At 32.2% G+C, this 113,237-nt stretch carries 144 protein-coding genes and 2 tRNA genes (2 of these 146 cut by a window edge); 58 read left to right on the forward strand and 88 right to left on the reverse strand.

Annotated elements, in window-relative coordinates; translation table 11 throughout:
• A protein-coding gene (locus tag K5790_RS02530; RefSeq protein WP_297592151.1) for a potassium transporter TrkG crosses the window boundary here: on the reverse strand, positions 1-537 show its beginning. 1,278 nt of this gene lie to the left of the window's left edge; 537 of the gene's 1,815 nt are visible here — the first part of the coding sequence; the start codon lies at positions 535-537; the stop codon falls past the left edge of the window.
• 149 nt (positions 538-686) lie between these two features.
• Between K5790_RS02530 and K5790_RS02535 the strand changes: the two genes are divergently transcribed.
• Both K5790_RS02535 and K5790_RS02540 read left to right on the forward strand, forming a co-directional pair.
• A complete protein-coding gene (locus tag K5790_RS02535) occupies positions 687-1,112 on the forward strand; it encodes a bifunctional nuclease domain-containing protein (protein WP_297592973.1) in 426 nt (141 codons plus the stop codon).
• Between the two features lie 49 nt (positions 1,113-1,161).
• A complete protein-coding gene (locus K5790_RS02540) occupies positions 1,162-1,374 on the forward strand; it encodes a hypothetical protein (RefSeq protein WP_297592152.1) in 213 nt (70 codons plus the stop codon).
• On the opposite strand, the gene K5790_RS02545 is transcribed toward K5790_RS02540, so the two are convergent.
• Entirely contained in the window at positions 1,375-1,578 is a 204-nt protein-coding gene (locus K5790_RS02545; protein WP_297592153.1) for a hypothetical protein, read from the reverse strand.
• A 36-nt stretch (positions 1,579-1,614) separates the two neighbouring features.
• Between K5790_RS02545 and K5790_RS02550 the strand changes: the two genes are divergently transcribed.
• A complete protein-coding gene (locus tag K5790_RS02550) occupies positions 1,615-2,007 on the forward strand; it encodes a hypothetical protein (protein WP_297592154.1) in 393 nt (130 codons plus the stop codon).
• Between the two features lie 156 nt (positions 2,008-2,163).
• Positions 2,164-2,412, forward strand: coding sequence for a hypothetical protein (locus K5790_RS02555; RefSeq protein ID WP_297592155.1), 249 nt, complete (start codon positions 2,164-2,166; stop codon positions 2,410-2,412).
• Here the strand turns inward: K5790_RS02555 and K5790_RS02560 are convergent.
• From K5790_RS02560 to K5790_RS02570, 3 genes are all read right to left on the reverse strand, one after another.
• Positions 2,409-2,669: a hypothetical protein gene (locus K5790_RS02560; RefSeq protein WP_297592156.1), complete on the reverse strand. Its 261-nt coding sequence runs from the start codon at positions 2,667-2,669 to the stop codon at positions 2,409-2,411. The two genes, K5790_RS02555 and K5790_RS02560, sit on opposite strands and share 4 nt — an antisense overlap.
• A gap of 181 nt (positions 2,670-2,850) precedes the next feature.
• Positions 2,851-2,991 carry a hypothetical protein gene (locus tag K5790_RS02565; RefSeq protein WP_297592157.1) on the reverse strand — a complete coding sequence of 47 codons (141 nt, stop codon included), beginning with the start codon at positions 2,989-2,991 and terminating at the stop codon, positions 2,851-2,853.
• A gap of 340 nt (positions 2,992-3,331) precedes the next feature.
• The gene (locus tag K5790_RS02570) at positions 3,332-4,423 is read right to left on the reverse strand and encodes a formate--phosphoribosylaminoimidazolecarboxamide ligase family protein (protein WP_297592158.1); all 1,092 of its coding nucleotides are present in this window, start codon (positions 4,421-4,423) and stop codon (positions 3,332-3,334) included.
• 97 nt (positions 4,424-4,520) lie between these two features.
• On the opposite strand from K5790_RS02570, the gene K5790_RS02575 reads away from it, so the two are divergent.
• The 3 genes from K5790_RS02575 to K5790_RS02585 are packed head-to-tail and all read left to right on the forward strand — an operon-like array spanning position 4,521 to position 5,714.
• Positions 4,521-4,664, forward strand: a complete 144-nt coding sequence (locus K5790_RS02575) for a hypothetical protein (RefSeq protein ID WP_297592159.1) — start codon at positions 4,521-4,523, stop codon at positions 4,662-4,664.
• 56 nt (positions 4,665-4,720) lie between these two features.
• Complete coding sequence (locus tag K5790_RS02580) at positions 4,721-5,278, forward strand: UbiX family flavin prenyltransferase (protein ID WP_297592160.1); 558 nt, start codon at positions 4,721-4,723, stop codon at positions 5,276-5,278.
• Positions 5,279-5,285: 7 nt separating this feature from the next.
• Entirely contained in the window at positions 5,286-5,714 is a 429-nt protein-coding gene (locus K5790_RS02585; RefSeq protein WP_297592161.1) for an SRPBCC family protein, read from the forward strand.
• Here the strand turns inward: K5790_RS02585 and K5790_RS02590 are convergent.
• The 3 genes from K5790_RS02590 to K5790_RS02600 are packed head-to-tail and all read right to left on the reverse strand — an operon-like array spanning position 5,711 to position 7,234.
• A complete protein-coding gene (locus K5790_RS02590; RefSeq protein WP_297592162.1) occupies positions 5,711-5,917 on the reverse strand; it encodes a twin-arginine translocase TatA/TatE family subunit in 207 nt (68 codons plus the stop codon). The genes K5790_RS02585 and K5790_RS02590 overlap by 4 nt on opposite strands.
• A gap of 27 nt (positions 5,918-5,944) precedes the next feature.
• Positions 5,945-6,736 (reverse strand): twin-arginine translocase subunit TatC, encoded by a 792-nt coding sequence (gene tatC, locus K5790_RS02595; RefSeq protein ID WP_297592163.1) that lies wholly within the window; start codon positions 6,734-6,736, stop codon positions 5,945-5,947.
• A gap of 30 nt (positions 6,737-6,766) precedes the next feature.
• Entirely contained in the window at positions 6,767-7,234 is a 468-nt protein-coding gene (locus K5790_RS02600) for a hypothetical protein (protein ID WP_297592164.1), read from the reverse strand.
• 94 nt (positions 7,235-7,328) lie between these two features.
• Between K5790_RS02600 and K5790_RS02605 the strand changes: the two genes are divergently transcribed.
• The 3 genes from K5790_RS02605 to purS all read left to right on the forward strand — a co-directional run bounded on the left by K5790_RS02605 (position 7,329) and on the right by purS (position 8,311).
• Positions 7,329-7,484, forward strand: coding sequence for a hypothetical protein (locus K5790_RS02605; protein WP_297592165.1), 156 nt, complete (start codon positions 7,329-7,331; stop codon positions 7,482-7,484).
• Between the two features lie 44 nt (positions 7,485-7,528).
• The gene (locus K5790_RS02610; RefSeq protein ID WP_297592166.1) at positions 7,529-7,918 is read left to right on the forward strand and encodes a hypothetical protein; all 390 of its coding nucleotides are present in this window, start codon (positions 7,529-7,531) and stop codon (positions 7,916-7,918) included.
• Positions 7,919-8,050: 132 nt separating this feature from the next.
• Positions 8,051-8,311, forward strand: coding sequence for a phosphoribosylformylglycinamidine synthase subunit PurS (gene purS, locus K5790_RS02615; protein WP_297592167.1), 261 nt, complete (start codon positions 8,051-8,053; stop codon positions 8,309-8,311).
• A gap of 20 nt (positions 8,312-8,331) precedes the next feature.
• Here the strand turns inward: purS and K5790_RS02620 are convergent, their stop codons facing one another.
• Positions 8,332-8,715: a hypothetical protein gene (locus tag K5790_RS02620; protein WP_297592168.1), complete on the reverse strand. Its 384-nt coding sequence runs from the start codon at positions 8,713-8,715 to the stop codon at positions 8,332-8,334.
• 129 nt (positions 8,716-8,844) lie between these two features.
• Here K5790_RS02620 and purQ point away from each other — a divergent pair, with 129 nt between their 5' ends.
• The 11 genes from purQ to K5790_RS02675 all read left to right on the forward strand — a co-directional run bounded on the left by purQ (position 8,845) and on the right by K5790_RS02675 (position 17,044).
• Positions 8,845-9,525: a phosphoribosylformylglycinamidine synthase subunit PurQ gene (gene purQ, locus K5790_RS02625; RefSeq protein WP_297592169.1), complete on the forward strand. Its 681-nt coding sequence runs from the start codon at positions 8,845-8,847 to the stop codon at positions 9,523-9,525.
• On the forward strand, positions 9,522-11,687 hold the full coding sequence (gene purL, locus K5790_RS02630; protein WP_297592170.1) for a phosphoribosylformylglycinamidine synthase subunit PurL: 2,166 nt from the start codon (positions 9,522-9,524) through the stop codon (positions 11,685-11,687). Before purQ ends, purL begins: the two co-directional genes overlap by 4 nt.
• Positions 11,680-13,113 carry an amidophosphoribosyltransferase gene (gene purF, locus K5790_RS02635; RefSeq protein ID WP_297592171.1) on the forward strand — a complete coding sequence of 478 codons (1,434 nt, stop codon included), beginning with the start codon at positions 11,680-11,682 and terminating at the stop codon, positions 13,111-13,113. The genes purL and purF overlap by 8 nt, the downstream gene beginning before the upstream one ends.
• Positions 13,114-13,359 carry an Lrp/AsnC ligand binding domain-containing protein gene (locus tag K5790_RS02640; RefSeq protein WP_297592172.1) on the forward strand — a complete coding sequence of 82 codons (246 nt, stop codon included), beginning with the start codon at positions 13,114-13,116 and terminating at the stop codon, positions 13,357-13,359.
• A 62-nt stretch (positions 13,360-13,421) separates the two neighbouring features.
• Positions 13,422-13,703 (forward strand): DUF427 domain-containing protein, encoded by a 282-nt coding sequence (locus K5790_RS02645; protein WP_297592173.1) that lies wholly within the window; start codon positions 13,422-13,424, stop codon positions 13,701-13,703.
• Positions 13,704-13,868: 165 nt separating this feature from the next.
• Positions 13,869-14,255, forward strand: a complete 387-nt coding sequence (locus K5790_RS02650) for a hypothetical protein (RefSeq protein ID WP_297592174.1) — start codon at positions 13,869-13,871, stop codon at positions 14,253-14,255.
• Between the two features lie 45 nt (positions 14,256-14,300).
• Positions 14,301-15,125, forward strand: coding sequence for a phosphoribosylaminoimidazolesuccinocarboxamide synthase (purC, locus tag K5790_RS02655; protein WP_297592175.1), 825 nt, complete (start codon positions 14,301-14,303; stop codon positions 15,123-15,125).
• Positions 15,126-15,146: 21 nt separating this feature from the next.
• A complete protein-coding gene (locus K5790_RS02660; protein ID WP_297592176.1) occupies positions 15,147-15,452 on the forward strand; it encodes a hypothetical protein in 306 nt (101 codons plus the stop codon).
• 331 nt (positions 15,453-15,783) lie between these two features.
• Positions 15,784-16,287 carry a winged helix-turn-helix domain-containing protein gene (locus tag K5790_RS02665; RefSeq protein WP_297592177.1) on the forward strand — a complete coding sequence of 168 codons (504 nt, stop codon included), beginning with the start codon at positions 15,784-15,786 and terminating at the stop codon, positions 16,285-16,287.
• Positions 16,288-16,325: 38 nt separating this feature from the next.
• A complete protein-coding gene (locus K5790_RS02670; RefSeq protein ID WP_297592178.1) occupies positions 16,326-16,640 on the forward strand; it encodes a hypothetical protein in 315 nt (104 codons plus the stop codon).
• Positions 16,640-17,044 carry a PPOX class F420-dependent oxidoreductase gene (locus tag K5790_RS02675; RefSeq protein ID WP_297592975.1) on the forward strand — a complete coding sequence of 135 codons (405 nt, stop codon included), beginning with the start codon at positions 16,640-16,642 and terminating at the stop codon, positions 17,042-17,044. The genes K5790_RS02670 and K5790_RS02675 overlap by 1 nt, the downstream gene beginning before the upstream one ends.
• A gap of 75 nt (positions 17,045-17,119) precedes the next feature.
• On the opposite strand, the gene K5790_RS02680 is transcribed toward K5790_RS02675, so the two are convergent.
• A complete protein-coding gene (locus tag K5790_RS02680; protein ID WP_297592179.1) occupies positions 17,120-17,461 on the reverse strand; it encodes a hypothetical protein in 342 nt (113 codons plus the stop codon).
• 102 nt (positions 17,462-17,563) lie between these two features.
• On the reverse strand, positions 17,564-18,049 hold the full coding sequence (locus K5790_RS02685; protein WP_297592180.1) for a DUF4352 domain-containing protein: 486 nt from the start codon (positions 18,047-18,049) through the stop codon (positions 17,564-17,566).
• Between the two features lie 352 nt (positions 18,050-18,401).
• Here K5790_RS02685 and K5790_RS02690 point away from each other — a divergent pair, with 352 nt between their 5' ends.
• Together K5790_RS02690 and K5790_RS02695 are read left to right on the forward strand one after the other, a co-directional pair.
• Complete coding sequence (locus K5790_RS02690) at positions 18,402-19,052, forward strand: hypothetical protein (RefSeq protein ID WP_297592181.1); 651 nt, start codon at positions 18,402-18,404, stop codon at positions 19,050-19,052.
• A 275-nt stretch (positions 19,053-19,327) separates the two neighbouring features.
• Positions 19,328-19,510: a hypothetical protein gene (locus tag K5790_RS02695; protein WP_297592182.1), complete on the forward strand. Its 183-nt coding sequence runs from the start codon at positions 19,328-19,330 to the stop codon at positions 19,508-19,510.
• 561 nt (positions 19,511-20,071) lie between these two features.
• On the opposite strand, the gene K5790_RS02700 is transcribed toward K5790_RS02695, so the two are convergent.
• From K5790_RS02700 to K5790_RS02810, 23 genes are all read right to left on the reverse strand, one after another.
• Positions 20,072-20,521, reverse strand: coding sequence for a DUF2299 family protein (locus K5790_RS02700; RefSeq protein WP_297592184.1), 450 nt, complete (start codon positions 20,519-20,521; stop codon positions 20,072-20,074).
• Positions 20,522-20,636: 115 nt separating this feature from the next.
• Entirely contained in the window at positions 20,637-20,864 is a 228-nt protein-coding gene (locus tag K5790_RS02705; protein ID WP_297592186.1) for a hypothetical protein, read from the reverse strand.
• A gap of 13 nt (positions 20,865-20,877) precedes the next feature.
• Complete coding sequence (locus K5790_RS02710; RefSeq protein WP_297592188.1) at positions 20,878-21,123, reverse strand: hypothetical protein; 246 nt, start codon at positions 21,121-21,123, stop codon at positions 20,878-20,880.
• Positions 21,124-21,307: 184 nt separating this feature from the next.
• Positions 21,308-21,384, reverse strand: a tRNA-Asn gene (locus K5790_RS02715).
• 73 nt (positions 21,385-21,457) lie between these two features.
• Positions 21,458-21,745 carry a hypothetical protein gene (locus tag K5790_RS02720; protein WP_297592189.1) on the reverse strand — a complete coding sequence of 96 codons (288 nt, stop codon included), beginning with the start codon at positions 21,743-21,745 and terminating at the stop codon, positions 21,458-21,460.
• 15 nt (positions 21,746-21,760) lie between these two features.
• A complete protein-coding gene (locus K5790_RS02725; RefSeq protein ID WP_297592191.1) occupies positions 21,761-22,318 on the reverse strand; it encodes a 50S ribosomal protein L6 in 558 nt (185 codons plus the stop codon).
• Positions 22,308-22,700 carry a 30S ribosomal protein S8 gene (locus tag K5790_RS02730; protein WP_297592193.1) on the reverse strand — a complete coding sequence of 131 codons (393 nt, stop codon included), beginning with the start codon at positions 22,698-22,700 and terminating at the stop codon, positions 22,308-22,310. Before K5790_RS02730 ends, K5790_RS02725 begins: the two co-directional genes overlap by 11 nt.
• Positions 22,701-22,704: 4 nt before the next feature.
• Positions 22,705-22,884 carry a 30S ribosomal protein S14 gene (locus K5790_RS02735; protein WP_297592195.1) on the reverse strand — a complete coding sequence of 60 codons (180 nt, stop codon included), beginning with the start codon at positions 22,882-22,884 and terminating at the stop codon, positions 22,705-22,707.
• On the reverse strand, positions 22,884-23,405 hold the full coding sequence (locus tag K5790_RS02740) for a 50S ribosomal protein L5 (RefSeq protein ID WP_297592197.1): 522 nt from the start codon (positions 23,403-23,405) through the stop codon (positions 22,884-22,886). The genes K5790_RS02735 and K5790_RS02740 overlap by 1 nt, the downstream gene beginning before the upstream one ends.
• 4 nt (positions 23,406-23,409) lie before the next feature.
• Complete coding sequence (locus tag K5790_RS02745; RefSeq protein WP_297592199.1) at positions 23,410-24,126, reverse strand: 30S ribosomal protein S4e; 717 nt, start codon at positions 24,124-24,126, stop codon at positions 23,410-23,412.
• Positions 24,126-24,602, reverse strand: a complete 477-nt coding sequence (gene rplX / locus K5790_RS02750; protein ID WP_297592201.1) for a 50S ribosomal protein L24 — start codon at positions 24,600-24,602, stop codon at positions 24,126-24,128. The genes K5790_RS02745 and rplX overlap by 1 nt, the downstream gene beginning before the upstream one ends.
• A gap of 4 nt (positions 24,603-24,606) precedes the next feature.
• A complete protein-coding gene (locus tag K5790_RS02755; protein ID WP_297592203.1) occupies positions 24,607-25,029 on the reverse strand; it encodes a 50S ribosomal protein L14 in 423 nt (140 codons plus the stop codon).
• Position 25,030: 1 nt separating this feature from the next.
• Positions 25,031-25,354, reverse strand: coding sequence for a 30S ribosomal protein S17 (locus tag K5790_RS02760; RefSeq protein ID WP_297592205.1), 324 nt, complete (start codon positions 25,352-25,354; stop codon positions 25,031-25,033).
• Entirely contained in the window at positions 25,351-25,617 is a 267-nt protein-coding gene (locus tag K5790_RS02765; protein WP_297592207.1) for a ribonuclease P protein subunit, read from the reverse strand. The genes K5790_RS02760 and K5790_RS02765 overlap by 4 nt, the downstream gene beginning before the upstream one ends.
• Positions 25,614-25,820: a 50S ribosomal protein L29 gene (rpmC, locus tag K5790_RS02770; protein WP_297592209.1), complete on the reverse strand. Its 207-nt coding sequence runs from the start codon at positions 25,818-25,820 to the stop codon at positions 25,614-25,616. The genes K5790_RS02765 and rpmC overlap by 4 nt, the downstream gene beginning before the upstream one ends.
• Positions 25,817-26,572 (reverse strand): 30S ribosomal protein S3, encoded by a 756-nt coding sequence (locus tag K5790_RS02775; protein WP_297592211.1) that lies wholly within the window; start codon positions 26,570-26,572, stop codon positions 25,817-25,819. Before K5790_RS02775 ends, rpmC begins: the two co-directional genes overlap by 4 nt.
• Positions 26,573-26,574: 2 nt before the next feature.
• Positions 26,575-27,033 (reverse strand): 50S ribosomal protein L22, encoded by a 459-nt coding sequence (locus K5790_RS02780; RefSeq protein ID WP_297592213.1) that lies wholly within the window; start codon positions 27,031-27,033, stop codon positions 26,575-26,577.
• A gap of 5 nt (positions 27,034-27,038) precedes the next feature.
• Positions 27,039-27,434 (reverse strand): 30S ribosomal protein S19, encoded by a 396-nt coding sequence (locus tag K5790_RS02785; RefSeq protein WP_297592215.1) that lies wholly within the window; start codon positions 27,432-27,434, stop codon positions 27,039-27,041.
• 41 nt (positions 27,435-27,475) lie between these two features.
• Positions 27,476-27,742 (reverse strand): 50S ribosomal protein L23, encoded by a 267-nt coding sequence (locus K5790_RS02790; protein ID WP_297592216.1) that lies wholly within the window; start codon positions 27,740-27,742, stop codon positions 27,476-27,478.
• Positions 27,739-28,551, reverse strand: coding sequence for a 50S ribosomal protein L4 (rplD, locus tag K5790_RS02795; protein WP_297592218.1), 813 nt, complete (start codon positions 28,549-28,551; stop codon positions 27,739-27,741). The genes K5790_RS02790 and rplD overlap by 4 nt, the downstream gene beginning before the upstream one ends.
• On the reverse strand, positions 28,551-29,543 hold the full coding sequence (locus K5790_RS02800; protein WP_297592221.1) for a 50S ribosomal protein L3: 993 nt from the start codon (positions 29,541-29,543) through the stop codon (positions 28,551-28,553). The genes rplD and K5790_RS02800 overlap by 1 nt, the downstream gene beginning before the upstream one ends.
• Before the next feature lie 205 nt (positions 29,544-29,748).
• The gene (locus tag K5790_RS02805; RefSeq protein ID WP_297592223.1) at positions 29,749-30,561 is read right to left on the reverse strand and encodes a putative RNA uridine N3 methyltransferase; all 813 of its coding nucleotides are present in this window, start codon (positions 30,559-30,561) and stop codon (positions 29,749-29,751) included.
• Between the two features lie 32 nt (positions 30,562-30,593).
• Positions 30,594-31,331: an archaeal proteasome endopeptidase complex subunit alpha gene (locus K5790_RS02810; protein WP_297592225.1), complete on the reverse strand. Its 738-nt coding sequence runs from the start codon at positions 31,329-31,331 to the stop codon at positions 30,594-30,596.
• Between the two features lie 52 nt (positions 31,332-31,383).
• On the opposite strand from K5790_RS02810, the gene K5790_RS02815 reads away from it, so the two are divergent.
• Entirely contained in the window at positions 31,384-31,800 is a 417-nt protein-coding gene (locus K5790_RS02815) for a DUF371 domain-containing protein (protein ID WP_297592227.1), read from the forward strand.
• 248 nt (positions 31,801-32,048) lie between these two features.
• Positions 32,049-32,387 (forward strand): hypothetical protein, encoded by a 339-nt coding sequence (locus tag K5790_RS02820; RefSeq protein WP_297592229.1) that lies wholly within the window; start codon positions 32,049-32,051, stop codon positions 32,385-32,387.
• A gap of 16 nt (positions 32,388-32,403) precedes the next feature.
• Here K5790_RS02820 and K5790_RS02825 read toward each other — a convergent pair whose 3' ends face one another.
• From K5790_RS02825 to bioA, 6 genes are all read right to left on the reverse strand, one after another.
• Complete coding sequence (locus K5790_RS02825; protein WP_297592231.1) at positions 32,404-33,054, reverse strand: Snf7 family protein; 651 nt, start codon at positions 33,052-33,054, stop codon at positions 32,404-32,406.
• Positions 33,055-33,148: 94 nt separating this feature from the next.
• Positions 33,149-34,255 carry a redoxin family protein gene (locus tag K5790_RS02830; protein ID WP_297592233.1) on the reverse strand — a complete coding sequence of 369 codons (1,107 nt, stop codon included), beginning with the start codon at positions 34,253-34,255 and terminating at the stop codon, positions 33,149-33,151.
• Between the two features lie 4 nt (positions 34,256-34,259).
• Positions 34,260-34,994, reverse strand: coding sequence for a cytochrome c biogenesis protein CcdA (locus K5790_RS02835; protein ID WP_297592235.1), 735 nt, complete (start codon positions 34,992-34,994; stop codon positions 34,260-34,262).
• Positions 34,995-35,198: 204 nt separating this feature from the next.
• Entirely contained in the window at positions 35,199-36,326 is a 1,128-nt protein-coding gene (locus K5790_RS02840) for an aminotransferase class I/II-fold pyridoxal phosphate-dependent enzyme (protein WP_297592237.1), read from the reverse strand.
• A complete protein-coding gene (gene bioB, locus K5790_RS02845) occupies positions 36,310-37,287 on the reverse strand; it encodes a biotin synthase BioB (RefSeq protein WP_297592239.1) in 978 nt (325 codons plus the stop codon). The genes K5790_RS02840 and bioB overlap by 17 nt, the downstream gene beginning before the upstream one ends.
• Positions 37,288-37,359: 72 nt before the next feature.
• Positions 37,360-38,682, reverse strand: a complete 1,323-nt coding sequence (bioA, locus tag K5790_RS02850; protein WP_297592241.1) for an adenosylmethionine--8-amino-7-oxononanoate transaminase — start codon at positions 38,680-38,682, stop codon at positions 37,360-37,362.
• Positions 38,683-38,756: 74 nt separating this feature from the next.
• Between bioA and bioD the strand changes: the two genes are divergently transcribed.
• Entirely contained in the window at positions 38,757-39,443 is a 687-nt protein-coding gene (gene bioD, locus K5790_RS02855) for a dethiobiotin synthase (RefSeq protein WP_297592243.1), read from the forward strand.
• A 4-nt stretch (positions 39,444-39,447) separates the two neighbouring features.
• On the opposite strand, the gene K5790_RS02860 is transcribed toward bioD, so the two are convergent.
• From K5790_RS02860 to K5790_RS02870, 3 genes are all read right to left on the reverse strand, one after another.
• Positions 39,448-39,996 (reverse strand): hypothetical protein, encoded by a 549-nt coding sequence (locus K5790_RS02860; RefSeq protein ID WP_297592245.1) that lies wholly within the window; start codon positions 39,994-39,996, stop codon positions 39,448-39,450.
• Entirely contained in the window at positions 39,996-41,390 is a 1,395-nt protein-coding gene (locus K5790_RS02865; RefSeq protein ID WP_297592247.1) for a hydroxymethylglutaryl-CoA synthase, read from the reverse strand. Before K5790_RS02865 ends, K5790_RS02860 begins: the two co-directional genes overlap by 1 nt.
• Before the next feature lie 105 nt (positions 41,391-41,495).
• Entirely contained in the window at positions 41,496-42,200 is a 705-nt protein-coding gene (locus K5790_RS02870; protein ID WP_297592248.1) for a DsbA family protein, read from the reverse strand.
• 214 nt (positions 42,201-42,414) lie between these two features.
• On the opposite strand from K5790_RS02870, the gene K5790_RS02875 reads away from it, so the two are divergent.
• A complete protein-coding gene (locus K5790_RS02875) occupies positions 42,415-43,371 on the forward strand; it encodes a response regulator (protein WP_297592250.1) in 957 nt (318 codons plus the stop codon).
• Here K5790_RS02875 and K5790_RS02880 read toward each other — a convergent pair.
• Both K5790_RS02880 and K5790_RS02885 read right to left on the reverse strand, forming a co-directional pair.
• Entirely contained in the window at positions 43,361-46,051 is a 2,691-nt protein-coding gene (locus tag K5790_RS02880) for a polysaccharide deacetylase family protein (protein WP_297592252.1), read from the reverse strand. The genes K5790_RS02875 and K5790_RS02880 overlap by 11 nt on opposite strands.
• Positions 46,029-47,858, reverse strand: a complete 1,830-nt coding sequence (locus K5790_RS02885; protein WP_297592254.1) for a glycosyltransferase — start codon at positions 47,856-47,858, stop codon at positions 46,029-46,031. Before K5790_RS02885 ends, K5790_RS02880 begins: the two co-directional genes overlap by 23 nt.
• A 488-nt stretch (positions 47,859-48,346) precedes the next feature.
• Here K5790_RS02885 and K5790_RS02890 point away from each other — a divergent pair, with 488 nt between their 5' ends.
• The gene (locus tag K5790_RS02890; protein ID WP_297592255.1) at positions 48,347-49,393 is read left to right on the forward strand and encodes a type II glyceraldehyde-3-phosphate dehydrogenase; all 1,047 of its coding nucleotides are present in this window, start codon (positions 48,347-48,349) and stop codon (positions 49,391-49,393) included.
• Between the two features lies 1 nt (position 49,394).
• On the opposite strand, the gene K5790_RS02895 is transcribed toward K5790_RS02890, so the two are convergent.
• Positions 49,395-50,651: a hemolysin family protein gene (locus tag K5790_RS02895; RefSeq protein WP_297592256.1), complete on the reverse strand. Its 1,257-nt coding sequence runs from the start codon at positions 50,649-50,651 to the stop codon at positions 49,395-49,397.
• A gap of 146 nt (positions 50,652-50,797) precedes the next feature.
• Positions 50,798-52,135, reverse strand: a complete 1,338-nt coding sequence (gene thrC, locus K5790_RS02900) for a threonine synthase (RefSeq protein WP_367182854.1) — start codon at positions 52,133-52,135, stop codon at positions 50,798-50,800.
• Positions 52,136-52,239: 104 nt separating this feature from the next.
• Here thrC and K5790_RS02905 point away from each other — a divergent pair, with 104 nt between their 5' ends.
• Positions 52,240-52,614, forward strand: a complete 375-nt coding sequence (locus K5790_RS02905; protein WP_297592258.1) for a hypothetical protein — start codon at positions 52,240-52,242, stop codon at positions 52,612-52,614.
• A gap of 302 nt (positions 52,615-52,916) precedes the next feature.
• Here the strand turns inward: K5790_RS02905 and K5790_RS02910 are convergent, their stop codons facing one another.
• The 3 genes from K5790_RS02910 to K5790_RS02920 all read right to left on the reverse strand — a co-directional run bounded on the left by K5790_RS02910 (position 52,917) and on the right by K5790_RS02920 (position 54,364).
• Entirely contained in the window at positions 52,917-53,240 is a 324-nt protein-coding gene (locus tag K5790_RS02910) for a hypothetical protein (protein ID WP_297592259.1), read from the reverse strand.
• Between the two features lie 70 nt (positions 53,241-53,310).
• Complete coding sequence (locus K5790_RS02915; RefSeq protein ID WP_297592260.1) at positions 53,311-53,760, reverse strand: hypothetical protein; 450 nt, start codon at positions 53,758-53,760, stop codon at positions 53,311-53,313.
• A 46-nt stretch (positions 53,761-53,806) separates the two neighbouring features.
• A complete protein-coding gene (locus K5790_RS02920; protein WP_297592977.1) occupies positions 53,807-54,364 on the reverse strand; it encodes a resolvase in 558 nt (185 codons plus the stop codon).
• 560 nt (positions 54,365-54,924) lie between these two features.
• Here K5790_RS02920 and K5790_RS02925 point away from each other — a divergent pair.
• Together K5790_RS02925 and K5790_RS02930 are read left to right on the forward strand one after the other, a co-directional pair.
• Entirely contained in the window at positions 54,925-55,122 is a 198-nt protein-coding gene (locus tag K5790_RS02925) for a hypothetical protein (RefSeq protein ID WP_297592261.1), read from the forward strand.
• Positions 55,123-55,174: 52 nt separating this feature from the next.
• Positions 55,175-55,990, forward strand: coding sequence for a hypothetical protein (locus tag K5790_RS02930; protein ID WP_367182832.1), 816 nt, complete (start codon positions 55,175-55,177; stop codon positions 55,988-55,990).
• Here K5790_RS02930 and K5790_RS02935 read toward each other — a convergent pair.
• Genes K5790_RS02935 through K5790_RS02945 form a run of 3 tightly spaced genes read right to left on the reverse strand, consistent with a single transcriptional unit; the run spans position 55,977 to position 58,358 of the window.
• On the reverse strand, positions 55,977-56,285 hold the full coding sequence (locus K5790_RS02935) for a zinc ribbon domain-containing protein (protein WP_297592264.1): 309 nt from the start codon (positions 56,283-56,285) through the stop codon (positions 55,977-55,979). The genes K5790_RS02930 and K5790_RS02935 overlap by 14 nt on opposite strands.
• Positions 56,282-57,391, reverse strand: a complete 1,110-nt coding sequence (locus K5790_RS02940) for a thiolase family protein (protein ID WP_297592266.1) — start codon at positions 57,389-57,391, stop codon at positions 56,282-56,284. Before K5790_RS02940 ends, K5790_RS02935 begins: the two co-directional genes overlap by 4 nt.
• Before the next feature lies 1 nt (position 57,392).
• Positions 57,393-58,358 carry an LLM class flavin-dependent oxidoreductase gene (locus tag K5790_RS02945; RefSeq protein WP_297592268.1) on the reverse strand — a complete coding sequence of 322 codons (966 nt, stop codon included), beginning with the start codon at positions 58,356-58,358 and terminating at the stop codon, positions 57,393-57,395.
• Between the two features lie 102 nt (positions 58,359-58,460).
• On the opposite strand from K5790_RS02945, the gene K5790_RS02950 reads away from it, so the two are divergent.
• A complete protein-coding gene (locus K5790_RS02950) occupies positions 58,461-58,607 on the forward strand; it encodes a hypothetical protein (protein ID WP_297592270.1) in 147 nt (48 codons plus the stop codon).
• A gap of 10 nt (positions 58,608-58,617) precedes the next feature.
• Here the strand turns inward: K5790_RS02950 and K5790_RS02955 are convergent, their stop codons facing one another.
• The 4 genes from K5790_RS02955 to K5790_RS02970 form a co-directional block, all read right to left on the reverse strand.
• Positions 58,618-59,286 carry a nucleotidyltransferase family protein gene (locus K5790_RS02955; RefSeq protein ID WP_297592272.1) on the reverse strand — a complete coding sequence of 223 codons (669 nt, stop codon included), beginning with the start codon at positions 59,284-59,286 and terminating at the stop codon, positions 58,618-58,620.
• 61 nt (positions 59,287-59,347) lie between these two features.
• Positions 59,348-59,584, reverse strand: a complete 237-nt coding sequence (locus K5790_RS02960; RefSeq protein WP_297592274.1) for a hypothetical protein — start codon at positions 59,582-59,584, stop codon at positions 59,348-59,350.
• Between the two features lie 134 nt (positions 59,585-59,718).
• The gene (locus tag K5790_RS02965) at positions 59,719-60,111 is read right to left on the reverse strand and encodes a hypothetical protein (RefSeq protein WP_297592276.1); all 393 of its coding nucleotides are present in this window, start codon (positions 60,109-60,111) and stop codon (positions 59,719-59,721) included.
• Between the two features lie 34 nt (positions 60,112-60,145).
• Complete coding sequence (locus K5790_RS02970) at positions 60,146-61,288, reverse strand: 5-(carboxyamino)imidazole ribonucleotide synthase (protein ID WP_297592278.1); 1,143 nt, start codon at positions 61,286-61,288, stop codon at positions 60,146-60,148.
• Between the two features lie 104 nt (positions 61,289-61,392).
• On the opposite strand from K5790_RS02970, the gene purE reads away from it, so the two are divergent.
• The gene (purE, locus tag K5790_RS02975; protein ID WP_297592280.1) at positions 61,393-61,968 is read left to right on the forward strand and encodes a 5-(carboxyamino)imidazole ribonucleotide mutase; all 576 of its coding nucleotides are present in this window, start codon (positions 61,393-61,395) and stop codon (positions 61,966-61,968) included.
• 1 nt (position 61,969) lies between these two features.
• On the opposite strand, the gene ilvA is transcribed toward purE, so the two are convergent.
• Together ilvA and K5790_RS02985 are read right to left on the reverse strand one after the other, a co-directional pair.
• Complete coding sequence (gene ilvA / locus K5790_RS02980; protein ID WP_297592282.1) at positions 61,970-63,178, reverse strand: threonine ammonia-lyase; 1,209 nt, start codon at positions 63,176-63,178, stop codon at positions 61,970-61,972.
• 182 nt (positions 63,179-63,360) lie between these two features.
• On the reverse strand, positions 63,361-64,200 hold the full coding sequence (locus tag K5790_RS02985; RefSeq protein ID WP_297592284.1) for a hypothetical protein: 840 nt from the start codon (positions 64,198-64,200) through the stop codon (positions 63,361-63,363).
• A 203-nt stretch (positions 64,201-64,403) separates the two neighbouring features.
• On the opposite strand from K5790_RS02985, the gene K5790_RS02990 reads away from it, so the two are divergent.
• Positions 64,404-65,210 carry an adenylate/guanylate cyclase domain-containing protein gene (locus tag K5790_RS02990; protein ID WP_297592286.1) on the forward strand — a complete coding sequence of 269 codons (807 nt, stop codon included), beginning with the start codon at positions 64,404-64,406 and terminating at the stop codon, positions 65,208-65,210.
• Positions 65,211-65,236: 26 nt separating this feature from the next.
• Here K5790_RS02990 and K5790_RS02995 read toward each other — a convergent pair whose 3' ends face one another.
• A complete protein-coding gene (locus K5790_RS02995; protein ID WP_297592287.1) occupies positions 65,237-65,383 on the reverse strand; it encodes a hypothetical protein in 147 nt (48 codons plus the stop codon).
• A 140-nt stretch (positions 65,384-65,523) separates the two neighbouring features.
• On the opposite strand from K5790_RS02995, the gene K5790_RS03000 reads away from it, so the two are divergent.
• Both K5790_RS03000 and K5790_RS03005 read left to right on the forward strand, forming a co-directional pair.
• Entirely contained in the window at positions 65,524-65,901 is a 378-nt protein-coding gene (locus tag K5790_RS03000) for a hypothetical protein (protein ID WP_297592289.1), read from the forward strand.
• A gap of 68 nt (positions 65,902-65,969) precedes the next feature.
• Positions 65,970-66,356, forward strand: coding sequence for a hypothetical protein (locus K5790_RS03005; RefSeq protein WP_297592291.1), 387 nt, complete (start codon positions 65,970-65,972; stop codon positions 66,354-66,356).
• On the opposite strand, the gene K5790_RS03010 is transcribed toward K5790_RS03005, so the two are convergent.
• From K5790_RS03010 to K5790_RS03035, 6 genes are all read right to left on the reverse strand, one after another.
• Positions 66,353-66,766, reverse strand: coding sequence for a VOC family protein (locus tag K5790_RS03010; protein WP_297592293.1), 414 nt, complete (start codon positions 66,764-66,766; stop codon positions 66,353-66,355). The genes K5790_RS03005 and K5790_RS03010 overlap by 4 nt on opposite strands.
• A gap of 34 nt (positions 66,767-66,800) precedes the next feature.
• The gene (locus K5790_RS03015) at positions 66,801-67,019 is read right to left on the reverse strand and encodes an Lrp/AsnC ligand binding domain-containing protein (RefSeq protein ID WP_297592295.1); all 219 of its coding nucleotides are present in this window, start codon (positions 67,017-67,019) and stop codon (positions 66,801-66,803) included.
• Positions 67,013-67,252, reverse strand: a complete 240-nt coding sequence (locus K5790_RS03020) for a hypothetical protein (protein WP_297592298.1) — start codon at positions 67,250-67,252, stop codon at positions 67,013-67,015. The genes K5790_RS03015 and K5790_RS03020 overlap by 7 nt, the downstream gene beginning before the upstream one ends.
• 34 nt (positions 67,253-67,286) lie before the next feature.
• Positions 67,287-67,556 carry a hypothetical protein gene (locus K5790_RS03025; protein ID WP_297592301.1) on the reverse strand — a complete coding sequence of 90 codons (270 nt, stop codon included), beginning with the start codon at positions 67,554-67,556 and terminating at the stop codon, positions 67,287-67,289.
• A 1,028-nt stretch (positions 67,557-68,584) separates the two neighbouring features.
• A tRNA-Phe gene (locus K5790_RS03030) sits at positions 68,585-68,658 on the reverse strand.
• Positions 68,659-68,703: 45 nt separating this feature from the next.
• Positions 68,704-69,240 carry a cob(I)yrinic acid a,c-diamide adenosyltransferase gene (locus K5790_RS03035; RefSeq protein WP_297592303.1) on the reverse strand — a complete coding sequence of 179 codons (537 nt, stop codon included), beginning with the start codon at positions 69,238-69,240 and terminating at the stop codon, positions 68,704-68,706.
• Between the two features lie 68 nt (positions 69,241-69,308).
• Between K5790_RS03035 and K5790_RS03040 the strand changes: the two genes are divergently transcribed.
• Together K5790_RS03040 and K5790_RS03045 are read left to right on the forward strand one after the other, a co-directional pair.
• Positions 69,309-69,854 carry an HD family hydrolase gene (locus K5790_RS03040; protein ID WP_297592305.1) on the forward strand — a complete coding sequence of 182 codons (546 nt, stop codon included), beginning with the start codon at positions 69,309-69,311 and terminating at the stop codon, positions 69,852-69,854.
• A gap of 6 nt (positions 69,855-69,860) precedes the next feature.
• Positions 69,861-70,085, forward strand: coding sequence for a hydrolase (locus K5790_RS03045; protein WP_297592307.1), 225 nt, complete (start codon positions 69,861-69,863; stop codon positions 70,083-70,085).
• Here K5790_RS03045 and K5790_RS03050 read toward each other — a convergent pair.
• Positions 70,082-70,381, reverse strand: coding sequence for a hypothetical protein (locus K5790_RS03050; RefSeq protein ID WP_297592309.1), 300 nt, complete (start codon positions 70,379-70,381; stop codon positions 70,082-70,084). The genes K5790_RS03045 and K5790_RS03050 overlap by 4 nt on opposite strands.
• Before the next feature lie 79 nt (positions 70,382-70,460).
• Here K5790_RS03050 and K5790_RS03055 point away from each other — a divergent pair, with 79 nt between their 5' ends.
• Both K5790_RS03055 and K5790_RS03060 read left to right on the forward strand, forming a co-directional pair.
• A complete protein-coding gene (locus K5790_RS03055; protein ID WP_297592311.1) occupies positions 70,461-70,808 on the forward strand; it encodes a hypothetical protein in 348 nt (115 codons plus the stop codon).
• 57 nt (positions 70,809-70,865) lie between these two features.
• Positions 70,866-72,089, forward strand: coding sequence for a TIGR00300 family protein (locus K5790_RS03060; RefSeq protein ID WP_297592313.1), 1,224 nt, complete (start codon positions 70,866-70,868; stop codon positions 72,087-72,089).
• On the opposite strand, the gene K5790_RS03065 is transcribed toward K5790_RS03060, so the two are convergent.
• The 4 genes from K5790_RS03065 to K5790_RS03080 all read right to left on the reverse strand — a co-directional run bounded on the left by K5790_RS03065 (position 72,090) and on the right by K5790_RS03080 (position 75,084).
• Positions 72,090-72,827: an ATPase domain-containing protein gene (locus tag K5790_RS03065; protein ID WP_297592315.1), complete on the reverse strand. Its 738-nt coding sequence runs from the start codon at positions 72,825-72,827 to the stop codon at positions 72,090-72,092.
• A gap of 77 nt (positions 72,828-72,904) precedes the next feature.
• Positions 72,905-73,756 (reverse strand): TrmB family transcriptional regulator, encoded by an 852-nt coding sequence (locus K5790_RS03070; protein ID WP_297592317.1) that lies wholly within the window; start codon positions 73,754-73,756, stop codon positions 72,905-72,907.
• 129 nt (positions 73,757-73,885) lie between these two features.
• Complete coding sequence (locus tag K5790_RS03075) at positions 73,886-74,530, reverse strand: hypothetical protein (RefSeq protein WP_297592319.1); 645 nt, start codon at positions 74,528-74,530, stop codon at positions 73,886-73,888.
• 2 nt (positions 74,531-74,532) lie between these two features.
• Positions 74,533-75,084: a hypothetical protein gene (locus K5790_RS03080; protein ID WP_297592321.1), complete on the reverse strand. Its 552-nt coding sequence runs from the start codon at positions 75,082-75,084 to the stop codon at positions 74,533-74,535.
• 259 nt (positions 75,085-75,343) lie between these two features.
• Between K5790_RS03080 and K5790_RS03085 the strand changes: the two genes are divergently transcribed.
• From K5790_RS03085 to K5790_RS03095, 3 genes are all read left to right on the forward strand, one after another.
• Complete coding sequence (locus tag K5790_RS03085) at positions 75,344-75,796, forward strand: hypothetical protein (protein WP_297592324.1); 453 nt, start codon at positions 75,344-75,346, stop codon at positions 75,794-75,796.
• Entirely contained in the window at positions 75,793-77,454 is a 1,662-nt protein-coding gene (locus tag K5790_RS03090) for a hypothetical protein (protein WP_297592326.1), read from the forward strand. Before K5790_RS03085 ends, K5790_RS03090 begins: the two co-directional genes overlap by 4 nt.
• A gap of 117 nt (positions 77,455-77,571) precedes the next feature.
• Positions 77,572-78,033: a hypothetical protein gene (locus K5790_RS03095; RefSeq protein ID WP_297592328.1), complete on the forward strand. Its 462-nt coding sequence runs from the start codon at positions 77,572-77,574 to the stop codon at positions 78,031-78,033.
• A 97-nt stretch (positions 78,034-78,130) separates the two neighbouring features.
• On the opposite strand, the gene K5790_RS03100 is transcribed toward K5790_RS03095, so the two are convergent.
• The gene (locus K5790_RS03100) at positions 78,131-78,610 is read right to left on the reverse strand and encodes a hypothetical protein (protein ID WP_297592330.1); all 480 of its coding nucleotides are present in this window, start codon (positions 78,608-78,610) and stop codon (positions 78,131-78,133) included.
• 99 nt (positions 78,611-78,709) lie between these two features.
• Between K5790_RS03100 and K5790_RS03105 the strand changes: the two genes are divergently transcribed.
• The 10 genes from K5790_RS03105 to K5790_RS03150 all read left to right on the forward strand — a co-directional run bounded on the left by K5790_RS03105 (position 78,710) and on the right by K5790_RS03150 (position 91,194).
• Complete coding sequence (locus tag K5790_RS03105) at positions 78,710-79,732, forward strand: AAA family ATPase (RefSeq protein ID WP_297592332.1); 1,023 nt, start codon at positions 78,710-78,712, stop codon at positions 79,730-79,732.
• Between the two features lie 25 nt (positions 79,733-79,757).
• Positions 79,758-81,308: a vWA domain-containing protein gene (locus K5790_RS03110; RefSeq protein ID WP_297592334.1), complete on the forward strand. Its 1,551-nt coding sequence runs from the start codon at positions 79,758-79,760 to the stop codon at positions 81,306-81,308.
• Between the two features lie 149 nt (positions 81,309-81,457).
• Complete coding sequence (locus K5790_RS03115; RefSeq protein ID WP_297592336.1) at positions 81,458-82,090, forward strand: hypothetical protein; 633 nt, start codon at positions 81,458-81,460, stop codon at positions 82,088-82,090.
• A 135-nt stretch (positions 82,091-82,225) separates the two neighbouring features.
• Positions 82,226-83,761, forward strand: coding sequence for a type II/IV secretion system ATPase subunit (locus tag K5790_RS03120; RefSeq protein ID WP_297592338.1), 1,536 nt, complete (start codon positions 82,226-82,228; stop codon positions 83,759-83,761).
• A gap of 1 nt (position 83,762) precedes the next feature.
• On the forward strand, positions 83,763-85,211 hold the full coding sequence (locus tag K5790_RS03125) for a type II secretion system F family protein (RefSeq protein WP_297592340.1): 1,449 nt from the start codon (positions 83,763-83,765) through the stop codon (positions 85,209-85,211).
• An 89-nt stretch (positions 85,212-85,300) separates the two neighbouring features.
• A complete protein-coding gene (locus tag K5790_RS03130; RefSeq protein WP_297592341.1) occupies positions 85,301-87,862 on the forward strand; it encodes an Ig-like domain-containing protein in 2,562 nt (853 codons plus the stop codon).
• A gap of 84 nt (positions 87,863-87,946) precedes the next feature.
• The gene (locus K5790_RS03135) at positions 87,947-88,660 is read left to right on the forward strand and encodes an A24 family peptidase C-terminal domain-containing protein (RefSeq protein WP_297592343.1); all 714 of its coding nucleotides are present in this window, start codon (positions 87,947-87,949) and stop codon (positions 88,658-88,660) included.
• 58 nt (positions 88,661-88,718) lie between these two features.
• On the forward strand, positions 88,719-89,669 hold the full coding sequence (locus K5790_RS03140; protein WP_297592345.1) for a TrmB family transcriptional regulator: 951 nt from the start codon (positions 88,719-88,721) through the stop codon (positions 89,667-89,669).
• A complete protein-coding gene (locus K5790_RS03145; RefSeq protein ID WP_297592347.1) occupies positions 89,669-90,073 on the forward strand; it encodes a response regulator in 405 nt (134 codons plus the stop codon). The genes K5790_RS03140 and K5790_RS03145 overlap by 1 nt, the downstream gene beginning before the upstream one ends.
• 17 nt (positions 90,074-90,090) lie before the next feature.
• Positions 90,091-91,194 carry a HAMP domain-containing sensor histidine kinase gene (locus K5790_RS03150; protein ID WP_297592349.1) on the forward strand — a complete coding sequence of 368 codons (1,104 nt, stop codon included), beginning with the start codon at positions 90,091-90,093 and terminating at the stop codon, positions 91,192-91,194.
• Between the two features lie 103 nt (positions 91,195-91,297).
• Here the strand turns inward: K5790_RS03150 and K5790_RS03155 are convergent, their stop codons facing one another.
• The 9 genes from K5790_RS03155 to aspS form a co-directional block, all read right to left on the reverse strand.
• On the reverse strand, positions 91,298-92,656 hold the full coding sequence (locus K5790_RS03155; RefSeq protein ID WP_297592351.1) for a pyridoxal phosphate-dependent aminotransferase: 1,359 nt from the start codon (positions 92,654-92,656) through the stop codon (positions 91,298-91,300).
• Positions 92,657-92,716: 60 nt separating this feature from the next.
• Entirely contained in the window at positions 92,717-94,639 is a 1,923-nt protein-coding gene (locus K5790_RS03160) for an AMP-binding protein (protein ID WP_297592352.1), read from the reverse strand.
• A gap of 45 nt (positions 94,640-94,684) precedes the next feature.
• Complete coding sequence (locus K5790_RS03165) at positions 94,685-94,948, reverse strand: hypothetical protein (RefSeq protein WP_297592353.1); 264 nt, start codon at positions 94,946-94,948, stop codon at positions 94,685-94,687.
• Position 94,949: 1 nt separating this feature from the next.
• On the reverse strand, positions 94,950-96,353 hold the full coding sequence (gatB, locus tag K5790_RS03170) for an Asp-tRNA(Asn)/Glu-tRNA(Gln) amidotransferase subunit GatB (protein ID WP_297592980.1): 1,404 nt from the start codon (positions 96,351-96,353) through the stop codon (positions 94,950-94,952).
• Complete coding sequence (gene gatA, locus K5790_RS03175; RefSeq protein ID WP_297592354.1) at positions 96,344-97,789, reverse strand: Asp-tRNA(Asn)/Glu-tRNA(Gln) amidotransferase subunit GatA; 1,446 nt, start codon at positions 97,787-97,789, stop codon at positions 96,344-96,346. Before gatA ends, gatB begins: the two co-directional genes overlap by 10 nt.
• Positions 97,786-98,055: a hypothetical protein gene (locus K5790_RS03180; RefSeq protein WP_297592355.1), complete on the reverse strand. Its 270-nt coding sequence runs from the start codon at positions 98,053-98,055 to the stop codon at positions 97,786-97,788. The genes gatA and K5790_RS03180 overlap by 4 nt, the downstream gene beginning before the upstream one ends.
• Positions 98,056-98,145: 90 nt before the next feature.
• Positions 98,146-100,563 carry a LamG domain-containing protein gene (locus K5790_RS03185; protein ID WP_297592356.1) on the reverse strand — a complete coding sequence of 806 codons (2,418 nt, stop codon included), beginning with the start codon at positions 100,561-100,563 and terminating at the stop codon, positions 98,146-98,148.
• A 35-nt stretch (positions 100,564-100,598) separates the two neighbouring features.
• Positions 100,599-101,060: a hypothetical protein gene (locus K5790_RS03190; RefSeq protein WP_297592357.1), complete on the reverse strand. Its 462-nt coding sequence runs from the start codon at positions 101,058-101,060 to the stop codon at positions 100,599-100,601.
• A gap of 293 nt (positions 101,061-101,353) precedes the next feature.
• Positions 101,354-102,664, reverse strand: coding sequence for an aspartate--tRNA(Asn) ligase (aspS, locus tag K5790_RS03195; RefSeq protein WP_297592358.1), 1,311 nt, complete (start codon positions 102,662-102,664; stop codon positions 101,354-101,356).
• 112 nt (positions 102,665-102,776) lie between these two features.
• Here aspS and K5790_RS03200 point away from each other — a divergent pair, with 112 nt between their 5' ends.
• The 3 genes from K5790_RS03200 to K5790_RS03210 are packed head-to-tail and all read left to right on the forward strand — an operon-like array spanning position 102,777 to position 104,292.
• Positions 102,777-102,965: a hypothetical protein gene (locus K5790_RS03200; protein WP_297592359.1), complete on the forward strand. Its 189-nt coding sequence runs from the start codon at positions 102,777-102,779 to the stop codon at positions 102,963-102,965.
• Between the two features lie 48 nt (positions 102,966-103,013).
• Complete coding sequence (locus K5790_RS03205; protein ID WP_297592360.1) at positions 103,014-103,232, forward strand: hypothetical protein; 219 nt, start codon at positions 103,014-103,016, stop codon at positions 103,230-103,232.
• Between the two features lie 34 nt (positions 103,233-103,266).
• On the forward strand, positions 103,267-104,292 hold the full coding sequence (locus tag K5790_RS03210; protein WP_297592361.1) for a formate--phosphoribosylaminoimidazolecarboxamide ligase: 1,026 nt from the start codon (positions 103,267-103,269) through the stop codon (positions 104,290-104,292).
• Between the two features lie 16 nt (positions 104,293-104,308).
• On the opposite strand, the gene K5790_RS03215 is transcribed toward K5790_RS03210, so the two are convergent.
• From K5790_RS03215 to K5790_RS03245, 7 genes are all read right to left on the reverse strand, one after another.
• Positions 104,309-106,420 (reverse strand): hydantoinase/oxoprolinase family protein, encoded by a 2,112-nt coding sequence (locus K5790_RS03215; RefSeq protein WP_297592362.1) that lies wholly within the window; start codon positions 106,418-106,420, stop codon positions 104,309-104,311.
• A complete protein-coding gene (locus tag K5790_RS03220) occupies positions 106,413-108,644 on the reverse strand; it encodes an FTR1 family protein (RefSeq protein WP_297592363.1) in 2,232 nt (743 codons plus the stop codon). Before K5790_RS03220 ends, K5790_RS03215 begins: the two co-directional genes overlap by 8 nt.
• Before the next feature lie 68 nt (positions 108,645-108,712).
• The gene (locus tag K5790_RS03225; RefSeq protein ID WP_297592364.1) at positions 108,713-110,269 is read right to left on the reverse strand and encodes a PEFG-CTERM sorting domain-containing protein; all 1,557 of its coding nucleotides are present in this window, start codon (positions 110,267-110,269) and stop codon (positions 108,713-108,715) included.
• A gap of 93 nt (positions 110,270-110,362) precedes the next feature.
• The gene (locus K5790_RS03230) at positions 110,363-110,713 is read right to left on the reverse strand and encodes an ArsR family transcriptional regulator (protein WP_297592365.1); all 351 of its coding nucleotides are present in this window, start codon (positions 110,711-110,713) and stop codon (positions 110,363-110,365) included.
• Positions 110,714-110,718: 5 nt separating this feature from the next.
• Complete coding sequence (locus tag K5790_RS03235) at positions 110,719-111,051, reverse strand: helix-turn-helix domain-containing protein (protein ID WP_297592366.1); 333 nt, start codon at positions 111,049-111,051, stop codon at positions 110,719-110,721.
• A 232-nt stretch (positions 111,052-111,283) separates the two neighbouring features.
• Positions 111,284-112,015, reverse strand: coding sequence for a CbtA family protein (locus K5790_RS03240; RefSeq protein WP_297592367.1), 732 nt, complete (start codon positions 112,013-112,015; stop codon positions 111,284-111,286).
• 14 nt (positions 112,016-112,029) lie between these two features.
• Positions 112,030-112,245, reverse strand: coding sequence for a CbtB domain-containing protein (locus K5790_RS03245; protein WP_297592368.1), 216 nt, complete (start codon positions 112,243-112,245; stop codon positions 112,030-112,032).
• 148 nt (positions 112,246-112,393) lie between these two features.
• Here K5790_RS03245 and K5790_RS03250 point away from each other — a divergent pair, with 148 nt between their 5' ends.
• Positions 112,394-113,167 carry a response regulator gene (locus tag K5790_RS03250; protein ID WP_297592369.1) on the forward strand — a complete coding sequence of 258 codons (774 nt, stop codon included), beginning with the start codon at positions 112,394-112,396 and terminating at the stop codon, positions 113,165-113,167.
• 69 nt (positions 113,168-113,236) lie between these two features.
• Position 113,237 carries a 1-nt sliver of a DUF4443 domain-containing protein gene (locus K5790_RS03255; protein ID WP_297592370.1) on the forward strand. The gene runs 596 nt beyond the window's last position, so a 1-nt sliver of its 597-nt coding sequence is all that appears in the window; its start codon straddles the right edge of the window (only 1 of its three bases is visible, at position 113,237); its stop codon lies beyond the right edge, outside the window.

Here is a 113,237-nt window from a genome sequence, read left to right on the forward strand (position 1 = left end):
AATTGTTGAAACAATTGCTGGAACCAAAAGCAATACACCTGCAAATTGTAATACAAATCCCAAATTCCCTAAAACTGCTTTTACTGGGGGACTTAATAGACGAGGTGCAATTGCAGTAGCATCTCTAATTGCATTTGCAATTGCAGTTTGAAATATCATTCCAATAACTTCGTTTTTCTTTGATAATACTGGAAGTTTTCTAATATGTCCATCTCTCATTTTATGCAAAGCATCTTGAAGTGTTGCCTTTTGGTTAATTGTAATAAGAGGAGTACTCATAATGTCTTTTAGTGTAGTAGTTTCTGCGTAAACTGTAACGTCGCTAACCTTACTTAGAATATCTTCATCAGTAACAATCCCTACTGGCATTCTGTTTTCATCAGTTACAATAATGTCGTCTGTTTCATAATGTCTTAGCATTCTTGCAGCTTCTCTTGTTAGTGTTTTCTGACTTAGAATAAGGACATCTTTGTCCATATATTCAGTTACATATTTGCTTAGAACATATGATACTGCACGTTCTGGATTTGTTGACATTAAGCTACCCATAGTTGGGGATTTTAAATAATTTGGGGTTACGCATTAGTATTGATCGTTAAAAAATTCTTAACCTGAATAAAATCCTCTACTGATCTCAGGATTTTTGCTATCTTTATAAGGATTGAATGGAGATTATGCGTAATACAATGGAGATTAATCAAGCACAAGAACCAGATTATGAGTCAGTAAAAATAGATTATGTTGGATTTGTAGACCCATATGCTGTAGAGGGAATGGTGATTCTCAAGGCAGATAATGGAAAAGAATTCCATATGAGGGCTTTCTCTGGAGAAGTTGCAAGACATATCTCTAGTTTTTCAGAAACAGAGAGTGAACCTGTTCCATCCATATACAAAATGATAGAAGAGATTTGCGAAGAAAATGAACTAGTACTAGTTAAAGTCAAAATTTATGAAAGTGGGGAAGTTCTAAGAGCGAATCTCTATTTTACTGGAAAAAAAGACTTGGTTTTACGAAACTACCGTGCATCAGATGCTATGGCTTTGGGGGCATTTTACAATATTCCAATATTGGTACGAAAAAACCTTCTCAAAGAAAGTATGGAAGTTTGATATATTCTCATTTAGAATGGTTTTTGTCATAGTAAATTATTGAATATTTATGAGCAAACAAGAACAAATTATGGATAATCTGTTAAATGTTGATTTAGAAATAATTGACATTATACGAGAACTTCATCAAAAACAATGGGATTCGGATTCTTTGAAACAACAAGTAGGGGATTTGCTTAAAATTCGTGATGAAATGGTGGAACAATTAATGACATTTAATGACGATTCCCATCAGTGTGACTGTGGCCATGAACATGAATGATTATTCATAATTTTCAAAAAAATCCACTGGAAACATCTTCTCAATTTTGTTTACTTCTGACTGATATTTTTTAATCTTAAATTGAATTGATTCCAAATCTGATTTTTCACATTTACTCTCTTTTTCTTTTAACTCTTTAATTTTTTTTGATAATGTTTTGTGCATTATTGAATATTCAGGAAATTTTTCAGGTAAGTTATTCATTAGCTAGATTAAATATGCATAAAAATAATACTTGATATGAAAGTTCTGTTCTTTTCAATATTTTTAATTTTATCCGGTACTAATGCTGTTTTTGCGGAAAGCATTACTGCCAATGTTGTTTCTGAAGAAAAAATACATGTAGTTGATGAGCAAATAATGATTACTGCAGATATTACAAATAATCAGGATATTCCACAAATCTTTGCATATGTCACTCAGGTAACAAATGATGATGGTGTTGTAATTTCTCTTTCATGGTTGACTGGTTCGTTATCTCCAAAACAATCATTTTCACCTGCACAATCCTGGATACCTACTGAATCTGGCATTTACCACATACGGGTTTTTGTTTGGGAGAGCATTGATAATCCTGAAGCATTATCCCCTCCTTTATCTATGACAATTAATGTTCATGACAGAACATCTTAATTTTTCAAAACTGCTTCATAATTCGGCAAACTCATCAACAATCAGTTATAGCTTATTTTGATTAATCATCAGCAGTTTTGTTATCTATTTCATAGTATATTATTCTTGTATCAAGTAAATGCCAACCTTTTTGATGAGTTTTGATTTTATAATTTCATGGTTAATTTTGAAAAACTGTATTACAAAATTGCTTTACAGGTAATCAAAAGATGTCATGGGGCAATCAAAATCACTAAACATGGAAAAATTCTTGAAGTTTATGATCCAAAACGACATATTTGGAGCAAGGGACTTGCTGGTCTTATAATTAAAGAAGAATGCAAAAATGCCAATCTGAGAGAATGGGAATTTGCTAGTGTTAGGACTTACATCATAAAAGAATTATTGAGCAAATCTGATTCTTAATATTCGACTTTTCTAATAATATGGGGTTCTTTTAGCATAATGATGTCATCTTTTCTTGATGACAATTCTACTTGCCTCAAATTATTACTTGTAATGACTATTAGTGCCTCGCATCGTGAACACAAAATTGTTTTTCCACATGATCTTTCTTCCCTGATTAGTTCTTTTTCTAGCCTGTCATCTTTTTCACAGGTGGGACATAATCTAGGCTCCTTTGAAATACAAATAATTTCCTTAATGAAAATGGTTCTTCCCACAGAATTATTGTGACTTTAACACAAAAAAGAGTTTGTATCGCTAATTGGCATCCAGCAGTTTTTTCTCAAACATCAAACCGTTTTAATTATTTGAGAGAAAACGTTGAGTATTCAATATATTTCTCAATCTAGCCAATTAACATTGGGACTAGTTTCTTGAGAAAATATATTTTTGTTGATCTTAGATGCACTTTTTGATGATATCATTTACGGCTCTTGAATAACTATATGTAGAATTTTGTTTTTGCATTTTTTTTGCTTGAAATAATCTGATTTTTTTATCAAGCTCATCTTCGATCATTATTGTGACACGTCTGGTCATGTTATGTATTTCTTAAATTCTGTATTTATGGGATAGATGGTTTATTTTCTAGTGCCAAATATTTTTCTAAACTAATCACAGTAAAAATTACATAATCTTTGATATTTTTTTGCAATTATTGATACTAAATGTTAAATAGTAAAATTGTATATACTATATGATGTCGTTAGTTGTAAAATCTGGCGATTAGACTGCGCTACCCCGCAGAACAATAAAGGCAATCAAGCGTTTAACGTTTGACTATGAGAGGGAATCTCTCAAAGTTCTGCATTAAGGGGGTTAGCGCCTTTTTCATTATTTTACTCTATTGATTAATCATTGATTTTGGATTTCTAGAAATTTATGTTACAATTTCATCAAGACGATCTTCTTCCTGGGCTCTTTTAATTTCCATGGCAATTCTTCTTCCTATCCCAAATGTTTTGCCGTATTGATATTTTGTATATGGACTAGTGGTTGCTACAATTGGATTTCCAGGAACGCGCAATGACACATCATATACAATTAACTCCAAATCTTTTGTGATTACACTTTGTAGAGAGAATGGACCAATGATTCCTGGGGAATATTCTTTTTTAACTGCGGCCACAAATTTGTCGCCCATTTTGATTACTTTTTCTAGAAGTGATTCTCTAATACTTGCAGGCGTGTGTCCTACCTCGATATTTTGTAAATCCATGTTTATGTCTAATTGCTGTTTGGCTGGCAAGGCATTATAGTCATGAATATTTGTCTGAAGTCTTCTTTCAATTCCAATAAAATCAACTTGATCAGAAATTGGTGTATGGAAGAAATTAAAATTCATATAAGTTCCAATTGCCAGTTCTTCAATACTTGATTTTTCAAGATCCTTTCTTGCAATTATCCCTTGTTTGATTTTATCTTCTGATTTTTCTTTAAAATCTTTGTAAGATGAGACTGTGAAAAAGGCTCTTTCTAGAGGTCTATTTTTTTCCTGAACTTTAACAATACATGGCTTGTTGATTTGTTTTGGGTCTCTGAATAATTTTGGATACTTTATTCTGGCTTTTTCTAGTAGATAATATTGGCCTTTTTTTGCTGTTCTTTCTTCAGCTTGGAATAACTTTCTATTGCCAAAGATGGGAACTTTGAATGAATTCTCAATTGTTTTGTATCCAAGATAAACAGTAAGAGATCTGTGTGGAACTATGATTGTATTTGTATCGCGTATTTTTTTTTGATTTTGAGCTGATGCCATGTCTTTGAATTTATCTAAAATTATTATCTCATCAGCAATTCTTCTAAATCTTTGATATGGTCCCTCTCTGCCTTTTTGACAAAAAACCATTGTTTGAAAATCTTCATCCTTTGCTCCATCCATAACTTCTAATGCTGAATGACTTCCTAAAACTCCAATTTTCACATCCGTGTAGTTATTTACTATTTTCTTTATCTCAGAACTTTTAATCACACTATGACTAGATTGGAGGATCTAATATAGCTAATTTTCATTTAATCAGATCGTTCTAAATCATAAGATTTTTCATAAAAGAGATTTGATATTAGTTGTGCTATATAATTTTGAACTTCAGATGGCAGGAGTTATTTTACTTACAGCCATGGCAATTGGGGGAATTTCTTTGTGGCTCAAGAGAAGAAAAGAGCAGAATGGCTTGGAGGCTCTAGATAGAGAAGATTCTAAAAATATCTAGTGCTAAGCATGTTTGTTCATCTAATAGATAAAATACTGTAAACTATGTAAATTATCATGAAATTAGTTATTGGAATAACGGGCAGTACAGGTGTAATTTATGGAATTAGAATGTTGGAGACATTGAAAAAATTAAACGTTGAGACTCATTTGATTATGTCTGAATGGGCTATCAAATGTATTGCTATGGAAACTGAACATTCACTTGATTATGTAACATCACTTGCAACTACCATTTCAGATGAAAAAAATATGGCCTCTAGTGTATCTAGTGGAACTCACAGAATTGATGGCATGATTGTAGCACCATGCAGTATGAAGACACTATCTTCAATTGCAAACGGATATGATGATACATTAATTGCAAGAGCTGCAGGTGTAACAATAAAAGAATCTAGAAAGCTAATTTTAATGGTAAGGGAAACGCCTATGTCTGCAATTCATCTTGAAAACATGTTGAAATTATCCCGATTGGGAATTGTAATTTTACCACCCGTAACTGAATTTTATACAAAACCAAAAACTATTGATGATATTGTAAATCATGGAGTAGGAAAGTGCTTAGACCAATTCAACATAGAGCATAACTTATACCCTCGATGGGGTACTTTCTAAATCAAGTTTGCCAAAATTTTCATTAGAAAGAATAATTCGTGCTGATAGAGAAAAAGTGTTTGAAATATTTTCAAATTATGATAGTTACCAGAAAAGATTCTCAGAACATTATCCATCAATTCGAGTTAGGTCTGTGCGAAACAATGTGGCTGTAGTTGAAGAACACCTGAATTTTGATAATGAAGAATTTGTAATTATGGCCAAACATGTTTCTGAGAAACCAAAACTACATGAGATTTTTATAATAGGTGGTGATGCTAAGGGAAGTTACATTAAACAACAATTTGTACAACTTGGCGAAAAAACCAAAGTCGTAGTAGATGTGGATCTAAAAATAAAAGGAAAACAAAAGATAATGTCTCTATTTAGAAAAAATAATTTTGAAGAAAATTATTCTAAGATATTGGATGATTTTGTAAAAGCCGCTGAAAACTAGTCTGATTTTAATTCTTTATCTTTAAAGTCTTTGAGTTCTTTTTCACCCTCAATTTTACCCTTTTCAAACTCACCTTTTGCTTTGCCAAAGGTTTTTGCAAGTTCTGGGATCTTTTTTGCGCCAAAAATGAATACTACTGCAATGATTATGATGAAAATCCATTCTTGTCCTGCAATGAAATTGGCTAAACCCATTCCTAACATTATGTATCTAATTGATTAAATTTGGATTTAAATGTTCGACTTTTTGCGTTCTTTACGCTCGATGATGATCATGCCTGCAACATATAATGCAATCATAGGTCCTGCAATAAACCACATAGTTACACCACTCCCATCAGGAGTAATTACTGCTCCAAAAATAACAATGGCAACTATTGCATACCTGATATTTTTTCTCCAAAAATCTGAATCCACCATGCCAGAAACTGAAATTGCATACATTACAAGAGGAAGCTGAAATGAAAATCCAAATGCAAGCAAAAACTGTAAAACAAATGTAACAAAATCTATTACATTCAAAAATGTAACTAGTCCTGCAGATTCTCCGTATCTATACAAAAAATCCAAAATATATGGAATGACAAAATTATATGAAAATAGACATCCTGCAATAAACAGTCCTAGAGCTGGAATTGTAATGCTTCTACTGACATTGATCTCGTTTTCTTTTAATGCTGGTTTGATAAAGCCTACAAATTCTTTAATTATGATTGGCATCCCAACCACAATTCCGACCAATGCAGCAATGTATACTTGTGCAAAGAATGCCTGTCCTGGTGCTGTTTGAATTAATTGCACATCTTGTGGAACTAAATTTGTTTTCATGTGATTGGTGATTTGGGCTGCAATATTGTTAAGAGGTTCTGGAGTTGGATAATAGAGAGTTATTGAATTTAGCTCAATTGATTCAAGATGTAGTGAGAGGATTAATACTGTAATAATTCCGACTACTAAAACAATTCGTAAAATTCTTTTTCGTAATTCCTCAAGATGCTGATTGAATCCTTCCAATTCTGACATTGGGTATCTTTATGTTTTAAACTATATCAATCAAGTGGGAATTGGCAATAGTTTTGCTTCAGGAAGTCCAGCTTCTTTTAGCTGCTCTGCACTAATGCCCTCAAATTCCAAAGAAATAATGGCTTTGGTGTTAAATTTTTCTTCCATCTCCTTTGCTAAATCTGAAATATCTTTTGCAGAGTAGATCTCTTTAGAATCTTTAAGAAATATCCTGTCTCCTTTTTCCATCTCTTTACCATTGAATTTCCCTTGAAGAAAACTGGTAATGGAAGGGAGTTCCTTTCTATCTATGTTGTTATGAAAATAACAAATTCCTTTCACTGATTGATAATCATAGGCAGTGCCGTGTCTATACATGAAGACACCAATGAATTGGGCTGCATCATCGGGTTCTCTCACGCATTTTATTTCCCAATTAAGCAAGTTTTTCTCATCATAAGCATATCCTGCTAATTCTTCTGATGTAATCTTCCAATATCTCATTCTGCCTTTTGCCATTATTATCACCTAAGATAATCATCTATAAATTCCAATATCAATCAAATGGTTGAATTGTTAACCTGTTTTTATAGGAAATACAGTAAATTACAATATGGGTAATAGAATCACTGTTGTCTTGACTCCTACAAATGTTGAAAAACTTCGTGCAATTCAAGCAAAGATGATCAAGTCCTCTGAAAAATCAATTAGCTTCTCACATGTTCTGAATTTGGTTGTAAGTGAAGGGTTAAAGAAATTTAAATCATAAAAAACAAAACAATAATTTTCATGTGTTGTCCCTATTTTTAATACATGCAAAATGATCAAAATAATCCATTATTTCCAATTGAAATTAATGATTATCCAAAACTTTTTGATTATGTTGTAACTGCAACTGGGTTGGTATATTTTCAAACTTTGAAAAGAAACTACATTTTAGGCAAATCTATGTCCTTAGATGAATATAACAAACTTAGATTATTGCATGTCTATTATGCAGCAGGAAATAAAAATCCAAAAGAAATCCAACAATGGCAAGATATGTGTCTTCAACTTGAAGAGAAAGGAATCTTTGAGAAAAATATGTATCAATCAAAAGAAGATTTGAAAGAAAAATCATTGATTACTAAAAATCCAGATTATCAATCAGGTCTTTACAGAATCCATGTTGATTACATCAAAAATAAAATCAAATCAAAGTAACTGATTCTAGGCAGGAAATCAAACAACACATGTCCTTAGAATCAGATACCTGCAATTAATTAAAAAATAAGTATAAAAACACAAATTTATTCGGAAGATAGATTAACCTCACTTTTAATTTGCAAATTACTAATGCCTGCCTTTGAAGTTGATGTGGTGATTGAAAATAAACCTGGTATCAGTGATCCTGAAGGTCAAACCATACTTAATGATCTTGTTCTTAAAGGAACACACAAAACCGTTTCAAAAATTAAGACTGCCAAGATGCTCAAATTCACTGTAAAAGAAAAAGATAAAAAAACTGCTCAATCAAAAATTCAAGAAATTTGTGATGAACTCAGAATTTATAATCCGATGGTAAGCAAAGTAACTTTTAGTTGTCATGAAATTTAAAATTATTAAAAATTAAGTTTCTAATTTCCTTTTAATCCTATGGATTCTTTTAATTCAACACTGTGATCTTTTCCTTGAGTTGAATCACTAGTAGAACTTTCATCAGATATGTCCAACTCCTCATTAATTTCGGTCTCAGTTGTTTCAGGTTCAGAATTAAATTCTTTTTCAATAGTACCCCATCCCTTCTCTTCTAATTTCTCCGCAGTAGTGGCAGTCACACAAGCTGCATCACCTGACATTCTAATCATTAAGGTAAGTCCACTCTTACAAATCACATCTTCTGCAGAAACTCCATTTGACATTTGTTTTCTTGGAGAATCTATCCCCTCTGAAAAAACAACCGGTGGTAAAAGTCCAATAGAGAGAATTAATGGAATCAATGCAAAAATTACCATTCGCATGTTTTTGTGTGAAATTTACATGAATAAAACAATGACTGTTATGATTTATTTCATAAAAGATCGCAATCTATTCCTAATATCTAATTTTTACTCGATTCAGATTAAATATTGCTGAATGTAAATGCAATTGTGAAGGTTGGAGTTGTAGTTTTTCCTGGAAGTAACTGCGATCGTGATATGTATCATGTACTAACAGATGTCTTTCATCTTGATGCTCAATATTTCTGGCATGAAAAAGGCCTCCCAAAAAATATTGATGCTGTGATTTTGCCTGGTGGTTTCTCCTATGGGGACAGATTACGTGCTGGAGTAATTGCCGCTCATAGTCCTGTGATTAAGGATGTACAAAAGATGGCTGAAAAAGGAATTCCGATTTTAGGTGTTTGTAACGGATTTCAAATCCTAGTTGAAGCAGGATTACTTCCAGGTGTTTTACTAAAAAACGAGTCTCTGAACTTTATGTGTGAGTGGACAAATTTGATAGTTGAAAATAACAAGACTCCATTCACAAATCAGTTTAAACTTCATGAGAAAATCCCAATACCAATCGCAAATGGTGAGGGTCGATATTATGTAGATGATGACACTCTAAAAGAAATCAAAAAGAAAAATCAGATTGTATTTAGATATGAAGAAGTTGTTAATGGCTCCACAAATAAAATTGCAGGTGTATGTAATGAAGATGGAAATGTTGTTGGTATGATGCCCCATCCAGAACGTGCCACAGAATCTGAAATTAATCCAATTGATAACAAACCTTCCTCTAGAATTTTTGAATCGTTAATGGTAGAAATGGGTGTTAGAAATTGAGTTTAGAATCTCAAGAACTTGAAGAACTTAAATCCAAGATTGGAAGAAATCCTACCTCCACCGAACTACAAATTGTAGCTGCAGAATGGTCTGAGCACTGTTCTTACAAATCATCAAAAAAACACCTCAAAATGTTACCTATGAAGGGACCATTGGTAATTACTGAAAAAGGATATGATTCCGGTGTTTTGGATGTTGGTGGTGGATATGTTGTAACTGCTCATATTGAAAGTCACAACCATCCATCTGCAGTTGAGCCGTATGGTGGTGCTGCCACTGGAGTCGGTGGTGTGATTCGAGATATTTTATCTGCAGGAACTAGACCTATTGCAATTTTTGATGGATTGCGGTTTGGAAATATTGAAAAAGATCAACAAGCAAGATGGTTATTCAAAAATGCAGTAACAGGAATTGCAGACTATGGCAATTGTTTAGGTATCCCTACCATTGGAGGAGAAGTGGAGTTTGACGAATGTTATGAAAACTATGCTCTAGTTGATGTAGCCTCAATTGGCTTTGGGAAGAAAGAGAATCTCATAAAAAATCACTCTAAGAAAGGAGATTTGGTGGTCTTGTTGGGTGGTTCCACTGGAAGAGATGGAATAGGTGGTTCTCAATTTGCTTCTGATTCATTAGAGTCTGAAGACCGTTCTGCAGTTCAAATTCCAGATCCATTCATTGAAAAATTAATCATTGAAGCAATTCTTGAGGCAAGAAATCAAAAACTGATTCATGCAATGAAGGATCTTGGCGGGGGTGGATTGTCTTGTGCTATTTCTGAGACTGCTGATGCACTAGAAATAGGAATTGAGATGGATGTTGGAAAAGTTCACACAAGAGAATCTGATATGCATCCTGACGAAATAATGGTATCTGAATCTCAAGAGAGAATGTTAATTGTTACTAGTAAAACTAAACTAAAAAAACTACAAGACATTTGCAAGAAATACCATATTGGGTGCTCTGTAATTGGTCGTGTTACATCTGATAACAAAATGCATGTAAAAAAAGGAAACAAGACATTTGCAAATCTTCCAACTGATGTTGTTGCAAATGCAACATTGCTTGATTTACCTTCAAAAAAACCAGTTTATCTTAATTCCATTGAAAATGAAAAGAAACTCAAACCTATTTCTGATTATTCTAAAATGATGATGAAGTTTTTAGCATCCCCCAACATTGCTAGTAAGATTTGGATTTATTCTCAGTATGATCATGAAGTTGGTATAAGGACCGTTGTAAAACCTGGAAGAGATGCAGCAGTATTAAGATTAGATAATGGAAAATTTTTATCTGCAAAAATTGATGGAAATCCTAAACACTGTTTTATTAATCCACGCGAAGGTGCGATTGGTTGTTTTGAAGAGGCATGTCGAAATGTTGTTTGTACAGGAGCAAAACCAATTGGAATGCTAGATCACCTTCAATTTGGGAACCCAAAAGATCCTGAAATATTTTGGACATTTTTAGAATCCCTAAAAGGCTTGACTGATTTTGCAAAATTCTTCAAGATTCCATGCGTTGGCGGTAAAGTTAGTCTTTACAACGAAACCCCGAAGGGACCAATAAAACCAACTCCTGTAATTGGTGTGTTGGGATTAATTGAAAAAAAACCGTTAATCACTCAAAAAATCTCAGATGGTGATATCCTTGTAATTGTTGGTCGCACCAAAGATGAAATGGGTGGTTCAGAATATTTTGAATATGTTCACAAATTTGTTGGCGGTAAATGCCCTGTTGTAAATTTTGATGAATCAAAGAAGAACATGGAATCTGTATTGGAAATTATTGAGAATCAACTTGTAAAATCTGCTCATGATTGCTCAAAAGGTGGATTGGCTGTAGCCATATCGGAGTTATGTATGACAAATAATGTAGGTTGTAAAACTTTACTTGAAAAAATTCCAAGTGATAAATTATCTGTTGACAGAATTTTGTTTTCTGAGAGCCATTCCAGATATTTGCTAGTAGTAGAAAAGAAAAATCTAAAAGAATTAGAAAAAATCCTTCAAAAACACAAGACTGTTTTTGCAAATATTGGCAAATTTGGAGGAACTAAAATTGAATTTATACATGATACAAAACCCATAGTAGATCTAAGAGTTGATAAAGCGCAAAAAACTTGGTTAAATTCGTTAAGGGATTTGGTTCTTCATGGTTAAGGAAAATTGTGGTGTAGTTGGAATTTTTAGTCTTAGTGGAACCAATGTCGTTCCAATGGCAATTGATGCACTAAGAGCACTTCAACATAGGGGACAAGAAGCTTGGGGCATTGCCATTCCAAATAAAACTCCCCTAAAGCGATTAGGTCTTGTTTCATCTGCCTCATCCGAATTCAAAGCAATCTCTGAGGAATATGCGTCTCCTGCAGTAATTGGGCATGTAAGATATTCAACAATGGGCCGTAGTTCACTTGAGAATGCACAGCCTCTAAAGGTAAAAGATCTTTGTATTGCACACAATGGAACAATTGCTAATGTTCAAGAATTATCCAATCTAGTTGGAGGCTGCTCTTTTACTCCACAAAACGCAAGTGATACTTTAGTTGCGGCTCAAAGACTTGTTTCATTAATTTCTGAAAACGGCCAGATGGGAAAAGCATTATCGATTTTAAAAAATGAGATGGTTGGCTCTTATTGTTTTACATTTATCTCTGATGATAATTCTGTTTACGCCGCACGTGATCCAAAAGGATTCCGTCCAATGGTTTTAGGTCACAAAGAATCTGATAATACATACATAGTTGCATCTGAATCATCTGCAGTTTCTGCAGTTGGTGCTAAATTACAGCGCAATGTTAACCCTGGAGAGTTGATCAAACTAAGTCAAAAAGGATTAGAGACTGAAATGTTCTCTAATGACACAAAACGAGCACATTGTTCATTTGAGTTTACTTACTTTGCTCACCCATCAAGTAACATGGAGGGCACAAACATCTATGTTGCAAGAAAAAACATTGGCAGATTCTTAGCAAAGAAATTTCCAATAAAAGATGCAGATTTGGTAATCCCTGTTCCTGATTCCGCTAGGCCTGCAGCATTGGGATATGCCCAAGAACTAGGTGTCTCTTTTGATGAGGGATTACTAAAAGATAGATACAGCAAGAAAGGCCCACTGCGCAGTTTTATTGAACCTCACCAATCAGATAGAATTGAAATTAACAGATGGATAATTCCAATTAGAGAAATAATTGATGGCAAACATGTTGTAGTGATTGATGATAGTCTTGTAAGGGGAACTAGCTCAAAGGCAATCATTAAGGCACTTCGCAGGGCAGGTGCTAGAAAAATTAGTATGGTGATTACATATCCTCCTATAAAATTCCCGTGCTATGCTGGAATAGACTTTCCTTCTCAAGAAGAACTTGCAACATTTTCAAATGGTAAGGAAATGAATCAAGATGAGATCACTGAAATGGTAAGACAAAGTATTGGTGCTGACTTTTTAGGATACAATGATGCTGAAAATCTAGCCGCAGCTGTGGGGATTCCAAAGGACTCAATGTGTTTTACATGTTCTACTGGAAACTATGAATCATTAGGAATTACCCCTGAATTTAGAAGTAGAGAAGAGATGAAGGGTGAATAAATGGAAACCTCATATGTTCTTGTAAAAAGTGAGATGGCTCATGAGATGGAGGTTATGAAGGAATTACTTCAATTGGATCTTGTCAAAGAAGCAAAGGGAACCTTTGGTGTTTATGATATTTTTGTTAAAATTGAAGCAAACACTTCTGAGGAAATTGAGAATGTAATTACAAAACACATCAGAAAAATCCCTCATGTTCTTTCAACTACTACTCTCTCAGTAATCCCTGAACAAGATGGTAAATAATTAAAAACTGCATCAGACCAAATTAGGGTTTTTTTATATATGCAATGCAAAACTTGAACAATATGAGGGCAATTTGGAATGGGGTGGTCATTGCTGAAAGTAATGATACAATTGTAGTTGAAGGAAATCATTATTTTCCATTTGAATCAATAAAAAAAGAGTATTTCCAGAAGACAGACATGACCTCCTTTTGTGGATGGAAAGGAATGGCTAATTATTATTCAGTTTCTGTTAATGGGAAGACCAACAAAGATTGTGCTTGGTATTACGCTGAACCAAATGATGCCGCCTCGAAAATTAAGGGAATGGTGGCATTTTGGAATGGTGTTGAGGTTAAAGAATAAGTTATTTTTTAAATAAAATCCAGAGCCTACTGCCAACAAAGATTCCTACTGCAGCAATTATCAAAGCTGGCACAATTAAGAATCCTTCATCCATGAATCGTTATATGTTTTATAAAATTAATAGTTTCAAAAAAAGTTCTTAAATTAAAACAGATGATATATTCCGTGAAGCAATACAGTATTCTAATTGGCATTGGTATTGCGGCTATTGGTATAATGGCAGCTATTTTTGGTTCTGATATTTTGAAATTATCTATCTCGACTCAGGAATATGACATATTTGTTGATCCAATTTTAGATAAACAAAATTTGTTTGTAATGGGAAGAGTTACAATACAAAATACAGGATCACAACCCCTAACTAATGTTCGTGTTAATTTTGGTTCAGGCGATACACTAGATCTTGGAACAATCAAAGCTGGGCAAAAAATTATAGTCTCACCTCCTCCTGAAAACCCTATGGAATATGTAATGATATCTGCTGATAATGATATTTTTGTAAACAAGGCATACCGAGAGATGCCAAAGATGGTCGGCATGATGGGCTCATGACCTTTTTGCTAGCAGTTAAATTCCGTGGCTTTCTAGTCTGAATGCTTGAAGTTTCTTACAAGTGGTAAAGTAAAGGATCTTTATGATGTAGATGAAACTACTCTAGTCTTCAAATTCTCTGATAGGGTATCAGCTTATGATGTTAAATTCAGACAGAATATCCCAAAAAAAGGGGAGGTTCTTTGCAAATTTGCCGAATTTTGGTTCAATGAATTACCTGTTCCAAACCATTTCGTGAAAAGAAAATCAGATACTGAAATCATTGTCAAAAAAATGAAAATGCTTCCAATGGAATGCGTGGTTAGAGGTTATTTTTATGGAAGCCTGGTAAATCGCTGGAAAAACGGCCAAGTCACACTTCCTGATGGGACAGATACTACACTTGCAGCAAAACTTCTAGAGCCTATTTTTGATCCTACCACAAAATCTGAGCACGACATTCCAGTAAATAAGACAAAAGCATTGGCAATGAATTTGGTCTCTAAGGAGCAGTTTAACTGGCTTGAAAAAACATCTATTGACATTTACAAAAAGATGGCAGAAATTGCTGATAATGCAGGATTTATTCTGGCTGACTTGAAATTAGAATTCGGATTACTTGATGGAAAAATTACTTTGGGTGACTCTATTGGGCCTGATGAGTATCGACTATGGCCAAAAGATTCCTTCCAGGTTGGTAAAATTCAAGAGGCATATGACAAACAGCTTTTACGTGACTGGCTAACTGCAAACGGATATCAAAAACAATTTGAAGATGATCGTGAGCAAGGAAAAGAACCTGTTGCTCCAGACATTCCTGAGGATGTAATTAAGAAAATGACTGAGCGCTATGTTATAGCATATGAAAAACTTACAGGTAATACTCTTTAGTGGATAAATTATACATTGATCATGCAAACATCTGAAGATAAAAAAGAACTTGAGACACTTTTAAACATTGTAATCAATCAAATCCCTTCATACTCTAACATGGTAAACTCAGCAAACTGGGATGTTGATATTCATGACTGCATTTTTGGAATGGTATATCATTCATTTGTTGCAAAATCAACTGATTACATGAATAACAAACTTACTGATAACAATCTTCCGCGAAATGCTGAATCCACATTTGAGATGATGAATTTAATTTCTGAGGTCTTCAATGAAAGACTGGCTGACATTAGACAAGCCATTGTTTCTGCATCTAATCTATAATCTGTTCCTGACCATTATTTTTCAACTCGAATTGCATATTTGATTTTTCCAAAAAATATCTCCTGATAGGTATTTTGACAACATAAATTTTCAAAGCTGGCATTTTTTGATATTTTCTAATATTTTTCAAACCACTACAAGAATTATTCAACCCAAACTAAATTGATTGTAGTGCTATCAATAATACTGATTGCATTACAATAAATCTTGTAATGATAACAATACATTTGACATCGCTACAAGAATTATCAGAGTATACAAAAATTGATGCGATTAGACAAAAAAATATGATACAAGTAACTTTTAGATCAGATGTAGAGGTAGATTCAGTATGTCTACACTATTAGAAAAGCAAATCAAGGTAAATCGAATTGTTACAACAAGTATTGAACATGCACGAGCAATAGAAGACCCTGCACGCGCAAAAATTGTGGAAATTTTGTATCACCAAGCATTGTCTGCTGACCAAATTTCAACTGCTCTAAAAAAGAGCGGATTTAAAAAAGCGCTAACAACAGTCAGACACCACCTGGAAATTCTAAAAGAATCTGGATTGATAGAGATTGCAAAAATTGAAGAATCTCGTGGTGCTATCACAAAATATTATAGCACATCAACAAAACTACTGGACTTTGAAACTCCTGAAAACTTTGACTCGACGTATTCAAAAATCATTGACAATACATCTGTCAAAATTGAAAAGATTCTCAAAGGCCTTGCTCCAAAAACCTCCAAGACTAAAGGCAAACAATCCCAAGAATATTCTCAATATCTAGTTATGGAGATAATGAATAGGGCGATGACAAACGTATTGGAAAATTCAAGCAAAAAGTAATCGGTAAAACCTAAGTATTTCTTAAATTGATATTTGACATGGTACGTGTTTTCTATTCTCAAAAAACAGAGGATCTTATCCAAAAGATGACACTGATTAATTGGAGATCACATGTACAAAATGATCTAACACAAGAACATCAGAACATGTCAGATAATTGGAAAATGTGTGCGATTGGCGAGAGAATTCGTATTGAAGGTCGTGATCTTGAATCAATAAAAGATCTGTCGCCTGAGGCGATCAGACTAGGATACGAGTTTTCAGTTGCTATGCAAGAAAAAGATAACGAAAAAGCATTAGAAATCATTACAATGATAGAAAAACTGCCAACTATATGGCGTGATGAAAATTGATTGATCAAAAAGTTGTAAAACTGTTTTCAGAAAAAAATTTAGTGTTTATTGCAACAATAATGCAAGATGGTTCACCACAAGTATCTCCGGTATGGGCAAACTTTGAAAACGAATACATTTTGATTAATACTGCAGAAGGTAGAATCAAACACAAAAACATTTTACGTGATCCTCGTGTTGCAGTTTCTGTTGTATCAAAAGATAATCCTCTTGATATGACAACAATTCGTGGAATTGTTGAACAAATAATTCCTGATTATGATTACAAGCATGCAGACAAACTTACACTACAATACATGGGATTAGATCATTATCCATTCAAACGAGATGGTGAAAAAAGAATTATTTTAAAAATAAAACCAAACAAAATTTTTGTTTTGCCTGAATTAAAAATGAATGAATAAAATGTTTCTAAACTCGAGTTTAGAAACATTTGAAAAATAAAATAAATGAGTTAAGAAAAAAGTTAGCAGGACAGCTTAACGTCGACGTTTAGCTGCCTTTCTCTTTGGAGCGGCTCTGCGTTTAGCTGCCTTTCTCTTTGGAGCTGCTTTTTTAGCTGCAGTTCTTCTCTTTGGAGCGGCTCTGCGTTTAGCTGCCTTTCTCTTTGGAGCTGCTTTTTTAGCTGCAGTTCTTCTCTTTGGAGCGGCTCTTCGCTTTGCTCCACCACTTCGAGTTGCTGCTGCTTTTCGTGCTGCTGCTTTTCTCTTTCGAGATGCAGCTGCTTTTGCTGCTTCAGCTGCTTTTTTAGCTGCATTTCTCTTTCGAGTACGTGCTGCTTTTTTAGCTGCTTCTGCGCGTTTGGCTTTAGATATTGCCATAATATTTTTCAAAAGTTATTAGTGTTATATGGTAAAAGTCACACATTACTACGTAATCTATAGTAAAATTTGACACATTTTTTTCATTTTAGAAAATTGCGATCAACAATTTGTTATACAAACAACAGCTGTATCAACTGTTGATTGTTCTTTTTGTGGTCTGATAATTATTTTGTATTTTTTTTCTTCATCAAATGGAATATCAAACTGTGTTGTCTTTTCTACTGGTTTGTTTGGCTCTAACCATTCTAACAACAAGTCTTTTGAAGAAAACTCTCCATAAACTGCTTCGTGTTTTTGATCTTTTTCATCAACTAGGTAAAATTGTCCTCCTGATAGCAGTGTTTTTTCATCTCCGTTGTTTTTTGCAGTGATTCCGATCTTAACAAATGTATTTTCTGGTGAGACTTCTTTGTTTCCTTCATTTGTTCCCTCAAATGTAATGATATATTCCACTGGACCTACTGTTATTGGTTGTCCAGATACTGTTTCAATAAAATTAGTCTGATATTGTGTGTACATGTACATTGCAGCACCCATTGATGCAATAATTGCACCAATAACAATAACAACTCCAAGTCCTGCCATGAAAAACCTGACTTTTTTTGGTATATAGTTGAAACGAAAGTAGAGGAATTTGAATAAAATCATATCATAAAGCGTTTATGACTTTTATCAGAATTATGGTTGTTTATTGGCAGATCGCTAAAAATAGTTCAAAAATCCCTACCTAGTCATGTTTACTAGTAATCAATCTGAATTTGTAATCTTTTTAGAACATATTGTAGTTATTTACAAAAATTTCCTAGTATAATTAGATCAAACTTGGGGTTGTTTATTGGTCTCGTTATTTAATCTTGTTTTTATGGGATTTTATGTTTGTAATATTTTCATATTACGCACAGTTACTCTTTTATTTCTCATGTTTGGGACTTGTACCATGAACAAAACTGTTCTATTCGGAGCAACAATCACAGCAACTTTTGCAGTATTGATGTTTGCTACCCCTTTGGCATCAGCTATTACTGGTTTAACTGGTGGTAGTTTGGATGTTACCGGTACAACCATTGATTCTGTAACTTTTGATGTGTCTCCAAACACACTTGGTGATGAATTTGGTGGCTATGGAGTTTTAACAGATGGAACTCTTGTAGTAGTTACCTCACATCAGGGAGTGTATGACAGTGAAGGCCAAACATATCCTAACAAACATGTAACTTTTGACGTATGTAATTATGGATTAGTTACTGCCGGATTTTGTGGACCTGAGTGGCATACTCACATGGTAGATTTACAAGCAGATACTACTGGAACATGTAATGCTAACGTAAATGTTGGATTACCTGGATTAGAGGTTGCAAATCTTTCATGGGAAGAAGCTACATCTCAATTAACTGTTGGAGCACAATCAATTACTGTGGAGAATGTTCCTTCTAGCCAAAACCTAATCAGTTCAATTTCAGGCCAATCTGAAACTTGGATTACTGGGGCAATTGCTGGTGCATTAGTTGAATTTGATTTACGTGGTGCAGCAGATGGTAATGGAAACTTACATGTTTGCGTTGAAAACATCGCAGCAACAATTCCATAATTCTATCTTTTTCTTTTATTTTTTCACTAATTTAGAGGGGTTTAGCTTTTACGCATGACAATAAAAGATCATACTAGTCTAGCTGGGAGAGCTTGGTGGATTGATGGTTGCATTTCATATATAGGCACAAGTGTTACACCCCCCCTCAAAACGCCTGTTTTTGAAAATTTCATAGTGTGCCTAAATACACTAAAATTCATGGGGGGTTTAACGCCTAGGCATAATTTTACAAAATTGCTCATTTTAGAAAGTTTTCTAAAATTGATGATATCCAGTTGGAAATTTGTACAAACAAGTCCGATGAAAAAATTCTAAACGAATCAAAAGCATTGTTTGTTGATTCAAAGGATTGGTTAATTGTCGATTCATTGATCTGTAATATCCAACTATGCATACATTTCTTATTCAAAATTATGATTTTACATCCTGCATGTGCATTTGGACACACATTTTTCTAGAATAAGGGGGGTATTTTCACCCCAAACATGTCATGATTTTGGTATTTTTCTCATTTGTTGGTAATTTGACCTGTTTATGGTCTTTTAATAAGAGGTCTATGACATCTGTGTTTTTTGCTCTTTCAACTCATTATGAACAGTTTTTGCAATGAAATGTACTGCCAATACCAAACCAATCACTTTGAACATGTTATTCATCTGGTTTGACCTCCTTGGCATCATAGGTATCAAGAATCTCGTCTATCATTTTGATGATGCTCAATTTTGAATCATCTCCCATTTTGTGGTAGCATTTTCTAGTCTTAGCTTGTTGACATTAATGCTGACATTTATCTCAAAATTCTTGGTCGCATGTCTGAAAAAAATATTGACAATGCTCATTTCACAAACACCATTAAAGTTGCAATTGCGGTCAAGAGAAAAACCTTGTTTTTCGAAGCCTTGAATTTGAGAATCTGACTTTCTAGAAAGCCTGTTTTTGGTGAAATTATTGTTTTCATGATTGTATTATTTTGAATATTGGATTTAAAATCCGCGTAGGACTGATAAATTATCTATAATCTAGAATGTCTTCATTAAAAATCTGGATGTTTTTTCATGCATTTCAGATACTTTGTCAATTGCATCAAACATTGTTTGTTGATTGATATTTTCTTTATTGTCAAGTACTACATACACTCCTATTTTCTGCTTTCCTTCTTCTGAGATGAACTTGTTAATTGCCTGAATAGAATAACAATAATCATTAACTTTTTTCTCAAACCTCTCTTTTTCTGCCTCATTGAATCCAAGGTATCTTGAGATTTGATTATTTTTCATGACTACCTTTGCACCAATTACAAGAATTCCTGGTTGTGATTTTGGCTCAAATACATCCATGGGGATGCCGTATTGCCCTGCATGTTTTATTAGAATTTGAAACGTATTTTCTGAATTTTTTACCTCTTCAAAGGATAATCCTTCATGAATTAACCATCTCTCAACGTTATCTCGCATTCTCATCGCACTCATGTTTTACACCTGATTTTAGTTCTATATGATTCTAAATTTGATGATTACAAGTCTGAATTTTTAATGTTTCTAAATTCGAATTTAGAAATAATGTAATCTTTTACCTGAAAAACAACTAGATGTTTACATTAAATCCTGAATCCATACCTGGCACTGATGATGCAATCAAAATATTGAAAATGATTCCAGCTACCATCATTACTATCCCAAGAAATAAACAGTTCTTGGCCTTTCTTGGATCATCACGACGTAAAATAAAAAATGCTATTATCCCACCAATTAGTCCTAAAAAAAATGGCAACAAAAACCATGCATTGCTTCTTTGTTTTTCAGGAAATGACATCTTATTTTTGAACTTATTTTGAAGCTGCTTTTTTCTGTATCTGTGTGATCTCAATTTCTACTGTTTCAAGTGGATCTTCTACTTGATTTCGTCTAATTGAGAACATCTTGGGTTTTTCAAAGTCGTCAGTACAATCAGGACATGCATAAACTAAAACTCTGTGTTCATTTGGCGCCTTTGGATTTGATAATCTAGGATAATACACCAATCTTGCACCACAATCAACACAATATCTGTTGGCCCTTCTAGTTCTGACCAATGTAAACCTCCTGCATTATACTAGATATGCGATCATCTATTAGATCTATGTTGTCTAATAGAGTAAACTAATTAGTATCAACCGATCAATCTTTCTAAATTCGAATTTAGAAATATGATTAATTTAAAATGTTGTGTTTTAACTTTGAAAAAATAATATTTCAAAACTCGAGTTTAGAAACAAATGGCGCCGCCCATCAGACTTGAACTGACGACCGTCCGATTAACAGTCGGATGCTCTACCACGCTGAGCTAGGGCGGCAACATGTTTGTACCTTGGTAAAAGTGATTTAATCCTTGCGACTATTCAAATTAGACCTAGTTTTGATTTTATGTTAGTTAAATTTTGCAAAAAACTCTTTGATTTCATTTGAATGACTTTCGACTAACTCAATAATTTCGATGTGTTCCTCTGCGGTTGGTTCTCTTTTATGAACAATTTGAAAAGCACTTAATGCTGAACCGACCATCTCGCCAACAAAAAATCCGCACAAAAAATCCCCCACATTTTCACAATCCCATGTTTGTCCAACACGTGGCGATGCCCCTGCTGTTTTGTACAATTCTAAAGTCTGTTCAATTAAATCAGTTGTTTGTTTGGAGAATTCAGGATCAAGAGTCATGAAAAATTAGAATGTTCACTTGTCTAATCCTTTCTTCTTCTCAAAGACATAAACTCCGTCAAGAAAAACTCTATGATCTTTGTTTTTTACTTTTGATTTTAATTCGATATTAGCAGCAGTTTGAGTGATATCTGTCAATACCTCTCCCGTTAAAATCACATCTTCGCCTTTTGGAACAACTTTGGTATTTCCAACAATTCTTGTAACTCTTGGTGCTCTTTCCCCCTGAAAGTTTTCGATTAGTATCTTCTTTCCTTCAACTTTAACTGTAATTGGAAAATGAGAAAATACTACTTTCATTTTAATTGTGTATCCTTCTACTAAACCCTCACAAATATTTCTAATAATTGAACGTGCCGTATGCAAAATTGAATAATCTTTTTTTCTAGTTCCAATTGCCTTTAATGTGACTTTTCCATCAGCAATATCGATATGGACTGGAATGTCTCTAAAATTTTTGAAGGTTTTACCTAGTGGTCCTACAAAACTTAACATGTTTTTGTTTTGTGTTATTGTAACACCTTCTGGAATTATTACTTCATCTTGAAACTTTTCAACTTGACTAGTAGACATAACCTATCAAAAATCCTCCTATTCCTTTCTCTGCAGCTTCATGATGCGACATGACACCTTGATTAGTTGTAACTAAAAGCATTCCTCTATTATATGCGGGCAAATACTGCTGTTCCCAATTATTAAATTCGTCATTTTTGACTTTGAATCTTGGTGAAATTGCCCCACATTTTGTAATTTTTGCTAATAATTTAATTTTAAATTTCCCTCCTCTTTTATCATCAATATGTTCAAACTCTCCAATGTATCCATCTTTTTGCAAAGTTTTGAGAACTTCAATTCCTAATTTTGAAGTTGGAAGAATTGTGCAATCTCCTTTTCTCCTTGCTTCATTATTGTATAATGTGACAAATAGATTTGCTAAAATGTTCGTTGCTGGCATATTATCACCGATTTTTCCTAAATCCTAGAGAAACAGCTACTTCTCTGAAACATCGTCTACATATCATCAAGTCATATTTTTGTATAACTGCTGTATAATCACCGCATCTCTTACACCATCTTGATCCTCTGCCAAAATCGTGCTTTTTTCTTCCTGTTGCTTCATATGATCTGTCTTTTGCCATTATACTATTACAACTCCAAATTCTTTTGTTAGATATTCTTTTGCTTCTCTACTGGTAATGATGTGAGTTTTTCCTACACTAGCTTTATGTTTACTTCTTCTTCTTATTCCAAAACCTGGTCTTGTTAAAGTAACAGAAATTCCGAGTCCTAAAATACCAATTTGTGGATCGTATTTTACTCCAGGGATATCAATATGTTCTTTAATTCCAAATGAGAAGTTTCCAAAATTATCAAATGATTTTCCGTTAATTGCATTACCTTTTGCTTCCAATAATCTTTTTAGTAATTCTACTGCATCATTTCCTCTAATTGTAACTGCTGCACCTATTGGTTCTCCTTTTCTAATGCCCCAATCTCTTTGTGTTTCTTTTGCATTACGTGCACATGATTTTTTACCTGAAATTTCATCTAGTGCTCTTTTTGCAATTTCAATTACGTCTCCTGATTTTCCTACCCCCATATTGAGTACTACTTTTTCAAGAGAAATTTTTTTCATTGAGGATTTAGTTACTTGAGACATATGATCACTTTATTTGAATTACTGGTCCTTCCTTTCCGATAGGCATAATGATATCTGCTGGAATTTCGATTTTTCTATCCTCCAATGCCAGAACAACTCTTTTTGGTAGGATGAATGTTCCTTCTTCTAAACTTTCAATTTTGCCAATCTCTCCTGCATTAATTCCACGTGTTACTAGACCTTGATAACCTGATTCTAGCTTAATTGTTTCAATAATTTTTATTTCTGGTATTTGAATCAAACAAGTATCTCCAACATTTACTTTTGTATCTGTAATTGTTGAACGACCATCATGGAAACCGATTTGTGTTTTTCCAGAATTAATTGTGGTTTTACTAACTACTCTAACAAGTTTTTTAGATTTTTCTGCTTCGTTAATTTTTATTGGTTTTAGTAGCTTACCATCAGTTGGAACTAGACGGTAAATTTCTTTTACATTTTCTAATTCAACAACATCCATTAATCCAATTGCATGATGAAGTGATTTTCTTACAACTCCATCAATTTTTACTTTTCCTGAATAAATAGCAGTTTTAGCTTCTCTGAGTGATGTAACAATTTTTAGCATATCTCTTAGAAAAACAGCAGTTGGAACTGAATACTCTTTTTTATGTGGTCCTGGTCTTACTGTAACTACAAATCTTTTATCTTTTCTAGTAATTCCCCAAAACTGAGGAGCCATTTGTCGTTTGAGTTTTTTACTTCCTGAAATGCTTACCATTAACCTTCATCATCCTTTTTTTTGTTTTTTTCTGCCACTTTTGTTTCTTTAGGCGTCTCTTTTGGATCTTCCTTCGATGTTTCTTTTGCGTCTTTCTTCATTGGTGTTTCTTTTGGCTGTTTTCTAGGATCTTTGCCTTCTAGCTTTGAAATTCTCCATTTGTCATCGGAATTAAGTGAAGTCACTACTAGGTTTGAAGTGTGAATATAGACATCAAATTTATCTCCTTTGGTTTTTTCTTTTTTGATCCCTTCAATTGCTACACTACTTTTCTCAGTAGAAATTTTTGCAACTTTGCCTTCTACTCCTTTAAATTCGCCTCTTAGAATTTTAACACTATCTCCTTCAATAACACGGACACTTCTTTTCCCATATTTTTTATGGAGGTCTTTTGATAATGCACTTCCAAGTTGTTTACTTCTCGTTTGGAATGTTGCTTGATAAATCTGATGATTGCGCATTTTAGTTGGTTTCATTTTATTATACCACCATTGATGCCAAATTAGCTACTCTTGGCCATTTTTCTGTAGCTTCTGCTGCAACTGGTCCTTTGATGTCTGTTCCTTTAGTTTCTCCTTCTGGAGTGATTAATACTGCTGCATTATCTTCAAAACAAACTCTTACACCATTTAATCTACGAACTGCATATTTTTGTCTGATAATTACTGCACCATATACTTGCTTTCTTAATTCTGCTGGACCTTTTTTAACAACTACATTACAAAAATCTCCAACTGCTGCTGCTGGCAATCTTGAAACTCTAGTTTTATGTCTTGGCACATTAATAATTTCTAAAATTTTAGCTCCTGAATTATCTGCACAAACAATATTTGCTCCTACTGGAATAGATCTTGTTACATATGGTCTAAATTCTTCTACTCCTTTACCTGCTTGCTTTGCCATTTTAAGTTCTAACCTCCACAACTACATAGGATACTGATTTTGATAATGGTCTGCATTCTGCAGTAAGTACATGATCTCCTGATTCTACATCGATACATCCAGGTACATGTGCATGGATGATACTTCTTCCTCTAGCATATCTCTTAAATTTGTTAAAGTATACTGGATCGTCTTTTTGTAAAGTGATGGTTTGTTTTGCTTTATTTCCTGTTACTTTTCCATCAAAGAGTTTTCCTCGAATTGATAACCCTCCGTGGAATGGACAGTTTTTATCAGTACACTCTCTTTCTGGTTCTTTTACTTTTAGCCCAATATTTCGAGTCATGTTTTTCCTCCTATTCTATCAAATGATCTTTTGGTTATTCTGGAACCCTCGATGATTATCTCTTTGTTTTCAATTGAGAAACTCCAACTACTTGTTGATTTTGCTATTAATTTTTGACCTTTTTTAGTATCTATTGTGAACATTGATTTTGTTTCATCCACAATCCTTCCATTTAATCCTACTACTTGAGGATTGGTCGATTGAATAATTCTTGTATTTAATCCAATTAATTCATGTGATGTGATGTTTTCAGCAGTGATCATTTTTCTTTCCTCATCTCATTTAGTCTAGTTAACATTCTTGCAATATCATGGCGTATTGGTTTTAATTTTCCACTTTCTTTTCTTAATGTTCCTTTAGCTGCATCAACTCTAAGTTTTGATAGTTCACTTCTACTTTCCTGAATCTTACTTTTAAGATCTTTTTCATTTAATTGCCTTATTGTTTTCATACTTAGTCTGGTCATTTGAACAAATTCTCCTCTTCTTCTAATGTTTCAAGCTCTTTCATTTTTTCTTCTTCTAACGCAATTTGCTCTGATTCAGTTCTTGCTTTCTTTTCAGCTGCTGTTTCATCTCTCATCTTTCCTGTTCCCTTATCTTTAACTTGTCTGGGTTTCATAGTTTTTTCAGTTCTCATTTCAAATTCTGGAATAAATTTTTCATTTCTTGCAATTCTAATTCTAATTCCAATTAACCCCATTGCTGTTTTTACATGTGCAATGTCTTCATCTACGATTACTTCTGCATGATGTCCAGCTCTAGGTAAGATTCCTGCTGTATGTTTTTCAAATGCGGAACGATCTCCTCTAAGTTTTCCTGAAATTGTAATCTGTACTCCCATTGCTCCATTTTCCATAATTTGTTTTAGTGTCCACATTGTGGCTCTTCTAAATGCAGTTCCTCGTTCAAGATGTGCAGCCATTCTATTACACATTACACTTGGAGATAATTCTGGTTTTTCAATCTCAACAACCGAAATTTGTGGGTTTTTTAATCCAAAATCTGTTGCAAGTTTATCTGTTAACTCACGAATTCCAGAACCTTTTCTTCCAATTACTATTCCAGGTCTTGTAACATGCAATGAAACTCTTGTTCCTGTTGGTGTTTTTGAAATCTCTGCATGCGAAAATCCTGCTTCTTTAATTGCAATTCTTAGATAATCTTTGAGAAGCATCATGTTATAGTTGTCTTTGATTACGTTTTTGACTGCAGACATTTCTAAATCTCCTGTGCCACCAATTCTACATGTGTAAGTACATTGTTTTTGGGAGTTGCTCTGCCCATGGCTCTTGGAATAAATCTTTTAACAATTACGCCTTTGTGAACTGTTGCATTAACAATTTTTAATCTATCTAAATCCATTCCTTTGTATTCTGCATTTGATTCTAAATTATCTAAAACCTTGATGAATTCTTTGGCTGTTTTTTGTGGATATCGTCCAGACATCATTCCCGGATCTGCTTTATGCCCTACTTGATTCTTAAATCGTCTAAATGCAATTGCTCTGTCTTTATTAATTACGGCTTGAAGATAGTCTCTAGCTCTTTCAATTGACAGTCCTTTTATTGAAACTGCAACTTCACGTGCATGTTTGTGGGAAATATCTTTCTCTCTTAGTGAAGAACGTACATGACGTGTTGGGTCATAATTTTGGAAAGCGTAATTGAATCTACCCATAATTCTCACTTCAATGGAACGTAGAGACTGGATCTTGATGCACCAACACCTGGGGCACCGTGTGAAACTCTCTTGTTTGTTATGACATATTCTCCCAAGTAATGTCCAATCATTTCAGCTCTGATATTGACTGGAACAAAATCTTTTCCTGAGAAAACATTTACTGTAACTCCTACCATGTATGGCAGAACAATCAAATCTCTAAGGTGAGTTTTGATAGGATTCTTTAATTTACCTGCTTTTGCAGCTTTAATTTCTTCAATTAATTTTCTTTTTCCATCCGTAATTCCTCTTGTAAGTGATCGTCTTTGTCTAGCATTAAATAATTGGAATAATTTCTCTAATGACATATTTTCCAATTCCTCTTTAGGAATTCCTTTATACAAAAATTCTTTAACCAATCTTATTCTCCTCTGTTAGTGTTCGAGTTTTGTGGTCCATATTATAGCATTCCTATCTTTGTTGCCAAATCCCTTGCTTTTTCTGTATTTTCAAACTGAACAAATGCTTTTTTGCCATAAATAGTTCTAGCCGTGTTTACATTTGTCACTTTTTCTTTGTAAAGTGTATTGACAGCTTCTGCAATCTGTGGTTTACTTGCTGATCTTTCGACAATGAAACATATTTTATTTTCACTTTCAACCATTGCAAACGTCTTTTCTGTAATGTAAGGTTTGATTATGATTTTACTAGCTTGATCTACATTCATTTTGTTTTCACCATGATCTCCAAATGTGTTGATTTAATTTTTCCAATTTCTTCAATTGCTGATTTTGAATATACTGTTAATCTAATAGGATCAGAACCTGGTGCTAAATCCAATACACTTAGTTCCTTGACACTTGTAGCTTCTATTCCTGGTAGTGCACCAATTGCTTTTCTAAGATTTGTTGCATCTTTAGTTACAAACAAAACGCTCTTTCCAACCTTTTTACTTCTGCCTCTAAGTGATGGTTTTCCTGAACGTGGTTTTCTTGATTGTAATCTTTTTACATCTTGTGATAGTTTTAATGATTCTAATATTTTGGAAACCTCACTTGCTTTTGCAATATTTTCAATATCGTCTGACACAATAATTGGAAATGATTCGATGCCATTGATTTTGTGGCCTCTTGATTCTATGAGATCTTTTGATGCAGTTGCAGCAATTGCAGAACACAATGCTAGTTTGTTTTCTTTTTTGTTTAATTTTTTGTAAATTATTTTACCTACAATAGGTGGATGAGCTTGTCTGCCGCCTCTAGTTGATGCTACTTCTCCTCCTTGGCCTTGTCTTCCACCTCCACCGCCTCTCATTCTTGCAACACGTGATACGCCTTGACCTGTTGGAGGATCATTTGAGTCAGCAACAACGTCTTGTCCTGCTGATGGGTGTCTTCCTTGTGGTTGGAATTTGTGGGAATTTAGATTGGTGAATGCCTTGTGAATTAATTCTCTTCTAAACGGAGTTGAGAAAATTAATGGAAGTTCTATTTCTCCATCCTTTGTTCCACTGGTTGTGTATAATGTAGTTTTCATTAGATAACTACCTCCAGAATATTTGGTTTGATAACTTTGGTTGGAGCATTTCTGATTTGACTTCTTAATTTAATCAGTCTTCTATATGTTCCTGGAACTGAACCTTTTAGAATGATGAAATCACCTTTTACTAATCCAAAATGTTTGTATCCGCCATCAGGATTTATTTTGATTTGTTCATCATCTGTATTTCCCATTATCATAATTCTTTTGTCATATTCAATTCTTTGATGAAATCCCATTTGTCCTGCTCTTGGTACAGTATACATGACACTTTGTGGTGAGATTGGACCAAGTGAACCTACCTCTCTAACGGTCTTTCTAGATTTATGCTGTTTCTTTTTTACTCCCCATCTCTGAATAACTCCTTGCCATCCTTTACCTTTTGTAATTGCAGCTACATCAACAGTAGCGCCAGTTTCAAAAATTTGATCAATTTTAATTTCTTTTCCAAGTAATTCTTTAACATGTGTAAATTGTTTTTGTATGTCTCCTCCACTAACTGATGCTTCAAAAATATATGGTTTCTTTTGTTCCAATCCTGCAGCACTAGGAGACACTGCAACAATTGCAAAAATTTCTTTAATTTTTCCTAATCTTTTTTCTGCATTTTCTAATGCACCTTCTTTGTTTTTTAGTGTAATTTCTTTTGCGATAAATTTTGGTATGTCTTCTGCATACACATCAAATTCTGCATGCATCCCATTATGATCCTTAGAATACCCTCTTACTCCCAAAATTAGGACTGGCGGAGTAACTAAAACAGTGCCAAGACTAACTAATTGTTTTCCTGCATTAGGTGTTTTATCTCGATCATCAATAGTTACAATTTGAACACAACCAGCTTTGAAACCGCAATGAGCTAGAATTCTGGGCTCTTCAGAATCAATTTTAGGCCATGCTCTAATTCTTGCTTCCATGCTTTTAGCACGTCCTCTAGGGGAATATGCAAGACTTCCTCTTCTTGGTTGATGGTTCTTTCTAGCACCCATGATTAAAACGCATCATCGATTACCCTCTATTAAACCATGTGAGATATCGTTAACCAGTTTAAAATTAATGGTTAACCAACTATACCTAAAATTTTATGGTTGAAACAAATCTTTAACTGAATTCCAAATTGTGAAAGCACCTATAATAATTCCTAGAAATCCGATCCCAATAGCCAAAAGTAAGAAATTTTTTCTTTCTTTCATACTATGAATTATTTTCAGCATTAATTATTGCTAGTGTTCCAAGCAGTGCTTCTTCAAGTCGTACTGTTTGTGTTGCTTGATTTGGAAAAAAGTTTAGTGTCTTAGCATTTTGTACATTTTTCATTTTTCCACTTAGAATTTCATGAACTCCTTTTTCTGGAGATCCAAACACCACTAGCGTGTCAAGATCTGATTTTGTGTATTTTGATAACTGTTCTCTAGTTGCGGTTTTTCCTTTTCTTGATGTAATTATTATGTTGCCTTTCCATTCTGATAACAATGAAAAGAGATTTGCTCTTTCTTTTACCGAGTATCCCCAATAAAACGGAATTTCATTTCTGTTAATCTCTTTTACTGATAATTTTGGATACCCTTCTTTGAATTGTATCGTGACTCTTTTACCTACAGGTGTTTTTCCAAAAAATGGAATTAGTTGATTTATCCCTGCATCCACAAATTTTTTACCTTTAATACTTACAACGATTCCTTCTCTAATATCTCCACGAATAATTTTTTTTGGATTGGCAGGTGTGATGTGACTTGGAATTTTTAACGGCTGCAGTACCCCTGCAAATTTTAAATCGTTCATTTTTGGAAACAATCTTCTTCTCAAAAACTGGGGTGTTTCTAAATATTTTAAAATCATTAACATCAATGCCCCATCTGTTTTATTTTCTCCTTCTTGGTACACATAGATTGTATCGATTTTAAAAATTGCACATGCTCTTGCTAATACCGATATCTTTCTAGTTTTATCTATCTTCAATGATTCATCTGAAAGTGATGATTCGGGTATTGCTACAGATAACTTCAATCTAATTAAATCTCACAATCTTTTAATGATAATTAATTTTTCTCGTGTGGGTATTTCTCTTTTGCAATTTTTGCATAATTTGTAATTTGTTTATCTGAGACCAATTCATACAAGCCAGTATCTGTTTTGATACATGCCATTCGAATGTGACTTGTACCTTCTTTATCTTCACTAGATAGATAAATCCCTGCAGTAGCTAAAACTGATGCATCTTCTAATGAAAGATCTTGATTGTAAGTTTTTTCTAAAAAGTCTGTCACTTGTTCAGAACCTGAACCAATTGCAATTGCATCATATGAAATGTATGTTCCACTTGGGTCTGTGAGGTATAATTGAGGTGTATTGTTCACAACTCCTCCCAAAATTAATGCAACACCAAATGGTCTTACTCCAGCATACTGTGTATATTGTTGAGATTGATCTGCTAAGTGTTTGGCAATTGTTTCAACTTCAACTGGTTCATCATAAATCATTTTGTTACTTTGTGAGAAAAATCTCGCATTATCTACTTGACTTCTTGCATCTGGAATGTATCCTGCAGCTGCAACTCCGACATGATCATCAATTTGAAAAATCTTTTGAGCCGTATCTGAGATTTGTAGTTTTCTTGGTTTTTCTTCGACTGCAATTATGATTCCGTCTTTACATTTTACCCCCACGGCAATAGTGCCTCTTCTAACAGTTTCAATTGCATACTCTACTTGGTAAAGTCTACCGTCAGGAGAAAATACTGTAATAGCTCTGTCATAACCTTGTTGTGCAGGAAGCATTTGAATCAAATGCTTTGAAAGTTTAATTTAAGTCTAGCCTATCACTTTTGCCGTGAGGTATCAAATACAATTTTCTGGACATGAAAATATTAGATCAAACCATACAAAAACTATAGAAATTACAAAAGAGTCTCATTTAACCCCTCAGGGTGATTGCATAGTTGGGGTAAATGCAACTTCAAGTTGTGCCGATTTACCATTGGGATTAAAAGAAAAACTAAAAAATTCCAATACTGTTGTAACCCTTTCCATCACTGTTGGTGAGTATGAATTTGTAATAGTTGGCAAGGGCCATCCTGAACTACTTTTAACTCATAATGAAGACATTGTTATTAGAAAAAGTGATTTTATCTGCCCACGAACGTTAGCAATAAAATGTGACAAATCTTCTGATCTGCTACCACGAGAGATGGTTTCATTATTGCAAGATCCTAGAACAAAAGGGATCTTTACTATTGATGTTGATTAAGAATGTGACAATTTTATACTCTTTATTTCTATTTTCTATTATGGGTCGTAAAACCAATTTTTTCATTTTGATTCCTTTGGCAGTATTTGCTGCAATTATTCTTGGATTTGGAATGTATAACACATTGTGTAAAAATGTGAATATCCCTTTGAATTGCTAGATTTACTTAATTTCTTTTCAAATATTTCCTGTTTTGGTTAATTCTGATTTAGCAAGAATCTCTTAAAGCATGTCTCTTTAGATTTTTTATGGTAAAAACCATTGAATTACCAATATCAAAATTGCCTACTGATTTAGAATTAAAAAAACTAAAAGAATATTTTAAAGAAATGCCTGTTCAAGAAATATTAACCGGACTCAAATTTGCAAAGAATCGATGGTCTGCAAAGGATGCTGGAACCTTAAAGGTGGGTAGAAAAAGTATTATTCAAAAAGAAATTCATTCTGTCACAACAGAACAAGCTCAATGGAGATTAAAAAATTGGAAGATGATGATTGCAAATTATCGCAGACGTGGATATAGTTATCCTACAATATCGAGAATTAAAAAAATTTTAATTCAAAAAAGTAAAAAGAAATCAAAATGAAAATTAATCATTCATCTTAGATAAAAACATCTGATTTTTTTTCTACAATCTGGTGTTTGAGACTATCTGGAACATCTGGAATTACAGCTTTAGTTTGACCTGCAATTACACTATGTGCTTCCTCAAGAATTGCTAATGTGTCAGCATTTGTCTCTGTTCCAACACTCATAGTTTCACCCATACTCATTGATGATCCTGACATAACATCGCCTAATATCTGTGACAAGTCTTGCATAGATGCATTTGCCTCAGGCATAATTCCATTTAGTGATGGACTGAGACCTTTGATAATAGACATGCAAGGACTTAGTGTAACTACTACATCGCCCAGTTCTGAAACTGTGTCTAATCTAAGCTTGATCTGTTCCATACTGAGTTTTGCACCGCTAACCATATTCTTCATCTTTCTGACTTGTGCTAATTCGCTTGCATAAGCTTGTGCGTAACCATTCTTGTTATTTCTTTGAGCATTTACTATTTTTTCAAAAATAATATCATGTTTTTTCTTTAGTTTTTCATCTATTGAATCTAATTTTGAGATTTGAAATTGTAATTTTTTTTGTGCAAAATCAATTTTGTTTTTTAATGGTTCATCTGGTCTTACTTTACCCATAAATTTTTGGGATATGCTTTCTCCTTCTGTTTTATTCCAAGAATTACTTATCATGCCTTATTTTCCTTGATCATTGTGGAAAATTTTGTTTTAAACAGGTTTGTCACTCTTCCTAGTGTAACTGGAGTTACAACTGGGGTTGGTTACATCATCCAAAAGTGAATGTAAATATTTGAAATCCTTTACCTTTAATCTTAATTTCCATAATATGTGATGAACTAGAATCACTACTGACTATATTGTATAATCCAGGTTCCGATACAACCAGACGATTATCAGAGATGATATCTTTTCCAGCATCTTGTTGAGTTAAAGGACTGTCATCAAGAAATATTTCTAATTCTGCATCATTTGAAGTGACAATGTTTACTTCTTTTGCATTGTATTGTAGTTTGATAGAGCCAACATCCGAAACTAACTCCATACTATCTGCTAAATTAATCCATTCTCCTATTGGATAGAATTTATGAAGATCAATTTTTTTAGGATTTGAATATTTGACTAATTTTTCTGGTTGAAATCCCTCATCACTTCCTAATTGATTTCTATTTTGAGCAAAGTTATATCCAAAATACAATTCTGGTGTTCTAAAAATTGTATGTTCGAATTCTTCAATTGTGACTAGAGGGACCGCAGATGGCACTTGAATTCCAAGTGACAATGATCTTTCTTCTAAAAGTTTCTGAATTACTTTTTCCGTTTCTTGATATCCTCCCTCTCCGATATGATCGTATCTGATGAATCCTTCATGATCAGCAATGTATTTTCTTGGCCAATATCTATTCTCAAAAGCTTTCCATGTTTCCATGTCGTTATCTAATACTACGGGATAATTAATTCCATATTTGTCAATGGCCATCTTTACATTTTCAGGATCTTTTTCAAATTCAAATTCAGGTGAATGAATTCCAATAATTAGTAATCCCTGATCTGAGTATTTTTCGTCCCATGCTGTAATGTATGGGAGTGTTCTGATACAATTGATGCAACTATATGTCCAAATATCATAGAGAACTACTTTATCTTTAATTTTATTTTTTAACTCTTCTGAAGATGTATTGAGATAATATTCTATTCCAACTAGTTCCGGAGCTTTTTTGAATCTTGATTTATCTATTTTATCTGCAGAATCAGATTCCAAAATGTTGTTAGATGAAATACTTTCATCAAATGATGAGAAAATCATACTCATTATGCCTACTGCTGTAACTATTACTATGCTAAGAATTAATGCTGTTTTGATTTCTTGTTTCATTTATTCACCCCAAAAATAACAATTCATTGAGAAGTGGAAAATTTGCAATGTATGCTAATTGATTTGTAAAAACCAATACTCCCAACACCACAATGAATCCCCCTAATATTACATTATAATATTTTAGATGTTTTCCCATCATTCTAATGATTCTAGTGGCTCTTGAATAAAATATTCCAATTAAAATAAATGGAATTCCTAAACCTAATGAATATACTAAAAGTAAATTAAATGCAACTGAGGGTGTGGTTGCAGCTAATGTGAGAATTGTTCCAAGAATTGGTCCTACACATGGAGTCCATCCTGCTGCAAAAGCTAATCCAAACACAAAAGACATTGGATAACTTGCCTTTGTTCTTTGAGGAAAGAATTTTTTTTCTACATTTAATTTATTAATTTTTGTTGATAATAGTAAAAATATTCCAAACCCTATAATGATTATTCCTCCAATTTGGTTTAAACCTTCAACAATATTTCCAGTTGATGTTGATAGAACACTGTTAATAATTACGCCTAGAGTTGAAAACACTACCGAAAATCCCAAGACAAAAAATACTGAATTTAGTACAATGTTTGCTCTGTTAATTGTAATTGTTTTGGACCCTTTATTTTGATTTAATTCTGAGAGTGTTGTTCCGGAAATATATGCAAGAAAAGCTGGAATCATAGGTAAAATACATGGAGCTACAAAAGATCCGAGTCCTGCAAGTGCAGCAACGGCAAGAGTGATTTCAGCCATAAGTTATTTTTATGATTTTTCCTTTAAAGCCTTCTTCCATATCTTTACCCAATGTTTGTGCAATCCGTTTTTAACTAGGTAATTGACAATTTTATTATGAATAAGAGATTCATTATAGTAGGTGTTGCTTTGGCAATTGTAATTACTCTTGCAGTAATCATTGGATCCCCTGCTCTTGGCGGCTTTGATTCTATGCGTTAATCATTAAAATCGCTTAAATCCCTTCTCAAAGATATCTAGCGTATAATCAATATCTGTTTTTGTTAGCCATGCAGTCACTGAAATTCTTAGTCTTGCCTGATTTTTAGGAACTGTTGGATATCTTATAGGTTGAGCATAAATCCCATTTTTAAATAAAAATTTTCCAAAATCCAAAGATCTCTTTTCATCTCCAATCAGAATTGGAATAATTTGGGTCTTTGAGTTAATTTCATAACCTATTTTCTTAAGGCCCTTTGATAATTGTAAAGTGTTTTTCTCTAATCTCTTTTTCTGTTTTTCTCGGTTTGTTTCAATTCTCTTTAAGGCATGTTCCACTAAAAATGATGGTAATGCAGATGTATAGATAAAGGATTTTGCTTTGTTAATACATAAATCAATTACATTATTTTGTGATGCGACATATCCTCCAAAAGATCCTAAACCTTTACTTAAACTACTGATATACACATCAATTTTTTTTGCAACATTAAAATGACTTGGAGTTCCTTTACCATCTTTTCCAACCACGAAATCCCCATGTGCATCATCAATTATGGTAATCGCATTATTTTTTTCAGAAATTTCGGTAATTTCATCAAGTAAAGAATAGTCTCCATCCATACTAAAAACCCCTTCACTGATTATGAACTTGTTTTTTGCTTTTGATTTTATTTTCTTCTTCAAATCTTTCATGTCATTATGTTTGTAAATCATCACTTTTGCATTTGATAGTTTACAGGATTCAATAATACTTGCATGATTCAACTCATCACTTAAAATCAAATCTCCTTTATTTGCCATTGATGATATTGTTCCTAAATTCGCCATGTAACCTGTAGGGTAAATTAGACTTTTTTGTTGTGATTTGTGCTTTGCAAGAATATTTTCTAATTTTTCATATGATTTATCGTTCCCAGAAACAAGTCTTGAGCTTGATTGTAATTGATTAATCTGAATCTTGGTTATTGGTAAGCCCAAATAATCATTTGAACATAAGTTAAGTAATTTTTTTCCATCAATAATTATGTCTGCTTTAGTTGCTTTTCCATATCGTAATGTTCTATACAGATTGTTTTTTCTTATCTTTTCTAGTTCTAAATCAATGAAATTTAGTTTACGCTTTAAGGCCAATCTTCTCTATCATTTCTCTGTCTTTTTTAGCCTCATTTCCACCCATAGTCAAGTATCCTGAAGTAATAATTCCGTTTGCCCCACTTTGAAGTAATTCTTCACCAGAGTCTTCTAAATTAAGTTCCCTGCCTCCTGATATTTTGATCACTGATTCTGGTAATAGGAATCTTATCACTGCAAAAATTCTAACTATTTCTGAATTTGGAAGTTGTGTTTGTAACTCTAATGGCGTTCCTGGAACTGGAACAAGTATGTTGATGGTAACTTCTTCAGGATATATTCTTGCTAATTCCATCGTCAACTCAAATCTTTGTTCTCTTGTCTCTCCAAGACCAATAATTCCTCCTGTGCATAATTCCAATCCTGCATCTCTGGCAATTTTTAAAGTATTCAATCTGTCTTCATATGTGTGTGTTGTACAAATTTCTGAAAATTTAGATTTTGCAGTTTCTAAATTATGATTGTATCTTTTTACATTTAATTTTTTTAATTTTTCTGCTTGCTCCTTAATGAGAAATCCTAAACTACATTCAACACTTATTCCAACTTTATTATTAATTTGAGAAATTATTTTGCATACTTTTTCAAAATCTTTTGGTGATGGCTCTCTCCACGCTGCAACTAGACAATAGGATTCAGCTCCTTCTTGTTTAGCTTTTTCTGCTTTGAGAACAACTTCTTCTGGTGATGGTAATTGATATGTTTCGATACCTGTATCAAAAAAAGCAGATTGCCCACAAAATGTACAATCTTCACTACATGCATTTTTTTTGATATTGTTTAATTGTTCAACATCCACTTTTTGACCATTAAAATCTCTTGTAATTTCATTAGCACATTGTGCAAGATCTTTTAGATTTTCATCTGGGATGTTAAATAATTCATGTGCCTCCTCAAATGACAATCCATTTCCAGAAAAAACTTTCTCTTGACATTCTTTAATGAATTTCTGTACTTTCATGTTCTGATTTAATAATATTCTATTTATAACAATAATGGAATTGTTAACCATTGACAAAAGGGTGGTTAACAACTAAATTAATTGAGATTTGGCTGCTTTAATGGTTTTAATCACTCGTTTTAGGAGTAAATTTAGTTCATTCTCAGTTATTGCTAAGGGAGGAACTATCATAACGATATTTCCCAATGTTCTAAGATAAATTCCGTTTTTCTTTCCTTCTTCAAAAAATATTTTGTTAATTGATTTTTTAGGGCTAACTGGAGTTTTTCTCTCTTGATTTGAAACAAGTTCAATTCCCATTAACATTCCTTTATGTCTAATGTCTCCCACAATATCTATTCCAGATATTTCTTGATAGTACTTTTCAAAAATTTTTTGTGTTTTTTGTATTTTTTTGATCAGATTATTTTTTTCATACATGTTTAGATTTTCAATAGCAATCGAGGCAGCTATTGGGTTTCCAGTATATGTGTGTCCGTGAAATAGATGTTTCCATTCATTGAATTCTCCTAAAAATGAATTATACACTTTTTTGTTTGCCAATGTTGCAGCCATAGTAAGATATCCGCCAGTCAACATTTTACCAAATGCAACAATATCTGGAATACTTTTTTGTTTCTTATATTCTATCATTGATCCTAACCTGCCAAATCCGGTAGCGATTTCATCTAGTACTAATAATACATCGTGTTTTTTACATAATCTGCTAATTCTTCTTTGAAAATTATCTGGATAAATTATCACTCCTCCTGCCACTTGTGCCCCGCTTTCCATTACAAATGCTGCAATGTCATTATTTTTTTGAAATTTTTTCTCAATTTTTTCTATACATTGACTTTCGTAGTCTGAAAAAGTTAGTCCATTTGGAATTCTATACCTGTTAGGTGCTGGAAATTGTATTGTAGAAAATAACTGTTTTTTAAATTTTTTAAAAAATTCTGGAACATATCCTACGGACATTGCTCCGAATGTATCTCCATGATATCCATTTTTCAATGTTGCAATTTGTGTTTTTTTTGATTCACCAATATTTTTCCAATATTGTAATGACATTTTGATTGCAATTTCCATTGCCGATGAACCATTATCAGAATAAAATACTCTGTGCATTCCAGGGGAAACCTCTATCAGTTTTTTTGCTAATTTTTCTGCAGGTCCATTTGTAAGATTAAACATTGATGAATGTTGAAGCTTTTTACTTTGATTTTGAATACATTTGATTAATTTTGGATTTGAGTGTCCCCAGACATTGCACCACATAGATGCAACTGCATCTATCATTTTATTTCCATTAGAATCTGTTAGCCAAACCCCCTTGGCACTTTTTATCTCATCAAATGATTCCCATTCACTCATTTGGGTATTTGGATGCCATACAAAACTGGTATTTTTCAAACATTTTTTATTATTTTTTTGTTCTTAATAATCAAACGACAAGATTAATCAACATTAATAATTCATAATATTTGTTGAAATCACTATTCATTTCGGGAACTGATACTGATGTGGGCAAAACCTATGTCACTGCCGGGTTGGCGATACTTCTTCGAAAAATGAATATTGATGTGGGTGTTATGAAGCCATTTGCTGCCGGCATAGCACAAAAAAAAGGTTTCAAATCCGAAGATGTTGAAATTATTGCAAACGCTGCACAAGTAAGTGATCCTGAAAATTTGTTGAATCCGCAATTTTTCCCTATTCCTGCATCCCCATTTACTGCTATGAAATCACTAAAAATTAAACCAAAAATTGACTTGGCTCTTTCAAATTTTAAAAAATTATCGAAACTTCATGATATGCTATTAGTTGAAGGAATGGGTGGAATTATGACACCAATTCTAAAAAACTATTTTGTTACAAATTTAATCAAAGACATGAAAATTCCTACAATTATTGTCACACGAACTAAAGTTGGAACCATTAATCATACTATAATGACGGTCAATATGTGTCAGAAATATAAAATTCCTATTCGAGGAATTATCATCAATGATTTTGATTCAGATGGTTACAAAACAAATGAACTTTCTCGTGATTTGAATGATTTAACTGGTATTCCTATTCTGGGTTCAATTCCTTTTATTGAAGATGTTGGTGATTCATCAATATACAAAATTTTTAAGAAAAATCTTAACATGAAAATCATTTTAAAATAATTACCTAAATCCTTAAAATTTTGAATTTGTTTGTACCACCAACATTGGTGAAATTGGCTATCTCAAAGATAATTTTGGAAAAGGTATTATTTTCTTTAGATAATACAAACAATTTCTTTTCAATAGAAATATTTTCAGATAAAACGACCCAAATATTTTCTGATATTTTCTGACATTTCTCTAATTGAGTAATTCTTTCTTCAATAACTTTCATCTTTGAGGATTTTGGTATGCAAATTAATAATGTCTTTTCTGGATCACTCTCAAGTGTTTTTGTATCTGGAACTACTATGTCTAACTCGATTCCCTTGTACTCTATATTTCTTTGACTTGTAATCAAGGCATTTGTAAGTAGATAATGCAAAATACCTGTTGCCAAAATTCCCACAACTTCATCTTTTTCCCCTAATGTGAGTACGTTATCATAACAATTTTGGATAATCTCATCAATTATCTGATCAAATCTCTTCTCTGAAATTAATTTTGGAATAGTTTCTGAATTTTTGATATAATCAAATAGATACGCCTTTACTGGATTTGGAACTTCTTCCATCATTCATTAAAGATGTAACGTCTTTCGCCTCTAGTTTCTTTTTGAGTATTCACATTAACTAACACAAATTCTTTTTCTGAATGCAGCATCGCTTCCTCAGGTGTCAATTTGTTCTCATGCAGTTCTTCATATTCATCCCATGTTAGTTTTTTCCTAGGTCCAATCTCTACTTCCAAATTCATATTTTTTACCATCTCTTTGTATTCAGGCTGAATAACTCCGCTGAATACCATGGCGCTACTTCCACTACCATATGATCCAAAACCAAATCTTTTTCCTTCCAAATCTATTCCTTTTTGATATTCAAATTCTAAACAACTCCTAAACCCAAGATACAATGAAGCAGTATACAAATTTCCTATCATGCTAGATGCAATTAATGAACTTGAAAGTTTTGATTCATACACTTCTTGATATTGTTGAGTTTTTGTAAATAGTTTTGTAAATTCATGATCTCTTGCCATGAATTCTTCATCGCTTAAAACAGATTCAATTGTACCACGTGGATCTTTCGGAACTGGTTCTTCCATGCCAATTTCTTGTAATACTTTTTTCCATCTGGGTAGTTGCCTCCATTCATGTCTAACTAAATATGCTAATGCCTTCTTTCCCATGTTGCTATATGGCAAGTGCATATTGATATAGTCCATATGATCAAGTATTGTCTCACCTGGTTCAATTTTGATCAAACCTGATGAAATCACTTTTTTCTTGTATGCTTCTAAAGCTTTTCTTACCTGTATCATATACAACAGATTAGAATACTGTCCATGAACTATTGGGGTTTCTTTTCCAAATGGTCTGTAAAAATCATATTCATCTTTAATTGATGTACTAGTTACTTTAGGATCAAATGATAATAAACGAGGATTGTCATTGAGAAGCATCACCACAGCTCCAGCACCCTGAGTCATTTCTCCACTTGAACCCATGTCATATTTTGCAATGTCTGACACTACTACAAGTGCATGTTTTCCTTCTGCTTCTCCTGCTCTAATCCAATTTGTATTGTCATACAGAGCATAGGACCCACTCACACATGCAAATTTTGTTTCTACTCCGCCACAATGCTCAAATGCACCTTGACCATAGACTTGTTCCAGCATTCCAATAACATAGGAATTCATAGCCTTTGATTCATCAAAAGCAGATTCTGTTGAAACATACAGCCTTCCAATATCTTCAGGAGATAGTTTGTTTCGCTGCATAATTTTCAAACAAGCATTTGCCGCTAAACAAGCAGGATCTTGATTGGCATCAACGATTGCCATCTGTGATACGCCTAAACCTTTTTGTAATTTTACAGGATCTAACCCTCTAGCTGCAGCAAAATCAGCTGCATCAATATACAATCTTGGAATATAGATTGCGATATCATCAATCCCTGCTGCCATAAGCTTGGCTCCGATATTTCACTAATAAGGTTATTGTGTAAATTCTAACTAACTAGGTATGGAAATTTTCATACATTTTTATAATTTTTCTATCTGATCGCTAATTTATTTTGCAAGCTCTGCTTCAAAGATGCTTTCAAAGACATCATAAGGCTGTGCTCCAAAAATTCGTGTGATTTTCCCATCAGGACCTATCACAAAAAATGCAGGAGTGCCTGTCAACTCTAATTTTTTTGCATCTTCATTACTTGCTAGAATTGTTTTAGAATGAATTCCCTCAATCATGCACTGTGACCATTGATCTATGTTTAATTCTAGTTCTTGGGCAAATCTTAAAAGATTTTCAGATGATGCCCAACCATTGTTTTCACCAGTCCAATTGGAATATAGAATATCATGATATTCCCAGAATTTCCCTTGATCATTTGCACAATGTGCACCATGTGATGCATTTACAGAATCAGGGCCAATTATATTATAATCTTTGAAAATCATTCTTACTTTACCAGTTTCAACATAATTTTCTAAAACTGAATCTTCTGTGGTATGAAAGAACACATTACAAAAGTGACATTGATAATCTCCAAATTCAACTAGTGTTATCTTTGCATTTGAATCCCCTAAAATTGGAGATCCATTTGACAAGAACGTTTCCATGGTAATTTGTTGAGGTCCAATCTGTTCTAATTCGGGAGTAGGTTCCAAAACAAGTTCTGATTCATTTGTAACATTATCAAACATTAAGAATATGGTCATTAGTGAAACTGATGCAATAATAGCACCAATTGCTAATGATGGACCATGTAACATACCTCTAATTTTTTATCAATACATTTAGTCGTTTGTGATTTGGTCTTATTTCATGTTAAAATTCACATTTTCAACCTTAAAATCGCCTTTTAAAGAAAACAGTTTTGTTTTTCGTGAAATCTAAAAATATAAAAAATTTAATGTTATCTATCTGATTTTAACACTCTTATTTTTATAAACAATTTTAATTTGTGATAATATAGGAAAACAAATAATGGGAATTAAAGATGATGTTTTGATAGTTGAAGATAGTCCTGCTATTGGGATGCTTTTAAAGAGTTATTTGGAAAAGTTAGGGTTCTCTCAAATTCATATTTGTAATAATGGCGCTAGCGCGATATCTACATTTAATGATCTTATTGAACAAAAAAAATTACCTATTGTATTTCTTGATTATATGCTTCCTGATATGGATGCACGTTCCATTCTTACCCAAATTTTAACACTTCAACCAAATGCACGAGTTATTTTAGAAACCGCCACAGAGAAAGATGATGAAGGAATTAAGGAACTAATTAGGTTAGGTGTTTACCAATACATTGAAAAACCAATAAGGTTTGAAAGTCTAAAAAATATAATTGATACATTAGAAAAAGAAGAATCATTTTTTCAAAAAGAATCTGAGCAAATTACTATGTTAAAAAATGCCGAGGAAAAAGTTTTAGAAAAAACCCACGAACAAATTGATTTTATTTTAAAATCAACACATCAAATTAGTCATAACAAAATTACAAATATTTTAGGTTATTCTACTGATGCTGTTACATCATATTTGCAAAAGTTACTTCAAGAAGGAAAAATTATTGAAATTGGGGAGAAAAAAGAAATTGCTTGCAATCAATGTGATTCTGTAAAAACATCTCAGGTATTTTTTTGTCCCAATTGCAAAGGATCCAATTTTAGATCAGGTAAATTGATAGAACATTATGATTGTGGAAATATTACAGAAGAACAATCATATCAAGATGATATATGCCCGAACTGTAAAAAAGAAATTAAAGCATTGGGGGTTGATTATAGGATAATGAAGAATCACTATATTTGTAATGATTGTAAGGAATTTTTTCCAGAGATTTCAACTGAATACATTTGTTTAAAATGTGAAAATAAATTCAAACTAGAAGATGGAAGGTGGAAAAACAGTACATGTTATAAAGTTGTTAATATGTAATGATTCCATTTTTTACCAAGTACTCTATTCCCTGAACAAATGTTTTATCATCAATAGAGCCATCAGCCCACCAACCTGCATTAGATTTTATCCATACAGGTATTACTTCTTTATCTGATGTGATTTGAGATTTTTCAGATACCATAATGATTCCATTTTTTACCAAGTACTCTATTCCCTGAACAAATGTTTTATCATCAATAGAGCCATCAGCCCACCAACCTGCATTAGATTTTATCCATACAGGTACCGATACTACCAAATTTGAATTAATTTTTCCAATTGTAACTATGTCATAATTTTTCTCTTTTAACATCTTGAGGAGATCAACCAAATTATCAAGATTATTTTGATTAGGAGAATTCACATATGTTGAATTTATTATTGATGAAAATTCTTGTGGTTGAATTGAAACAACTGCAAACCCATAATTTGTAATTGATTGATTTACCTCTTCAAAAATCTGTTGTGTTGGTTTTATTTCAAAAAGATTTGTTGCAGAATTGTATTTTCCAGTGGATGCAGTCTGTGGAAATCTATAGATGGTTTCACCCTTTAAATTAAAAGGTGGAGCACCTTCATTAATTAAACTTGTACTGATGTGTGTAATTTGATTTTCTTTTAAAATCTCTAATGTATTGGAATTTATTTTATTATCTGGCGGAATGAAAACATGTGGTATTATGTTAGTTGTTGTTTGAATTAATTCAATAGATTTTTTTAGATTTTCATTCTGTTCTGTTTTATCGTAGTTTGTGTATGGAGTTAATCCTAAACCCTTGGTTGCAATTTCTAAATTTGAGTTTGGTTTTGCAGAGTTTTCTTTAATAAAATCTGTTATTTTTTTATCCATACCAAAAGCATCAGCAATAATTCCTACAGTTAAAGGGGTTTTATTTTCAAGAAATGTACTTATGATGTTAATTTGGACATTATTTAACCAATAATCTTGTACTCCATCTAGTCTAAATGCAACACAGTTGCATGTATCTTGTTTTTCAACTGCCTCCTTAACTATGTCGTTTTCTTTAGGTTTTACATCACTTGTTTTAATTATTTTTGAACTCAATTCTGAAAGTTCATCTAATAATAAACTCAATTCTGTTATTGCTTTTTGATTGGGTGCACCATAAACACCATTTTCATTTAAAGAAAATTCTTGTGGATGCATCATGATTATTGCATATCCTCTCTCATGAATACTTTGAATTATTTTGTTTTTGATGATGTTGTTATCATTCATAGTCCATACTGTTCGCTCAAACAGTTTTCCAGTTTCCGTGGTTGCAGGTACAATAAATAAATCCTGATCAATTTTTGTAAGACTATTGTCTTTGATATGTGAAGTTAGATGTGTGAATCCGTTATTTTTTAAAATATTTATTGTATTTTTATCATACATATTTTCAGGAGGAATAAAAACAGAAGGATTTACTCCATAAACTTCAAATATTCTTTTATTTGTATCAAGAATATATTTTTCTTGAATTTCAAAACTTTTACTGGTCAGTATATCATTATTCCAACTATGGTTTGCAATTTCTATATCTCCTTCAATTAACTTTTCTTTAATTTTATCAGTGATTTTTTTATCATACCCTGTTACATTTCCTATTAAACCAATAGTTAATGGAATATTTTTTTCTGCAAACAAATCTATTATTTTTAACTGAGTTTCAGAAAGCCAGTAATCTTGAACATCATCTAATCTAAAGGAAATGCAATTACACGAAATAAATGGTGTTTCTAAAGTCTCTTTAATTTCAAGATTTTTATAAATATTGAATTTATTTACATCTCCAATTACGTGAATTTTAGTTTGAGGCCAAAGGGTATCCTCTAGTTCATTATTGGATGTTATTTTAACAATATATGTGCCTGATTTTAAATTGGAAAATTGTGCATCTCCTCTAAAAGTCACATCTGAAGATGTAATTTTATTTCCATGTAGATCGTTAATTGTTACTTTGTAACTTCCGTCATTTGATGTAATTTTTTTTGAACCTGAATATAGATTTACGATTATTAATTCTTCTACGACTTCTGGAATATTGGTGATTATTTTTTGATCAAATGCCATCCCTGCTTGAAGTTTTATAGGATAAAATGATTTGAGAAAAATCTCCCCTAGATATATATCTGCAATATAGAAATCCTGCTGTCTATTGGTGGATTGAATCCAAAAACGTAATGTTTTTCCCTGATCATTTGTGATTCCTTTTCTCCATTCTGTGTTATCTTGAGATTTTATGATGACTGTGGCACCTTGGATGGGTTTGCCATTTTTATAAAAAACTCCTAATTCTAAACCTCCAGGTAGTGGGATATGGATATCTATTTTTTCAGATTTATCTTTAAGTTCCACATATGCTGCATCTGCATACATTCCATTTGCATAAACTTCTATCTTGTAACGATGATTTTTTGGAACAAAAATAACATCCGGGTTTTTTTCTAAAGTTTTTTCAACATATGGGGTATTATTAAAATCTTGATATACTATTAGATTTATTCCATTAAAATCTGCTCTGTCTCCATTAGTGTATTTGATTTCTACTTCTATGAATTCAGATTCTTCTGCATGTGCTACATCAAAACTAATTACCAGAATTATGGCAAATAGCATTACTGATAACCAAAGTTCATAAAATTTCAAATCATACCCCAATTCTTTTTGCACTTGTCCAAGTAGCTCTTTTCTTTTGAAGATGTTCTATAATTGCTTTTAGTAGCATTGCATCTACAATTTGTTTAAATCCAAAAACTAAAAATCCTGCATACCACAATAGCTTAGGATCCTCATCATCTATTCTAATTGCCAAGGCCGACATTAGGTAATGAACTACTGTAAATATTAGTGATATTTGTAAAACATATAACCAATCTCCTAAGATTATGCCTAAAATTGCATTAGCTAATGCAGTATATCCAATAATTGGCGTGATTACCATCCCTAAGAATAGATAAGGTAAGGATAATCGTTGTAAATATCCAAATCGGGGGTTTGTCAAAGCATCTGAATGTCTTTTTAATACTTGAATATTTCCTCGATACCATCTTTTTCTTTGCGCAAAAAAATCCCTAAAAGAGTTTGGTGCTTCGGTATAAGCCGTTGCTTTTGAACTGCCTTGAGTGACTAATCCTGCTTTTAATAATTTTATTGTTTGATCAAAATCCTCTACTATTGTTTCTTTTCCATAAGCTCCAGCTTCTGTTAACAGTGATTTTTTAAATGCACCTAACGCACCAGGTACAATTGTTATTGAGCCAAAAATATCAAATGCTCTTCTTACAATTTGAATGCCTGTAATGTATTCTAATGCTTGACATTTTGTAATCCAATTTACACGATTTCGAACTTTGATGTTTCCAGCTACTGCTGCAACATGCTCATCTATTTCGAATCCTTTGACAATTTCTTTTAATGAATTTCTTCCAATTATCGTATCTGCATCCACAATTACTATTATTTCTCCTGAAGAATATACAAGCCCATAATTTAATGCAGATGCTTTTCCTCCGTTTTCTTTATGTAGAACTTTGATTTGATCTTTAAACTCAGATGCAATTTCTAATGTTTTATCTGTACTTCCATCATCAACAAAAATAATTTCTTTTTTAGGATATTTTGTTTCAAGTAAACCCTCAATAGTATTTTTAATCACTTTTTCTTCATTAAATGCAGGAATGATTATTGAAATTTTTGGGTATGACTTTACATCTTCCTGAATATCTTCTCTATACTTGCTCAAAACTGCCATTGGGACAAATAACATTGTAGACCAAAATGAAATAGTCATTGCCCAAAGAAGGATTATTCTAACTGGCGATTCTAATAATGTGTATCCCTCATATGCAATCATTGTTGCAATTAGAAATGGAGAACCAAGTAAAAATAATAAAAAGACCGATGGTGCTTTCTTACCTTTAACATTTTTAGAGAAAATTTTTCCACTAGCACCTGTTATATGATATATTGTAATTGCTCCACCAAGACCCATTGCAATCATGCTGATATGACCTAAAATGAAATATACTGTTGTAATTAAAAATACAAAAATTATTCCCGTAAGTAAAAATTGAATTGGATCTTTCCCACTCTTCTTTTTTCTATTTTCTATAGTTTCAGATATGGGTGTAGAATGTTTTCTTATGATGGATTTCTGAAAGCATTTAGAATGATACCATTTGTGATTATCACGAATTGATTTATCTTCTAATTTAATTTCATTATTACATGTTGTACATTTAGCAAGATTTAGATTTGGAAAAAATTGTTTTGTTTTATCATTAGATATATTTGAAGAATCATCATCAGAAATTTTATCAATTTTAATTTCTAAAATTCTTTCAATGTATTTTTTATCTGATTTCAATAATTCTTTTTTTTGTTTGATTCTTTTTATCAGATAATGATTTCTACCATCATCACCAACAGTATTTTTTATAGCTTGATCTAGTTTTGAAATTAATAACTTCCTGTCCAATTTTTCTATTCATATTGCTGATTAAGTGATTATATGTAATTGCGTCATGAATTTTTTCCTTAATGTCTATTTTTTTGACTATTCTGATAAAAGGTATGCAAGTCCATGTGTTTTTTTAGAAAAAGCTTCATAATTCGGCAATATTCATCAATTTTGAGGAAAATCAGAGAGAACCCGTTGTAATAATCATTAGCACAAGAGGTTGAATTTTGAGATAGATAATGTTTTGACCTATTTCTAAGGAATAATAGACATTTTGTATGAGTTTAAAAATAAAATAAACAGATTCAGTTATTGACAATATAAAATAATCATAATCAATTATGGATGAATTATTGATATTTTATTGATTATCATAAAATTACTGAAAACGAAGTATATGTGCATAATTATAATTGATTATGCAGAATGTGTTTTATGTTAATGTAAAATCGAAATTTCTTCTTTCATAAATCAATCTAAATAAATGGGGGAATTTCACACAAACTATGAAAAGAGTTTTTGTTAATGGATTTGGTTCAATTGGAAGTAGGATTACCTCCTTTCTTAAAGATGATCCTGAAATTCAAGTTATTGGGATTGGAAAGTATTCTCCTGATGATAAAGTAGAGATTGCAATCTCTAAAGGATTAGACGTATATGTTCCAGAAAACAAATTAGAAAATTTCTCAAATTATAAAATTGCGGGTACAATTAATGAGGCACTTGATAACTGTGATTTAGTTATAGATGCAGCACCTGGGGGATATGGTTATAAAAATAAGATTAATCTTTATGAACCAAAAAATATTCCTGCAATTTATCAGGGAGGAGAAACAATTGAAGGTAAAGAATCAGTTTCTGATTTATTATTTAATTCTAGAGTGAATTATGATAAAGCAATTGGAAAACAACATGTTATGCAAGGAAGTTGTAATGTTACAGGAATGGGAAGAGTGCTAGAGCCTTTACGTAATAAATTTGGAGATAAAATAATTCGTTATGATGTCACATTAGTTAGAAGATGGGCAGATATTGAGCAAACAGAAAAAACTATTATCGATACAATCGAGATGACTGAAAAACCACATCATGGTGATGATGTTAAAACATATTTTGGAAAAGATGCCCCCTTATTTGTAAGAGCAATCAAAGTTCCAACAAGACAAATGCATTTGCATATAATGGATATTAGATTCAAAGATATTGCCCCAAAACCATCAGAAATTCATGAATTATTTACAAATGAATTTGGAGTTGCAATTCTTTGGACTGCAAAAGGAACTAAAGATGTAAGAGATTACGCTCAAACTATGGGATTTAATTTTGTTGATACTAACATGATACACATACATGCTAACATGACAGCATCCATCGGGGACACTACTCAATTAATGTATTCTGATGATCAAACAGGAATTGTAATTCCAGAAAACCACATGTTGATGCAGGCAATGCTTTTTGGAAGATCTTACAAAGATGCTTTTTCACATACAGAATCAATATTTCATATGAAAGAAAAAAAGCAAAAATTAGAAGAACATTTTAAAAAATAGGTTATTTTTTAATTCTTTCAATTCTAATTTCAGTAGGTATGTTCTTAGCAACTTTTTCTACAACTATCCTTAGATTTTCAATTTCTAGTTTATCTCCTGCTTGAGGAATATCATGGAGTTTTTCGTGTAAAAGACCATTCAGAGTCCCATAATCGTCACCCCCTGGGATATTTGATTTGAAAATTTCATTTACTTTATCTATCTCTATCTCACCATTTGTAACAATCGTATCTCTATCTATGGAATGATATGCTGATTTTATTGCCACATCAGTTTCGTCTTCAATATCTCCAATAATCTCTTCAATTAAATCTTCTAATGTGACTAATCCTTCAACCCCCCCATGTTCATCTATCACTATTGCCATGTGTGTTTTTCTTCCTTTCATCTCTTTTAGTAACGAACTGACCATTTTTTCTTGCGAGACAAACACGGGTTCTCGTGAAATCTCTCCTAAGGTTTTCATTTTATTGTCCTCTCCTTCCATTTCACGCAGGATGTCTCTAACATGAACAAATCCAACAATGTCATCTTTTGTTTCACCATAAACTGGAATTCTGGAATGAGCATTTTGATTAATTATTGGAAGTGCTTCAAACAACAGCATCTTTGCAGGCAATGTGGCCATCTTTACCCTGGGGGTCATAACAACTCGGACTACCGTATCATCAAATTCTAATGCTTTATGTACCAAATCACGTTCATGTGATTCTAATGCTTCATCTCTATGTCCTTGATCAATGATGCCTTTAATTTCATTTTCAGTTAATGCAGGTGGATGATAATCACTTCCAGTTAATTTGATCATTACACGAGTGATTCTTTCTAAAATCCAAACAATTGGATACAAAGCATAACTAAACATCATTAAAATTCCACTTGAGCGAAGTGCAACTTTAGTTGCATTTGCATTACAGTATGTTTTTGGAGTGACCTCTCCAAAAATTATAATTAAAAATGTCATTATTCCAATTGCTATTCCAAGTCCGCTATCTCCAAATATTTTGATTGCAACCACTGTTGCTAATGCAGATGATCCAATGTTTACTAAGTTATTGCCAAGATTAACAGCAGACATCATCCATCCTGGATTTGATTTGAGTTTTTGGAGTGCTTTTGCACCACGTCGTTTTTCTTTAACTAATTGTTCAACTGTAGCTTTGCTTGTACCAACTAGCGATACTTCTAAACCACTAAAAAATCCTGACAAACCTATTAATCCTGCTAATGCAGCAAGTTCGACCCATAATTCTACCAAGATACTAACCTCTGAAACTCCCTTGTAGTGTATTCACTATCATTTAATTTATTTGCACCATCTTTTGGCTAAAATAATTTTGTAAAACTTGGATTTAACTCTTGGTATGTTCTCTTCTTGAAATTATTCTTTAGATACCATTGAGGCTAATTTTTTGGAGGCTTTGCAAATTTATTTTTAGGATTATTATGATAATCTACAGGAAGCATTGCATCTTTTTGCCTTCCTGTTAGAATTCCAACGACTACGTCATCTTTTTTGATAACACCTTCACTCATTAATTTTTTAACTCCTACTACTGATGCGCCTGATGCCATTTCACAGTCAAATCCATTTAGACCAACTACTGACATTGCATCAAGCATTTCAGAATCTGAAACTGTTGTTACAACACCATTTGTGAATTCTAATGCTCTTAATCCCTTTAAAATATTGGCAGGTCTTCCAATTTGAATTGCTGTAGCTTTAGTTTTTGGTCTTAATCCTTCATTGTCAAGATGTTCATAATATCTAGAAATTAATTCTGTATTTGGTTTCCCTTTATTCCATCTTAATTCCTCATCTTCAAATTTTCCATTATACAGATCAGATAAAGTGCTTGCACCTTCAGAATTAATTACTGCAATTCTGGGAATTTTTTTAATCCATCCCCATTCATATAATTCCATCAAGGCTTTTCCGCAACTAGATGTGTTTCCTAGGGCTCCACCAGGATATACAATCCAATCAGGAACTTCCCAATTCAAATACTCTAATGCTCTAAATGGAATAGTTTTTTGTCCTTCAATTCTAAATGGATTTACAGAATTTACAGTATACCCATCATGGTTTTGTGCATCATCCAATGATTGTTTTAATGCATCATCAAAATTACCATCAACTTCTACAATCTGTGCACCAAATTGATATGCTTGACTTAGTTTGCCCGGAGCTATTTGTCCTGCAGGAATGTAGACATCGCATTTTATACCTTCATTAGCTGCAAACATCCCTGCGGATGCAGATGTATTTCCTGTTGATGCACAAACAATTTTCTTTGCTCCGACCATTTTTGCATGTGTAACTGCTGTTGCCATACCATTATCTTTGAAAGAACCACTGGGATTGTACCCTTCAGGTTGTAACCACAAATTTTCTTTAGAAATTCCAATAAATTCAGCAGCTTTAGACATTTGGTATGGTTTTGATTGTCTGCCCTCTGCACCATCAAGTGAGACTAGATATTTTGAGCATTCATCAATATTTTCAGTGTCAATTTGACAAAAATTCAACAATTCCCTGAATCTCCAAACCCCACTCTCATTGAAAATACTTCCTTGTGGATTTCGTCGTTGGTAAAAGACTTCTTTTAGATTATCTGGTGGTGTATTTTTGTATATTACATCCAACAGATGTCCATTTTCACATTGAACATTAGTATTTGTAATAGGATACTCTAGAGCACATCTTGGATCAATACACTTGAGATACGCGTCTCCTTGCATTGTCATTACAGTTAATCAGTGATAATTTAAAGCAAATGTGTAAAATTTACACAAACCAAGCTATTTTTCCTAAACTTTAGATTAGATTAAACCAAAAATTGTTTGTGGTCTCTCACCATGAATATCTAAAAAGCATTTTAACCCAAATTTTAGATTCCTACTTGTCGCTACAAGGGATTAAAGACAAACCCGGTGATATTGAACTAATCATAAAGGAATTAATGAAAATTAATGGATTTATCAGAGTAATTCTAAATAAAATTGATACTGAAAATATTCAATCTTCTGATTTTAAGCCATTAAAATCAAAATTAAGATATTATTTAGAAAGTTATTATTTTGAGCAGGAAATAGAGACAATGTCCACATTATATTCAAATGATGTAGGCAGGGTAAAAAATATGCGTTTAAAGATTTTAGAGGCACTAGATGATAAAAAAATGATGGAAGACATCAAGGATTTATCTGAAAAATTATGACTGAAGAAAAAAAATGCATTTTGTGTGGATGTAAAGATCATAAATTGTTTGGTTGCTCAAGACATATCTCAAAAAAGTGTAGTTGTTACAATGAATAAAACTAATGATTTGTTAAAATTACTTTTTTTTAGGTCCAGATCTTTCGTGGAAATTTAAACAACACTTGCATTCTTTCTCTAAACATTCGGACTCACTATGATGTCCACAAATACCACATTCACAGCTTCTTGACATGATATTAGTTATCTTATTTAGAATATAACATATACCCCAATTTTTTCTGAGTTTGAGGTCAAATGAGATTATTTTTTAGATTTGACTTTGGATTTTTTTGCAGGTTTTTCTTTTCCTTCCAACTCTTTTTCAATTTCTTCGGCTTTATGATCAACAGCTTTGATTATTTCTTGAATAAGACCATCCAAATCACTATCTTCTGCAGGGGGCTCAACAGTACTAGCTATTTCATTAATTGTATTTGAAATCTCTGTACTGACATCATCAAAACTTTCTGGATCTTCATATGCTGCATTATAGAGGTTTTTTAAATTGTTAATATGACCGATTACCTGCTCTGTCAAGACTATTCTGTAATCAGTTCCATTAATTTCGAATTCTTTTGAACTCATAACCATTTTCATTTTCTTTTGTTTATAATGTTTTTCAGAGAAGGATTGCTGGTCTTTATGTAATTTTTAATTAAAACACAATGTAATCCATTGCAGAAGCATCACTGATTAGTCTTGTATGTTTTGAACCTACAACATATCCGTTCTTAATATCACTTGCAGGAATCCATCTATTAGTTGAAGAATAATGTCTTTTTTCAGCTAATTCTCTTTCAATAGATTCTATGTCAAACTCTGCTTCTTCAACTTGTTGGGTAGTAAGATGTTTTATAGTTACAAGAATTTTTGTAACTTTAACACGATCTCCAAATTTCCATTTTGAAGGAGGGGTTTCATCAGAAACCTCGAGAACTTTAATCTTCATTTGTTTATTGCCAAAAGCATCATGACTAATCAACATTCTTTCATCTGTAAATTCTTCAAAACTAATTCTAGAGTTAACTTCTGCATCAGATACGGTTTCTAATAATGATTCATGATTTTTCTCAGATGATGAAACATCTGATTCTTCTTTAGACATACCTACAGTAATTCTTCATCCTTAAAAAACAATATGAAACTAATGTCTAATTTGACACTAGTCTATGCTTATTTTTGAATGGCATAGGGTATTCTTCAAGAAAAATCTCTTTTCGAGTACCGTTTGTTTTAGCAAAAATTTTTCCTTCATATGTGCAAACGCAATCAGTGATTTCTAAAGAATCATCCCACACCTTATAAAATTCTCTTAATTCTCTGTTTTCATATTTGCCAATATCAATTCTTTTTTTTGATAGAAATTTGAAAGCTAGAATAACATTTCTTTTTTTATAAATATCAAAAGTTTTAATCCATTCCATACATCTTTGAATTTGATCTGCAGGGACAGGTAATGATGTACTTGTTCCAGATTTTGCCTCTATGGTAAAAATCATACTTTCTTCTGTATTCACTGCCAAGACATCAGGTAATGCAATACTTGGAGATCCTAGTCGGAATGCTTTCCAGTGTTTTGTAGTTTTAAATCGTTTAACTATAGTGTCTTCCCATTGATATCCTCTTTGACGTCTGGTTTTTGCTGCTCTTTGATTGTTTGTTTGAGAACTTCGAATAATTTTCTGTTTTGATATTGCAATTGTTCTCATTTTCTTTTCCATTACCATGTGATTCTGTTTTTAGATATAGTAAAGCAGGTAATTACATAATAACTATTGAAATTCATTGAGTTTTTCGTTATATATTAATGATAATTGATTCATGCTATTGTATTAGTTATAAACAATAATTCCTATCAAAAAGAAAAATCTCTAATCCACTAATTGTGGATAGAAAAGTTACAATGACTACATGATTCATGTTCATCTTTAGAGTAAGACAAACCACAATTGGGGCAAATTACAGACATGTTCACATTTCCATCAAGGAACTAGACCTTAAGTATGATTGTATTATTCAAATTTTAAATAAAAAACGAGGATTGTTAATCCTCATAGTTTTCATCATCATATTCTGATTCATCATCAAAATCATCGTCTATGTCTGTATTGTAGCTCATAGCAAATCGAGATTAACAATCTTGGATTTAAACAGCATGAATGATTAATTCTTTGAAAATTATGTTGAGAGGTTATAGAATATAGATCTATAATCGTATTATTCAAAATATAGCCAATATCTAAAATACTGCAAATAGGGATTTTTAGTATTGTCTGAAATAATTATAGAGCAATTACTGGAGCAGAGAGATTCATATCTTAATATGCTCAAACATCTTGATTTTCAACTAATTTTGGAACCCACTGATAATGAAATTCAAAATATTGAAAAATTACAGGAAAAAACTGTTGAACAAATAAAAAAAATTGAACAGGAACTTGCATACATTTCAAATTCAAAAATATAGGTTGCAATGAGTTTATCAAACCGATTAATTTATTGATGATATGTTTAATGATTTGGTCAATAAATTAATTCAGATTAAAAGAGAATTTTCAAAACATTATTCTGGTAGTGCCCATATTCAGGAATTAATTCCAACATTTTCTCCAACAGAAATTGAACAAAATCATTTGGAATTATTACATACTTTTGCAAAAAAAAATCCAATATATTTTAATTCATATGAAGAAAAAATCGCGGGGATAAACTGTACTATCTATGAAGGAGATATCAACGAATATTGGTTAAACAGTATTAAACATGGTTCTAGCTGTCAACCATTTTATCCAACATGGATAATATCTGCATATATTTTAGCATTGATTTCAAAGCGGATGGGATTCAGAGAATTAGTGGATATTGGTTCCGGAGATGGAAGAATATCTTTCTGCGCTTCTATTGTAGGTTTAGATTCACACAGTATTGAAATCGATGATGGATTAATTGCTCTTCAAAAATTAATTTCTGAAAAAATAAACCAAAATTTTAATCTACGATGTGAAGACGCATTGACATTTGATTATTCAGAATTGTCTTTGACAAAACCTCTTTTTTTTATTGGTGGTTTACCTCAAATGGGGGGAGATATCTTGGCAACAGGAGTAATTGAAAAAATAAAATCTCTATCCCATATTTCAAAAGATCTGGGTATGGTTTTTGCAGGAACTAACTCAAAAAGACAATTATCTAATAATCAAAATCACGGTGGATGGAATGAGATAATTACTCATAACCATCTTAATTTCATTAATACAGTGTCATTGCCAACTGTATGGACATTTGATCAAGAATCAGAAACACCATACATTTTTACAAAATTTAAATTACATTGAAAAAATAATTTCCATTACTAATTCCACAACTATCTATTTTTACTATTTGCCCAACTTCTGGTTGATTTTTTATTTTTACCATTACCCTGATCTCTTTTTTAAATTCGACTAAACAAAAGTAATCCTCGTTATTTCCTGAAAATTCTAGGATTTTACCTTCATTTATCATTCTGTCTAGAGTAATTGAACCAAAACAATTGTTACAAAAATCAGTAGGAGGCCAACAAATTTTCTTACAATCAGCACATCTAGGAAGATAAAATCTTCCCAATGCTAATTCTGATTCAAAAGTCATTTTTCTAAAATTAATACTGTTGAAGATGTAGAGGCTGCAGACATATTATGTACTAACCCTATGTTTGGATTGTCAATTTGGCGATTAATTGCAACGGATTGAAGTTGTTGTGTAATTTCTATAGTTTGAGCAATACCTGTGGCTCCAAGTGGATGTCCAGAACCAATTAACCCTCCTCGTGGATTAATTTTAAAATTATTTGTTTCATGGAGTTCTCTAACTAATTTTGCACCTTCACCTTTTTTTATAAATCCTAAAGATTCTAAAGCCATAGGTTCACAAACAGAAAACGCATCATGGATCTCTGCAACATTAACTTCATCAATTTTACAATTTGCCATATTCAATGCTTCTTTTGCAGCAAGAGCAGTTGACTCCATACTATCAAAGGAGAGATTTTTTGTAAATCCTGCAGATGTTGTTTTTTGACCAATACCTGTAATCCATACAGGACTGTCTGTAATTTTTTTAGTTAATTCCTCATTTGTAAGAAGGATTGAAGCAGCTCCACTACATGGTCTTGAACAATCTAGCAATCTAAGATCATCTGTGAGTTTTTTTGAATTAATGACATCTTCAACTGTGTAATGTTTATTTGAAATTGCATTTGGGTTAAATTTTGCTTGTTTATGATTTTTTACTGACACTATGGCCAAATCTTCATCTGAAATTGAGAATTTGCGTTTGTAAGATTTGGAAAAAATAGATGCCCAAAAAATAGGATGTTTGAATTCTCCTCTTGAATTATCCCATTCTAAAATATTACCAGGACTATCATATCTTTCTGCACCTGACACCAATACCATATCTGCAAGTCCTGATTTGATATAGGAGTAAGCAGAAACAATTGAATTTGTGCCTGAATTGCATAGACTTTCAATAGAATGTGCAATTTTAGGTTGAATTCCTATGCTTTCAGATAGAATTGCAGATAGGTACTGAGAATTACTATTTGTAGACACCAATACTGTATCAATATTATTTTTATCAATTTTTGAATTACTTGTTAGCAAATTTTTTGTAGCATTTAGAAGAAGTGATTCGACTTTTGTATCGTTTTTTGAAAATGGAGTTATACCATATGCTGAAATTCCTATCTTTCCCATATTATCCATCCGAAAATATCTTCTTAAATAAATTGAAAGAATCCAACACATTCCCAACAGGGTTGAATTGTAATATGGGTAAATCAATTCCTGTGTCTCTAAAACTTGTTAGCTGTTGTTTACATTCATCAAGAGTACCACAAATACATAGTGATTTTATCATTTTGTCCGAAACTAGTTGATGGTTTGATTTGAATCCTGATTTTTTATATTCTTCAAAAATATTTGATACCTCGCTATTGAAACCGTTATTTGCCAAAAATTCACGATAAATTTTTCCTACAGAAACATAAAATGCAATTGTTTTTTGAGCACGATCAATTGCATCTTCAGAGTTATTTGAAATACTTGTGATAATTTGACATGAAACGTCAATTCTATTTTTATTTTGCATTTTAGAAATAGTTTCTTTCATTTCGTTCTTAGGACGTAGATAAAAAATAACCCCATTACCAATGTTCCATGTTAAATCTACCATTTTTTGATTAACAGCTGCTATGTATATGGGGATGTTATTTCTTATAGGTTTAATTAATAATGAAAAATTCTTTAATGAAAATATTTTACCAGTGTAGTTAATTGGTTTTCCAGAGATGACTAATTTTATTATCTCGACATATTCTTTCATTCTTTGTAAAGGTGACTCAAAATTGACGCCATGAAATGATTCCACTATTGGAAGGCTACTTGTTCCAAGTCCTAAAATAAGCCTCCCGTTTAAGAGATGATCAGTTGTTGCAGCACCCATTGCAATTAAAGAGGGGCTTCTGGAATAGATGTTGATTATAGACGAGCCAATTTTTTGATTAATTGCTTTATTTCCAACGTTACTCAACATTGAAAAATTCTCCATCCCCCATGTCTCTGGAATCCATATGGAATCAAGTTTTGTTTGAGAACCATTTTGAGCGCAATCTAATACTTGATTAATTGTTAGAAGAGAGCCTAAACTACACGCTATACGCATAATATTGATGTAGTATGTTGGATATTCTAGTGTATCTGTTTTAGTATTAGGTGAATTTTGATTGAGGCTGAGTATTATGAGAATGTTTTTTTGAATTAATGTATGAGCGAACTAATGTTTACAGAAAAACAACCTGGGGATAGTACTTTCTGGAATGATGTCATAAAATATGCAGCAATTAGCAAAGATGAACCCTTTGTAGAAGAGGTTGCGTATATGATGGTGACTCTGCATCGTACAGGCGCATAATTTTTTAAAATTATTTTATTATTTTATTAATTTCCTTAGAACAGTCTTCCATATCTTTAAACGAGTCAATAGAAAACCATTTTACATTTTTGAATTTTACCAAATTTAGTTTGTCTTTTTTTGCATATTCTGGAAATAATGTTTTTTCTATATCTCCTTTGTTAGGTAAATTTTTCAAAATACTATGATCCAAATGATATATACCGGCATTCATCCAAATATCTGAAATTTCTTTTTTTTCTTTAAAATTAATAATTTTATCATCATTTGTTTCTAAAACCCCATATTTTGTTCTTAATTCAATTGCTGCAACAGAATTTTGTTTCTTAATTAATTTTTTTAAATTAATATTTGTGATTGTATCTCCATTAATTACAAGAAATGATTTTCCTTTTATCATTTTACCTGCTTTTTTAATTGCACCTCCAGTACCCAACGGAATTGTTTCATTAGAAAATTTAACTCGTAAATTAAATTTTTTTAAATTTAAATAATTCTCAATCATTTCTTTTTTGTAACCTGTACAAATGATAATTTCATCTATGCCAAATTTTTGAAGGTATTTTATTTGCCATTCTATTATCGGAATATTGTTAATTGATACAAGTGGTTTGGGAATATAATCAGTAACTGGTTTTAACCTCTTGCCTTTTCCTCCAGCAAGAATTATAGCTTTCATTGAATTCTTTTAATTTTTAGACTATATCAAAATTCTTACTAGAGGGTTTATCCAACTTTTATTATTTTTCAGTAGATGAAACATCATCACTGACTACATCTTCCATTTTTTTAGCGAATTCCTTATAGATTTTCTCTAGTTCAGTTAATTCTAATTCCACACCTAATAGTTTCATAGTTTTTTTCCATGATTCGATATATTTTTCATCATCTAGACCTTTCCCTAAGGTTTCTGCAATTGAATGGACTCCTTCAGTTTTTCCTAATGAATAGATTGCAATTTCTCTTTCAGATAACAAACTAATCCCTTTCTGTAAGGTAATAATGTAATTCAGTATAGCATTCTACGCAATATTCTTGAAAATTAGTGTGATCACAGTCATAGACTTTCTTTACATCATTGTTACATTTAGTGCAAACAGGCATGATGTTGTTAGTTAGATTTTGCTATTTTAATTCCGCCTAATGCTAATTGAATTATAGCTGGAATAATCAACATTGCAGTAGATGATATCGGGTCTCTATCAGATGATTCTACTCCTGGAGAGGGGTTTGCTAAAACTACAATTCCACCAATGATGATTAAAATCCCTGAGATAATTATCATGACCCCCAATATCTTAGAGGGTTCTTTTCTAGAAATGAAAAATGCAATTATTGGTAGAATTAATGCTGGTCCTCCCAAACCCATTCCTCTTTGCATATGGTCTAATGGTAAAAATCCGTGATCACTATTTGAAGACATTGCAACAGCCACATCTGCTGCATACAAAACAAGCAATCCTATTGCGATTCCTGTAATGATTAATGAAGTAGTTAATGCCATAAAGGATTTTTTTCTTCACAACTAATAAACCTAATCAGATTGATTGAACTACTGCCTTAGGTTTTATGATTTCTAATTTCTTCAATAAACTATCAATGGATTCATTCTCTGAAGCAACTAAATTAAAATGACCAAGTTTTCTCATAGGTTTAGATATTTTCTTTCCATACATTTTTAGAAATAGGTTATCCTCAGAAATTTCTAATGGTTTGTATTCTCCTTCAAATGATTTGTTTCCAAGTACATTATACATGATTGTGGGGTTGATGAGTCTTGTACTTCCTAACTCTAATCCTAAAATTGCACGAAGATGTTGCTCAAATTGAGAGGTCTCACTTGATTGTAAAGTGTGATGTCCAGAATTATGTACACGTGGTGCAATTTCATTAATTAGAATCTGTTCTTCTGGAGTAACAAACATTTCAATTCCAAATACCCCTGCACCCTTTAGTACATTCATTGTATCATTTGCAATTTTCTCAGCTTTTTGTGTAACTTTATCTGAAACTCTTGCCGGTGCTATGGTTTCTCGTAAAATATTTTCTTCATGGATATTTTCCACTAGTGGGTATGTTTTAATTTGACCTTTTGTGTTTCTTGCAGCAATAACAGAAACTTCCATTTTAAATGGAACAAATTTTTCAAGCATTAGATTTTGTCCGTTAAAATAATCATATGCTTTTTGAATTTCATCTTCGGTGCTTATTTTAAAATTCCCTCTTCCATCATAAGCATCTCTTCTTGCTTTCAATAATGTAGGAAAACCAAAATTTCTTAACCCTGCTTTAATATCTTCAATATTATCTATTTTAATAAATTCTGGAACAGGAATGTTATTTTCCTGTAAGAATGATTTTTGTAAAAATTTATCTTGAATAATTCTTAACGTGTCGGGAGATGGGTTAATCTCTGCATTCTTTTCAACAGATTTTAAAACATCACTATCTCCTGACTCAATTTCATATGTGATTATATCTGATTTTTTTGATAACTCAATTATTGCATCTTTATTTTTAAAATCTGCAATTATTTGTTCAGCTCCAACTTGTGCGGCAGAGCAATTTTCATTAGGATCTAAAACTATTATTTTTGATATATGTTCAGGCATATTTTTGGCTGCTTCTGTAATCATCATGCCTAATTGACCCCCGCCAATTATCCCCAAAATTTTACCCATAATTTTTTGAATAATAACCGATTAAAAATATCTAATGATAGATAAAAAAACCATTAATTTTTTTGCAATAGTTTTATAGACATGCCATCAAATATTTTCATATTATGACAAATTCGTCAAAAGCTCTTATTGGAATTATCATGGGTTCTAGTTCTGATAGTAGAATTATGAAAGGTGCAGCAGAGGTTTTGGATGATTTTAAAATAAAACATGAAGATCAAATTGTTTCAGCACATAGAACTCCTTCTAGATTAGATGAATACTCAAAGCATGCTGAAAAAATGGGATTTAAAGTAATAATTGCAGGTGCCGGAGGAGCAGCACATTTGCCAGGAATGATTGCATCACATACAACAATACCTGTAATCGGTGTTCCAATTCTTGTATACAATGATAAACACCCAAAAAAATCAGATACTTCAAAATTTTCTGCATTTGGTGGATTAGATTCATTATTGTCAATTACTGAAATGCCTTCAGGTTCCCCAGTTGTTTCTGTAGGAATTAATAAAGCAGGAAATGCCGGAATTTATGCATTAAAAATTCTTGCAAACGAAATCCCTACTTTAAAAAATAAATTAAAAAAATACAAATCAGATCAACATGATTCAGTGATTAAAGAATCAGAACAGCTAAAAAAACATGGTTTAACCGAATTCGTTAAAAAGAAATTCAAATAATTTATGTTAATAAAGTAAATTGAATATTTTTGGTTTTTAATTTTTCAATTAACATGTTTGCCTGATCCTTGCCTTGAGTTTCTAAACTCAGAGTAACTGCAGCGGAACCAGCATTAATGTGAGAACTTAATCTATCATGCACTACTTCAACAATATTTGCGTTAGCTAAAGAAATTTCATCCACAATTTCCTTAAAAGCTCCCGGTCTATCGGGTAACAATATTGATAATTTAAGCAATCTGCCCATTGCAGCAAGACCTTTGTCAACAATTTGTCCTAAGAGATACATATCGACATTCCCGCCAGCAAGAACAGCTACTACTTTCTTTCCAGGAGAAGGTTTTTTTGAAATAAGATAAGCAAGACTTGCAGCGCCTGCAGGTTCTACTACGTATTTCATTCTCTCCATTAACAAAAACATTGCTTTAATGATCTCAGAATCATCAACTAAAACAACATCATCAACAAGTTTGTTAATTATCGAAAATGTAAGTTTGCCTGGCATTTTTACAGAAATGCCATCGGCTATAGTTCTAGAACCTCCGCTTTCAATTAAAATTCCTTTTTTTACAGATTCGTACATTGAGGGAAAAGACTTTGATTGTACACCAACTATTTTGATGTTGGGATTTTTCTCTTTTATTGCAATTAAAGTTCCTGCAGCTAAACCACCACCACCTATAGGAATGTATACTTCATCTACATTTGGTAAATCATCTAAGATTTCAAGTCCAATTACTCCTTGTGCAGCTATGATTTGGGGATCGTCAAATGCATGTATCATTGTTGCCCCTGTTGTCTCTGCTATTTCTTTAGCTTTTTTAGATGACTCATCATAATTTACTCCTTCTAAAATTACTGTAGCGCCATAACCCTTGGTTGCCGCAACTTTTGCAGGAGACGCATTTTTTGGCATTACAATTGTACATGGGATTTTTTCTAAAGAAGATGCAAAAGCTACACCTTGTGCATGATTTCCAGCAGATGCTGCAACAACACCATTTTTTTTCTCAGAATTGGATAATGATTTTATTTTGTAATATGCCCCACGAATTTTAAATGATCCTGTTTTTTGTTGAAATTCTGCTTTCAGATATACTTCTGAACCTGTAATCTCACTAAATGTTGGAGAATGTATTAGAGGTGTTTTTTTTATTTCCTCACCGCGCATTGAATTTGCTTTTAGTACTTCATCATATGATGGGTTCATTGGAAATGTGCTAGTAAAACGGTGTATTTGACTTCTTCTATAAAAAAACAATATTTTTTGTCAAATTTTATGCCTATTTTTTTAGGAATGCCTAAATAGTTTAAAAATCTCGTTCAAATCATATCGAGGGATCGGATACTCCCCTTTGAGAAAAATCTCATTTTCCGATTCCTTGATTTAATTTATGATTTTAAAATATTTTCTAATTCATTTAGTCGGAAAATCATTCTTTTTTTAGTAGACTCTGAAATTTTTCTTGGATCAAATAATCCTTCTCTGTTTTTATTTTTTACAAATTCAAGGTCAATTGTAAAAAGACAACCTTCTTCACCTGTAACTAATCGTGTATCATCAATTAGCACAGGAGTTGTTTGATACGTTTCAACTAATAATGAATCTAGTTCATTAAATAATAGAGTTTTTTTCTGTAATAATTCTTTAAAATCTACTCCCTGTGATTTTTCAATTTCAGAATATACTTTTTCTCTTAGTTCATCATTTTCATAAAAAATTTCAAATAATTTTTGATGATCAAAGTCTTTGTATCCCATTTCTTTGAGTTTATCTAATACAAATTGATCACTGTTATCTGAAACTTCCTGTTCTTTAGTTTTTGTCAAATCCACAATCTCAGATAGTTCTTTTTGACAATCAATTACTCTTTGATCAGGACGATAGTAAAGTAAGACATGGAATTGTAAAGATATGTGACCTGAAATTAAATAACTTCCTTCCATGATCTCAAATTTTGTAAAGACTCTTCTAAGGTCTTCATGGTTTGAAATCGTAACTTCTTGAATTGACCATTCTTGTAATTTTTTATTGATGTTTTGGAAAAAGTCAATAACTTTCTTTGGGTCAAAAGTTTTTTGCTCAGTAATAGTAGCATCTCCTAGCATAACCTTGGTATCAATCATTTTTGTCAGATCATTCATTTTTGAAAGAAATAATTTTTGAATAGAATTATTTTTTTCATTTAATACTTGGATGAAATCGTTACTAGATCGTGTTCCTAGTCTCACAAGAATTTACAAATAATTACTCTCCTTAAACCTTCATCAATATCTAAATACATAAAATTGTGATTTTAGGCATGGTAAAATCACCTATCCAATGTAGTCATTGTGATGAAGAGATAACTGAATACTATCATGAAGTGTATAAAGGAAATAGGGGCAAATGCCCTAAATGTGGGGCAGATTTTCCCTTAGAATAGGTGAATTCCATGGCGGATGATAATACAAGTAACTCAAATTCAAAAAATGAAAACTCTGATCCTAAAAATACTGTAGTAGACATGCTTCTCAGTAAAAATACAGAGAATACCTTAGATTCAGAAACAATGATTTTAGAAACACAGAAACGAGTTTGGGGAGCACTCAAAAAAGGTTATGAATACACAGGGATGATAGATGAATCAGAGAAATTTCTAAGAAAAAATGTTTTTTCAAAAATTGATATGGTAGTTCTTTACGTTGATCTGGTTGGCTCAACAACTATGACACTAGAAATGCCTGAAGAGAAAATTGCAATCATTGTAAGTTCTTTTTCTCAAGAGATGGCAGCAGTGATTAGACAACATCATGGTTATGTTCTAAAATTTGTGGGTGATGCAGTAATTGGTTATTTTATTGCAGAAAACAATGCATTGTTTGCAGCAGATAATGCAGTTAATTGTGCTAAATCAATGATCACAGTTATTCAAAAAGGAATCAATCCAATTCTTAACCAATATGATTATCCAGATTTAATGGTAAAAATTGGTGTTGATTTTGGACAAAATATAGTTGTAAGATACGGTGCAGACCAAGAGAATTCTCATGTTGATTTAATGGGTCCTGCAATGAACATCGCAGCTAAAATTCAAAACATGGCAAAACCTAATCAAATTTTAATTGGAAACGATGTTTATGAAAAAATTCATCCAAAATCACAAAAAACATTTTCACAAATAGTTTGGCAAAATAATGAATGGAAATATCGTTCACGATTGACTGGTGAGATATACAAAGTCTATGAATACAAAGGATAATTTTTTAGATAATTTCAATTGTAAATTTACACTGTGAATCTGTCAGGGCATTCAACATGCTCATAATGATGTTCAGTAAATTTTTCTTGAACCACATAAATTACGATTTTATGAAGATCCTTTTCTCGAATTTCTTTTTTACATTTGAGACATGTTTTGTTTGTTACATTCATGTGTATCAGCGATCTAAAATTAGGAATCTATAAGGATCAGCGATCAGCTCAAGTTGAGTAAAAATGACTGAGAGTTTACTAAATCCTATAAGAATTGCCTAAAAGCAAGGCAGAAATATACCAAAATTAACGAATTATCTATGGAAAACATAGTAATGAATCATCTTCAAACGCTTTATGGCATTAATCCAAATATTCCACACGTTGTATTTCAATTCCCAAGATTACCACCAGGTTTGACTAGTCCATTGTTTAGAGTTCATCAAAATCCTATGAAAGAGCAATTCTTACAGCAAGCTGCAACAATGAATCAAAAACTTCAGGGTTTTCAACACATGTATCAGCAATATGCATCAGGTTTACTGTCAAAGAATCCTTCAATCATTCCTCCCAGTCATCCACTATACAATAGACATAACTCATTTGAAACACTTAAAGCTGAAAATGATAAATTACTAAAAGAGAATTTAGAATTAAAAAAGAAAATAGAAAAAAAATCAAATTCAAAACAAGATTGATTTTTAAAAACAATTCAATTTTTGCAATTAGTAAGAATCCTTATTAATTTCAAATATTCTTTTGGATTATGGTACTAACTGCAGCTGATAAATGGAAAGATACTGTAATAAAATATCGAAAACAATGCCAAAATATTCTTAAAATTTCTAACAATATCCGATATGTTGGAATTATCAATATTTACGGAAGAACTCTTACAGGTATGGTTAGACCAAATCTAAAACCATTGTTGAAATCAGAACAAGTCAAAAATGAATTTTTTATAATTTCAACATTAATGTCATTAAGAAAAGATACTGCTAGTTCGGTAGGAAAATTAGAACATGTGATTTTAGAACATCAAAAGGTAACTATTGTACTATTAACTAAAAATGACATTACATATTATGTTTCAATTAATAGGAAAGAAAAAGGCTTAGAAAAAATAATTAATTCAATTAAAAAAATTATCTAAGCTGGGGTAAACCCTTGATAGCCGCCAGTTTGTTGAGCTTTATCTTCAAAGATTGGCTCAAATAAGGAGATCAGGTACTCGTCAGGATCTAGAATTACAGCGTTTTTTCCAGCATCCTTTTCGACAATGTCTCGATAAATAGTAACTCCTTTTTCTCTTAATTCCTCAACTGCTGATTTTACATCGCCAACAAGAAAACCTATAGTGATTCCATTTTCAATGGAACTGCCAATATGCTGGGCTGTTAATGATGCAGGGTGTAAACTCAACAAAGCTCCTGATGTTCCCAAATCAACCCATGATCTTCTTTGGTTCTTTATTGGAAGACCAATTATTTCATGGTAAAATGCTGTGGATTTATCAAGGTCTTTAACGGCTAATATCACATTTCCGACTTTTTTGACATTCACAAATGTTATTGCAACAAGTTCTTTAAATTAATTGTTATTGGACTTCGACCATGGTTTCAGTCCTTTCTACCCCGCTAATTTTTTGAATTTGGTTTGCAACTTCTTTAATCTGATATAATTCCTTAACATCAATTATTGCAACAGCATCAAATTGACCACTTGTTGGGAAAGAGTCATACACAGAGGTAACTTTTCGTAATCTTGCGGCAATTAATTTTTTAGGGGATTTTACTAAAATTATGGCCCTTACCAACCTAGATTTACCTCCACTTCAATTAAGGTCTCAGTTGTTACAATTTCTTTAATTTTTTTAAAATCAATTACCATGTTGTTAATCTCATCAATATTTCCTTGTAAAATTACACAGATATCTGCTCTTCCAGTAACAATCATGATTTGTTTTACTATTTTGCGTTTCTTCTTTAGAATTTCAACAACTGCATCTACTTTACCAGGTTTAACTGTAATAAGACACAATGCTCGCATAACTTGTATACGTCATAGATTGGGATAAAGATTCCTAATCAAATGCTTCTTGAGACCTTGCTTCTTCAAGATATGCCCTACGTTCCTCATTCACTTTTTCTTGATCAATGACAATATCGTCATCAACTATGACTATTCCCATATCATCAATTGGCTCTTCTTTTGGTTTTTTACTCTTGGTCTTTGTAGTTTTTGCTTTAGTTTTTGCAGGTTTTTTAGATTTGACTTTATCAGGCTTTGTTTTGGCAATTTTTTTTGCAGGGGTTTTTTTTACCGTTTTCTTTGCAGTTTTTTTTTCAGCCATGAATGTCGAAAAACAAGAGTTTGCCTTATTTTTAAAGATTATGCAGAATTATTTTCTTGTAAAATTACTAGTCTAAATTTTTTAATTTAAGAAAGGAGTCGGCAAATAGCGATCACATCTTTATCCTCTAAACATCATTTTCTTTTCTAATAATTTAAAATCAAAAATTTGCAAAATTATGAAAATAGGTAGCCATTTAGGTCAACTATTCACTCATCATTTGATTTATCCAGTAGAAATTCTCAGATACAGCATTGGGGGTGAAATAGAATAGCAACATTAGCAGAATATTCCACAACAAGAGATTCAATTAGTTTAGCAAAAATTGGGGATAAACCATTCACCATTACATTCATCGAAGATTCAGACTATATTCAAGGCGATGAAACAGTAAAAGGAGTTAAGATTACCACCAAAGAAGTTTTTGAGATAGATGGTAGTTTTACCAACAAATTTCATACAACCCGAGTTGCAATAGTCAAAAAATTCAATAATGAAAAACTCCGAAACGATGTAAATAATGGCGATGCTTTAGGGCCAGTCAAATGTGTATCTGAAAAATCAAGTTCAGGAAAAAGCTTCTTTAATTTAGTAGACGTATAGATGGTTTTCCACCTTTTCTTTATTTCTAAAGAAAAGGGAATAAAATGAAAACCAATACCAGTAAACCAAATATCTACTTAACATTTTGTCATTATGAAAAATGACTCTCTTGAATTTCAAGTTATTTTAATAAAATATGGATTATTACTCAAAAATGATTTTTTGAGGATTGATGAAGGTTTGACTATTATTCTTCTAATTTTACAAACTCTTCATCAGGATTATCTAGTTGATTCCATTTGTTTTGAATGGTTTTGAATATCTTTTTTTTATTTAGTTGAATCATAACTCTATAATACAAAATTTGTATTTAACATCATAGTAGAAATCATACCTAAAAAGAATCATTTGATTCCAAAATTCTGATTTGAGTATCAGGAATCACGATATCAATGGATTCTACATGTTTATTCAAATAAGGTCGATGCCGGGGGCGGGATTTGAACGCGCGACAGCCCGGTCTTCAGCCGAGTGCTCTCCCAGGCTGAGCTACCCCGGCACTTGAAAAAATTCAATTTGTTGAGGAATTAAAGTTTGTCTTTTTTTAGATCTTCCACAAAATATCGTCTTTGCCAATTCTATGATTAATCAAACGACCCATTACAAAAAAAAGATCGGATAACCTATTGAGATATTTAATGCAATTTGAATTAATTTCGTCTTTTTCACTTAGTTGAACTACTAGCGTCTCTGCTCTTCTCACTATAGTTCTTACATAATGGAGTTGAGATGCAGCCATTGTACCTCCGGGCAAAATAAAATTAGTTAATGTTGGTAATTCTTCTTCAAATTTATCAATATATGATTCTAATTTTTCAACCATTTTCAATGAAATTCTATTTTTTATATTATTTAGATTAGGATTTGATAAATCAGCCCCAACAAGAAACAATTCATTTTGGATTTGAGTTAAAACATTTACAATATCTTGATCTAAATTATTTGCCAGAACCATACCTAATGCAGCATTTGCCTCATCTACTGTCCCATAAGCCATTATTCGAGGATGAGATTTTGCAATTCTAAAATTTCCTTGCAAACCAGTATTCCCATCATCACCAGTTTTAGTGTATATTTTCATAAATAATAATACATGATTCAACTATTATGTTGATCGAAAATAAGTAAAAACACATTTGAGGAGAGTTTTTGATTAATTATAAGATGATTTTAGATTTTTTCAAAGCAGCTGCAAATCTCAAAAATGTTGCCAGACAGGGATGGATAGAAAAAGCAATCACAGAGAACCCCGAATCAGTAGCTGATCATTCATACAGCATGGCAATTATCAGCATGATTTTTGCAGATTTAGAAAATTACAATTCTGAGAAAATTCTAAAGATGGTGTTATTACATGACTTGGCAGAATCAATCACAGGAGACATCACACCAGAGAAAATGTCAAAACAAGAAAAAATAGACTTGGAAAACAATGCTTTTGAGAAAATAATTTCAAATTTGCCAGAGTCACTTTCTAAAGAATACCTGATGATTTGGAAAGACTATCAAGAGAACAATTCAAAGGAGGCAAACCTTGTTCATCAAATTGACAAGTTAGAGATGACACTTCAGGCCAAATTATATGAAAAACATGGAATTTCAAAAGAAAAACTAAAGTCCTTTTATGATTCTGCAAATTTTGGAATAAGTGAACCTAAACTAAAAGAAGTATTTACAAAGATAATGAATGATTAGTAAATCATGTCAGATGTAAATAAAGATGAATTAATTGATGCACAAAAGCAAGTTATTGGAATTTTATTTGAAGTAATCAAAAGATTACAAGAAAATAACGACCTTGATGAAGAATATTTCAAGATGATTGCAAGTGATAAAAAAGACACATCAAGATTAGACGAAATATTATCAGCACGAACTGAAAATGCTAAAATTGTAAGTAGGCTCTTAGCACAACTAGAAACTTAATTTCCACAACCACAGTCATCATCAGATAAAATTCTCAAGTGAGCTGTTTGTTGGTATTTATCTTGGATATAGTTTGAGAGATTTGCAATTCTTATTCGTGGTTCTTTAGATCTCCAGCTTCCCTCGTTTTCAAACCAAAATTCAATCTCATCTACATCGTATCGCTCTCCTTTTTCAACAAGAGATTTGAAAATGGACTTTATTTCATCAATTTCAGATTCAGATAATTTTGATTTATCTTGTACTAGAGTTGTGATTTCATTTAGTTTGATTATGACGTTATTTGTAAGAGGCACATCTACAAATACATCAAATATTCTATAACTATCTTTTGTAGAGTGATTGTTTTTATAAGAATTGGATTATTTGGGAAACATGCAATATTTTCAGGCATTAAAGTTAGGACAAAAAAGGGTAGCAGAAGCACGAGAATATCTCAACAAATTAACTGACGGTAAAGCAATGCCTGCCTTGGCATTAACTGATACAAAATCTAATGTTTGGGAGCCAGTTGGGGAGGAAAATCTCTATGCCTTTGTAGATGAATCAGCTGGATTTGTTTTAACAGATAACAGCGGTTACATTCTTGCATTAGTTGATAAAAATGGTTCATCAAAGACCATAGTTCAAGGAGTAACAAAGCAACAAAAAGAAAACTTGGAGAAAGCATTTGCCAAAGATAACGTTGCAAAGTTTGAAGGAAAGGTCATACTCCCAGTATAGAATCCAGCCACAAAAGTAAACGTAAAACTTTAGTTATCATAGTGTAAAAGTGATAAAATGAGTAAATTTTCTGAAGAAGTAGAGGTTAGTGGTCATCTTATTGACTCATCAATTCTAACTAAAATCTTTGATAAAATTATGGATCTTAAAGGAGAATTTCAAGTACAAGATATCAATATTGGTAAAAAGAAAAAGGATCAATCATATGCCCGATTACTAGTAAAGGGTAAAAATCAAAAACATCTTGATGAAATTTTAGAAACAATTTTTAGAGAAGGTGCCACTTCAAAAGTTCAAAAACAAATCAGATTAAAAAAAGCACCAAAAAATTTTGTAATGCCTGATGATTTTTACAGTACTACAAACAATCACACTCAAGTCTTTCATAAAGGAAAATGGATTCAAGTCGAGAACATGATGATGGATAAGTGTATTGTAGTTAAAGGTGGTAGAGCTTTTTGTGTTCCAGTCAGAGATGTAAAAAAAGACGATATGATAATTATTGGAGATGAAGGAATAAAGATAACACCACCAGAACGTCCAAGAGAAGGCGTAAATGTATTTGAATTCATGGGAAGTTCCAGCTCTAGTGAAAGACCAACTCAACATATTGCAAAAAAAGTAGCAGAGGATATCATTAATACCAAAAAGAAAGGTGGAAAAATTGTAATTGTTGGAGGTCCTGCAATAGTTCACACAGGAGCTGATGATGCAGTATCAGAATTGATAAGAATGGGTTTCATTGATGGGGTTTTAGCAGGAAACGCCCTAGCTGTTCATGATATAGAATATGCAACTTTAGGAACCTCTCTTGGAATGAATGTTCATGATGCGACGTTAGCATATCATGGACACAGAAATCACATGGATGCCATTAACTCAGTATTCAAAGCAGGCTCAATTTCAAACATGGTCAAAACAAAAAAACTAACAAAAGGTATAATGTATGAATGTGTAAAAAACAATGTTCCATTTGTTCTAGCAGGATCAATTAGGGATGACGGACCATTGCCTGATGTAATTACCGATGTTGCAGAAGCTCAAAGAGAATACAAAAAAATTCTAAAAGATGCAAGTATGGTGATCATGATTTCAACTATGCTCCACTCTATTGCAACTGGAAATATGTTACCCGCAAATGTCAAAGTGATTGTAGTAGATATTAATCAACCAACAGTTACAAAACTAATGGATAGAGGAACATGGCAAGCATTAGGAATTGTATCTGATGTGGGTGCATTCCTACCAATGGTTGTTCATCAAATTAGAAAAAAGAAATAATCAAGGCATCAATCGGGGATGCAGTAAATGCAATCCATTTGAATCTAAATCAATTGGATGAATTTGTTCACTGTGTTTTATACCGCGCATTTTTGTTACTTGTATTGTTCTCTCCATAGTATCTGCTTTTCTTGTATGTCTAAGATGAATGATTCCAGAGGTTACAAACCACTCTACAGGATAATCATCTCTTTCAGAATATTCTGAGAGAATCAAACTAGTAACACCAAAGTTTTCTAAAGCTTGAATCATTCCTTGCAATCCCTGTCGAACATAGAATTTATCAGAATACTGCATTGCTAAAATTGTAACAGAATCAATTACGATCCTTTTAGCTTCAACACGTTTGATACTACTTAGCAATAATTTTGTTAAATGCTCAAATGGTAATTGTTCACCCCTATACAGAGAATCATCTTTTCCAATTAGATCATCTTGAATTTTAAATGGTCTTGCATCGATCATAAGGATCTTGTCTTTTGAAATTAAATCATCAAAGTCCCAACCATATGATTTACAGTCGTTTTTTATCTCATCGATATTTTGAGATAGCGTGATATAGACTCCAGGCTCACCAAAGTCTTTAGCGCCTGAGTATAGATATTGTAATCCTAGTGTTGTTTTCCCACTGCCAGGCGGTCCTGATATTGAAACAGAACGGCCTGACTTGAATCCTCCTGATATTACAGAGTCCAACCCTGGTATTCCAGTTTTTACTTTAGAATATGTAGAGTCCATATCTATAGAAAAAATTAGGTAAATTTTCTATATAAATACGGAGACTAGTTTGATTCTTACAAATAATTTTGATGTATTTACAGATGAATGTTTTTTGAATTTACCCACAAAGATTCAAAGAGTAATTTCATTGCATATACTAAAGAATTGGAATTAGTCCACATTGCAAAAGGTTCCTCTGGAGAATTTGCATTTTTTGTAAAGAACAACATTTCCCCATCATCCTTTAAAATAAAACACAGATGGTTCTCAATGTCTGCACTAAGTTTTTTGATATTTTTTCGCTCTAAATCATCAAAGATGTATGCCGTTTTTTCTGAACATGCACTTAATAATCTAAATTTTTGTTTTGACTTTACAAACGATTCTAGAAAATCACCATGGTATAATTTTAGATAATCTTTTTCAGACCCTAAAATTAAAAATTCATCTTTGTAATTATCAGTCATTTCAGTAATTTTTGATTGTATTTGATTTGAGCCTTGCAACATTTGGAATTTTTCTTCGACATCATCACGAATTATATCAAATGTAGGAATATTTTTCCATAATTCAGATAATCCTTTCTCCATTTGTTCAAGTGACTTTACTCTTTCTTTTTCAGAATTTACTAAAATCCATATTGCTTTCTCCAAAGGTAACGCAGTAAATTGAATAGGATGTTGGAATGTTGCCGAAACAATTCCTTTGTTTTGTAATGCAGATAGTAAATGATATGTCTCGGTTCTTGGTAGTTTTAGAGCCTTACATACTTCTGGAGCAGTCTTTGCACCATATTTTCCAAGATAGATAAAGACCTTACTTTGATTTGATGTCAAACCATATTGAGATAGTTCGGTTTGAATTTTTTCAATAGATAACTTGTACTCATACATTTGAGAGTCAGGTGTAGAGTCAAACACGGATGTTTGTGATGTTTCTTTTGTCATGCTTTTTCAGGATCATCTGTTAGAAAGCAGTAGATAATATTGTAATATAGCTAATTTTGTTAGATCGATCTGATCGTTTTTGTCAATTTTTCATTTAGACTAAATAAGAAATCAGGCATAAAAATCCAATTACACGCCTATTTTTATTATATTTTCTACAGGTACTGCTGTGCCTGAGTAGATCGATTTATGTAAGAATTTTTTACGAACTCCTGCAGATTTCAAAAAGGCAATTTCCAAAATATTCTCTTCGCCTCTAAATACAATACACCCCATATCGCCTTTGAGACCTTTCTCAATTACATTGTTAAGTGTAGACAAGGTTCTTCGTAGATTTTCTAGTCTGGCTTTTAGTTCATCAATGGCTTTAAAATACAATTCAAGTTCGCCTTTCAAACCAATTCCGTTATATACTAATATTTTATCCTCGAGATTAAACCATTTATCACTAGTTTTTCTTTTTGATTTTTTTTTCTTTTCTCGATTTTTCTTCTCATCAGACTTTTTTACGTTGGTTTCATTATTTGTATCATCTACAGAATCATCTGATTTTTCATCAGATTGTTTTTTTATGATTTTTTGATCAGTTTCTCCAAGTTTTTCTTTTAATGCTAAAAACTCCGGATCATCTGAAGAAGATTCTTCATTAACTCTGATTTTTTCACCCAGTAAATTGGAATATTCTGCAATAATGTTTTCTGTATTTTCAATTTCTTTTTCTAAATTTCTTTTCAGAGCATTGACAGAATTGAATCTCTCAACAATGTTTTTCATATTTATTCCTCATCAGTATTAATGATTGTTGGAATATTTTCTTTTAATTGATTCAGTGTTGATAATTGTTTTGTTGCAGTACGCAGGAATGTAATTTTTTCTGCAAGATATGCTTTTTGGGCTTTGATTAATTCTAATAGTTGAGGAGTCACATATTCGACAATCTGTGTGATGACTTCCGGATCATAATCTGTGAATTTTTTAATTTCTGTTTTTCCATTTGATAAAGTTAAAATTAATTTTAAATCAGGAAGCATCGTGACTCTTGAATCAGTAGGCAAATTGAAAATTCCTGGATGTACAGAAGTAGAGAAAGACAAGAAACTAGTAATTACCTTTAATGCATTATGTAAATCTCCAATCACAGTGGTTTTTTGATCCTCTAACTCGTAAATCTGCAAAGACTCCTCCATCAGAGTATTTAGATGTGTGAGTGTTTTTGCATTTACATCAGTAGGATCTACTGCAACAGATGTTTCTGCTAAAACTTGAGGTTCTGTTGTTTCAGGTGCATTTACATCTGATTGCTTATCTGATGATTCTGTCGATTGCATGATAAAATCTGTTTAAAAAATTAGATTAAAAGTTGTATGTACCTTAATGTTACAGATCTCAAATTCACATACATGCACAATTTTTGTGCCTAATGGATTTAATGAATCTGGGAATAACATAGGCAATAATCCATTTTGCCTTAAATTAACATTTAAAGTTCAAGCCAATTTGCAAAATTTAGTCGTCATCAGTCATCAATGTAAGTAATTTACACATACACACGGTTTGATAATAGCTAAATCAATCAGGTTTAGAGAAGTGGTTAAGGTTAAAAAAAGAAGAGCGTTAAGTGGCATTGTTACAGGTGCAATACTGCTATCTGCCGTTTCTGTGATGGGCATTACAATTGTCATTTGGGCAAATTCTAATTTACAAACACATCAAACAGAATTAGATCAGATATTTGCAGATAATCACAATAAAATCAATGAACGAATTATCGTGGAACACATTTGGTTTGGAAATACAGGGCCCTCAATTAATATCACCATGAGCAATACTGGAACATTGGGTCTTAATGTGACTGAAATTAAAGTTCAAAATACAGATTCCGGACAGTATTCTATATTTTCAAAAACAGATGCAGGAATTCAAAAAGGTAAAAGTATGTCGTTTAATGAAACAATAAATTGGATTTCAGATGATCCATATGAAATTTCAATTACTACTAACAGGGGAAATATATTCACGGCAGAGGTATTAGCACCATGAAAAGTAGGAGAGGGTTAAGTACAGTAGTAGGAGCAGTATTTTTTGTAATTGCTGCAACCACTGTGATCACATACATTTCCTATAGCATGAATTCCATTGATGAGTTTGCACAATCCGTAATTGTTTCAGAAGCTGAAAATATCAATAGAGGGATGGAAGAGATATCCATTTCCCAAGCAACAATAGTTGGGGGAGAATTTAATGCAACAGTAATCAATAAAGGATCATTACCAGTACAATTAACTCGTTTATGGGTAGTTAATGAAGAATCAGGGGTAAACAGCAAAGCAGATTTGGATATAAGAATTAATCCTGGAAATCAAAAATACAACATTGGTAAAGGTACAGGAATTACAGCTGATTCAACTACAAGTTATACTCTCAAAGCAGTTACCAGTAGAGGAAATATTGCAACATTTTCAGTATCTCCAGATGTTTCAACTCAAACACAGTTAATAATACCTGCACAGGTTGCACCAGAAGAAGAATTCAGAGTAGTTTCGATTATTACAAATAACAGCACATCACCAAATAATATTGCTAATTTAGTACCCATAATTGCTAATAATGGATCTCTTACACAAATACAAGCAATTAACCCGCCAAGTGTTGCTGTATTACCTCAGGGAAATTCGGTTACTTTTACTTCTTCATGGTTAGCACCAGAGACTACTGGAGTTATAGAGTTTATGGCAAATTATACAGGGGCTCCTTCAGGAGCAGGAGTCAACTCAACCCTATCTGTTGCAATTTCAGCTGAAGCAGAAGCTGCAACACAATCACAATGGTCACAAGCTGCAAGTCGTGTAGGGATTTTGATCAGTGGAATTCCAAATCCCGTCAGTTCTGCTAATGCCGATGAATGGGGGAAGTATGGTATGGGCATCATAAATCCTTTGGATAGAGAGGTAGAAGTATATGCTGTAGGTATCACTTTTTCAGATGCTACGTTAACTCATAAACTTATTCAAGCAAGCATAGATGAAGGATGGGAAATTAGAGATTTGGGAGGTAGAACATCTGTAATTTTGGAAAATGGAGACACGCCTGTAACTATTCCGGAAAAAAGTGTAGGACAATTTCAGGTAGAATTTGATATAGATAAATCAGATAGTATTGAAAGTGACATTATTATTTCAGCTCTTACAAGTGAAGGAAAACTTAGTGTTCGCTATTCCATAATGACATCAAATCTGGCAGAATACCCATTGATGAATGTGTTTTATAGCACAGATACTATAGATCCTGTAGGTAGTTGGACGTATATTATAGAAGGAATTCCATCAGGGATTAATCAACAATTTAATGCAACCATTCAAAATGGTGGAGGGGCTGGTTTAAACTCTAAAGCTATGTTACTTATTTTAGTGCCAAATGGTTTTACTAACGTTCAACATGTATCTAGTGCAGGTTGGGATATTAGTAAACCAATTAAAGAAAATCCAGATGGCAGTCATATTATAGAGGTCATAACAACAGCAAATGTTGGGTCAGGATCAGTCAAAACATACAAGTTTTCTGCAGATACGCCAATTGTAACTGATGACAAATTGTATGTGTTTCAAACAACTACAGTATACCCTACTTTCTGTTGTGAGGCTAAAAAATCGCAATTAGTATCGGCATTATCTGAAGCAGGTGTTGAAGTAATCCCATAAGATCGCTCTATAATTGAAATTTATGTTTAAACCAAATTTATAAAACAATTTGTCATTTTTTATTGTAATAACATAATATGACAAATGGTTATTTATCCCTGTGTTCTATAATATATCATGACAAAACTAAGTTTAACTGTAATTGCAATTATGTCATTATCAGTCATGATGATTGGTTCGTCCATGACAAGTGTAGATGCTGCAAAACAGAGTACAGGGCCAGTAGTGGATCCTGAATGTGCAGAAACAGACGGTGGTTTTTGTAATGTGGTTTATAGTAGTCTCTGTGGAATACAAAGTATTTCTGGTAAAGTATCATTCATAAATACACTTACCACATGGGATGGTCAAAATGAGAAATACAAACTTGTTACCGAAGCTGTTGGCACATTGTATGAAACTGGTACAGGTTTTTCAACCCCAATTGGATACATTGATGATTCAACAACAACACAAGGATTCTATGAGGGGAAAGGTGCACAAGTTGTTAAACAAGTTTTATCCGTTGACTGTGTAAATGGAGAAAAAGACACTGTTGAGAAAATGGTGTTAGTAGACAATCCAGGCAAAAAGAAATAAACGATAAATTGTTTAATCTAATAGATATTATCTATTATTTTTTATTCTTAAATTATTTTTACAATGTTAGAATTTTATTAGTTTTAAGATTCAAAAATTATACGTTTGATTGAGTCATGTCTAGATTCTCAACCGGTTCACTTTCGATTTCAGTACTAGTTTCATCCATATCTTCAGTCTCAGTCATCATCTCTTCAGATAATTCATCATCAACTGCTGCGCTCATTGCACCAATTTGATGAGGAGGACAAGAAACGTTCAGAGTCTTGGACAGTAAGAAGAATGTTGGGAATAATTCTTGATAAATTACAGTCAAAATTTTTGGAATGCCGTCATCATCATTTTCCAAAATCTCATCTCTTTCCATAGAATCACCAGAAATACGAGCAGTCCCTTCAATAGATAATCTCACATTTTTAGGATTAGATAATGCAGTGAATTTGTATGTAAAAACAGATATCTCATCGTCACTTTCGACCTCTTCAATATGGGCATCAACATCATATTTTTCTAATTGAGATAGTTTTGGATCATTTTTACTCATAGATATAGAATTTAGATCGATCTGTGCTTTCAATGTAAATAACGATGCCTGAAATATTCATTAAACAATGTGTATGTAATATTCCTACACACATAACAGCATTAAGTATCCAATATAGCACAATTACTCATCTTGGAGCAGAAAAATGAGTTCAAAAATGGAATAAATCGTTCTAAAATTAAATCAGAAAAACTAAATCTTTCAGTTTCTATTTCAAAACTCAAAAAAGATACCCATAAACTATCCAAAATGTATGATTTTAAAAAATACATGGATTCAGCAGATATGAAATTTCCTCCAGAGATGGAAGAAATGATTCCAAAAGATACCCCTCCATATCTTGATAATGGAGAGCATTATGTGGAAAGAATTGGCAGAGCATTGAAATTTTTCAAACAATGTGCATTGATTGGTCCGAGTGGAACAGGAAAAACACACATTGTTTATCTTGTTGCAGAATTAGCCGGACTTCCAATGTGGGAAATCAATTGTGGTTTGGCAACATCAGTGTTTGATCTATTTGGTAGATATGTAGGATTGGGAAAAGAAAATTGGATTGATGGATTAATTACAGGTTGGTGTAGAAAAGGAGGTATATTGTATCTAGACGAGGCAAACATGATGAAACAAGATGTTGCAACTAAACTCAATCCACTACTTGACCAGAGAGGCCACATGGTATTAACTGAAAAAGACAGTGAGATCATTCACAGACATAAACACGCATACATGATAATTAGCATGAACCCTGTATCCTCTGAATTTGCAGGTACAAAGCCAATCAATGCAGCCATGAGAAGAAGAATGAGTGTTTGGCTTAATTTTGATTACATGAGTGTTGGAGACAATGTAGATGACAAAGAAATCCAAATGGTAAAAGAGAAAGGAGGAATCTCTGCAATTGATGCAGAAAGTATTGTAAGGATAGGTGCAAAATTAAGACAAGAATACAAGATGGGCGACATCCCATATGGACCATCAATTGGAGATTTGGTAAACTGGGCAAAGATATGTGCTGATGGTGCATCAGTTGCAGAAGGAGCAGATGAAACTTTGGTTCCTATGACAAGTGATGATCCAGAAATTCAAGACGAAGTAAGACACATCATTAAGAGAGTACTAGAAAGTCAAGCAGCATCAAGAAAGAAGGTGTAAAGAACTGAAAGAAACCATACAAGTTATGGCATCACAAATATTTTTTGATATTTGTGAAAAAAAACCTATTGATGTAGATGTGTTTTTCTCAGATAAAATATATTTTCCAAAAATAGAATATGAACCTAGGACAACGGTGTATTTTCCAATACCGCGAGAGGTTAAAGGAATGCAGATCATTCAAAATAGTATATTTTCAAACCTTGAAAAATACCAAGATTCAATTTTTGCATTATTTTTTGCATCAGTTTGTCATCTGGCAGGACATGTAAAAGTCACTGATTTTAAAATATACAAAGAGTGGATGAGTGGAAAAAACAAACCTAGAGCATATGAAACAATAGAGTTTATAGAAGATATCAGAGTAAATGATTTCTTAAAAAATCATTTTCCAGAATATTATTCAGAGATAATCAAGATTCAAGAAGTTTTTGATATCATTAATGAAAAATATGAATCTGAAGATTTTAGAAAACTTGCAGAAAAAACATTTGTGAGAAAATACCTTCAAAATATGGCAAAAGAAAAAGAAGCAATCATAAAGAGAATAACAAGCTTAGAACCCAAGAATCCTGAGAAATTCCTTGAAATAGCAGATATAGTGTATAAATCCTTAAACAAAATAGAATTTCAAAAATACCCATTTACTGATCATTATTCCCATCCAGAAAAAATTTCAAAATGGTATCAAAACCAATCGATACAAACGGAAGGTAGATTTGAAGATATTGTAAAAAGATTTGAAGAAATATGGTTTGTTCAAATAAAACAAAGAGCTAAAATGAACAAAAAATATGATAAAATTGTTGAGGGATTAGAGTTTGATAAAATAGATTTTGCACCTGAAAACATAGGAGAATATTTGAGATTAAAAAATGCAACACATATGTTTTTGAAAAAAATGTCTAATCAAATGAAGATGGTAACAAATATTCAAGATGAAGGTGTAGCTGATGATATGGGGTTGTTGGAAATGCAAGCTGCAATTCAATCTGTTGCATCTGAAAATCCAAGCATACAAATTTTCGAGCAAGATGATGTGAGAAAAGTTGAGGAAGCATGGTCAATTATTGTAGATACTAGCAGTAGCATGAAATTGAAGTTTAATGAAATGAAAAAATTTACAATGTGTCTTGGAGAAGCAGCTCATGCAGTAAATGCAAAAAATGGCAAATGGGGATTTTTCACATTTAACAATAATTTTACCATCATAAAAGATCACGATCAAAACTTTGATCAAAGTGCAAAAGCAAGAGTTGGGGGAATTGAAATCAATGGTCTATCATTTATTGCAGATGCAGTGAAATTGTCAATGAGAATTTTAGAAAAAGAGATCATCGAGAGAAAATACATTTTTTTGGTCACAGATGGACAAGCATTAGGGACAATTGATGCAGATTCAAAAATGAGGAGTGCTGTAGAAGAAGCAAGAAAAAAAGGAATCAACATAGTTGCAATCGGAATTCAAGATGGAAATACAAAAATTTTCTCTAGGTGTATACCATATGAAGGGTTGAGAAAAACAATAGCAAAATTTCTTAATGCATATCAATTGCTTTCTGAAGATGGAATATGATGGTAAAAATCAAATTATTGTAAAAATTACGGATAAATCAGCCATATTAAAAAATCTCAGGCATGAATGTATAAAAATTACTTATCTGTAATTCAAAAAAATTACATACGCGACTAGATATGATATTAATTAAAAAAGACAATAATAAAATGAAAACCAAACTAAGCAAAAAACGTGCAATCAGTACAGTGCTCACAACAGTCATCATATTGGTGTCTTCTGTTGTACTTGGTTCAGGAGTTGTTTTGTATGGTACCAGTCTTTTCCAAGGAGGTACTCAATCAGAAGCAATTTCAGTTTCAGGTTCAAAAATGTGGGTTCATGATACTGCTTCAGAAGGTTTAGCTTGGGGTGCAGCAAAAATCAGAAACACGGGTGATAAAGTAATTTCCGTAGATACCATACAGGTTAGAGGAACAAACGTCCCATTTAGTCAATGGTATCCAGACACTAGTGTTAATGCAACATTATTCCAGCAATCATTGATTCATCCCGGATGGTCAGGAACAGGTGGAATGTTGGATGCTACAGGAGCAACACAGTGTGCAGTTGCCAGCACGGTACAAATTGATTTGACAGGTGATGACGTAGATACATCCTCAATCTGTGCTAATGCAGCAACAGGCCCAGTAGGTTTATCACCAGGTAGTTCAGCTATCATATACTTTAAGCTGACTAATGGTACCATCACATCACTAGACTCTGGTGCAAGTACAACTCTAAACATATTTGCAGGAAAAGCAGGCGCACCACAAAGCATAACTGTACAAGGTCAATCCTAGGATAAGGGAATTTTTTAAATTATCCATAAAATTATTTTTGCATGACCATTAAACAACATTTTCAAAATTGTGTGTATTGTAATATTTCACACTGTTCAATATAACCAAAAAATTAACTAAAACTGATTGAGTGTAATGGGGAAAAAAGACAAGGAGCAAGGATTAGAGACATTTCTTAAAAGTGAATTTTTAGGAGAATTAAAAAATGAAACACCAACAGGGTCCATCCTATTAGAAAAATACCCATTAAAAGCACCTTTTAGTTATGCAAACATCATACAAAACCAAGAAACAGGTAGTCTATCATATCAAATAGATGAGACCAAATTAAGTCAATCAGAGCAAGTAATTTACAATCAATTATACCAATTAATTGAAGAAAATATAGACTCTCCAGAAAATATAGAAGAAAATTTTGGATTCATGTCTTTTGTAAATAAAATACTCAAAGAAAATGAAAAACTATTCCTTGATCAACCAAAAGGCAGTATAGAGAAAGTAAAGTATTATCTAGAAAGAGACATTGATGGTTTTGGAGAAATTGACCCACTCATGCAAGATCCAAACATAGAGGATGTCAGTTGTAGTGGAATTAATTCGCCAATCTATGTATGGCATAGAAAATATGACAGCATTCCATGTAATGTATCGTACCAAGATGAAAAATTAAATTCATTTGTGTCTCGAATTGTATTTAGAGCAGGAAAGCACATTAGTTCTGCATATCCAATTTCAGATTTAGCATTACAAGGAAATCACAGAATTTCAGTGTTATACCAAAAAGAAGTGACTCCTAAAGGAACCAGTTTCACAATAAGAAAATTCAAACAGGATCCATACTCTATTGTAGATTTGATAACATTTGGCACCATTAGTGTTGAAATTGCAGCATACATGTGGTTGCTAATGGAATCAAAAATGTCAATAATGGTTATCGGGTCTACAGGCAGTGGTAAGACTACCATTCTTAATGCCATTACAGGATTGATTAATCCGGATTACAAAATTTTTTCAGTAGAAGATGTTTCTGAAATTAACATCAAACATGAAAACTGGTTTAGTCTAATTTCCAGAACTGGTTTTGGCAGTGAAGGAGAAGGGGAGATTGGATTATATGATTTGATCAAATCAGGTGTAAGACACAGACCAGATTATATCATAGTAGGAGAAATTAGAGGTTCTGAAGCATATGTTATGTTTCAGGCAATGGCTACAGGTCACGGGGGATTGTGTACCATGCATGCAGATAGTTTAGAATCTGCAAGCAAAAGACTACAACAAAAACCAATGGACATACCTGCATCATATATGGCATTGATGAATTGTGCAATAGTGATTAGAAGAGTCAAAGGCATTGATGGAAAAGGAGTGAGAAAAGCAATTTCCATTCAAGAGATAAAAGATGCTAACACATACCATGATGCTTTCAAATGGAATCCAAAAGCAGATTATTTCAATCCAGCATTGGAAGATAGTGAAATGTTACGCAGAATTTCAGAACAGTCCGGAAGAGATATGGAAGAAATTTTTTCCGAATTGAAGCGAAGAGAGACAATTTTAAAATGGCTTGTTCAACGAGGAGTTAGAAGATATGATAAAGTTGCAGAGACCGTTGGAAAATATTATAGAGATCCAGATGCTTTGATGAAAGAAATAGAATTTAGTGTATGATATGTCATTTTTAAAAAAACATGAAGATGCAGATAAAAAGAAGAAAGCTAACAAAAAAATTGAATCAGAATTACCATTTTTTATAACTATTGTTACATTATTAGCAACAAGTGGGCTAGGTCCATATACAATTTTTACAAAAATTAAGGATTTGGATTTACTTCCAAATGTGAGAATAGAATCAATTAAAATTCTTAAAAAAATAGACATTCTTGGAAAGGATCCTCTTGTAGTAATGGCTGAAACTAAAGAAAAGGGGATATCTAGTTTTGGAGAATTTCTAAGTGGGTGGGTATCATCCATTCAAAGTGGTGGAGATGTAGTAAGTTATCTCAAATCAAAAATGGATAGCGCATTTGAAGTTTATGAAAGTCAACAAAAAGAATCTGCAAACAAAGTACAAACATTAGTTGAAACATACATGACAATGCAAATAGTGATCTTGGCAATATACATTATAGTTACTGCAACATCTACAGGGGGGGTAGGAACTCAACCAGGACCAGATGATATTGACCCACTTTATCTAGTAATTATGTTGCCTCCAATCATCACAACATTATTTTTAATGCTTGCAAGAAAACTAAACAGGGCAAAAATTAATGAGCTTGATTGGAAAAAAATTCTAATTTTTGGGGTTCCCGGTCTTGGCGGAGCAATAATAATCAGTTACCTAAATTTGCTCCCAGAATATGATTTGTATATTTTTGCAATTGTATTAATCGTATCTGCATTATGGCCAGCATTAAAATTCAAAAATAAATACAAATTTGCATTAGATGCAGAAGGTGCAACATCGCAAATAATGAGAGATGTAGCTGAAGCAAGAAAAGCAGGGTTGGGTCCTGAAAAATGTGTAATACGAACAGCCAAGAGAAAAGACTTTGGATTATTTAATACTGTAGCTAATGGTGTTGCAAATAAGTTAGAGTGGGGAATGACATTAAATGATATTTTCAATTTTATCAAAAAAGAAACTAGTGATTTTCAAATATTGATAAATTTCAAAGTATTGTTTGAAATAATTTCCGCAGGAGGAGGAAATGTAAATACTTTGATCACATTAGCTGGAGTTTCAGAAAAAATGAGAAACATAGAGGCATCAAAACGAGAAATGTTAAAACCATATGTTATGGTAGGTTTTATGTTAATAGCAATCACAGGATTTACCACACTACTTGTAATTGATTCATTGACAAGTTTGGGAGGACAGTTGGAAACAGATGATGCAAAAAAAAATATTTTAGAAGCAGATTCTAAATCTAGATTCAAATTATTAGGATTGTCAATTTTGATACAATCTTGGATAGCAGGATTGTTTTTAGGTAAAATCACCACAGGGAATTATACAGGAGGATTCATGTATTCTGTATTTCTAGTCACAATATCTCTTATGGCAATTATAATAATACAGTTGAAATTATTTAACGTAGCATCTGTTTTCGGATAATTGTATGTATTGTAATGTTTCATACTGGTCAATATATCCAAAAAATTAAGAATATTTGCGTGTTAAAGGTCCTATTTGTAATAATATTGATGACTGGTAGTTTATTCTTACCAGTTAACGCTCAGACCACATCTGAATTTGGATATAAATTACATCCAGAAAAAATTCTAGAGAATACAATTGGGGATTTACAAGTTTATGTAACATCCAATAAATTAATGGTACCTACTACAATAAAAAACTTAACAGTCATTAGTTCAAACACAGACATTATACAAATAGTGGAAGTTTCTGAAGATTCGGATTCTTTTATTAAAAATATCAAAATAAAAGCGTTAAAACCAGGCATTGCAACTATTGGTTTAGCTGCACCTGGATTTGCATCTAAAGAAATTTCAATTCAAGTTTACAACAATAATAATTATCCTACAAAAATCATGATGAAGACAACTCCAAATCAATTTTCAGTCGATGGGCCAAAATACGGATTTGTTGCAGTTGAATTATCCACAACAGGAGGATTGCCAACAGTTGCATTAGAGGATGTCACTGTAACAATTCAAACACCAAATACAGATGTTATCAAATTAAGAGATTCTGAGATTACAATTAAGCAAGGAGAATATTTTGGGATTACTGAATTTGATATTGTTGGTTCAGGAGATGCAATAATTTTTGCAGAAACTAACGGAATGAAGAAAATTAGTGAAATAATATCGGTTTCAGAACCTAAAGGTCCATTACAAATTCAGCTTTCAGTAATTCCGGATACTTTTAGTAGTTATTATTCTGCAAAAGGTTTTGCCATATTACAATTAGTAGATAGTGAAGGAATTCCAGTCATGGCAGAAGAAGACATCTATCTTGAATTAGATGTGGATAATCCAGATACATCCAAAAACACAAGTACAGATTTTAATGAAGTGGTATTTGATGAAAAGAAACTAGTGATCAAAAAAGGAGAATATTCTACATTTACCCAATTTTCACCAAGACCAAATTTAGCAGATTTCACTAGTGAAAATGAACAAGTATTCCAAATGTTTGTATCTGTAGAAAACTATCTTGCTCGTGGCGATTCATTCACTGTAATACATGATGAAATCGGAGCATTAGAAGGGGCAGGTCCATCAATTACAGAGGTATTGCCATTTTTGACTACAGGTAAAGAAGAGATCATAGGAGTGACTTATTTTGAAACAGATATTGAGGTATCTAGAAGGGCAGGAACCTCAAATAATAGAGAAACTGTTACAATTACAGTACCTGTCACTGCACAGAAAAATTATGAGTTGAGTATTTCGTCTTCAGATTCAAATGTCGTAAATCCCATAAACCCAATTATGGAAAAGGGGAAGAATGCGGTATTAGTTACAGGCAATACAGGAACAATGGCACCTGATGAATCTATAGAATTGTACATTAGAGATAATGACGGAATTAAAACAGTTATTACAACACCCGATGGACCTATTGAGGACGATATTTCATTAACAATTGAGTCACTTATTCCAATGATTTTAGTTGGAAAGGAATTCCCACTGCTTGCATATTTGTATGAATCTGCAGGTGAAGAAGAATCAGTTTCAACTACCGATGAAGATGAGATAGATAGTAGGTTGGGACCAACCCAGTTTGTAAAAAATGGTATTCTGTCATTTTCTGCAAATGAATTCATAAACATCGAATCATCAAATGTAGAGAAAAATCAAGATTATGTTTTAACATATCCAATGGTTGAAGCAGTTGGAACCAGTTCATTAAATGGAAAAATTGGTAAGTTTTCTGGTTCAATGGATGTTACAAGTTATACTACAGACCCCACAACCATCTATTTAGGATATATTGATAATATTTTGATCACAGATGGAAACCTAGCTACAGTTCAGTTATTGGACTCTGTGGGAAATCCAGTATATGCTAAAAAAGATACAATTTTAGAATTAGTATCAAATGATCAAACAATTTTAAAAACACCAAACCAAATAACAATCAAAAAAGGAGAATACTTTAACACATTTGAATTAGAAACTTTGAAAGAAGGAACTGTAGAGATGACAGTTTTATCAAAAGACTTACCATTATCAAAATACAGCATTAGTATTATTGACTTAACTCCAGTATTATCACTAAATCTAGAAGGAAGTATGAACTGGAATGAAAGAATTGAAGCAAAATTATCCGTATCAATTCCTGAAATTAAGACAACTCTTTCAGGATTTCAAGTTGAGTGGACAACAGAGGGGGGCGAAGTAAAAACAGCAGACTCAGTAACCAATAGTGAAGGTATTGCAATATTGAACATAATTGCAAATGATAAGGAAACCGTTACAGTATCTGCAAAAGTATCTGGGAATAATCTTGATTCAGCAACAGCATCAAAAACAGTCCAGATATTAAATAAGCCCTCAGTCATAGAAAATCCCGAAACTGATACGGTTAAGGAAGAATCCTCTATAGGGGAATTAAATTTCGATACAACCCAAATAGGAATGATTATCATACCAATCATAATTGTCGCTATTTTCTTGTTTCTAAAAAAGACAGATAGATTAGGATTAATTACTGAAAAAATGTCTTTAGAAAATTTAGAGATAAGTGATAAGATTGAAGGCATTAAAGAAAGAATTTCAGATATCAAAGATAGATAAAATAAATTAAAAAACATGACTAAACACAGTAAAAATATTTTTTTCAATCAATTTCAAATACAAGTTTAAAGGAAAGTAAATAACATGTTTGAAACTTTATTTGATTTTCAGACAATAAGAATAATTTTAGCATTAATCATGTTGATTTTAGGTTCAATAGTAGATATTTGGAAAAGAGAAATTCATGATTATTATTGGATAGGTTTTGGAGGTGCAGGAATTGTACTTGCATTTCTAAATCCAAATATCATGACACAGTTACTAACTATAGGAATTGCATTAATCATAGCACCATTTGTGATTGTTATTTGGAGAATAGGGTTATTTGGAGGTGCAGATGCATTTGCATTAATAGCATTAGCAGTGATAGCGCCAATGGCTACAATAACAGATAACCAGATATCTCCTTTTACAACTTTGTCTAATGCCGCATTGTTATTTATCATACCATTTTTATTCAATTTGTTTAGAAACATAATTTTGCAATTAAGAGGAAAAAATATTTTTGAGGGATTTGATGAATCATTCTCCAAAAAAATAATAGCATCATTTATGGGATATAAGTCAAAAAATCCAAAATTTGCATTTAGTATAGAAAAGATGGAAAAAGGTAAGAAAAAATTAGATTTAGCAATTCATCATGCAGAAAATCAAGAATTCTGCACCACACCTAATACATGGATTACTCCGGGAATACCATATCTACTACTAATTGCAGGAGGTTTTATCATCCAATTAATCCATGGAGATATCATACTAAACCAGTTTTTTGATTCAGGATTTCAGTTACCTATATGATCTGTAATATGAGATAACATACATTCTCTTATGTTATAAAATAATGTTACAGATATAGATGACCATTTCAGAAGCAGTCGAAGAAGGGATGTTTCATTCAGAGAGTCCCATTCAAGAATTAATACGTATGCTAGTTAGATATGATTTAACTCCAAATCAAGCTAAAGTATACTTATTTTTAAGCAAAACTGGTATTAAAACTGCATCAGAGATATCAAAAGCATTAAAAATTCCAAGAACTGAAACATATCATCTATTATCAACACTACAACAACAAGGAATAATTTTTTCAGTGTTTGGAAAGCCAACAAAATTTAATGCTGTAGGATTGGAAGAATCATTGGAGATACTACTTAATAATGAAAAAAACAGAATTAATGAATTAGAATTAGGCAAAGATAGTTTGATAAAACTTTGGAAAATAATACCAAATTATGCTGAAAACAAAAAGGAATCACAAGAAAATAAATTTCAATCTCTCCAAGGAAGAAACTCAATTTTAGTAAAACTTGAACAAATGATAAAAGAATCTAAAGAAAACATCTTAGTTTTAGGAACAGAAAAGGATTTCAAAAGATTTTATTTTACAGAATTTACAGAATTGTTAAATAAAACAAAATCAAATTTGAGAATTTTAACAGATTATGCAGAAAATAACACTCATATTTTTGAAGATATTCCTAGTAAAAAAATTAAAAAAATTGATGATGTGAATCGAGAAGATTTTTGTTTCATTATCAAAGATGATACAGAGGTGATTTTTTTCATCAGCAATAACAAAATTAAAGATATGCTTGCAGTTTGGACAGATTCAAAGGCATTTGTGACTACGCTGAGATCATTATTCAGTTTGATGTGGAAGAAGTCCCACCATGTTGATGAAACTGATGAAGAGTCAATACTAGGCTCAAAAATGACATATGAACATAGATTAAGGGAGATTGAACAAGAAAAACGAATATTAAATTATCTGCAAGAAAACTTTGAATCACTAGGAAAGGAAAAGTAATGAATACGAAGAAAATACAAAAAGAAGGATCAGGAAAAATGAAAATATTGATAGTAGATGATAACGAACAGATTACGAAAATGTTAACTACATTTCTGGAATTAAAAGAGCATCAATGTACCATTGCAAATGATGGAAGTGAAGGGTTAAAAAAAATTAAAGAGAATGATTATGATGTAATTCTATTGGATTTGGCAATGCCTGAATTTGATGGATATTCAGTAATAAAAAATTTGGAAGAAAATAACATGTTAAAAGATCATAAAATAATTGTTTTTACAGCATCAACAATTACCCAAGATGAATTAGACAATCTTGTAAAAAGAGGGGTAGCAGCATACATTCTAAAACCAATCGATATTGATCTTTTACATTCAAAATTAATAGAAATTGCAAATGTGTAAAATAATGGTGCAATCAAGTGCTTTCAATTAAACACACTTTATTTTTAGTTTCAGGAGTTTCAAGTTTTATTATTTTTTACATGGGATTAGTAAATTTTCTGACATCAGTTGAACAATCTACAGGGGTGATTTTACTAATTTTTTCTGTTTTTGTAGCAACAAGTACATTATTGGCAACTCTCCACATTTCTAGAAGCATTACAAACCCCATAGAAAAATTAGCACAAAAAATGACTGAATTTTCAAAGACAAACAAAATGTCAAATCAAAATCAAATTAAAACTAATGTTAAAGAAATTTTTGAATTAAATGAGAATTTTGAAAGTATGGGAGGGAAAGTAGAAAAAATAATTGAAGTTCAAAATGAATATGTAGACATGTTAAAAGATATGGATAGAAAAAAAGTAGAGTTTTCATCAATGGTATCACATGAATTAAAGACTCCATTAGTTCCAATTCTAGGATATGTTCAAATGTTGCAAAAAGAAGAATTGTTAGGAGAATTAAATAAACAGCAAAAGGAAGCAATAAATGAAATTTATTCCTCGACAATAAAATTACAAAGACTTGTGGGCGATATTTTAACTACCCAAAAATTAGATTTAGGTAAATTAGATTTTAAAAAAGAAAATATCGAGGTTACTGCATTACTAAATTCAGTTATCAAGGAGTTCTCTCCAATTACAACTAACAAAAAAATACAACTAAAATTAGAGTTTAAAGAAAATGTCACCATATCAAGTGACAAAGACAGAATCAACCAAGTATTCTCAAATTTAATAAAAAATTCAATAGATTTTGTATCTCCAGGCACAGGAATTATAACAATTGGAGCAAAAAATTACGAGGACAGTATAGAGTTTTTTGTAAAAGATAATGGTTGTGGAATATCTCTTAAAAATCAAAAAGACATCTTCAGAAAGTTTTACCAAATTGATACATCCACTAGCAGAAAAAGAAATGGTAGTGGTTTAGGATTAGCAATATGTAAAGGAATCATCGAAGGATTAGGGGGAAAGATCTGGGTAAAAAGCATAGAAAATGTCGAGACAACATTTCATTTTAAAATTCCAAAAGAATTCATTCCAATTAAACTAAATACAAATGAAGGTAAAAATTAATTTATCCAATAACAAGATCCAATCCAAAAGACATTCTCAAACTAAGATTAGTTAAAGGAGAAATAAGTTTAGACGAATATGAAAAATTGAATTCAAAGTTAAACTAACTTGGATTTACCAGAGAATTTTTTTGATTCATTATTCCCTTCAATGAGTTATTTTTTACATCATTAAAGAATTTTTGAATCATTTTGATTCCTAAAACAACTTTGGGAGCATTATTTTTAACAAATTCTTCTCTTTCAGATAGAGATTTTGGCTTTGCATCTAAATAATTTTGATAAACTTTTTTCCCATCATAATCCACAAATGCAATTCTGGCACTGAAATCAGTTCTTTCTAAAACAAGACTATCTCCACCTACAATTGCAGTATGGTATGGGTGAACTATTAATGATTCAGATAATTTTTGGGACGTATTAATTTTTACGTTTTGTAAATCAGTTGCAAATGCATTAAAATCAGCTAGTAAGTAAAAAGTAGCATCAGGTTTTATTATTTTTACACCCTCAATAGAAGACAAGGCATGATATGTATACTCACCCATTATTTGATGTAAGTTACGAGTTACTTGAAAATATTCATCAATTTCTTTACTAATTTCAAATCCTGCAACAGCAGCATGCTGTATTGGAGTTGATACAGCAGTATATTCTGTTGCAAGAATTTTTTTAAATTGAATTTTAAGGTCAACTGCATGTTGAGGAAAGATCACATATCCAAGTCTATATCCTCCAGCAGCATGAGATTTTGACAATCCATTAGTTACAAAAGTTCCTTCAGGATAGATTTTTCCCATGCTGACAAATTTTGGAAAATCATATGTAGTTTGAGCATAAATTTCATCAGAGATTACTGTGATGTTTTGTTCCCTACACACATCTGCAATCTCTTCAAGTTCTAAACGATCATAAAGTAATCCCGTTGGATTATGAGGATTATTTAATATCAATATTTTTTGTCGGTCTTGTAATCTAAGTGCAAGTTTTCTCAAATCATTAGGAGATATTTTTCTATTTGCCCTAGTGGATAACATGTGATAATTTTTTTTCAAAAATCTAATTTGTGGCAAATATCCTAACCATGCAGGAGTTGGAAGTATAACAGTGCCATGTAAAATCTCTAAAAGATTAAAAATCAGCTCCTTAGTTCCAGGTCCTACGTAGATGCGTTTAGGATCAATATCCATTCCAAAATAATGTTTGTTATATTTAGAAATGGCATCTCGAAGTTCAGGAATTCCAGGTACTGCGGCATATGCACCCTTGTCAGCATTATTGATTAATGCTTGTTGGATTACTGTTGGTACTGGAAACGGGGATTGTCCAAATGCAAATCCATAAAACCCAAAACCACATTCAGGATGGGGACAATTGGAATGAAATTCCTGTAAAAAGGTATTTAGTTTAAGATTCTCTGGCATTTCAATGTCTTGAACCTGTTGATCAACTACAAATTTCAATGATGAATTTCCTTAGAAATGAATTCCGATATAAAGGTTGAAGGATTAAAAATTAATAATTCAAGACAATTCGTGAATTTCGTCCAAAATTTCAGGATTTTCAAGAGAAGACAAATCGCCTAATTCATGTCCCAATAGTTTTGATTTTAATAGCCTACGCATTATTTTTCCAGTTCTAGTTTTTGGAAGATCAGATAATTGAAAAACAAATTTTGGTTTTGCAATTTTACCAATTTTTGTTGCAATAAATTCAGATACTTCTGATTCCAAGTTTTTTTCATTATTGTCAGATACAAAAAACACAACAATTGCATCGCCAGTAAGTTCATCAGGTATTGCGATAGATGCAGCATCCGTTATTTTTTTATGTGAAATTACAGCATGTTCAATTTCAGAAGTACTCATTCTATGACCTGAGACATTTATCACATCATCGGTTCTTCCTCGCATGTACCATAAATTATCATTATCAATATACACATAATCGCCATGAAACCATACATTTGGAAATCTAGACCAATAAGTTTCAAGATATCTGTCATTTGCATTTAACAATCCTCTAGTCATGCTAGGCCAAGGCGATTTGATTACAAGAAATCCATTTTCGTTAGTTATAGAATGACCCAAATCATCAAAAACATCCAGATTCATCCCAGGTACTGGCATGCCAACAGTAGTGGGCTTTAATTTCATTCCAGGAAAAACAGATAGCATTGCACCGCCTATTTCAGTACCTCCTGACAAATTCATAATGGGGATTTTTTTATTACCAACTTTTTCAAATAACCACCACCAAGAATCTTCATCAAGTGGTTCACCAGTAGTCGGAATATTTTTAATTTTATCTAATGAATAAAGTCTTAAGGGTTCAACATTATTTTTTTTGAATAATCGTACAGCAGTAGGAGATATTCCAAAGATAGTCACATTATATTCTGATAGAATCTTCCAAATTCCATTTACATCAGGATAATCTAATGCACCATCATAAATTACGGCACTTGAACCAACAAGTAACAGACCATAAACATTCCAAACTAATCCTGTAATCCAGCCAATATCGGCAGGCCAAAATAAAACATCTTCTTGATTAGTGTCAATCAGATATGATGATTGATGACCAGCAAATACTGAAAACCCCCCATGAGTATGAATTACTCCCTTTGGATTTCCTGTTGTGCCTGAAGTATATAGTATGAATAATGGATCTTCAGAATTCATCGTATCAGTATCACATAACGTAGATTGTCTTAAAGTGAAATCTTCAAAATAAACTATGTTTTGTGAATTTTTATAATTATCAATTCCACCATATGGTACAACAATAATTTTTTCAACAAAGGTGTCTTTTATTGCAAGCTCAACTGGTTTTTGTTGGGAAATTCTTTTTCCTTTTCTATAATACCCATCTGAAACAAAAATAGCTTTTGCTTTACAATCCTTTAATCTCACATGTAACGAATCCGAACTATATCCAGAAAAAATCACAGTTTGAATAGCACCTATTTTTGCCGATGCAAGTATTGCCAATATTGCCTCTTCAATCATTGGCAAGTATATTGCAACGACATCTCCTTTTTTAATTCCAATGGACTTTAATGCATTTGCAAGTTTTGATACCTTAACATCCAGTTCGGAATAAGATATTTTTGATTTTGTTCCAGATTCAGAAACAAACCAATATGCAATTTTGTTTGGATTAATTTTTGCAAATTTTTCAACTGAAGATTTGTAAATGTTAGTCTTGCCATCAGCAAACCATTTAGACCAAGCAATTCCTTCAGAATCATCCAATATCTTAGTGTAGGGTACGTCCCAGATTATGCCAATATCTTTTTCAACTGATTGCCAATACCATTTCAAATCTTGTCTTGCTTTTTTAGACAATTCTTCAAATGATGAAATATTGTATTTTTGCATGAAACGATAGATATTTGATTCTTGGATTTGTTTTTCAGTTGGAGTAAATATAAAATCAGACAAGATCCTATTCTAACAACCACAATTAACGTAAAAAGATTTTTTCATTTAGAATATATCAATCCCCATACGTCTAGCACAAGCAATTGCTGCTTTTCCATCATTTTCTGCAATACCAGCTTTGAGAAATTTTTCATTCCAATTGGTTTTGGCATTCAGTGTGTTTTCATAATAATACTCCCTCAAAATCACAGCAATATGATTATCAAGTCTTTTTTTAGTAGATTCATCTATTTCTGCCAAAAGATTAGCAGAATCAGAATGAGCAAGAAGTTTGATAAATTCTACATCTTCAAGAGAAAAGTCAGTCATATTATACAATTTGTTTTTTTAATAAATTCAGGGTCAAAGTAGGATCTGCCTTACCCTTTGTCTTTTGCATCACTTTACCAACTAAATAATTAATTGTTTGAGGATTAGATTTTGCTTGTTCTACTGCTTGAGATTCCTCAGATATTACTTGTTGTATAATACTAAACAATTGTGATTCGTCAGATACATTTCCAAGATCTAAGTCAGATATTACTTGAGATAGATCATGCCCAGTTTTTACAATTTCATATAACGCAGTTTTTGCAGAATTTCTAGAAATTTTTCCAGACTGAATTGCATCTGCCAAATCATTCAAATGTTTTGGTAGAATCTTTGAGTCTTCACGTTTTTCTCTGGTGTCAACTAATCCCATAAGATCAGTTGTAATGAGGTTAGCAATTTCTTTTGCATTGGAATCATTATGAGATTTTTCAAATAGATCAGAATAAAATTTATCAGATGAGAGAACATCTGCTACTTGAACGGATATACCATACTTTGATACATAGCGTGCTTTTTTTGAGCTAATACTTTCTGGCATTTCAGATTTTAATTCGTTTAAAACATCAGGATCTATTGTAACCCAAGGAATATCCCCTTCTAGAAAATATCTGTAATCTAGTTCTTCTTCTTTTGAACGTGATGAGACAGTAATCTTTCTCTTATCATCCCAATGACGCGTTTCTTGAACTATAGGAATATTTCTAGAGTATAGGCTTTCCTGTCTTGTAATTTCAAAATGAACTGCTTTTTCTAGATCATGGAATGAACCAATATTTTTAATTTCAACTTTTTTACCACCTGCAATAGATACATTAGCATCAGCCCTCATTGCACCTTCTAAGCTTGGATCAGATACTCCTAAATTTTCCAATAGATCCGATAGAATATTTAGAAAATCCCTTACTTGTTTTGGATTTTCAAAATCAGGTTCGGTGACAATTTCAACTAATGGTGTCCCAGCACGATTATAGTCAACAAGAGTTATTTGATTTTTTGATGAATTGCCTTCATATATCAGTCTACCAGGATCTTCTTCTAACTGTATTCTTGTAATTCTAATTTTTTTATTTCCTACCATAATTGAACCAGTTCCACCAATACTTGTATCACCATAGATGTTTAGTTGTGTGATTTGGAAATTTTTTGGTAAATCTGGATAGAAGTAATTTTTTCTAAAAAATGCAATCTTTTCAGGTATAGAGCAGTTTAATGCCATTGCAATTAAAGTGGCTTTTTTAACTGCTTCTTGATTTAACCTAGGTAAACTACCAGGTAATCCCATACAGATGGGACATATGTTTTCATTGATTTGGAATTCTCTATAGTTTGCTTTACATGTACAAAATAATTTACTTTGTAAATTTGTCAATTGACAGTGAATCTCTAAACCAATCAAAGAGATACCTCCGGTAAAGTAACAGTACTCTCCAAAGCATAAGCTGCTTGTAGCAACATTTTATCATTATTAGAATCTGCCATTAATTGAATTCCTATTGGCAGTCCATTTGAGAAAGTAAATGGAATGGATATCGCAGGTTTCCCAGTTAGATTTGCGGCAACAGTATTAATGTCAACTAGAAACAATGAAACTGGATCATTAATTTTTTCACCTATCTTAAATGGGAGAATAGGCACAGTGGGAGATATCAATAAATCAAATTTCTTAAATGCATCATTAATCTCTCGTGTTAGTTTACTTTTTACCTTTAGTGCTTTAAGAAAATATTTTCCAGCTTGTCCGGATGATGGAACGAATCCACCAACAATCATACGTCTGATTACTTCAGGACCAAAATGTCTTCGGGCTTTAGAGATGTAAGAATTAAACTCATAGCCCTCTACAGGAAAATCATACCCATATCTTAAGTTATCATATCTTGCAAGATTGCTTCCAGCCTCAGTTGCAGTAATTGTATAATATGCAGCTACAGAATATTGCACCATGTCTAATGATATCTCTTCACAGGTAGCACCAAGACTCTCAAGTTTTTTTATGGCTTCTTTAGTTGCAGATAGAACTTCAGAATCTATCCCTTCGCTAATCATCTCTTTAATAATTCCAATTTTCTTTCCCTCTATTCCAGAATCAATTTCAGATAGATAGTCTTGATTGAAATTATCAATTGTAGTGTTATCATTTGGGTCAACTCCAGAAATCATGTTTAGAATAAATGCAGTGTCTTTAACTGTCCTTGTAAGAGGCCCTATTTGCTCTATACTGTTTGCATAAGAAATTAAACCAAATCTGCTAATCAACCCATAAGTTGGTTTGTATCCTACAGTAGAACAAAAACTTGCAGGATTTCTAACAGAACCTCCAGTATCAGAGCCAAGTGATGCAACACATTCAAAAGACGCTACAGAAACTGCACTTCCGCCAGAAGAACCACCAGGAACATAATCCTCATTCCATGGATTTTTACTTGGGCCAAATGCACTGAATTCAGTTGTCAATCCCATTGCAAATTCATCCATATTTACTTTGCCTACAAATATTGCATCCTGTTGTTTTAATTTTGTAATTACTGTAGCATCATATGGTGCAACAAAATTTTCAAGCATTTTTGATGCACATGTGGTTTTAGAATCTTTAATGCATAAATTATCTTTAATAGAAATTGGCATACCAAAACAATCTCCAATTTTGTCACCAGACTTGATTTTCTTATCAATTTCTCTGGCTTGATCAATGGATTGCTCATTTATGGATAAGAATGCATGTAGTTTGTCATCCACATTTTGAATTTGTTCTAGTGTTTTTGCAATAAAGTCCTCCACAGAAATATTTCCAGTTTTTACTTCTTGAACGAAGTCAAGAGCAGATATTTTTAGATTCATGAAGACATCTTAGGTGCACGAACGTATGTCCCTTTGTAGTGGTTCAATTTCTCAATTAATTTATCATTAAATGGGATATACTTATCTTGTCTTAAATTCAAAATTGAAATTTCAGGCATCGAAATTTCTTCAGACTCCACACCTGCCGAATCTAAAATGTCAAAATATCCAATCATTGTTTTTACCTTTTCAACATATTCTTTATGATCATCAATTTCTATTCTCATTAACTTGGAAATACGTTCAATTTCTTCTTCAGTTACCATGTTATTTCAGATCAATTAAACATCGATATATTACTATATCATGAAAAAATCAATCTTTTTTAGAAAAACTCAAATGGAAAGTAATGATTATCAAGTTACAGTTACAAGACCAAAACTGATTGTTCTGGTTATTGATTTTCCATTAATGTCATATCCGGTTATGTGTAGGTTCATATCATAAGTTCCAGCAGGGATAAGTCCTGTAGAACCTGTTGTTGCGGGAGGGTTTTTTGCTGTTGAAAATTCAAGATTAAGTATATCATTAAATGGAAATGCAATACTATCTTGAGTAGATGTAATAACACCACCATTAGTTGTGCTATTTCCAGATAAAATCACTGCAGCATAAGTGTTAGAAGAGACAACATCTTCAAAAGTCAATCGGGTTCCCTCATATGTAAGCCAGATCGAAGAAGGCCCCACATTATACACAGTTATTCCAATATTTGAAGAGGCGGTAAATGTAAGATAAGATGCAAAAATGTCCGATGTTGATGGATATTGTAAGAAAGAATTAGCAGGATTTCCAGTTAAAGAAGTATCATCAATGCGCATGTTAAGATCAAGACCAGTAACATCATTCATTCCAAAAACTAATCTTTCAGAGCTAGTAAAATTTACAGAATTTGCAATAAATGCTGTATAGTTGAAACTAGACAAAAAATCATTATTTTCCATCCCATCTAGAAATTTAAGTGGATATGCAACATCAGTAACAATATTAGATTTGAACACTCCATTCTCATCAGTTTTATTCATGGAAACAGTAACAAGGTGTGCAGAATCTCCATAATTACTAGCATATAGATCAGCTATCTCAGATGAGGAAAGTGCATAATTATTCCAGTGAAATATATCGTCAATTACACCATTAAATCCATTATTAGGTGTATCATCTTCTGCTCCAACAAAAATATTTGATACGCTAACCGAACTACTACCAGAGCCAGTAGTTGTTATCCCTACAGAAGTACCATTTATGTATAATAAACAAGAATGATCAGTTGCCCTTACAACTGTTATGAATTGCCAATTTCCATTATCATAATCACCGCCAGACGTTTCACATAATGTTGGAGTTTGACCAGATTGAGTCAAATATGTAAAATAAACATTATCGTCAGATTGTAAACCTATTTCGTAATATTCGTTGGCACTGTATGCTCTATAAAGAATTTGTGAGCCAGCCACATCATCTCCTTTAAACCACAAAGCAGTGGTGTCAGGTGATGAATCAACACGATTTTCATTTTCAGAATTTAATTCAATGTAATCATTACCATTAAAACTAAATGCTCCCGAATTATGAGGACCACTAGATGCACCATATGTAGGCATATTAGAGCCAGAGCCCAAAATATGGTTTGCAGTATTTCCAGTTGAATCTATAGGAGAGATATTTCCTTCAAAATGCAGAACCATATTATCAGAATTGTTATCACTTAAACTATCAGGGAAGGGAGAACTATAGTAAGTAAGACTTGCATTCCAATTTCCTGCTGGAATTGATACTGCAATCCCATCATTGGTAAAAAATTTTGGATTGTCAGTTTCTACAGAGATAGTCATTCCTCCATTATCAACATCACCAGAAAACATTTGGTATTCACCACTAGGGGTATTGTTTGTTTCACTATGAAAAACTAATTGATCTTTGTTAGGAGAATTCACACCAGAATTCAAAGCCAAAGTAGTGGAAGACTGTTGTGCTAAAAGAACATCATTTACCGTAACTTGAGCAGATGCAGTGTTTTGAGGAAAACCATTTTGTAATGCAGTAGTAAATATCACAGTGTTTCCAACATCACCAGATATCTTATATGTCCAAGTAAAATATTCAGTGTTACCTTTTGCTAGAGATGATATTTGTAAAGGAGTTACATTTGAAATTAATTCATAAGATGCGGTTCCTGTAGTTTGTATAGTTTGCATTTCAGGAGCAAGATTAAGCAAGATGTTGTTATTTGTCATATTATTTGTGACAGTCATTAGTAAAGTAGTCAGAAATCCATCAGATACAGTTTGAGGCAAAGCAATTAATCTTATATCCAGAGGTTGTTGGCCAGGAGCATTAACAGAAAATTCTTTACTGTTTCCTCTTTCTGTTACAAATTTCAGATCATAAGCTTGTGTATCTAATGCAAAAAGACCAACATCCTGACCCACATTTGTTAAAATTTCACCAGGAGTTACAATTTTATTAACAGTAAAATTTTGCAAAGGCCACGTATTATCAGTTACATTTTTTACCCAAAGTCTTGCAATATTGATTGGTAAATCTCCAGTATTTTGTAAAGTAATGTTAAATTTTCCATTAACAATTTGTACTGTAGATAGATCAAATGATTCCTTTATTTTATTTTGTGTCTCCATACTTTTTATAACAATTTGATCATTTAAAGACTCAATCAGATTTACACCATACGTAAAATATCCAATGGTAGAACTTAACACCACAACTAAAAAGATCATCCCAATTACACTGCTAAGGCCTCTTCTTTTGATCATTACACATACAACAAAATTTTAATCTGGTAAAAAGATTATGTGCTAATAGTTGTTTGAATTATGTTATCCCTAGTAGTTTTTACAATAACATCTAGTATATCATATGATGAAAAAGCAGGATCATCAATTACAACAGATATGCTTTTATCAGATTTTATTTGTCCTTTTGAAATCTTAGTAGTTTTAGTAAATTCCGAATCTTTATCATTTATCTTAATCTCAGAAACATCCAAAGTAACATCCCCAACATTCGTTAAAACAACAACTATCGAATCGCAGGGGTCAGAATCACAGTAAACATATTCAAAAACCATAAACTCGTTAATCCTGTTAACATAATCATTGACAGTGCTTGTCATTTCTAATTGTTGGGAATTGAGAGATGTTTGACTCCATACAACCCCCGTACTACCCATAATACACACTGCAGTCATCATGATTGCAGATGTAACGACAGTGGCCAAACCTCGTCTTCTTCGAGCCATGTGTATATTCATACACTATTCCCACAATTGGGAAATATATCAAAGAGTTTGTATTACAAATTACAAACAAGCCATATTTTAAAATCAGGTAAAAAAACCAAATGCTGAGCCTAAAATATACAATCAAAATATTCAAAGAAATTTGAGAAGGAATAACATGTATTATTCAAAACAAACAACAGGTTATTTATGCCTCAAATGAATATTATTCATGTCTAAAGAAATGAACAATCAAGATATGTACTACTTGGAACAGATGACAAACAAAGTATTATTAAAAATAAAACAAATTTCAGCAGATTAGGTTACGGAGTTAATCTATCAACATCCCTTGGATAAAATGTCACATCTCTAATATTTTCAGTACCTGTGAGTGCCATAATCAATCTCTCAAGTCCAATTCCACAACCTGCGTGTGGAGGAACTCCATAATCGAATGCTCCTAGATGATATTCAAATGCATCAGTGTTCATTCCCTTATTTCGCATTCTCTCTGCTAGTTCATCTCTTTTTTCAATTCTAGTACTACCAGATGACAATTCAAGATCACCAAACATCAAGTCAAAAGATTCAGAAATTTTTGGATTAGATTTATTTTCTTTAACATAGAATGGTTTTGGACCTAATGGCCAATCTTTGATAAAATAAAATCCTTCCAACCCAATCTTTTTGAGATTAGAGGGATACAAATCATCACCCCACTCAGTTTTTGCGCCAGCCTTTTGCATTTTATCAACCAAATCATCATAGGAATAGCGTGGTATTGTTTCTGGAATACTTGGAATGATAAATTCAGTATCAGGATGATCTTTTGAATAATCTACAACTGTCTTTACAGAAATTTTTATGATTTGTTCAATTCTATTCATAATATCGTTGTAATCAACAAATGCTTCTTCCAGATCTATGGAAATTGCTTCAGCTAAATGGCGATTGGTTCTTGATGGTTCTGCTCTAAAAATAGGTGCAATCTCAAAAACTTTTTCAAAACTCATTGTAAGTTGTTCTTTGTACAATTGAGGGCTTTGTGCTAAGAAAGCTTCTTTGTTATAATAAAATATTGGAAATAATGCAGCCCCTCCTTCAGTAGCAGTGGCAATCATTTTTGGAGTATTAATCTCTACAAATTTTTCAGAATTAAAATAATCTCGTATGGATTGTAAAACAAAACTTCTGGTTTTGAATATATGTTGAAGAGTATCACGTCTTAGATCAATGGGTCTTACTTCAAGTCGAGTATCAATATTTTTTACAGTTTTTGCAGTAGGCTCAAAAGGAGGAACTTTTTCAACCTCAGAGAAAACTCTCAATTCAGTAGGTATTATTTCAAATCCACTAGGTGCTTTTTCTGAGGATTTTACTTTTCCTGTAATTGCAATAGAGGAATGAGATTTTAGAGAAGAGATTTTTTCACGAATATCATCTGGGCAATCTCCTTTTTTTGCAACAACGTAGAAATCGCCGTTTTTATCACGAACTGTGGCAAAACTGATATTTCCATGTCCCCTAATTGTCAAAACCCATCCCATCAATGTTACTACATTTCCATCCATAGAAGGGGAAATTTCATCAGAATAATGAGATCGTCGTAAATTTCCTAATTCAGTTTCAATCATAATTTACTTTACTCCATATTTCATGGTGTAATTAATTTTTATACAAAATAATGCATTAACACCCTAATTTTCATAATGCTTATAGCCAGTAAAAAGTTCACTTCAAAACAACATGGACATTCTAATTGGATTAGTGATTGCAATGTTTATCATTACTGCTGTATATGTTGGATTTCATGCTGCTGATAAACCAGCAGAGGTAGGAGGACATCATATTTCAACAGAATTGGAAACCTTAGATTATCAAACAGAAGTTATCAAGATTCTTAAAATAAATGATTTGAAAAAATCAATTATTTAGAAGAACATAGCCGAATTTATATTAAATTGATAGAAAAACCATAAAATCATGACATTATCAGACAAGGAGAAAATCATTGCAATTATCTCAAATGGGATAGCTGTTTTTTCATTACTACAAGAAAGAGGCGAATTGCCAAAAAACACTACAATGTATGATTTTATTTTAAAAGTAATACCTGAAAATATCAAGTCAGAATTAAATATAGAGTTAATTGACGAAGTTTTTCAATATGTCTCATCGGCACATAGTTCACAGAACATTTAGTTCATAAAGTACAGCTTTCTATGAATATTATAAGATGTCATCAGTTGCAACATTAGGATCTCATTGTTCACTGCAAGTTCTAAAAGGAGCAAAAGATGAAGGTCTAAAAACAATTCTTGTATGTGAGAAAAAACGCGAGAAACTCTACAAGAGATTTCCATTTATTGATCAATTAATCTTGGTGGATTCATTCAAAGAAGTACTAGATCAAAAGTGTCAATCAATACTTGAACAAAATGACTCGGTTCTAATTCCACATGGAACGCTAATTGCACAGATGAGTTCTGAAGAAATTGAATCAATAAAAACACCAGTTTTTGGAAATAAATGGATTCTCAGATGGGAATCAGACAGAGGGATGAAAGAGAAATTAATGAGAGAAGCTAAACTTCCAGTTCCAAAACCAGTTAATGATCCTAAAGACATTAAAAAATTAGTCATTGTAAAACGCCAGGGGGCTGCAGGAGGAAAAGGATACTTTATGGCGGCAAATCAAGAAGATTACAATACTAAAAGAAATCAATTAATTTCTGACGGAGTTATTTCAAAAGACGAAACACTGTACATTCAGGAATATGCAGCAGGAGTTTTAGCATATTTACAATTTTTTTATTCTCCGCTCAAAGAAGAGTTAGAGTTCTTTGGAGTTGATCAAAGACATGAATCAGACATTGAGGGTTTGGCTAGAATTCCTTCTGAACAACAACTCAAATCAAACAAAGTTCCATCATTTAATGTAATTGGAAATAGCCCTCTTGTGTTAAGAGAATCACTTTTAGACCAAGTTTATACAATGGGGGAAAATTTTGTTGAGGCTTCTAAGAGGATGGTATCACCAGGAATGAACGGTCCATTTTGTATTGAAGGAGTATATGATGAAAATGCAAAGTTCACATCATTTGAATTCTCTGCAAGAATTGTTGCAGGAACAAACATCTACATGGATGGCTCTCCATACTACTCACTACTATTCAATGAATCTATGAGTATGGGCAAAAGAATTGCACGTGAAATAAAGACAGCAGCTGAATCTAATCAACTTGATAAAATCACAACATAATTTTAAATTTAAAAAATCAAAGTTCAACTAAGACAGCGGCTTTTTCAGATTTTTCCAGTTCACGTCTTATTCCATCAATGATTTTTGAAGATGATGTAAGACTAGAATAATCTACTAGTTTTAGATCATCAAGTAGGAAAACCTTAGGAGCAATTTCTGAGTGTCTAGATTCTAAGAAATCATCCAATTCTTCCAAGAGAGATATTTTTCCACCTTGGAATATTTTTCCATTTTTCAAAGACAGTTTCATTTTTCCATATCTATCCAAAATTAGGATATGATGTCGATTCTTTTTACTAAACAATTTTTTGACTTCAATATGGCCAGTAAACACAAAATAATGATCTGTCTCAAAGCTTAAATCAATTAAATCATCAGAAATTTCTATAATTTCACTTGCACGTTTTTTAGCATCATTTAATGTGAAGATACTCTTTGATGTCTCAACACTATCTAATTCTACATTTCCTACTGCTGTTACACGAAGCAATGCTTTCTCAGAGATATATTCACTATCAATTACAATGGATTCAGGAACAGCTCCTTTATTGATTAACATTGTATGGATCTTTTTTTGCACTTGTGTAATTTTTTCAGGTGTGGCATCATCCATAGTTTGCTCAATTTCTTCTTGAAGCATTGATGATGCAACTCCAATGGATGATATAACATCTGCATGCTCAGCCTTTTGATATGCCAACCCCAGTTGTTTTGCAACAAATGGAACTAAAACTGAAGCACCACCTCCACCACCAATTAATTTGATGGAGTTATTTAGATGAAATTCCTTTATGACATTAGTAATGGTTTTAGTAATTTCAAAAGACGCAGTTTGGATAATGGATTGAGCTGTTTCATGATAATGCATATTCAAATAGTCACCTAAAATTTTAAGAGCAATTTTTGCAGACTCTTGATTAGCATAAGAGTAATCATCTTTTTCAATCATCCCTAATGCATTAGCAGCACATGTGTTAGTAATTGCATAAGTTCCAGCATCACATTTTATTGCCACATATTCTTCATCATTTTCTTTAGGTCTGACTAGGATAATCTTTCCAGTTTTAAGATCTTCTGGCTCAGCAAAACAAGAATATTTCAAACCAGCTATGTGTGCACTTCTTGGACCAACTTTAGAAACTCTATTTTGAGAAAGAGACACCATACTTCCTCCTGCAACACCTAGGATTCGCACATCCATTGAACGAATGCAAGTAGGATGATCATGGATTGTGACATATCGAATTTCTGGTTTTCCATTTTTAATGATACAGATGTTTGTACTTGTTCCTCCCACCTCTACAAAAATTCCATTTGTAACTTTAAGATAAAGTAATGCGCCTGCAACACTTGCAGCAGGTCCAGACAATACAGTCAAAATAGGTTTTGTTCTAAAAGTATCCATATTGGAAACTCCTCCATCGCCTTTCATTATCATTAATGGTGCAGTAACTCCTGTTTTTCTAATAGCATCCTCAACATAATTTGCAACTTGAAATGTTTTTGGTAAAACACTAGCATTTACAGCAGCAGTAAGAGTTCTTATTTCCAAACCATAAACTCCAGAAATTTCATGCGATGCAGTTGATGGGATGTTACATTTGGCTGAAGTATTCATTACAAATAATTCGTTTGAGGGATCATCTACACCAAAAGCTTCTGTAGCAACTATAACTTGTGCACCCTTTGACTTTAATCTATCAATAGTGTCTCTAACTTCATGTTCTGTGATCAGATGAGACGTGTCAAGAAACTCATGTGATGATAAAATGTCTTTAGAACTCCCTGACAAGTCTTGTAAATTTGTACGTTTTATCACATCTTTTTTAGATGGTCCAACCCCCATTGCAATAATACCTACTTTGGAAGTATCTGATTCCAAAAGTGCATTAATTGCTTGAGTAGTACTATGAGAAATTAATTCAATATCATTAATGTTAATTTTGGATTCTGCTATAATATTTGATAGTGCTTGGACAATTCCTTCTGAAACACCTTTTTTTGCATTATGTGTTGTAGGAACTGTAGATTTTGAAAGAATTGTACCTGATTTTGCATCAATGGCTACCGCTTTGGTAAAGGTACCCCCTACATCAATTCCTACGCGAATTCTAGTTTTTTCAGACATTTTCTGCTCCATGAGACTTTCTCATAGAAGCTAAGCGTTTCTCTTTTTGAGGTCTCACTATCAGAACATAAGCTGAAGCTAATAAATAAATGCCTAGCAAAATTATTTGGGCCACAACAGTTTCAAGTGTTGGATAAATTCCAGTCATGGTTGCCAGATTGATATCTAATCTAGGAATTACTCCTATCATTCCTGTATAAGGAATAACTTCTAGGATTTGAAGTTCTCTTACAGCATTTCCTAAGAATGCTATTGACATGTATGCACCCACTCCCATAGTTAAACCAAATAGTGCACGTAACGGTAATTTTCTTCCCAATTTTCTCATCACATAATAAATCAAAAATAATGTAGCCATTCCTGCAAGGAATCCCAATCCAACATATGCTTCCATATATTTTGCAAATCCAGACATTGCTTGATAGAATAGAACTGTTTCAAAACCTTCACGATACACTGTGAAAAATGACAACATCACAAAAACCATGACACTTCCAGTAGTTGTTGCTTGCCAAACTTTTGCTTTAACAAATTCCATCCACTTTTTATGTTCTATTTTATTCAATACCCAGAAACTTACATAAAACAACATTCCAGTAGCTGATAGTGCTGCAATAGCTTCAATTAATTCTCGGTTTGCACCAGATATTGCAATCACAAATGATGCAATAAACCAAGTTATAGCTGTAGCAGCAAGAGCAGCAATAATTCCATAATAAACATGTTTTTTATAGCGATTATTTCGTGATGCCTCCAAGTATGTAAGTATTGCACCCAAAATCAAAACAGATTCCAATCCTTCACGAAAGATTATTGCAAAAGAAGATGAAAATGCAATTGTTGGTGCCAATGTACCAGTACCACTAACTAATCTTTCGGATTCATCCAAACTTCTTTTAATAGAAATTGCAACCTCTTGGACTTCTTCATAAGAAGCTTGTTGTTTAATGAGATTTCTTAATTGTGCAAATTGAAATTCAACCTCTAATGTAAAATCAGGATCAATTGCACGCAAAGGAATTTCTACATATTCATAACTATCAAGATATGCAGTTCTAGCTGAAACATATGCAGATTGATAGTCTTGATTTTCATATTGAAATAACATTTCTTGTAGAGTATCACGAATAAAATCGATCTCGCCTCTTACACTGGATTTTGCATCTTCACTGGCATCACCCATTTCTTTAAGTTCTTTTTCAAGAGTAATTTCTGCTAAGCCAGCAGTTCCCAATTCTTGAACTTTAGATTCTGCATCAGCAAGATTAGGCAAAATCGAATCTTCAATGAATACTCGAATTACTCGTGGATCTTGTTCATTTCGAATCATATCACGTAATTCTTCACGCATATCCCATTCTAACGAATATAATAATTCTGAATCAACTTTCTCAATATCAGGTTCTAAATATTCAAAATTTTCAAGATATGCTTCAACTCCCAATTCTTCAGCTTTTTTGTAATCTCCATTATCTATTGCAATGAGAAGATCACCATACAAGTTGCGAATTGTTTCATAGAGTTTTTGTTTATCATATGCTATAGATTCATGACCAGCAAAATCACGGTTAATTGCATTAATCAAAGTTCCAACAGAAAGAAAATCATGTTTATTTGCAATCTTGTCTTTTAATTCTACTAGAAAAGAATCAATTTCTAATCTTAGACGTTCATCATAATTTGTATGTGGGAATAATTCTTCATGAACCAGATTCACCAAATCTGCAGAAAACATGTATAGAGTTTCATTTTCTTCTTTGATTGCAATTTGGTATTGTTCATCAACTATTATCAAAATCAATCCACTAACCATTCCATAATCAGGGTTGGGTGATTGATATTCAGATAAGAGATTTTCAATTATTTTAATATCAGAGATTAGTTGTTGATTGTCTAATGTTCCAATAGTACTATGTAAATCTAAAAGCAGGATATGGATTTCATCTGAAATTTCTGAATTTGACACTCTTAAATTCTGCAAATGAGTAGGGAAAATCTCAGTTATTAGTTTTGAGAGACTTTTAGCACCTTCAACATTTCCATTACTCAATTCCTGTTTGACCAAGTCTAGAGCAACAAACATAGTTTTAGTTACAAACAATGAAGAGCTGTCAATATCAGAAAATCCTTCAGATTGAGCAGATATGGAAACATTTGGGACTAGTGAAAAACTAATCAACCCAACAAAAAATAATTTAAGAAATTTTTGTCGAAAAAGTAACAAGTTACTCGAAAATCTTCAAAGTCAATATTTAAAGGAGATTCTTATTCTAATGTGCTAGAATGAGATGTCTATATTTTTGGGAGAATGTTAAGTTTTGATTTTGAAGACAACATAGTTATTGCAACTAAAGATATTACAAAAATCATTAATGCAATAGTGCCAAACTCTGGAACAACCTTCTTGGCAGATGCCAAGTCAATTAAAATCATATCAATTTGCTCATCTACCATATCAGGAGATTTATTATTTTGAATCATATTTCGTAGATCCTCTCGCATATCAATTTCAATTTTGAACATTAATTCAGGATCGACTTCGCCAAGAGGCCCTTCAACAAATTCATAATTATCAAGGTATGCCTTACTAACAAGATCATGTGCCAATTGGGCATTTCCATTTCTATATTCAATTCTAGCTTCTTCTAACAATCGTTCAATTTCATCAAAGTATGTAAAAATATCTACTTCAACTGCACCACCAGAATATTCTTCAAGAGATACTAAATGGTTTATACTCTTTGCAACCAAGACAGTAATCTTACTAGGATTACCTAAAGAAGTTACAATAGAATCAATTTCTGCTAAGTTAGATTTGATTCCTTTTGCATCAGACTCAGACAAGGTAATCAAATCCGATTCCACAGTTTCAAATAACGAAATTGCTTTTGCTAAAAATGCAACTGTCTCATCATACTCTTCTTGATTAATGATTTGTCCATCAGCAACTGCATCCACATATTCAACATCCACTAGTTTTAATCGGTCTTTAATTCCAGATAATGCCAATCCAATTGCAGAGGTATCACCACCTTCATAATCACGTATAATTAATTCAACTTCAGCAGCAATGTGCTCTATTTCAGATTTCATCTCTTCAGGAGACTTTTTACTCATTGCAATTTCTATTGCTTCTTCCATTTCATGAAGTAATTTATTTGCAGTATCAACACCTAACTTTGCTTCAACTGCAGGATGAAATGTTCTATAATAGTATAATCCTTCATAAGTGAATTTTTTGGCACTTTTAATATCACCCTCAGCTAATGCAAATATAGCTTCTTCAATTTCTTCAAATGTTTTTATTTTGAAGATATTAAGCATCTCATCTAAAATTGCAGGACCATATTCAGAAAGTGTTAATTCATCAGATTTAATTTCTGCAATCCATTTGTTTGTTTGATAATCTTTTTCAGGTACATTGAATTTTTTCTCCAAAACAGAGTACCAACTTACAAAGTCATCAACATTATCTTCATCAACGGCAGATTCCATTTTCATAAATGCAATTTTATAAATTGTTTTGTCAATAGCTTGTCGATTTAATGATGCCATTTCAACATCACCAGAATTTAGATTATCTGTAATATCCTCAAATGCAGCTTCGATGATTTGGTTACTTTCAGGATCAACCTCTAATGCAGTATCTTTAAAGCTGTTTTCATAAGTAGAAACTGCCTTAGATAAATAGGATAAAGCATCAGATACAACTTCAGTTTTTTCTCCATCAGACAAAGAATTTTTTATTGAATTCCATTCATCTCCAAGATTCACAGAGTAAGCCAGAGGAAATGTAATAATTACGGATAAAATCATCAAACTAAAAATTAACGTTGTTTGATTTTTCACGAAAACTGATGGCACTTATGTGTATTATAACTAGATGATAATTCTAAAAATTTGGAATATAGAAGTAGATTTTCGATTTGATGTTTTTAATTTTCATGTTGAGGATTTTGGATTAACAGTGTTAGGATACAAATTTAGACTAGGTTCAAGATTGTCAAGAGTTATCTCCACTTTTCCTATTCTACTTCGATATATCTTTATTTTTTTTCCTTCTGGGGAAATTACATATTTGTCTACTTCAGCCAAAGCAAGATCTTCAAGATTAGATAATGTTTTGTACACAGTGGAAAGAGATAGTTTCAATTCTTCTGCTATCTGTGTTGCATCTTTTGATTCATTTTTTACAGAAAATAATACAGCTCTAGTACAAACATTACTAAGAGATTCAATTATTTTTTGAGTGATATCAAATTCTGATAATTGAATAATATTAGATTTTGACATGTACATCATTTGTTAGGTAGTAATATAAGAACAGGTTCAGGTTTTTTAATTGAGATATCGGCTTTACTGATCCTGCTTCGATAAACTTTGAATTTTCGACCTTTATCAGATAACATCCATTTTTCAACTTCAATAAGTGTAAGCTCCTCCAGATCTGTTAATTTTTTATAAACAGAGCTAAGAGGGATTTTCAGTTTATCAGATAACTCTGCAGCAGTGTTTCCTTTTTTAATGATTGAAAATAAAATTGCGCGAGATTCAGAATCTGCTAATGCCTCTATTACTTTTTGTGTAATATCGTATTTTTTTAATTGTGGGAGTGTTAATCGTCTTGACATGCAAATAGAAAAAATAAGTCAGGTCTATTTAAACGACATGTTTTTGTTCTCATTCTATAGACTTGGAATACATTCCAATAGAATAAAAAATCAATTTTGATATGTTCTCATCTATTATACTATAAATTATCAAAATATGACTTGGTAGTGTCTTTATTAACAGTAGATGTTATTTATGACGAATTTGGTTCCAATTTTAAATTAAAAAATTAACGTGGAATTTTAGGAATTACTAATTGTAAGATGTTGTTGTCTCCAAATTAGGTTTTAAACGATTCCAAAAAATGCCAAGGATAAGACCAACTGATGCCCAAAATGAACTTACTCCAAGAACAGACATAATCCTAAATTCCGTAACTAAATTCATAGGAGCAGTTATATCATCAGGATTTTCAGGCATTCCAAAAAATACTGCGGAAATGAAAACACCGTAACCAATTAGTACAATGAGTTTTTTGCGTGCTTGGAATTTTTTTGAAATTTTATAAAATACTAGTGTCCCAAACCCAGAAATTGCAATAAATGAGAGATAAAGAATAGATCTTAGTATCACAGTATCAGCATCACCCACTGTTGGTGGATTTGCAGGATATTTGAGAAACGGAATAAAGTAAAGTGTTAACCACATTATCCCAGATAACAAAATGGCTTTTTTTACATCATTATTGCCAGGTAATGAATTTCTAGATAACGCATAAACTATTCCAAAAAGGGAACCAACAGATACACCTAAAATAACACCAGCCAAAATTTGACCACTTTTTTGCCACACTCTATACCCTTCATATTCTACCCAAAATTGGGGAGTGTTTTCAGCTTCCCCAGATGCAAATAGGTTTTGATTTTCTAATCCTATTGCCTGATCTAAGTAAGGTTCAACTATTGCAAAATTTACAGTTCCATGAACTAAACCTGCAAAAGCACCTGAAACTAAAACAATTACGATAAAAAGAGATGTTTTCATGATGTTAGAAACTCCTAATGACAGGGAAATCCTGCAGCATGTCTCATATCATGAGTGAGTTCATGGATGTAAAGATCTGCAAATGCTTGTTCACCATAAACGATACTGAAAATATGTCCTTGATCAAACCCTACAACAAATAATCCTGCTGCAAAAATAATGGCTAGTGCAACTATTGCTAGTTTTGAAACATTTGATGTGGACACATTAATTTGTCTTGCTTCAGACATGATTGAAAGCAATAACTGAATCTATTTAAGCTCTTGGATGTTTTATCCAATTTATAAGAAAGTCAAAAAATAGGCACAGTTTTTCATGTTATTCTCAGATCTAACATACATGTGTTTTTGTTACAATTTTTGAATATTATTTTGTAATATGAATACAAGAATAAATTGTGAAAAAAATGAATACAGAAAACAAATATCAGAAATTATACAATCAACACTAATTGATCTGTATGGAGTAAATGGATACAAATCAATTATTGCAACAATGGTAAAAATTTGTGGAAAAACTGAAAAAGATATCATTACAAATTATGAATTATTTGCAGAATTAATTGAAGGAATCTATGGAAGATTAGGTGATTCAAAAATATTAGATCCAATCAAATGCGAAATTAATAAAATAGGTTTAAACAATATCAAACAAGAAGAAAAACCATTCAAGAAAAAACCAATGAGGTTATTAATTGCAGATGATGAACCTTTAATTCTAAAACTATACAGCACATGGCTTAAGAATAAAGAAGTCATTACAGTTGAAGATGGTCAGAAATGTATTGACATATACAAAAAAGAATCAGAACATAATCAATCAAAAAATTATTTCGATGTGGTAATTCTAGATCAAAAAATGCCAAATAAAACAGGATTACAAGCAGCCACAGAGATATTGCAGACAAATCCTAATCAAAGAATAATTTTTGCATCAGGATATGTTGAAAAAACATTAATGGATGCATTGACAAAATTAAACAGAGCGATAGAGGTTATTGAAAAACCATTTTCATTAGAAAAACTAGATAAAATGATAAACGATACTATAATTTTTGAAAAATTAGAAAAAATTAACATCAATCAACAAGAAAAAGAAGTCTCTGATAAATTGAATGAAATTATGGAAGTTTTACAAAACCAGAATTATTAAATTTTAGATTAGGTTTGATTAATTGGTAGAGAGCATCTGAAAAAAAATATTCAAATTTTACAAAATATCG

Source organism: Nitrosopumilus sp. (assembly GCF_025698945.1).
Lineage (GTDB): Archaea > Thermoproteota > Nitrososphaeria > Nitrososphaerales > Nitrosopumilaceae > Nitrosopumilus.

What these genes read in the sequence shown, in the direction of transcription:
- K5790_RS03190 (WP_297592357.1), bottom strand. Translation starts at nt 101,060, where the DNA reads ATGAATATACACATGGCTCGAAGAAGACGAGGTTTGGCCACTGTCGTT.
- K5790_RS03005 (WP_297592291.1), top strand. Translation starts at nt 65,970, where the DNA reads ATGGTACTAACTGCAGCTGATAAATGGAAAGATACTGTAATAAAATAT.
- K5790_RS03000 (WP_297592289.1), top strand. Translation starts at nt 65,524, where the DNA reads ATGGAAAACATAGTAATGAATCATCTTCAAACGCTTTATGGCATTAAT.
- K5790_RS02965 (WP_297592276.1), bottom strand. Translation starts at nt 60,111, where the DNA reads ATGGCATTAACTACTTCATTAATCATTACAGGAATCGCAATAGGATTG.
- K5790_RS03130 (WP_297592341.1), top strand. Translation starts at nt 85,301, where the DNA reads ATGACTGGTAGTTTATTCTTACCAGTTAACGCTCAGACCACATCTGAA.
- K5790_RS03125 (WP_297592340.1), top strand. Translation starts at nt 83,763, where the DNA reads ATGTCATTTTTAAAAAAACATGAAGATGCAGATAAAAAGAAGAAAGCT.
- K5790_RS02915 (WP_297592260.1), bottom strand. Translation starts at nt 53,760, where the DNA reads ATGTCTAAAGAAGAATCAGATGTTTCATCATCTGAGAAAAATCATGAA.
- K5790_RS02685 (WP_297592180.1), bottom strand. Translation starts at nt 18,049, where the DNA reads ATGGCAGGACTTGGAGTTGTTATTGTTATTGGTGCAATTATTGCATCA.
- K5790_RS02890 (WP_297592255.1), top strand. Translation starts at nt 48,347, where the DNA reads ATGAAAAGAGTTTTTGTTAATGGATTTGGTTCAATTGGAAGTAGGATT.
- K5790_RS02780 (WP_297592213.1), bottom strand. Translation starts at nt 27,033, where the DNA reads ATGGGTAGATTCAATTACGCTTTCCAAAATTATGACCCAACACGTCAT.
- K5790_RS02920 (WP_297592977.1), bottom strand. Translation starts at nt 54,364, where the DNA reads ATGAGAACAATTGCAATATCAAAACAGAAAATTATTCGAAGTTCTCAA.
- K5790_RS02555 (WP_297592155.1), top strand. Translation starts at nt 2,164, where the DNA reads ATGGTTAATTTTGAAAAACTGTATTACAAAATTGCTTTACAGGTAATC.
- K5790_RS02600 (WP_297592164.1), bottom strand. Translation starts at nt 7,234, where the DNA reads ATGGCAAAAGGCAGAATGAGATATTGGAAGATTACATCAGAAGAATTA.
- rpmC (WP_297592209.1), bottom strand. Translation starts at nt 25,820, where the DNA reads ATGACCAGACTAAGTATGAAAACAATAAGGCAATTAAATGAAAAAGAT.
- rplX (WP_297592201.1), bottom strand. Translation starts at nt 24,602, where the DNA reads ATGAAACCAACTAAAATGCGCAATCATCAGATTTATCAAGCAACATTC.
- K5790_RS02680 (WP_297592179.1), bottom strand. Translation starts at nt 17,461, where the DNA reads ATGGCAATATCTAAAGCCAAACGCGCAGAAGCAGCTAAAAAAGCAGCA.
- K5790_RS02820 (WP_297592229.1), top strand. Translation starts at nt 32,049, where the DNA reads ATGGTAAAAACCATTGAATTACCAATATCAAAATTGCCTACTGATTTA.
- aspS (WP_297592358.1), bottom strand. Translation starts at nt 102,664, where the DNA reads ATGATTGAAACTGAATTAGGAAATTTACGACGATCTCATTATTCTGAT.
- K5790_RS03080 (WP_297592321.1), bottom strand. Translation starts at nt 75,084, where the DNA reads ATGCAATCGACAGAATCATCAGATAAGCAATCAGATGTAAATGCACCT.
- K5790_RS02870 (WP_297592248.1), bottom strand. Translation starts at nt 42,200, where the DNA reads ATGTTACATGGTCCATCATTAGCAATTGGTGCTATTATTGCATCAGTT.
- K5790_RS02995 (WP_297592287.1), bottom strand. Translation starts at nt 65,383, where the DNA reads ATGAATGTAACAAACAAAACATGTCTCAAATGTAAAAAAGAAATTCGA.
- K5790_RS03230 (WP_297592365.1), bottom strand. Translation starts at nt 110,713, where the DNA reads ATGTCAAAATCTAATATTATTCAATTATCAGAATTTGATATCACTCAA.
- K5790_RS03075 (WP_297592319.1), bottom strand. Translation starts at nt 74,530, where the DNA reads ATGAAAAACATTGTTGAGAGATTCAATTCTGTCAATGCTCTGAAAAGA.
- K5790_RS02990 (WP_297592286.1), top strand. Translation starts at nt 64,404, where the DNA reads ATGGCGGATGATAATACAAGTAACTCAAATTCAAAAAATGAAAACTCT.
- K5790_RS03135 (WP_297592343.1), top strand. Translation starts at nt 87,947, where the DNA reads ATGTTTGAAACTTTATTTGATTTTCAGACAATAAGAATAATTTTAGCA.
- K5790_RS02935 (WP_297592264.1), bottom strand. Translation starts at nt 56,285, where the DNA reads ATGACTTTTGAATCAGAATTAGCATTGGGAAGATTTTATCTTCCTAGA.
- K5790_RS02735 (WP_297592195.1), bottom strand. Translation starts at nt 22,884, where the DNA reads ATGGCAAAAGACAGATCATATGAAGCAACAGGAAGAAAAAAGCACGAT.
- K5790_RS03055 (WP_297592311.1), top strand. Translation starts at nt 70,461, where the DNA reads ATGCAATATTTTCAGGCATTAAAGTTAGGACAAAAAAGGGTAGCAGAA.
- K5790_RS02605 (WP_297592165.1), top strand. Translation starts at nt 7,329, where the DNA reads ATGGGTAATAGAATCACTGTTGTCTTGACTCCTACAAATGTTGAAAAA.
- K5790_RS02730 (WP_297592193.1), bottom strand. Translation starts at nt 22,700, where the DNA reads ATGCCAGCAACGAACATTTTAGCAAATCTATTTGTCACATTATACAAT.
- K5790_RS03070 (WP_297592317.1), bottom strand. Translation starts at nt 73,756, where the DNA reads ATGACAAAAGAAACATCACAAACATCCGTGTTTGACTCTACACCTGAC.
- K5790_RS03090 (WP_297592326.1), top strand. Translation starts at nt 75,793, where the DNA reads ATGAAAAGTAGGAGAGGGTTAAGTACAGTAGTAGGAGCAGTATTTTTT.
- purF (WP_297592171.1), top strand. Translation starts at nt 11,680, where the DNA reads ATGGTTAAGGAAAATTGTGGTGTAGTTGGAATTTTTAGTCTTAGTGGA.
- K5790_RS02835 (WP_297592235.1), bottom strand. Translation starts at nt 34,994, where the DNA reads ATGGCTGAAATCACTCTTGCCGTTGCTGCACTTGCAGGACTCGGATCT.
- K5790_RS02755 (WP_297592203.1), bottom strand. Translation starts at nt 25,029, where the DNA reads ATGGCAAAGCAAGCAGGTAAAGGAGTAGAAGAATTTAGACCATATGTA.
- K5790_RS03065 (WP_297592315.1), bottom strand. Translation starts at nt 72,827, where the DNA reads ATGGACTCTACATATTCTAAAGTAAAAACTGGAATACCAGGGTTGGAC.
- K5790_RS02760 (WP_297592205.1), bottom strand. Translation starts at nt 25,354, where the DNA reads ATGACTCGAAATATTGGGCTAAAAGTAAAAGAACCAGAAAGAGAGTGT.
- K5790_RS03115 (WP_297592336.1), top strand. Translation starts at nt 81,458, where the DNA reads ATGAAAACCAAACTAAGCAAAAAACGTGCAATCAGTACAGTGCTCACA.
- bioB (WP_297592239.1), bottom strand. Translation starts at nt 37,287, where the DNA reads ATGAAAGTACAGAAATTCATTAAAGAATGTCAAGAGAAAGTTTTTTCT.
- K5790_RS03095 (WP_297592328.1), top strand. Translation starts at nt 77,572, where the DNA reads ATGACAAAACTAAGTTTAACTGTAATTGCAATTATGTCATTATCAGTC.
- K5790_RS03235 (WP_297592366.1), bottom strand. Translation starts at nt 111,051, where the DNA reads ATGTCAAGACGATTAACACTCCCACAATTAAAAAAATACGATATTACA.
- K5790_RS03240 (WP_297592367.1), bottom strand. Translation starts at nt 112,015, where the DNA reads ATGAAAACATCTCTTTTTATCGTAATTGTTTTAGTTTCAGGTGCTTTT.
- K5790_RS02825 (WP_297592231.1), bottom strand. Translation starts at nt 33,054, where the DNA reads ATGATAAGTAATTCTTGGAATAAAACAGAAGGAGAAAGCATATCCCAA.
- K5790_RS02665 (WP_297592177.1), top strand. Translation starts at nt 15,784, where the DNA reads ATGTCTACACTATTAGAAAAGCAAATCAAGGTAAATCGAATTGTTACA.
- K5790_RS02875 (WP_297592250.1), top strand. Translation starts at nt 42,415, where the DNA reads ATGGGAATTAAAGATGATGTTTTGATAGTTGAAGATAGTCCTGCTATT.
- K5790_RS03205 (WP_297592360.1), top strand. Translation starts at nt 103,014, where the DNA reads ATGACATTATCAGACAAGGAGAAAATCATTGCAATTATCTCAAATGGG.
- K5790_RS03140 (WP_297592345.1), top strand. Translation starts at nt 88,719, where the DNA reads ATGACCATTTCAGAAGCAGTCGAAGAAGGGATGTTTCATTCAGAGAGT.
- K5790_RS02580 (WP_297592160.1), top strand. Translation starts at nt 4,721, where the DNA reads ATGAAATTAGTTATTGGAATAACGGGCAGTACAGGTGTAATTTATGGA.
- K5790_RS03145 (WP_297592347.1), top strand. Translation starts at nt 89,669, where the DNA reads ATGAATACGAAGAAAATACAAAAAGAAGGATCAGGAAAAATGAAAATA.
- K5790_RS02545 (WP_297592153.1), bottom strand. Translation starts at nt 1,578, where the DNA reads ATGAATAACTTACCTGAAAAATTTCCTGAATATTCAATAATGCACAAA.
- K5790_RS03120 (WP_297592338.1), top strand. Translation starts at nt 82,226, where the DNA reads ATGGGGAAAAAAGACAAGGAGCAAGGATTAGAGACATTTCTTAAAAGT.
- K5790_RS02660 (WP_297592176.1), top strand. Translation starts at nt 15,147, where the DNA reads ATGCAAACATCTGAAGATAAAAAAGAACTTGAGACACTTTTAAACATT.
- K5790_RS02740 (WP_297592197.1), bottom strand. Translation starts at nt 23,405, where the DNA reads ATGTCTCAAGTAACTAAATCCTCAATGAAAAAAATTTCTCTTGAAAAA.
- K5790_RS03245 (WP_297592368.1), bottom strand. Translation starts at nt 112,245, where the DNA reads ATGTCTGAAGCAAGACAAATTAATGTGTCCACATCAAATGTTTCAAAA.
- K5790_RS02705 (WP_297592186.1), bottom strand. Translation starts at nt 20,864, where the DNA reads ATGTCATTTCCTGAAAAACAAAGAAGCAATGCATGGTTTTTGTTGCCA.
- K5790_RS03025 (WP_297592301.1), bottom strand. Translation starts at nt 67,556, where the DNA reads ATGGCTGAAAAAAAAACTGCAAAGAAAACGGTAAAAAAAACCCCTGCA.
- K5790_RS02540 (WP_297592152.1), top strand. Translation starts at nt 1,162, where the DNA reads ATGAGCAAACAAGAACAAATTATGGATAATCTGTTAAATGTTGATTTA.
- rplD (WP_297592218.1), bottom strand. Translation starts at nt 28,551, where the DNA reads ATGAAAACTACATTATACACAACCAGTGGAACAAAGGATGGAGAAATA.
- K5790_RS03020 (WP_297592298.1), bottom strand. Translation starts at nt 67,252, where the DNA reads ATGCGAGCATTGTGTCTTATTACAGTTAAACCTGGTAAAGTAGATGCA.
- K5790_RS02670 (WP_297592178.1), top strand. Translation starts at nt 16,326, where the DNA reads ATGGTACGTGTTTTCTATTCTCAAAAAACAGAGGATCTTATCCAAAAG.
- K5790_RS03035 (WP_297592303.1), bottom strand. Translation starts at nt 69,240, where the DNA reads ATGAAAATATACACTAAAACTGGTGATGATGGGAATACTGGTTTGCAA.
- K5790_RS02535 (WP_297592973.1), top strand. Translation starts at nt 687, where the DNA reads ATGGAGATTAATCAAGCACAAGAACCAGATTATGAGTCAGTAAAAATA.
- K5790_RS02810 (WP_297592225.1), bottom strand. Translation starts at nt 31,331, where the DNA reads ATGCTTCCTGCACAACAAGGTTATGACAGAGCTATTACAGTATTTTCT.
- K5790_RS02830 (WP_297592233.1), bottom strand. Translation starts at nt 34,255, where the DNA reads ATGAAACAAGAAATCAAAACAGCATTAATTCTTAGCATAGTAATAGTT.
- gatA (WP_297592354.1), bottom strand. Translation starts at nt 97,789, where the DNA reads ATGAATCTAAAAATATCTGCTCTTGACTTCGTTCAAGAAGTAAAAACT.
- K5790_RS03210 (WP_297592361.1), top strand. Translation starts at nt 103,267, where the DNA reads ATGTCATCAGTTGCAACATTAGGATCTCATTGTTCACTGCAAGTTCTA.
- K5790_RS02700 (WP_297592184.1), bottom strand. Translation starts at nt 20,521, where the DNA reads ATGAGTGCGATGAGAATGCGAGATAACGTTGAGAGATGGTTAATTCAT.
- K5790_RS02790 (WP_297592216.1), bottom strand. Translation starts at nt 27,742, where the DNA reads ATGAATGTAGATCAAGCTAGTAAAATCATAATCAAACCTTACATTACA.
- K5790_RS02590 (WP_297592162.1), bottom strand. Translation starts at nt 5,917, where the DNA reads ATGTTAGGAATGGGTTTAGCCAATTTCATTGCAGGACAAGAATGGATT.
- K5790_RS02610 (WP_297592166.1), top strand. Translation starts at nt 7,529, where the DNA reads ATGCAAAATGATCAAAATAATCCATTATTTCCAATTGAAATTAATGAT.
- K5790_RS02955 (WP_297592272.1), bottom strand. Translation starts at nt 59,286, where the DNA reads ATGAAAGCTATAATTCTTGCTGGAGGAAAAGGCAAGAGGTTAAAACCA.
- K5790_RS02950 (WP_297592270.1), top strand. Translation starts at nt 58,461, where the DNA reads ATGAGCGAACTAATGTTTACAGAAAAACAACCTGGGGATAGTACTTTC.
- ilvA (WP_297592282.1), bottom strand. Translation starts at nt 63,178, where the DNA reads ATGAACCCATCATATGATGAAGTACTAAAAGCAAATTCAATGCGCGGT.
- K5790_RS02970 (WP_297592278.1), bottom strand. Translation starts at nt 61,288, where the DNA reads ATGGGTAAAATTTTGGGGATAATTGGCGGGGGTCAATTAGGCATGATG.
- K5790_RS02775 (WP_297592211.1), bottom strand. Translation starts at nt 26,572, where the DNA reads ATGTCTGCAGTCAAAAACGTAATCAAAGACAACTATAACATGATGCTT.
- K5790_RS03110 (WP_297592334.1), top strand. Translation starts at nt 79,758, where the DNA reads ATGGCATCACAAATATTTTTTGATATTTGTGAAAAAAAACCTATTGAT.
- K5790_RS02640 (WP_297592172.1), top strand. Translation starts at nt 13,114, where the DNA reads ATGGAAACCTCATATGTTCTTGTAAAAAGTGAGATGGCTCATGAGATG.
- K5790_RS03045 (WP_297592307.1), top strand. Translation starts at nt 69,861, where the DNA reads ATGTCAGATGTAAATAAAGATGAATTAATTGATGCACAAAAGCAAGTT.
- K5790_RS02940 (WP_297592266.1), bottom strand. Translation starts at nt 57,391, where the DNA reads ATGGGAAAGATAGGAATTTCAGCATATGGTATAACTCCATTTTCAAAA.
- K5790_RS03250 (WP_297592369.1), top strand. Translation starts at nt 112,394, where the DNA reads ATGAATACAAGAATAAATTGTGAAAAAAATGAATACAGAAAACAAATA.
- K5790_RS03060 (WP_297592313.1), top strand. Translation starts at nt 70,866, where the DNA reads ATGAGTAAATTTTCTGAAGAAGTAGAGGTTAGTGGTCATCTTATTGAC.
- K5790_RS02945 (WP_297592268.1), bottom strand. Translation starts at nt 58,358, where the DNA reads ATGCGTATAGCGTGTAGTTTAGGCTCTCTTCTAACAATTAATCAAGTA.
- K5790_RS03200 (WP_297592359.1), top strand. Translation starts at nt 102,777, where the DNA reads ATGGACATTCTAATTGGATTAGTGATTGCAATGTTTATCATTACTGCT.
- K5790_RS03215 (WP_297592362.1), bottom strand. Translation starts at nt 106,420, where the DNA reads ATGTCTGAAAAAACTAGAATTCGCGTAGGAATTGATGTAGGGGGTACC.
- purE (WP_297592280.1), top strand. Translation starts at nt 61,393, where the DNA reads ATGACAAATTCGTCAAAAGCTCTTATTGGAATTATCATGGGTTCTAGT.
- K5790_RS03185 (WP_297592356.1), bottom strand. Translation starts at nt 100,563, where the DNA reads ATGATCAAAAGAAGAGGCCTTAGCAGTGTAATTGGGATGATCTTTTTA.
- K5790_RS02690 (WP_297592181.1), top strand. Translation starts at nt 18,402, where the DNA reads ATGAACAAAACTGTTCTATTCGGAGCAACAATCACAGCAACTTTTGCA.
- K5790_RS03180 (WP_297592355.1), bottom strand. Translation starts at nt 98,055, where the DNA reads ATGGTAACTGAAGAAGAAATTGAACGTATTTCCAAGTTAATGAGAATA.
- K5790_RS02860 (WP_297592245.1), bottom strand. Translation starts at nt 39,996, where the DNA reads ATGGAAGAAGTTCCAAATCCAGTAAAGGCGTATCTATTTGATTATATC.
- K5790_RS02865 (WP_297592247.1), bottom strand. Translation starts at nt 41,390, where the DNA reads ATGGCAGCAGGGATTGATGATATCGCAATCTATATTCCAAGATTGTAT.
- purS (WP_297592167.1), top strand. Translation starts at nt 8,051, where the DNA reads ATGCCTGCCTTTGAAGTTGATGTGGTGATTGAAAATAAACCTGGTATC.
- K5790_RS02550 (WP_297592154.1), top strand. Translation starts at nt 1,615, where the DNA reads ATGAAAGTTCTGTTCTTTTCAATATTTTTAATTTTATCCGGTACTAAT.
- K5790_RS02910 (WP_297592259.1), bottom strand. Translation starts at nt 53,240, where the DNA reads ATGAGTTCAAAAGAATTCGAAATTAATGGAACTGATTACAGAATAGTC.
- K5790_RS02720 (WP_297592189.1), bottom strand. Translation starts at nt 21,745, where the DNA reads ATGACTCTTGATCCTGAATTCTCCAAACAAACAACTGATTTAATTGAA.
- K5790_RS03165 (WP_297592353.1), bottom strand. Translation starts at nt 94,948, where the DNA reads ATGACTGACTTTTCTCTTGAAGATGTAGAATTTATCAAACTTCTTGCT.
- K5790_RS02800 (WP_297592221.1), bottom strand. Translation starts at nt 29,543, where the DNA reads ATGGGTGCTAGAAAGAACCATCAACCAAGAAGAGGAAGTCTTGCATAT.
- K5790_RS02645 (WP_297592173.1), top strand. Translation starts at nt 13,422, where the DNA reads ATGAGGGCAATTTGGAATGGGGTGGTCATTGCTGAAAGTAATGATACA.
- K5790_RS02725 (WP_297592191.1), bottom strand. Translation starts at nt 22,318, where the DNA reads ATGTCTACTAGTCAAGTTGAAAAGTTTCAAGATGAAGTAATAATTCCA.
- K5790_RS02765 (WP_297592207.1), bottom strand. Translation starts at nt 25,617, where the DNA reads ATGATCACTGCTGAAAACATCACATCACATGAATTAATTGGATTAAAT.
- tatC (WP_297592163.1), bottom strand. Translation starts at nt 6,736, where the DNA reads ATGTCAGAATTGGAAGGATTCAATCAGCATCTTGAGGAATTACGAAAA.
- K5790_RS02620 (WP_297592168.1), bottom strand. Translation starts at nt 8,715, where the DNA reads ATGCGAATGGTAATTTTTGCATTGATTCCATTAATTCTCTCTATTGGA.
- K5790_RS02745 (WP_297592199.1), bottom strand. Translation starts at nt 24,126, where the DNA reads ATGGTAAGCATTTCAGGAAGTAAAAAACTCAAACGACAAATGGCTCCT.
- thrC (WP_367182854.1), bottom strand. Translation starts at nt 52,135, where the DNA reads ATGCAAGGAGACGCGTATCTCAAGTGTATTGATCCAAGATGTGCTCTA.
- K5790_RS02565 (WP_297592157.1), bottom strand. Translation starts at nt 2,991, where the DNA reads ATGACCAGACGTGTCACAATAATGATCGAAGATGAGCTTGATAAAAAA.